The sequence below is a fragment of the Marinimicrobium locisalis genome (assembly GCF_039822625.1).
In the GTDB taxonomy this organism is placed as follows: Bacteria; Pseudomonadota; Gammaproteobacteria; order Pseudomonadales; family Cellvibrionaceae; genus Marinimicrobium; species Marinimicrobium locisalis.
This window is the reverse complement of record NZ_JBDLLG010000018.1, coordinates 1-109,150: the sequence shown is the minus strand read 5'-3', so window position 1 is coordinate 109,150 and position 109,150 is coordinate 1. Positions and strand designations below refer to the sequence as shown.

Annotated in this window: 91 protein-coding genes, 1 tRNA gene and 1 pseudogene; 59 read left to right on the top strand and 34 right to left on the bottom strand. The window is 56.6% G+C overall.

Annotated elements, in window-relative coordinates; genetic code table 11:
• Positions 1–501 precede the first annotated feature (501 nt).
• A complete protein-coding gene (locus AAE514_RS12670) occupies positions 502–1,257 on the bottom strand; it encodes a substrate-binding periplasmic protein (protein WP_347331914.1) in 756 nt (251 codons plus the stop codon).
• A 391-nt stretch (positions 1,258–1,648) separates the two neighbouring features.
• Between AAE514_RS12670 and AAE514_RS12665 the strand changes: the two genes are divergently transcribed.
• On the top strand, positions 1,649–2,449 hold the full coding sequence (locus AAE514_RS12665; protein WP_347331913.1) for an AfsA-related hotdog domain-containing protein: 801 nt from the start codon (positions 1,649–1,651) through the stop codon (positions 2,447–2,449).
• Positions 2,450–2,460: 11 nt separating this feature from the next.
• The gene (locus AAE514_RS12660; protein WP_347331912.1) at positions 2,461–3,147 is read left to right on the top strand and encodes an HAD family hydrolase; all 687 of its coding nucleotides are present in this window, start codon (positions 2,461–2,463) and stop codon (positions 3,145–3,147) included.
• A gap of 72 nt (positions 3,148–3,219) precedes the next feature.
• Here the strand turns inward: AAE514_RS12660 and AAE514_RS12655 are convergent, their stop codons facing one another.
• A complete protein-coding gene (locus tag AAE514_RS12655) occupies positions 3,220–5,328 on the bottom strand; it encodes a putative bifunctional diguanylate cyclase/phosphodiesterase (protein WP_347331911.1) in 2,109 nt (702 codons plus the stop codon).
• Positions 5,329–5,713: 385 nt separating this feature from the next.
• On the opposite strand from AAE514_RS12655, the gene AAE514_RS12650 reads away from it, so the two are divergent.
• A complete protein-coding gene (locus AAE514_RS12650) occupies positions 5,714–6,652 on the top strand; it encodes a porin (RefSeq protein WP_347331910.1) in 939 nt (312 codons plus the stop codon).
• A 249-nt stretch (positions 6,653–6,901) separates the two neighbouring features.
• Positions 6,902–7,624, top strand: a complete 723-nt coding sequence (locus AAE514_RS12645) for an MlaA family lipoprotein (protein WP_347331909.1) — start codon at positions 6,902–6,904, stop codon at positions 7,622–7,624.
• 92 nt (positions 7,625–7,716) lie between these two features.
• Here AAE514_RS12645 and AAE514_RS12640 read toward each other — a convergent pair whose 3' ends face one another.
• The gene (locus AAE514_RS12640; protein WP_347331908.1) at positions 7,717–8,019 is read right to left on the bottom strand and encodes a PilZ domain-containing protein; all 303 of its coding nucleotides are present in this window, start codon (positions 8,017–8,019) and stop codon (positions 7,717–7,719) included.
• 188 nt (positions 8,020–8,207) lie between these two features.
• Here AAE514_RS12640 and AAE514_RS12635 point away from each other — a divergent pair, with 188 nt between their 5' ends.
• The 4 genes from AAE514_RS12635 to AAE514_RS12620 all read left to right on the top strand — a co-directional run bounded on the left by AAE514_RS12635 (position 8,208) and on the right by AAE514_RS12620 (position 13,059).
• Positions 8,208–9,392, top strand: coding sequence for a SpoIIE family protein phosphatase (locus tag AAE514_RS12635; protein ID WP_347331907.1), 1,185 nt, complete (start codon positions 8,208–8,210; stop codon positions 9,390–9,392).
• 6 nt (positions 9,393–9,398) lie between these two features.
• A complete protein-coding gene (locus AAE514_RS12630; protein ID WP_347331906.1) occupies positions 9,399–9,881 on the top strand; it encodes an STAS domain-containing protein in 483 nt (160 codons plus the stop codon).
• A 107-nt stretch (positions 9,882–9,988) separates the two neighbouring features.
• Positions 9,989–12,232: a protein kinase domain-containing protein gene (locus AAE514_RS12625; RefSeq protein ID WP_347331905.1), complete on the top strand. Its 2,244-nt coding sequence runs from the start codon at positions 9,989–9,991 to the stop codon at positions 12,230–12,232.
• A gap of 32 nt (positions 12,233–12,264) precedes the next feature.
• A complete protein-coding gene (locus tag AAE514_RS12620; RefSeq protein WP_347331904.1) occupies positions 12,265–13,059 on the top strand; it encodes a coiled-coil domain-containing protein in 795 nt (264 codons plus the stop codon).
• A gap of 60 nt (positions 13,060–13,119) precedes the next feature.
• Here AAE514_RS12620 and bfr read toward each other — a convergent pair whose 3' ends face one another.
• Together bfr and AAE514_RS12610 are read right to left on the bottom strand one after the other, a co-directional pair.
• Positions 13,120–13,599: a bacterioferritin gene (gene bfr, locus AAE514_RS12615; RefSeq protein ID WP_347331903.1), complete on the bottom strand. Its 480-nt coding sequence runs from the start codon at positions 13,597–13,599 to the stop codon at positions 13,120–13,122.
• Between the two features lie 193 nt (positions 13,600–13,792).
• The gene (locus tag AAE514_RS12610; RefSeq protein ID WP_347331902.1) at positions 13,793–14,002 is read right to left on the bottom strand and encodes a bacterioferritin-associated ferredoxin; all 210 of its coding nucleotides are present in this window, start codon (positions 14,000–14,002) and stop codon (positions 13,793–13,795) included.
• Between the two features lie 366 nt (positions 14,003–14,368).
• Here AAE514_RS12610 and AAE514_RS12605 point away from each other — a divergent pair, with 366 nt between their 5' ends.
• From AAE514_RS12605 to ung, 4 genes are all read left to right on the top strand, one after another.
• Positions 14,369–14,971, top strand: a complete 603-nt coding sequence (locus tag AAE514_RS12605) for a peroxiredoxin (protein WP_347331901.1) — start codon at positions 14,369–14,371, stop codon at positions 14,969–14,971.
• Positions 14,972–15,263: 292 nt separating this feature from the next.
• The gene (gene ectB, locus AAE514_RS12600; protein WP_347331900.1) at positions 15,264–16,538 is read left to right on the top strand and encodes a diaminobutyrate--2-oxoglutarate transaminase; all 1,275 of its coding nucleotides are present in this window, start codon (positions 15,264–15,266) and stop codon (positions 16,536–16,538) included.
• Positions 16,539–16,727: 189 nt separating this feature from the next.
• Positions 16,728–17,900 (top strand): type III PLP-dependent enzyme, encoded by a 1,173-nt coding sequence (locus tag AAE514_RS12595; protein ID WP_347331899.1) that lies wholly within the window; start codon positions 16,728–16,730, stop codon positions 17,898–17,900.
• Positions 17,901–18,116: 216 nt separating this feature from the next.
• The gene (gene ung / locus AAE514_RS12590) at positions 18,117–18,812 is read left to right on the top strand and encodes a uracil-DNA glycosylase (RefSeq protein WP_347331898.1); all 696 of its coding nucleotides are present in this window, start codon (positions 18,117–18,119) and stop codon (positions 18,810–18,812) included.
• A 105-nt stretch (positions 18,813–18,917) separates the two neighbouring features.
• Here ung and AAE514_RS12585 read toward each other — a convergent pair whose 3' ends face one another.
• Both AAE514_RS12585 and AAE514_RS12580 read right to left on the bottom strand, forming a co-directional pair.
• The gene (locus AAE514_RS12585) at positions 18,918–19,268 is read right to left on the bottom strand and encodes a hypothetical protein (protein WP_347331897.1); all 351 of its coding nucleotides are present in this window, start codon (positions 19,266–19,268) and stop codon (positions 18,918–18,920) included.
• Between the two features lie 12 nt (positions 19,269–19,280).
• Positions 19,281–20,636 carry a flavohemoglobin expression-modulating QEGLA motif protein gene (locus AAE514_RS12580; protein WP_347331896.1) on the bottom strand — a complete coding sequence of 452 codons (1,356 nt, stop codon included), beginning with the start codon at positions 20,634–20,636 and terminating at the stop codon, positions 19,281–19,283.
• A gap of 136 nt (positions 20,637–20,772) precedes the next feature.
• Between AAE514_RS12580 and AAE514_RS12575 the strand changes: the two genes are divergently transcribed.
• The 14 genes from AAE514_RS12575 to ybgF all read left to right on the top strand — a co-directional run bounded on the left by AAE514_RS12575 (position 20,773) and on the right by ybgF (position 32,534).
• Positions 20,773–21,084, top strand: a complete 312-nt coding sequence (locus AAE514_RS12575) for a Rieske (2Fe-2S) protein (RefSeq protein ID WP_347331895.1) — start codon at positions 20,773–20,775, stop codon at positions 21,082–21,084.
• A gap of 193 nt (positions 21,085–21,277) precedes the next feature.
• A complete protein-coding gene (locus tag AAE514_RS12570) occupies positions 21,278–21,556 on the top strand; it encodes an FmdB family zinc ribbon protein (RefSeq protein WP_347331894.1) in 279 nt (92 codons plus the stop codon).
• Positions 21,557–21,607: 51 nt separating this feature from the next.
• Positions 21,608–23,389, top strand: a complete 1,782-nt coding sequence (aspS, locus tag AAE514_RS12565) for an aspartate--tRNA ligase (RefSeq protein WP_347331893.1) — start codon at positions 21,608–21,610, stop codon at positions 23,387–23,389.
• Between the two features lie 454 nt (positions 23,390–23,843).
• The gene (locus tag AAE514_RS12560) at positions 23,844–24,587 is read left to right on the top strand and encodes a YebC/PmpR family DNA-binding transcriptional regulator (RefSeq protein ID WP_347331892.1); all 744 of its coding nucleotides are present in this window, start codon (positions 23,844–23,846) and stop codon (positions 24,585–24,587) included.
• Positions 24,588–24,612: 25 nt separating this feature from the next.
• Positions 24,613–25,131, top strand: coding sequence for a crossover junction endodeoxyribonuclease RuvC (gene ruvC, locus AAE514_RS12555; RefSeq protein WP_347331891.1), 519 nt, complete (start codon positions 24,613–24,615; stop codon positions 25,129–25,131).
• 548 nt (positions 25,132–25,679) lie between these two features.
• Positions 25,680–26,297, top strand: coding sequence for a Holliday junction branch migration protein RuvA (ruvA, locus tag AAE514_RS12550; protein WP_347331890.1), 618 nt, complete (start codon positions 25,680–25,682; stop codon positions 26,295–26,297).
• Positions 26,298–26,418: 121 nt separating this feature from the next.
• Positions 26,419–27,441, top strand: a complete 1,023-nt coding sequence (ruvB, locus tag AAE514_RS12545) for a Holliday junction branch migration DNA helicase RuvB (RefSeq protein ID WP_347331889.1) — start codon at positions 26,419–26,421, stop codon at positions 27,439–27,441.
• Positions 27,442–27,445: 4 nt separating this feature from the next.
• Positions 27,446–27,898: a tol-pal system-associated acyl-CoA thioesterase gene (gene ybgC, locus AAE514_RS12540; RefSeq protein WP_347331888.1), complete on the top strand. Its 453-nt coding sequence runs from the start codon at positions 27,446–27,448 to the stop codon at positions 27,896–27,898.
• 7 nt (positions 27,899–27,905) lie between these two features.
• Entirely contained in the window at positions 27,906–28,592 is a 687-nt protein-coding gene (gene tolQ, locus AAE514_RS12535; RefSeq protein ID WP_347331887.1) for a protein TolQ, read from the top strand.
• An 18-nt stretch (positions 28,593–28,610) separates the two neighbouring features.
• On the top strand, positions 28,611–29,039 hold the full coding sequence (gene tolR / locus AAE514_RS12530) for a protein TolR (protein ID WP_347331886.1): 429 nt from the start codon (positions 28,611–28,613) through the stop codon (positions 29,037–29,039).
• A 10-nt stretch (positions 29,040–29,049) separates the two neighbouring features.
• Entirely contained in the window at positions 29,050–29,841 is a 792-nt protein-coding gene (locus AAE514_RS12525) for a TonB family protein (RefSeq protein ID WP_347331885.1), read from the top strand.
• Complete coding sequence (tolB, locus tag AAE514_RS12520) at positions 29,838–31,139, top strand: Tol-Pal system beta propeller repeat protein TolB (protein WP_347331884.1); 1,302 nt, start codon at positions 29,838–29,840, stop codon at positions 31,137–31,139. Before AAE514_RS12525 ends, tolB begins: the two co-directional genes overlap by 4 nt.
• A gap of 115 nt (positions 31,140–31,254) precedes the next feature.
• Positions 31,255–31,776, top strand: coding sequence for a peptidoglycan-associated lipoprotein Pal (gene pal / locus AAE514_RS12515; RefSeq protein WP_347331916.1), 522 nt, complete (start codon positions 31,255–31,257; stop codon positions 31,774–31,776).
• A gap of 5 nt (positions 31,777–31,781) precedes the next feature.
• Positions 31,782–32,534 carry a tol-pal system protein YbgF gene (ybgF, locus tag AAE514_RS12510; protein ID WP_347331883.1) on the top strand — a complete coding sequence of 251 codons (753 nt, stop codon included), beginning with the start codon at positions 31,782–31,784 and terminating at the stop codon, positions 32,532–32,534.
• 563 nt (positions 32,535–33,097) lie between these two features.
• Here ybgF and ppnN read toward each other — a convergent pair.
• On the bottom strand, positions 33,098–34,513 hold the full coding sequence (gene ppnN / locus AAE514_RS12505; protein ID WP_347331882.1) for a nucleotide 5'-monophosphate nucleosidase PpnN: 1,416 nt from the start codon (positions 34,511–34,513) through the stop codon (positions 33,098–33,100).
• Positions 34,514–34,642: 129 nt separating this feature from the next.
• On the opposite strand from ppnN, the gene AAE514_RS12500 reads away from it, so the two are divergent.
• Positions 34,643–35,326, top strand: a complete 684-nt coding sequence (locus AAE514_RS12500; RefSeq protein ID WP_347331881.1) for an alpha/beta hydrolase — start codon at positions 34,643–34,645, stop codon at positions 35,324–35,326.
• Positions 35,327–35,351: 25 nt separating this feature from the next.
• Here the strand turns inward: AAE514_RS12500 and mgrA are convergent, their stop codons facing one another.
• Together mgrA and AAE514_RS12490 are read right to left on the bottom strand one after the other, a co-directional pair.
• Complete coding sequence (gene mgrA, locus AAE514_RS12495; RefSeq protein WP_347331880.1) at positions 35,352–36,368, bottom strand: L-glyceraldehyde 3-phosphate reductase; 1,017 nt, start codon at positions 36,366–36,368, stop codon at positions 35,352–35,354.
• Positions 36,369–36,479: 111 nt separating this feature from the next.
• On the bottom strand, positions 36,480–36,758 hold the full coding sequence (locus tag AAE514_RS12490) for a high-potential iron-sulfur protein (protein WP_347331879.1): 279 nt from the start codon (positions 36,756–36,758) through the stop codon (positions 36,480–36,482).
• 306 nt (positions 36,759–37,064) lie between these two features.
• On the opposite strand from AAE514_RS12490, the gene AAE514_RS12485 reads away from it, so the two are divergent.
• Both AAE514_RS12485 and AAE514_RS12480 read left to right on the top strand, forming a co-directional pair.
• Positions 37,065–37,685 (top strand): hypothetical protein, encoded by a 621-nt coding sequence (locus AAE514_RS12485; protein ID WP_347331878.1) that lies wholly within the window; start codon positions 37,065–37,067, stop codon positions 37,683–37,685.
• A gap of 12 nt (positions 37,686–37,697) precedes the next feature.
• On the top strand, positions 37,698–38,447 hold the full coding sequence (locus tag AAE514_RS12480) for a DUF3307 domain-containing protein (RefSeq protein ID WP_347331877.1): 750 nt from the start codon (positions 37,698–37,700) through the stop codon (positions 38,445–38,447).
• Between the two features lie 10 nt (positions 38,448–38,457).
• On the opposite strand, the gene AAE514_RS12475 is transcribed toward AAE514_RS12480, so the two are convergent.
• The 3 genes from AAE514_RS12475 to dkgB all read right to left on the bottom strand — a co-directional run bounded on the left by AAE514_RS12475 (position 38,458) and on the right by dkgB (position 41,659).
• Positions 38,458–39,141, bottom strand: a complete 684-nt coding sequence (locus AAE514_RS12475; RefSeq protein WP_347331876.1) for a type 1 glutamine amidotransferase domain-containing protein — start codon at positions 39,139–39,141, stop codon at positions 38,458–38,460.
• An 89-nt stretch (positions 39,142–39,230) separates the two neighbouring features.
• The gene (locus AAE514_RS12470; RefSeq protein ID WP_347331875.1) at positions 39,231–40,811 is read right to left on the bottom strand and encodes an enolase C-terminal domain-like protein; all 1,581 of its coding nucleotides are present in this window, start codon (positions 40,809–40,811) and stop codon (positions 39,231–39,233) included.
• 32 nt (positions 40,812–40,843) lie between these two features.
• Entirely contained in the window at positions 40,844–41,659 is an 816-nt protein-coding gene (gene dkgB / locus AAE514_RS12465; RefSeq protein WP_347331874.1) for a 2,5-didehydrogluconate reductase DkgB, read from the bottom strand.
• 320 nt (positions 41,660–41,979) lie between these two features.
• Here dkgB and AAE514_RS12460 point away from each other — a divergent pair, with 320 nt between their 5' ends.
• The 3 genes from AAE514_RS12460 to AAE514_RS12450 all read left to right on the top strand — a co-directional run bounded on the left by AAE514_RS12460 (position 41,980) and on the right by AAE514_RS12450 (position 46,253).
• Positions 41,980–43,464, top strand: a complete 1,485-nt coding sequence (locus tag AAE514_RS12460; protein ID WP_347331873.1) for a family 43 glycosylhydrolase — start codon at positions 41,980–41,982, stop codon at positions 43,462–43,464.
• A gap of 106 nt (positions 43,465–43,570) precedes the next feature.
• Complete coding sequence (locus tag AAE514_RS12455; RefSeq protein ID WP_347331872.1) at positions 43,571–43,948, top strand: hypothetical protein; 378 nt, start codon at positions 43,571–43,573, stop codon at positions 43,946–43,948.
• A 124-nt stretch (positions 43,949–44,072) separates the two neighbouring features.
• Positions 44,073–46,253 carry an alpha-amylase family glycosyl hydrolase gene (locus AAE514_RS12450; RefSeq protein ID WP_347331871.1) on the top strand — a complete coding sequence of 727 codons (2,181 nt, stop codon included), beginning with the start codon at positions 44,073–44,075 and terminating at the stop codon, positions 46,251–46,253.
• 97 nt (positions 46,254–46,350) lie between these two features.
• Here AAE514_RS12450 and AAE514_RS12445 read toward each other — a convergent pair whose 3' ends face one another.
• The 4 genes from AAE514_RS12445 to AAE514_RS12430 all read right to left on the bottom strand — a co-directional run bounded on the left by AAE514_RS12445 (position 46,351) and on the right by AAE514_RS12430 (position 54,064).
• Positions 46,351–47,142 carry a PhzF family phenazine biosynthesis protein gene (locus AAE514_RS12445; RefSeq protein ID WP_347331870.1) on the bottom strand — a complete coding sequence of 264 codons (792 nt, stop codon included), beginning with the start codon at positions 47,140–47,142 and terminating at the stop codon, positions 46,351–46,353.
• Positions 47,143–47,144: 2 nt separating this feature from the next.
• A complete protein-coding gene (gene egtD, locus AAE514_RS12440) occupies positions 47,145–48,101 on the bottom strand; it encodes an L-histidine N(alpha)-methyltransferase (RefSeq protein WP_347331869.1) in 957 nt (318 codons plus the stop codon).
• Complete coding sequence (gene egtB / locus AAE514_RS12435) at positions 48,098–49,438, bottom strand: ergothioneine biosynthesis protein EgtB (protein WP_347331868.1); 1,341 nt, start codon at positions 49,436–49,438, stop codon at positions 48,098–48,100. Before egtB ends, egtD begins: the two co-directional genes overlap by 4 nt.
• Positions 49,439–49,675: 237 nt before the next feature.
• Positions 49,676–54,064 (bottom strand): metallopeptidase domain-containing protein, encoded by a 4,389-nt coding sequence (locus tag AAE514_RS12430; RefSeq protein ID WP_347331867.1) that lies wholly within the window; start codon positions 54,062–54,064, stop codon positions 49,676–49,678.
• 500 nt (positions 54,065–54,564) lie between these two features.
• Between AAE514_RS12430 and AAE514_RS12425 the strand changes: the two genes are divergently transcribed.
• The 3 genes from AAE514_RS12425 (at position 54,565) to AAE514_RS12415 (ending at position 59,037) form a co-directional block, all read left to right on the top strand.
• The gene (locus AAE514_RS12425) at positions 54,565–55,950 is read left to right on the top strand and encodes a 2OG-Fe(II) oxygenase (RefSeq protein ID WP_347331866.1); all 1,386 of its coding nucleotides are present in this window, start codon (positions 54,565–54,567) and stop codon (positions 55,948–55,950) included.
• Between the two features lie 91 nt (positions 55,951–56,041).
• The gene (locus AAE514_RS12420; protein ID WP_347331865.1) at positions 56,042–58,054 is read left to right on the top strand and encodes a sulfotransferase family protein; all 2,013 of its coding nucleotides are present in this window, start codon (positions 56,042–56,044) and stop codon (positions 58,052–58,054) included.
• Positions 58,055–58,716: 662 nt separating this feature from the next.
• The gene (locus AAE514_RS12415) at positions 58,717–59,037 is read left to right on the top strand and encodes a hypothetical protein (protein ID WP_347331864.1); all 321 of its coding nucleotides are present in this window, start codon (positions 58,717–58,719) and stop codon (positions 59,035–59,037) included.
• On the opposite strand, the gene AAE514_RS12410 is transcribed toward AAE514_RS12415, so the two are convergent.
• Positions 59,034–59,786 (bottom strand): hypothetical protein, encoded by a 753-nt coding sequence (locus AAE514_RS12410; protein WP_347331863.1) that lies wholly within the window; start codon positions 59,784–59,786, stop codon positions 59,034–59,036. The genes AAE514_RS12415 and AAE514_RS12410 overlap by 4 nt on opposite strands.
• A gap of 366 nt (positions 59,787–60,152) precedes the next feature.
• Between AAE514_RS12410 and AAE514_RS12405 the strand changes: the two genes are divergently transcribed.
• The 3 genes from AAE514_RS12405 (at position 60,153) to AAE514_RS12395 (ending at position 62,286) form a co-directional block, all read left to right on the top strand.
• Positions 60,153–60,704: a DUF6492 family protein gene (locus tag AAE514_RS12405; protein WP_347331862.1), complete on the top strand. Its 552-nt coding sequence runs from the start codon at positions 60,153–60,155 to the stop codon at positions 60,702–60,704.
• Positions 60,705–60,921: 217 nt separating this feature from the next.
• Positions 60,922–61,488 carry a polysaccharide pyruvyl transferase family protein gene (locus AAE514_RS12400; protein ID WP_347331861.1) on the top strand — a complete coding sequence of 189 codons (567 nt, stop codon included), beginning with the start codon at positions 60,922–60,924 and terminating at the stop codon, positions 61,486–61,488.
• Positions 61,489–61,497: 9 nt separating this feature from the next.
• A complete protein-coding gene (locus AAE514_RS12395; protein WP_347331860.1) occupies positions 61,498–62,286 on the top strand; it encodes an aspartyl/asparaginyl beta-hydroxylase domain-containing protein in 789 nt (262 codons plus the stop codon).
• Between the two features lie 78 nt (positions 62,287–62,364).
• Here the strand turns inward: AAE514_RS12395 and AAE514_RS12390 are convergent.
• Positions 62,365–62,484, bottom strand: a pseudogene (locus AAE514_RS12390) (DUF1826 domain-containing protein); the annotation flags it as partial.
• A 314-nt stretch (positions 62,485–62,798) separates the two neighbouring features.
• On the opposite strand from AAE514_RS12390, the gene AAE514_RS12385 reads away from it, so the two are divergent.
• The 4 genes from AAE514_RS12385 to AAE514_RS12370 are packed head-to-tail and all read left to right on the top strand — an operon-like array spanning position 62,799 to position 68,654.
• Complete coding sequence (locus AAE514_RS12385) at positions 62,799–65,096, top strand: TonB-dependent receptor plug domain-containing protein (protein WP_347331858.1); 2,298 nt, start codon at positions 62,799–62,801, stop codon at positions 65,094–65,096.
• A 51-nt stretch (positions 65,097–65,147) separates the two neighbouring features.
• The gene (locus AAE514_RS12380) at positions 65,148–66,581 is read left to right on the top strand and encodes a DUF3526 domain-containing protein (RefSeq protein ID WP_347331857.1); all 1,434 of its coding nucleotides are present in this window, start codon (positions 65,148–65,150) and stop codon (positions 66,579–66,581) included.
• The gene (locus AAE514_RS12375; protein ID WP_347331856.1) at positions 66,578–67,933 is read left to right on the top strand and encodes an ABC transporter permease subunit; all 1,356 of its coding nucleotides are present in this window, start codon (positions 66,578–66,580) and stop codon (positions 67,931–67,933) included. The genes AAE514_RS12380 and AAE514_RS12375 overlap by 4 nt, the downstream gene beginning before the upstream one ends.
• Before the next feature lie 10 nt (positions 67,934–67,943).
• Positions 67,944–68,654, top strand: coding sequence for an ABC transporter ATP-binding protein (locus AAE514_RS12370; RefSeq protein WP_347331855.1), 711 nt, complete (start codon positions 67,944–67,946; stop codon positions 68,652–68,654).
• Positions 68,655–68,679: 25 nt separating this feature from the next.
• Here AAE514_RS12370 and AAE514_RS12365 read toward each other — a convergent pair whose 3' ends face one another.
• From AAE514_RS12365 to AAE514_RS12355, 3 genes are all read right to left on the bottom strand, one after another.
• Positions 68,680–70,497: an asparagine synthase-related protein gene (locus AAE514_RS12365; RefSeq protein WP_347331854.1), complete on the bottom strand. Its 1,818-nt coding sequence runs from the start codon at positions 70,495–70,497 to the stop codon at positions 68,680–68,682.
• 11 nt (positions 70,498–70,508) lie between these two features.
• Positions 70,509–71,213, bottom strand: a complete 705-nt coding sequence (locus AAE514_RS12360) for a lasso peptide biosynthesis B2 protein (protein ID WP_347331853.1) — start codon at positions 71,211–71,213, stop codon at positions 70,509–70,511.
• A 68-nt stretch (positions 71,214–71,281) separates the two neighbouring features.
• Positions 71,282–71,464 (bottom strand): hypothetical protein, encoded by a 183-nt coding sequence (locus AAE514_RS12355; RefSeq protein ID WP_347331852.1) that lies wholly within the window; start codon positions 71,462–71,464, stop codon positions 71,282–71,284.
• A 310-nt stretch (positions 71,465–71,774) separates the two neighbouring features.
• On the opposite strand from AAE514_RS12355, the gene AAE514_RS12350 reads away from it, so the two are divergent.
• The gene (locus tag AAE514_RS12350) at positions 71,775–72,572 is read left to right on the top strand and encodes a ParB N-terminal domain-containing protein (RefSeq protein WP_347331851.1); all 798 of its coding nucleotides are present in this window, start codon (positions 71,775–71,777) and stop codon (positions 72,570–72,572) included.
• Between the two features lie 4 nt (positions 72,573–72,576).
• On the opposite strand, the gene AAE514_RS12345 is transcribed toward AAE514_RS12350, so the two are convergent.
• The 4 genes from AAE514_RS12345 to AAE514_RS12330 form a co-directional block, all read right to left on the bottom strand.
• Positions 72,577–74,178, bottom strand: coding sequence for a cyclic peptide export ABC transporter (locus AAE514_RS12345; protein WP_347331915.1), 1,602 nt, complete (start codon positions 74,176–74,178; stop codon positions 72,577–72,579).
• A 267-nt stretch (positions 74,179–74,445) separates the two neighbouring features.
• Entirely contained in the window at positions 74,446–74,838 is a 393-nt protein-coding gene (locus AAE514_RS12340; RefSeq protein WP_347331850.1) for a MerC domain-containing protein, read from the bottom strand.
• Between the two features lie 13 nt (positions 74,839–74,851).
• Positions 74,852–76,072 carry a zinc metallochaperone GTPase ZigA gene (gene zigA, locus AAE514_RS12335; RefSeq protein WP_347331849.1) on the bottom strand — a complete coding sequence of 407 codons (1,221 nt, stop codon included), beginning with the start codon at positions 76,070–76,072 and terminating at the stop codon, positions 74,852–74,854.
• Positions 76,059–76,469 (bottom strand): TraR/DksA C4-type zinc finger protein, encoded by a 411-nt coding sequence (locus AAE514_RS12330; protein WP_347331848.1) that lies wholly within the window; start codon positions 76,467–76,469, stop codon positions 76,059–76,061. Before AAE514_RS12330 ends, zigA begins: the two co-directional genes overlap by 14 nt.
• Positions 76,470–76,954: 485 nt before the next feature.
• Between AAE514_RS12330 and AAE514_RS12325 the strand changes: the two genes are divergently transcribed.
• From AAE514_RS12325 to AAE514_RS12315, 3 genes are all read left to right on the top strand, one after another.
• Positions 76,955–77,923 (top strand): transposase, encoded by a 969-nt coding sequence (locus AAE514_RS12325; protein WP_347331847.1) that lies wholly within the window; start codon positions 76,955–76,957, stop codon positions 77,921–77,923.
• 1,582 nt (positions 77,924–79,505) lie between these two features.
• Complete coding sequence (locus tag AAE514_RS12320) at positions 79,506–83,099, top strand: RHS repeat-associated core domain-containing protein (RefSeq protein WP_347331846.1); 3,594 nt, start codon at positions 79,506–79,508, stop codon at positions 83,097–83,099.
• The gene (locus tag AAE514_RS12315) at positions 83,096–83,521 is read left to right on the top strand and encodes a hypothetical protein (protein WP_347331845.1); all 426 of its coding nucleotides are present in this window, start codon (positions 83,096–83,098) and stop codon (positions 83,519–83,521) included. Before AAE514_RS12320 ends, AAE514_RS12315 begins: the two co-directional genes overlap by 4 nt.
• 47 nt (positions 83,522–83,568) lie before the next feature.
• Here the strand turns inward: AAE514_RS12315 and AAE514_RS12310 are convergent, their stop codons facing one another.
• The gene (locus AAE514_RS12310) at positions 83,569–83,829 is read right to left on the bottom strand and encodes a SymE family type I addiction module toxin (RefSeq protein ID WP_347331844.1); all 261 of its coding nucleotides are present in this window, start codon (positions 83,827–83,829) and stop codon (positions 83,569–83,571) included.
• A gap of 539 nt (positions 83,830–84,368) precedes the next feature.
• Between AAE514_RS12310 and ltrA the strand changes: the two genes are divergently transcribed.
• The gene (ltrA, locus tag AAE514_RS12305) at positions 84,369–85,616 is read left to right on the top strand and encodes a group II intron reverse transcriptase/maturase (RefSeq protein ID WP_347331843.1); all 1,248 of its coding nucleotides are present in this window, start codon (positions 84,369–84,371) and stop codon (positions 85,614–85,616) included.
• Positions 85,617–86,109: 493 nt separating this feature from the next.
• Here the strand turns inward: ltrA and gcvP are convergent, their stop codons facing one another.
• A complete protein-coding gene (gcvP, locus tag AAE514_RS12300; RefSeq protein ID WP_347331842.1) occupies positions 86,110–89,022 on the bottom strand; it encodes an aminomethyl-transferring glycine dehydrogenase in 2,913 nt (970 codons plus the stop codon).
• A 247-nt stretch (positions 89,023–89,269) separates the two neighbouring features.
• Positions 89,270–90,754, bottom strand: coding sequence for an MFS transporter (locus AAE514_RS12295; RefSeq protein ID WP_347331841.1), 1,485 nt, complete (start codon positions 90,752–90,754; stop codon positions 89,270–89,272).
• Positions 90,755–91,217: 463 nt separating this feature from the next.
• On the opposite strand from AAE514_RS12295, the gene AAE514_RS12290 reads away from it, so the two are divergent.
• On the top strand, positions 91,218–92,675 hold the full coding sequence (locus AAE514_RS12290; protein WP_347331840.1) for an MFS transporter: 1,458 nt from the start codon (positions 91,218–91,220) through the stop codon (positions 92,673–92,675).
• 133 nt (positions 92,676–92,808) lie between these two features.
• On the opposite strand, the gene AAE514_RS12285 is transcribed toward AAE514_RS12290, so the two are convergent.
• From AAE514_RS12285 to dusA, 3 genes are all read right to left on the bottom strand, one after another.
• Positions 92,809–93,267 carry a tellurite resistance TerB family protein gene (locus AAE514_RS12285; RefSeq protein WP_347331839.1) on the bottom strand — a complete coding sequence of 153 codons (459 nt, stop codon included), beginning with the start codon at positions 93,265–93,267 and terminating at the stop codon, positions 92,809–92,811.
• Between the two features lie 5 nt (positions 93,268–93,272).
• Positions 93,273–94,232, bottom strand: coding sequence for a transaldolase (gene tal, locus AAE514_RS12280; RefSeq protein WP_347331838.1), 960 nt, complete (start codon positions 94,230–94,232; stop codon positions 93,273–93,275).
• 230 nt (positions 94,233–94,462) lie between these two features.
• A complete protein-coding gene (gene dusA / locus AAE514_RS12275; protein WP_347331837.1) occupies positions 94,463–95,491 on the bottom strand; it encodes a tRNA dihydrouridine(20/20a) synthase DusA in 1,029 nt (342 codons plus the stop codon).
• 169 nt (positions 95,492–95,660) lie between these two features.
• Here dusA and AAE514_RS12270 point away from each other — a divergent pair, with 169 nt between their 5' ends.
• Positions 95,661–96,422 carry a DUF481 domain-containing protein gene (locus AAE514_RS12270; RefSeq protein WP_347331836.1) on the top strand — a complete coding sequence of 254 codons (762 nt, stop codon included), beginning with the start codon at positions 95,661–95,663 and terminating at the stop codon, positions 96,420–96,422.
• A gap of 7 nt (positions 96,423–96,429) precedes the next feature.
• Here the strand turns inward: AAE514_RS12270 and AAE514_RS12265 are convergent, their stop codons facing one another.
• On the bottom strand, positions 96,430–97,131 hold the full coding sequence (locus AAE514_RS12265; RefSeq protein WP_347331835.1) for a glutathione S-transferase N-terminal domain-containing protein: 702 nt from the start codon (positions 97,129–97,131) through the stop codon (positions 96,430–96,432).
• 266 nt (positions 97,132–97,397) lie between these two features.
• Between AAE514_RS12265 and acnA the strand changes: the two genes are divergently transcribed.
• The 10 genes from acnA (at position 97,398) to AAE514_RS12215 (ending at position 107,657) form a co-directional block, all read left to right on the top strand.
• On the top strand, positions 97,398–100,136 hold the full coding sequence (gene acnA, locus AAE514_RS12260) for an aconitate hydratase AcnA (RefSeq protein WP_347331834.1): 2,739 nt from the start codon (positions 97,398–97,400) through the stop codon (positions 100,134–100,136).
• A 95-nt stretch (positions 100,137–100,231) separates the two neighbouring features.
• Positions 100,232–100,741 (top strand): cyclic pyranopterin monophosphate synthase MoaC, encoded by a 510-nt coding sequence (gene moaC, locus AAE514_RS12255; RefSeq protein ID WP_347331833.1) that lies wholly within the window; start codon positions 100,232–100,234, stop codon positions 100,739–100,741.
• Positions 100,738–100,986 carry a molybdopterin converting factor subunit 1 gene (gene moaD / locus AAE514_RS12250; RefSeq protein ID WP_347331832.1) on the top strand — a complete coding sequence of 83 codons (249 nt, stop codon included), beginning with the start codon at positions 100,738–100,740 and terminating at the stop codon, positions 100,984–100,986. The genes moaC and moaD overlap by 4 nt, the downstream gene beginning before the upstream one ends.
• 2 nt (positions 100,987–100,988) lie before the next feature.
• Positions 100,989–101,435, top strand: a complete 447-nt coding sequence (gene moaE / locus AAE514_RS12245) for a molybdopterin synthase catalytic subunit MoaE (RefSeq protein ID WP_347331831.1) — start codon at positions 100,989–100,991, stop codon at positions 101,433–101,435.
• A gap of 49 nt (positions 101,436–101,484) precedes the next feature.
• The gene (locus tag AAE514_RS12240; RefSeq protein ID WP_347331830.1) at positions 101,485–102,390 is read left to right on the top strand and encodes a class I SAM-dependent methyltransferase; all 906 of its coding nucleotides are present in this window, start codon (positions 101,485–101,487) and stop codon (positions 102,388–102,390) included.
• Between the two features lie 165 nt (positions 102,391–102,555).
• The gene (gene gltX / locus AAE514_RS12235) at positions 102,556–104,034 is read left to right on the top strand and encodes a glutamate--tRNA ligase (protein WP_347331829.1); all 1,479 of its coding nucleotides are present in this window, start codon (positions 102,556–102,558) and stop codon (positions 104,032–104,034) included.
• A gap of 141 nt (positions 104,035–104,175) precedes the next feature.
• Positions 104,176–104,251 (top strand) — tRNA-Ala (locus AAE514_RS12230).
• Positions 104,252–104,462: 211 nt separating this feature from the next.
• Entirely contained in the window at positions 104,463–105,647 is a 1,185-nt protein-coding gene (locus AAE514_RS12225) for an SIR2 family protein (RefSeq protein WP_347331828.1), read from the top strand.
• Positions 105,637–107,409 carry an ATP-binding protein gene (locus AAE514_RS12220; protein WP_347331827.1) on the top strand — a complete coding sequence of 591 codons (1,773 nt, stop codon included), beginning with the start codon at positions 105,637–105,639 and terminating at the stop codon, positions 107,407–107,409. The genes AAE514_RS12225 and AAE514_RS12220 overlap by 11 nt, the downstream gene beginning before the upstream one ends.
• A gap of 38 nt (positions 107,410–107,447) precedes the next feature.
• Entirely contained in the window at positions 107,448–107,657 is a 210-nt protein-coding gene (locus AAE514_RS12215; protein ID WP_347331826.1) for a KTSC domain-containing protein, read from the top strand.
• Between the two features lie 24 nt (positions 107,658–107,681).
• Here AAE514_RS12215 and AAE514_RS12210 read toward each other — a convergent pair whose 3' ends face one another.
• Positions 107,682–109,034 (bottom strand): replication endonuclease, encoded by a 1,353-nt coding sequence (locus AAE514_RS12210; protein ID WP_347331825.1) that lies wholly within the window; start codon positions 109,032–109,034, stop codon positions 107,682–107,684.
• Positions 109,035–109,150 lie beyond the last annotated feature (116 nt).

Below are 109,150 nucleotides of genomic sequence, written 5' to 3'. Positions count from 1 at the left end.
TGGAAAGGCGAAGACGGCTTTATGTCATTTGTCTGGGCATCGGTGATCAGTTACAACCTGACGAGGTTGGTCAGGTTGAGCAGCGGATAGCGTTGCGACTGATTTAAATAGCGCCGGGGAAGAGTGGTCAGCAAGGGGTTGGCAGGGAGACGGCTGCGTTGCACTTGTCAAATTGGATGCGTTTTGAGCAGTTGTGGCGGAAGAGTCGCCGCCCCCAAAGTTGGGAGCAGCGTAGTGCTGACAGCCAATGAGGAAAACCGGCAACTATCTGAAAAATTGCCGTTTATGGACGGGCACTAGATAGCTGCTCTCTATGTCATTAAGCCGAGTTTTGATAATGCCCAGATCACGACGATAGTCAGTGTATAACTGAATGCCCGTCGCGATTAGAGTAATGAGGGAGCTAAAGAAAATGATTAGAAATAATAATCGTTTCCCTATTCCCAGACCCTTATAGGCGGAAAGAGATATATAGCGGAAGTACTGCCACATCATGCTGAACTAGAAGTCATACTTGTCGGTAATCGCCTTGAGTGAGCCATCCTTGCCCATGGAGCGAATGGCTTCATTGAGCACGGGGAGGAGGTCCAAATTGTCTGATTTCCGAGAACATTGGAGCATCAGCGGGACGTCCGATAGTTTAACAGGCGGCGCCAACATGTCGTACATATTGTTCTTGCGGGCAATATAAAAAATGGTGGGAACGGCGCCAGCGACGCCATCGACTCGCCCGCGCTGCAGTTTGTGTAGGGCAATGAGGTAATTGGTGTCATGCTCTACCTGCAAATTAAAATCGCCCTCCAGTACCTGGGAAATCGATGACCCCCGGGGAATCGACAGGCGCTTGTTGCGCAGGGCCGAGCGAGTCCCCAGCGGAGAGTTTTTAAGCGATACCACCCCAATGTCGTGGGTGACCAGGGTTTCGCCATGAACCACAAGGCTTTTGTCTCGCGGTATGGACATGGCGCAGTCATGGCTGCCCGTTTCCATTTCCCGGTCAATGCGGGCAAAGGGCGTCAGTGCCGTCTCGATATTGAGGCCCGTTCGTTGTTCCAGAGCCTCGACAATTTCCACAAAAGCGCCAAAGGGTTCACCGGTTTCAGGGTGCTTGGCGGCCCAGGGTACCGCGTCAATGGTGACGAAGGTCACAGTTTTGCCTTCGGTCGGCTCCGGCGGTTCAGTATGACCCAGGCTGGAAAGGCCGAGTAGAGGGAGCGATAAAAGTAAGGCCCGCATATATGTATTATAAATGTGCATTAACGCACTCCGTTTCCGAGTTGTCATATTTTTCTGTATTACTTCACGCGTTCCACGACTTATTAGCAGTGTCTTTCGTGGGGCCGTTTCCCTCGGATTTTGGGGGTAACGCTGAATCAATGAGTACGACGAATAGTATAAGGCTTAAAGGTCTTCGCTGCGAATTTTCGCGCAATCATTTAACGGCTAATTTCCACTCACTTTCAACGAAGGAAAAGCCAATTAATTCATGGGGTTAGACGTAAATTTGACGCCTAAAGACCGGTGGGGTGAGGGGTGAAGTGCCGTTTTGGGGCTTTAGAGGACGCTTTTTTGCAAGAATGCAAGGGCGTGACAGCGTTTTGACGCTGCCGTGTTATTTCATTCTTGTTAATTTTTGAGGTGTTCTATTATGTCTAATCGTATTCTGTTGGTTGTAGGTGACAAATTTGCGGCGTACGCCCGTGGGAAAGATGTCATTACCTTGTCAAACTTGCGGGGTTTGTTGACGCTTTCTATCCCTCTGCTGTCCCACCAAGGCCGCACCGTATTGGTGCCAGGCCAGGGCCTAAATGAGGAGGCGGTTAGCCAGCTATTGGAGGACGCAAGCCAGTCCCCCAATCTCTCCCATTTTGACTTCAGCCTCTGGCACAACCTGCCCAAGCGGGCACCCATAGCGCTTACGCACAAGCACCGCCCTGAAAACGTTCTGGTTTCCACCCCAACTCGGTTGAATGCCACCGAGTTTCAAATGCACCTAATGGTGGACGAAGATTGTGAACTGATGGGCGATCATCTCAGCGGCCAACACGTTCAGGGTATGGTGTTGATTGAAGCCGCGCGTCAAGGGATGTTGGCCATCGCGGAAGCTTACCTTATGCCAGAAAATGGCATCGACTACTCCTTTGTGTTTGAGGCCCTGTCCGTTCAGTACAGCCACTATACGTTCCCGCTGGGTGCTGTGATTGAAGCGAAGATGGTTGAGTGCAGTACCGACAACCCCAAGCGGCTGCACTTTGCGGCTGAAACCGTGGTGAAGCAGTGCGGGCAAACCGTCTCAGAGTTCACTATGTCGTTCTCAGCCATGGAACGTTCTCGGATCAATAAGCGCGAAGGCATGATGGCGTCAAAGACGCAAGCTCACTTTATGCGTGAAGTGGCGGCCAACTTGGAAAACCAAGAGCTGGACATTCAGAAAGTAGAGAACCTATAAGGAGTCGAGCCATGAAATATGAAGAAGAAAAGCGCATCGGTGGTACCTGTGCGTTCTTTGATGTGGATGAAACGCTGATTTCCGTCAAAAGCATGCTCAGCTTTCAAACCTTCTGGTATGACCGGATGGGGGATGAGCTCGGGCGAGCCCGCTACGAGAGAGATTTACGTCAGCACTCGCACTCGGGGGCGTCCAGGGAGTTCCTCAACCGCCTTTACTACCAGCACTTTTCGGGTAGGGACCCCGAGCGGGTAAAGGCAATGGGCCAGGAATGGTTTGAGCACCAGCGACATTTGGCGGCGCCCTTCTATCACCCACGGCCGCTGGCGGAGCTGCAAATGCACCAGCGCCAGGGGCGTGAGATTGTTCTGGTCTCGGGGTCATTTCCCGCTCTGCTTGAACCGATCGCCCGGGAATTAGGAGTGCCACACATTCTCTCGGCCCGGCTGGTTGTACGCGAAGGGCTTTATACGGGAGAGGTGTTGTCTCCGCAAACCATCGGCTCGGGCAAGGCGGAAGCCATCGGTGAGTTTCTGTCAGAGCGGCAGTGTAACCCCGAGCGGTGCTATGCCTATGGGGATGATATTTCCGACTTCCCCATGCTGCGAGCAGTGGGCTGCCCCACGGTCGTCAATGGCGCTCGGGAGTTGGAGGCGAGAGCTCGCGCGATGGGTTGGCGAGTGATGGCGCCGATGTGAGGTAGAACCTGATAAATAGTGAACCTTGTCGCAAAGGCGACCCTTTAGCTCCCGCCAAAAGCGGGAGTTTTTTTAGGGTTCGTTGGCCTGCCCGGCTTTGGACATCGGGGTGGCCTCAATCGACTGTTCCAATAACGGGCGTAGCCGGTCCATGGGAAGAGGGTGGCTGAACAGATACCCCTGAGCCTGGTCGCAGCCGTGAGCGCTCAGAAACTGGCGTTCCTGGTCTGACTCAATACCTTCTGCCACGATCTCCATCCCCAAACCGTGTCCCATAGTAATAATCGTATCAATCAGCCGGGCGGTGTTGCTATTGACCCCGATGTTGCAAACAAAACTGCGGTCGATCTTTAAGGTATGGAAAGGGTAGTTCTGCAAATAACCAAGGGAAGAATAGCCCGTGCCGAAATCATCAATCGATAAGCGTACTCCCATTTGGCAAAGCGCCTCGATATTTTGCTGCGTGGCACTGGAGTTATCCACCAGCATACGCTCAGTAATTTCCAGCTCCAATTGCTGGGGCGCGACGCCGTGAGCGGCTAGTTGCTCCTCTACATTTTGGTGAAAGTCGGGAACCTGAAGTTGCTGGGAGGAAATGTTTAGAGACAGACGCAAGTCGCTTCCGCCGCTGGCCAGCCAGGGGGCGATGCTGCGTAGCGCCGTTTTCAGCACCCAGTTGTCCATCGCCTGTATCACGCCAATCTCTTCCGCTACTCGGATAAACCGGTTGGGAGCCCAAATGGTGCCATCGGGCTGGCGCCAACGAACCAGGGCTTCGAGCCCGGTGATAAAACCGTGCTGCAACGAATAGATCGGTTGGTAATACAGTACGAGCTCGTTTCGCTTCAAAACTTCGCGAAGCCGTTCTTCCAGTTCGAGACGCTCGATCAATTGCCGGTTGATGTCTTCGGTAAAGAAGTGATATTGGTTACGCCCTAGGTCCTTGGCTTTGTACATGGCCAGGTCGGCATTCCTTAGCACCAGGTGGGGGTTTTTGCCGTCTTCCGGGTAAAAGGCAATGCCGACGCTGGCGGTTACTCGGTACTGCTTGCCAATGATGGTAAACGGGCGCTCGAACTGCTGAACGATGGCTTCGGCCACGCGCTGGGCCTCCCGGGCGGATTCTACCTTGGGGAGGATCACCACGAATTCATCTCCCCCCATGCGAACCAGCGTATCGCCGCCGCCGATGCAGCCGCTCAATCGACCGGCGGACTCTTTTAAGAGGTTGTCACCGATGCTGTGCCCGAGGCTGTCGTTGACGTTCTTGAAGTGATCCAGGTCAATGACCAGCAGGGCGCATTTGTGGCCATTGCGATTGGCGCTCTCCAGCGCCACGTTGAGCCGGTCTATCATCAGGACGCGGTTGGCGAGCCCGGTGAGCTGATCATAGTGAGCCTGGCGCAGCAGCTGTTCCTCGTAGCTGCGGCGCACCGTAATGTCCTCTTTGATGACCACATAGTGGGTGATCTGCTCATCCGAGTCGGTCAGGGGGGAAACGCTGACCTGTTCCCAAAGTAGCTGGCCGTCGCGCCGGGCGCTGCAAAACTCACCGCTCCACTCCCGGCCGCTGCTGACCGTGGACCACAGCTCGGTCAGGGCGCTGGCACTGTCCTGGTCGAGCAGCGTGAACCCTAGGTTGCGGCCCGTAGCCTCTCCGGCGGTGTAGCCGGTTAGCTGCTCGAAACGGGGGTTGACGTACTCGATCTGGCCTTCGGGGTTGGTGATCACCACGGACACCGGGCTCTGCTCCACGGCGCGCGACAGCACCCTCACGCGTTCTTCGGCCCGCCGGCGCTTGCGCCGTATCTCTACCTCGCGCAGCTCCCGCTCCACGGCGGGTAACAGCCGGGCGAGGGCGTACTTGTCCATGAAGTCGTGCGCACCCTGTTTGAGCAGGGCGACGGTGTCTTCCGCCTGAACGGCGCCCGACATAATGATGAAAGGGATGTCGAGGCCGCTTCGCTTGAGGGTGGCGAGGGCGTCTTCGGCGCTAAAGCGGGGGAGCCGGTAGTCGCAGATAATCAGATCCCAGTGCTCTCGGAGCGCCTCCTGTAGCTCCCCGGCCGTTTCCACCCTGAGGGACTGGGGAGCGAATCCGCCTCGCATGAGCTCGGCGGTGGTCAACTCGGCGTCGGCCTCTGAATCTTCAATGAACAGTACTTTCAACGGTTTAGCCATGCATGGTCCGTAAGTGTCGACGGAGACTGGTAATCTAGCCCAAGCTATCCATTTTACACAGGCCTGCCTATGAGTCGAGCCCGAAAAACCCTTCGTCACCTCCTTCGTTATTACTGTAGCTGCTTACCCGGGAAAACGCGAAAGGTTGCTCGTCGCCTCCAAAGTAAGCGCCAGCCTTGGCGGAGAGGGCTTTGTAACAAAAATGTCACTTAAAAGACATAGAATAGTCACCTGGTGGACACAAATACGACATCCAAATGACATGTTCGGCCCGAGTTGCGTAAAATACGCCCGGCCCGAGGAGACCCTCGTCCGAGCGTCCCATCCGTTTACTTATCGGCTTTCGGCGCGATAAGCCCTTACTGAAGAGAAAATAGGAGCTTTCATGAAAAAAGTTTTGGTGCCCCTGGTACTGACCGCCAGCTTTCCCGCTGTGGCGGTGGCTGATGTTCAAGTCTACGGCAAGGGCAATGTGGCCTTACAGCACGCCGATGAAACAGGCAACAGCAAGGCAGAGCTGGTGAGCAACAGCTCCCGAATCGGAGTCAAGGGCTCCGAATCCCTAAGAGAGGGGCTCGAAGCCATTTTCCAGTTTGAGTATCAAACCAACGTCGATGACGGTGGTGGTGATGGCGAAACCTTCAGTCAGCGGAATATTTACGTGGGACTGCGGGGCAAGGCCGGTACCTTGCTGGCCGGGCGGATTGACACCCCTTTGAAGAAGGCGCAGAACAAGGTGGACCTGTTTAATGACTTGGAAGGGGATATTAAATACCTTTTCGCCGGTGAAAATCGCCGCAGCAACCAGGTTCAGTACCGCAGCCCGGTGGTGGGGGAGTACTTCTCCGGGGCTATTGGCTACATCACCTATGAAGAAGATGGTGTTGACCCTGGTATTTCCGCCTCGGTGAGCTACGACCGGGGGCCGTTGTATCTGGCCGCGGCAGTGGACCGGGACGTGGTGATGGAAGAGGGGGCCGTGATTCCCGATGCGGACGTGGCACGCTTTGTGGCGCGATATTCAATTTCCGTGGTTCACGTCGGCGCGTTGTTTGAGACCTACGATGACGGCTTTATCGATGAAGATGGCGCTCTGGTCTCGGTTCTGTGGGACCTGAATGAAAACTGGGACCTGAAGGCTCAGGCGGGCAGCTCGGATATCAATAACGGCGGGGGCGAGTCGGTCAGCCTTGGCGCGGACTACCGTCTGAGCGCCAAGACCAAGCTCTTTGGCTATTACACCAACGAAACCAACGACTGGGGCTGTGGCGGCGTCGGTTGCGATAATGACTACTTGGGCGTAGGCATGGAGCTCAAGTTCTAGCGGCGGAGTCGGCCCCGGGGCGTAGTGACCTGTCCCGGGGCTAACACTTTTTAACAGACCAATGCTATTATCCCCCGTTACACTGGCGTACAGGAGTTGTGCCCGAGTCATCGCCGCGCTAAGGACGATACGAACCCGGCCCTCCCTGAATCAAATGTCTTACAGGCGAGCCTCCGGCCGCCGGCTTAAATCGAGGTAGTGTTAGTGATCACCTTCCGCCTGGTTGACAGACCATGGACTAAGGTTGCCATGCTCTTGGCGTTATTGTCGATGGTCATGGTCCCGGCGCATGCGGACGAATTTGAAGACCCGTGGGAGGACTTCAACCGCAAGGTGCACGGATTCAACATGACGGTTGACCGCTTTTTCCTCAAACCGGTCACCAAGGCGTACCGGTTTGTGGCGCCTGAGGTGGTGGAGCTCGGGGTCAACAATGCCTTCCAAAACCTGAGTGAGGTGCCCAGCGCCTTGAATGGCGTTCTCCAGGGCAAGCCGGGGTCCGCGTTGCGCGATTCGGGACGCTTTCTGGTGAATTCCACGGTGGGCATTGCGGGGTTGTTTGATGTCGCTTCCCGGCTCGGTTTGCCAAGTGATGGTCAGGAAGATTTTGGCCAGACGCTGGGTTTGTGGGGGTTTGATCGCGGCCCTTATGTGGTCCTGCCGTTTTTTGGTTCAAGTACCGTCCGGGACACGGTGGGCCTGCCGGTGCAGTCGCTTATGTCCCCTATTTACCATATCGACCACACTCCGACCCAGAACAGCACGCTGGCCATGTATTACATCAATCGTCGCTCCCAGCTGATGGACCTGGAAGAGCAACTAACCGGAGACCACTACACCTTTATTCGCGACGCTTATTTACAGCGCCGGGAGTACCTGATTAAGGACGGTGAGGTGGAAGATAGCTTCGGCTCAGACATGGATATGTCCGAATATGGCGATTTCGACGAGGAAGAGGGCGACCCTTTCTGAGTCGCGACTCTTGGTTTCATCTGTTCGGCCCGCTCCCGCTGCTTTCGACTGGATGATTGCCGGTTTACTCGGTCCGCGGGCCGCTGGGATCCCTAGTGGAGGATCTCCAGTATCTCCAGGCCTATGCGATGAAGGCTCCCGTCCGATTCCGTTCGCACCACTTTGGTCTTGGCCCTCAGCGTGGGGCTGTGGCCGTGCTCAGAGGTGATGGTGACCTCTAGCTCGGTGCCGGGCTCCAGGTAGTGTTCGGTGGCAATTTTCATGCCGCCGCCGCTGAGCTCATGGCACAGACCCTCCGCCGCAATGCCGTTTCCCGTAATCTGGGCCCGTAGTGGCGTGTCAATCTTCATGCGGATGAAGTCTCTCTTCTCCTGCTGCGCTCTTTCGACCGTCATGTTCGGGCTCTCCAAGTGGTTGTGGCGAGGCAGGAACCCTTTTCAAGACCCTGCCTTACTCGGTTCCTGGTGCCTTAAAGTTAGTCCAAAAAACGCGCTTTGAACAGCTTGCGCGCTCTCCGAGAAGGGAGTAGTGTATTGCGCCTTATGCAACCCACGACTTTCCCGGTACCCGGACCGATCCAAAGATGACCGACGCGAGCAGAAAACTGCTGATCATCGACGACGATGCGCCGGTTCGCCAGAGCATAGTGGCCTACCTCGAAGATAGCGGTTTCGAGGTGCTGGAAGCCACAGATGGCCCCTCGGGGCTGGCGGCGTTTCGTGAAAGCGCGCCGGAGCTGGTGATCACTGACCTAAGAATGCCCGGTCTCGACGGGCTCCAGGTGCTCAAAACCATTCATGAAGAATCCCCCGACTTGCCGGTGATTGTGGTCTCTGGCGCCGGTGTTATGGGGGATGTGGTGTCGGCCCTCAGGCTCGGCGCCAGCGATTACCTGATCAAGCCCATCGTCGATATGGAAATGCTGGTGCACTCGGTGCGCCGGGCCCTGGAAAGATGCGACTTATTGGTACAAAACCAGCGCTATCGCGATAAACTCGAATTTGCCAACCGGGGGCTGCGCGAAAACCTCCGCGTATTGGAGCGGGACCAGCAAGCCGGTCGGCGCGTGCAACAGCGCTTGTTGCCTGAGCCCATGGTCACCCCCGAGGGGTACCACGTATCGCACCACATTGCGCCTTCCCTTTATCTCAGCGGCGACTTCGTGGATTACGCCTACCTTACTCGACGCTATGTGGCTTTCTATCTGGCGGACGTTTCGGGGCATGGCGCGTCCTCGGCGTTTGTGACCATCTGGCTCAAACATTTGGTCAGCCGTATGGTGAGAGAAGAGGGGCTTTTTTGCGACGCCCAGTCCTTTGAAGAAGGCGCGGGACAGATGCTTGAGCAGATCAACCGAGAACTGAACGAAACTCGTCTGAACCACCACTTAACTTTCTTTGTCGGAGTAATAGATACGCATACCCGGCAAATGCGCTATGTGGTCGCTGGGCATTTGCCAATGCCTATTCTGGTGACGCCGGAAGGCGCGGAGTTTCTGGAGGGGACGGGAAAACCCGTGGGAATATTTGCTCAGCCCGAGTGGCGCATTTACCGCTGCTCGTTGCCTGAGACGTTTTCTCTGGTGTGCTTTTCGGACGGGGTGCTGGAGGTGCTTCCCCCGAAAGCGTTGAAAGACAAGGAAGCGCAATTGTTGTCGCTGGTGGGCGACAACGGATCGAGTATGGCGTCGGTGTGCTCCGCCCTAGGGGTGGAAGGTGTGAGCGAAACACCCGATGACATCGCGATTCTGACGATTATCAAGAGGTAATGCCACATGCGACCCGGTCAGATTCTGGTAGCCGATCACGGAGGAGTTTATGTCATCAAAATGGTCGGTGACGTACGCCTTACACTGTGTATTTCATTCGATCAATTTATTGACACAATGTTTAGTCAGAATGATTTTTGCGAAGTAATGTTCGACTTGTCCGAAGCGGAAGCCATTGATAGCACCACGCTTGGGTTGATGGCCAAGATAGCCCTGCAGGGGAAGGATGAAAGAAATATTACTCCGGTCGTCTATTCCAACAATGACAGTATTAATCGGCTGCTCTACACCATGGGGTTCCAGGAAATTTTCAACATTGTGAACGACTTGGAAGCGCCCGTTACGCCGGCCCAGCCTCTGGAAGCGGAAGCCCCCGAAGAGCAGCAGGTCAAGGAGAAAGTGCTCGAAGCCCACAAGATTCTTATGGGGTTGAACCGCGAAAACCGTGAAACTTTTCGCAATCTGGTAAAAATGCTCGAAGAGCGATGACGGTTTGCGGTAGGCTTTGAGTTTTCGGCCCCCTTAGCGCCTGGAGCTTTATGCCCGGACCGTTAGTCTAGGGATGAACGAACTTAGTCCAAACACTTTGGCATCGCATGCAGATACCCGGCTATAAGATTATCGACACCTTGGGCGAAGGCGGGATGGCCCGAGTGTACCTTGCCATCCAAGAAAGTGTTGAGCGGGAAGTCGCGCTCAAAGTCCTTGACCCACACTTGTCCAAAGACCCCACCTTTGGCGAGCGCTTCATGAGCGAAGCGCGCATCGTCAGTCGCCTTGTGCACCCGAATATTGTCACGGTTTCCGACATGGGCGTGCACGAAGACTATCACTACCTGGCCATGGAATACGTGTCCGGACGTGATTTAAAACACCGGCGCTTCGAAATGAGCTTGCCCGAGTCTGTAAGGGCCGTTAAAGAAGTGGCGCGCGCGCTTGATTACGCGGGCAGCAATGGCTGTGTTCACCGTGACGTCAAACCCGACAACATCATGTTGCACAATGATGACGGCCGGGCAGTGCTGATGGATTTCGGTATCGCGCGTGTCATCGACCAAACCTCTTCCATGACCCAGACCGGCACCACCGTCGGCACTCCCCACTACATGAGCCCCGAGCACGCGCGCGGCGCACCAGTGGATACTCGCTCGGACTTGTACAGCTTGGGCGTGGTGTTATTCCTGTTGCTCTGTGGGCGCCTGCCTTACGACTCGGATTCGGCCGTCTCAATTGGGGTTAAACACGTTTCCGAAGAAATTCCACGGGTTCCCCGCCACTTGGTGGCCTTCCAGCCCATTATTGACCGTATTTTGGCTAAGAGTCCGGATGAGCGCTATCAGAGCGGTGAGAAATTTATCGAGGCGTTGGATCAGCTGACGCCCGAAATGCTGGTGGCGATGGAGCAGGAGGGGGAGCGCGCCCTTTATGAAGAGCTCGGCGGCAGGCCCTCCAGCAGGGGGGACTCGCCCACGCTACACCAACCCCAAGCGGTCATTGCGCAACACGAGGGGGACTTAAGAGAGGCCGACATTCGGCAGATGGAGCAGTTGTCCGTTAACGGCGAGGATCGGCCTTCACGCCCACCGCCCCAGGCCGCTTCGGATAGCTCGCGGGAAGGGCGGCGACGCGCAGGGTTGTGGAGCGTAATTCTGCTCTCCACCATAGGGCTCGGGGCTCTGTACCAATGGCAGGAGCCCCTCAGAGCGGCTTGGCAGTCGCACGTTATGCCATGGGTGGCCCGTGTGGCCGAGAATGTGCCAGCGATGGTTTCGGCGGACGACAAACTGCCGAATGGCCAGGTCGAGAGTGGGGAGGGCGGTCTCAAGGTGATGAGTAACGTTAACCCCGCGCTGCCTTTTGCCGGGTCCAAGTCGGATGAACAAAACACTGAGAAGGCGACCAACGAGAGGTCAGGTTTGGAGGTCGCGACGACAGAGGTGACCCCGCGGCGCCCCGTCTTTGAACCGCTTCTCGCCGAGCCTATTCCGTTGACGCCCCCGCCGAAAGCGGAGGAGATGTCGAGACAGCCCCCCTCAGAGTCGCCTTCGGCGGCCGAGACTGCCAAGGCTAAAGAAGAGGCTGACGCCGCGAAGCGAGAAGCTGAAGCGGCAAAAAAGAAAGCTGAAGCCGAGGCGGCGAAAAAGGAGGCCATCGCGGGACTGACACGCACGGCAGAGGAACTCGGCGCCCAAGGCGATTATACCGGCGCACTGGCATTGCTGGAGGAAGGGTTACAAACTTACCCCGACAATCCGAGCCTGATGGCCCGGCACGAAAAACTGCGTGAACAACGGGAACGGCGGCGTCGAAAGGCCGCCGCCGACAAAGCAAAAGCGGAAGAAGCTTCGCGCTTGGCCCAGGAGGTCGCGGCGATTGAGGAAGACTTGGCCGCCGGTCGTCTCGAAGAGGCCGGGGAGCGGTTGATGCAAGCCCGTGAACGCAACCCGGGCAGTGCAGAGTTGCTTGCACTGGAAGTGCAATGGCGCGACCAACAAGAATGGGAAATTCAACCGGAGATAAACCGGACCCGTATAAGTGCGCAGCCCCTGGAGAGCCTGCCCGCCGAGCAGACCAGTGTTATTTCCTCCAGGCGCGTGTTGCATGTGGGTTTCACTTACCGAAACTTCGACACGACAAGTGCGGTCATACAAGCTATGCTTTATGACGGCTCTCGTGAGGTACAGGTCGCTCAAGTCCCGGTTATTGTTCAGGGCTCCGAAGGAGAGGCTTCTTTCCGGATAGAGCGGCCGGTGAATGGCTTCGCCGAGGGCCACTACCACCTCGACTTGGTGGCTGATAATCGGACGTTGAGTTCGGTTTCCTTTCAAGTCAGTGATTGATTACCCCAAACAGCATTACGCGAGGAATTTCCATGACGAACAGGACGGTCTTGCAACGCCCGCTAATGGCTTTTGTACTCATGGCGCTAGCCCCGCTGATACTAACAGCCTGCGCTAATCAACCCGACATGCAGCAGTTGCGCAAGGAAAACGCCCAATTGGAACTCGAGCTCGAACGCAGTAGCGATAAGGTTAGCGTTCTCCGCGAGCGCGAGGATCAACTGGAAAAGGAGATTGAGGAGCGCGAACGAATGATCAATGTGCTCAGAACGGAAAAGTCTTCGCGGGTGGAGGAATCCGCCGAACTGCGGGGCTTGGTGCGGGAGTTTGTGCAGGGCCAGATCGATAGCTATCGCGAATTTCTACTTCAGGCCGATTTGTTGGATTACGTCGGCGGCGAACTGGTCAGCCGCTCGCGGCGAAATGATGAAGCCTTGACCCTTGTGGACTTGGCCCACCCCATTCCCAGACCGGGTACTTTGACGGGCGTGGCGGGCTACTTTGAAGCGAAGGGAGAGGTGACAGTGAGCGTCCTTCGTCCCGTGGAGGACGACAAGCTCGTCATTGTGTGGCAAAGCCCGCCGATTGAGATTGAGCAAAGCGGAGAGGCGCGCTTAAACTTTCCGGTGACCGTGGGGGTCGAGCCAGGGGATGTCATGGCGTACGGTTTCTCTGGCCCGGTGCCCGCTGGATATGATCGCGGTACGGGGGATACGCGCTTCCAGAAGGCGACTTTAACCGTCGGTTCCGTTATTGATCCCGAGGCGTTGAAAGGGGGAGGCGAGAACCGCTCGTATTCGCTTGGGGTTTTTGGCCTGCTGAACTAAGCCTAACAACCGGGGCTTAAAGGGTCCGCGCCCCCAAGGGAGCGGACCGAAAGGCGGCAGTTACTCTTCGCCGCCGCCCATTTTGGATTGTAGGTAATTTTGAATGCCGACCTTGTCGATGAGGGAAATCTGGGTTTCCAACCAGTCGACATGCTCCTCTTCGGATTCGAGGATATTCTTTAGGAGGTCGCGGCTACCGTAGTCCCGTACCGATTCACAGTACTCAATGCCGTCGCGCAGGTCCGGGATGCCAGCCAGCTCCAGCTTCAGGTCGGAAGCCAGCATCTCCTCGGTGTTCTCACCAATGAGCAGTTTCCCCAGATCTTGCAGGTTGGGGAGCCCTTCCAGGAACAAAATACGCTCGATCAACATATCGGCGTGTTTCATCTCGTCGATGGACTCTTCGTACTCATGGTCGGCTAGTTCTTTCAGCCCCCAGTCTTTGTACATGCGGGCGTGGAGGAAGTACTGGTTAATAGCCACCAGCTCGTTTCCGAGGCATTTGTTCAGGATTTCAATGACTTTAGCGTCGCCTTTCATAACCGTCTCCATCGATGGGTGGGCGATTGAACAGCGGGCACGCAGGGGTGCCCTCGATACAACGTTAAAGTGTGGGCGTAGACGGGGAGGGTGTCAAGCGGCGCTTTTTTTCTAAGTGCTTGATATATAACGAAAAATGAATAGTAATACAACTGATTTTCAATGCGCTTTAGGCGGTGCCGCCAAGTGTTTCTCAGGCGACGGCGTAGTAGAGCGGCTCCGCTTCGGCGTACTGGCGATTTTGAAGCGTCTCGTCAATCAGTTCACGTGTGAGGCAGGTGCATTTACCGCACTGGCTGGCCACGCCCAGCGCCTTGCGCAGCTTGCCAACGGTGGTGGCGCCAGTGTAAATGGCGTCTTTAATCTGGTGGTCAGTGATGCCCTTGCACACGCAAACGTACATGCGGGAAACTCCGGTAGCGCTCAAGATGTAACCAATGTAATGCTAATGAGAATTTATGTCAACAATATCTGAGAACAATTAACATTCGTATAGCTATCTTTGCTTTGGCGCTGATAGGTTGGCTTTATATAGTTTCTGGCTGTCAGGATGATTTAGAAATTCAATAGAACCGAAACCGTTCGGGCTGTATGATACCGACCTGTTACTCAATACATTGAAGCCGTGACCAGGAACCCTCCAAGGTGGCGGCTAAGTCTTTGTTTGGCCAAATGTTTATTGTCTGCTTCGCGGCATAGCGAAGGCCCAGACAGTAAGCGTTGGGGCTATTTTTCACCCTTAAATGTCCACTAAATCAGGAGATTGAACATGGGCGTATTAGTAGGCAAATCCGCACCCGACTTTACCGCTGCAGCGGTATTGGGCAACGGTGAGATCGTTGAAGACTTCAACCTGCACTCCGCTATCAAGGGCAAGAAGGCGGTCATCTTCTTCTACCCGCTGGACTTCACCTTCGTGTGCCCCTCTGAGTTGATCGCTTTCGATCATCGCGTCGAGGAATTCAAGAAGCGCAACGTAGAAGTGATTGGCGTGTCCATTGACTCCCAGTTCACTCACAACGCCTGGCGCAACACTCCGGTCGACGAAGGTGGTATCGGCCAAGTGAAGTACACCCTGGCGGCGGATGTTAAGCACGAAATCTGTAAAGCCTACGACGTAGAGTCTGAAGGCGGTGTCGCTTTCCGCGGTTCCTTCCTGATCGACGAGGACGGCGTTGTGCGTCACCAGGTGGTTAACGATCTGCCCCTGGGTCGTAACGTTGACGAGATGCTGCGGATGGTTGACGCGCTGGCGTTCCACCAGGATCACGGCGAAGTGTGCCCGGCCGGTTGGCAGCAGGGCGACAAGGGTATGGACGCCTCTCCGGAGGGCGTTGCCAAGTACTTGGGCGAGAACAGCGGCAAGCTGTAAACGGCCCCAAGGCACGCGCGGAAAACCCGGCTTTAAAGCCGGGTTTTTTTTGCGCAAAATTTGCGGACTCCCCGTCAGGGCTGGCTTTCAGAGCATTTCTGGGGCGGGCTCAACTTGCTTTGAACTCTAAGTTTCTCTATAGTATGTGGCCGTTTTTGGTCCATTCGGTGCTGTCCAGCCACCCCTCGGGTGAGGATGCACGGCAAGACGGTAGCGCGTTCCAGACATTGGCGCCGCTGGCGGGTCCGCCGGATGAAGCCATTCACCTTTTGATCACAACGAGGAATTTTCAATGAGAATTTTCGAAGAGATGGAGTCCGAGGTTCGTGGCTATGTGCGTTCCTTCCCGGTCGTTTTTGACAAAGCCGAAGGTTCAGAACTATTTGACGAGAACGGCAACCGCTTCATCGACTTCTTTGCCGGTGCGGGCACCCTGAACTACGGCCACAACAATCCGAAAATCACCGAAGCGTTGATCGAATACCTACAGCACAAGGGCATTGTTCACGGTTTGGACAAGGCCACCATTGCCAAGCGCGACTTCATGACCAAGTTCCGGGATACCATTCTGGCGCCGCGCGGCCTGCAGTACAAAATGCAGTTCACCGGCCCCACCGGTACCAATGCCGTGGAAACCGCCCTGAAGCTGGCCCGGATGATCAAGCGTCGCTCCAACATCATTGCCTTTACCAATGGCTACCACGGTCTGACCATGGGGGCGCTGGGGGTTACCGGCAACTACTTCTACAAAGACGAATCTTATGGCTCGCGCGCCAACACCGCCTTTATGCCGTTTGACGGCTTCCTGGGCGAAGGCGTCGACTCTATTGAGTACATGCGCAAGTTTCTTTCCGACGGCAGCAGCGGTGTCGACCTCCCCGCAGCCATCATCGTGGAAACCGTTCAGGGCGAGGGCGGCATCAATGTTGCCAGCGTTGAGTGGTTGAAGCGCCTGGAAGCCCTTTGTCACGAGTTCGACATCCTGTTGATTATCGACGATATCCAGGTCGGTAACGGTCGTACCGGTACCTTCTTCAGCTTTGAGCGTGCCGGTATCCATCCGGACATGGTCTGTCTGTCCAAGTCCATTGGCGGCGGCTTGCCCATGGCGCTGCTGCTGATGCGTCCGGAACTGGATCAGTGGTCCCCGGGGGAGCACACCGGTACCTTCCGCGGCAACAATCTGGCCTTTGTCGCCTCCACCCAGGCCCTGGGCTACTGGGACAATGACGACATGGGTAAGGTGGTCGAGTACAAGGGTCAGATCATCGAAGAAGAGCTGAAGAAGATGGCGGAAGATTTCCCAGAGCTCGAACCCCAGGTGCGCGGCGTCGGTATGGTCTGGGGGCTGGAAATGGCCACCGGCCTGGCGAGCGAAGCCTCTCAGGAAGCCTTTTCCCGCGGCCTGGTCATGGAAACCGCCGGCGCTGACGACCAGGTGCTGAAGTTCCTGCCCTCGCTGCTGATCGAGGAAGACATCCTGCGCGAAGGCCTCCAGGTCGTGCGCGACTCGCTCGCGGCCCTGGTGGAGAAACAGCGCAAAATGATCACCGGCGAAGAAAGCTAAAGGCCGCGTAACCGGGGCCCGTGCTTCCCAGCGCGCGGGCCCGTTTCCCCCTCCCGACACGGTCTCCTCCCTCTTTCGAAAGAGCGTCTAAAATACCGCTTGCCAAGTGCTTAAAACTTGTATTGAATCGCGCCCGCGATCGACAGCACAGAGCGCGTTGACGCCTATTTTTGCTCCCAAGGGGGTGTTATGACCGATTCGCCGATTCAGCTTCGGGACTACTACGACGAAGCCACTTTTGCACGGTTGAAGCAATTCGCCGACAGCAAAGACACACCGTTTGTGGTGATTGACACCCAAACCATCGCGCATCACTACCAGGCGCTGGAAGCCAACTTCCCCTACGCCAATATTTACTACGCGGTTAAAGCGAATCCGGCACCGGCTATCCTCCAGATGCTGGCGGAACGGGGGGCCAACTTCGATATCGCCTCCATCTACGAGTTGGACAAGGTGTTGCAGTGTGGCGTGACCCCGGAGCGCATCAGCTACGGCAATACCATTAAGAAAAGCCGGGACATCCGCTACTTCCACGAGAAGGGCGTGCGTATGTTTGCCACCGACTCGGAAGCGGACCTGCGCAACATCGCTCGCGCCGCGCCGGGGGCGAAAATCTATGTCCGGATTCTGACCGAAGGCACCCTGACGGCGGACTGGCCCCTGTCTCGCAAATTTGGCTGCGAAATCGACATGGCCATGGACTTGTTGATCCTGGCGCGCGACCTGGGTCTGATACCCTACGGTGTCTCGTTCCACGTCGGTTCCCAGCAGCGGGAAATTAGCAGCTGGGACGCGGCCCTGGGCAAAGTGAAGGTGATTTTCGAGCGCCTGAAGGAAGAGGATGGCATTGAGCTCAAGATGATCAATATGGGCGGCGGCTTCCCGGCGAATTACATGACCCGGACCAATGATCTGGAGACCTACGCTCAGGAGATTACCCGTTTTCTGGAGGAGGACTTTGGGAAGGACTTACCGGAGATCATTATCGAACCGGGCCGTTCGCTGATCGCCGATGCTGGTATTCTGGTCAGTGAGGTGGTGCTCATTTCCCGCAAGTCCCGCACGGCGTTGCATCGCTGGGTGTTTGCGGATGTGGGCAAGTTTTCGGGGTTGATCGAGACGATGGATGAGTCGATCAAGTTCCCGATTTACACCGAGAAGCGGGGCGAGCTGGAGGATGCGGTCATCGCCGGCCCGACCTGTGACAGTGCGGACATTATGTACGAGCACCACAAATACCCGCTGCCCCTGAACCTGGCCATCGGCGATCGCCTCTACTGGCTCTCCACCGGCGCCTACACCACCTCTTATAGCGCAGTGGAGTTCAACGGCTTCCCACCCTTGAAAGAGTACTGCATCTAGCCTTGCCTAATCCGCGCTCTACGTCTGAGTTACCCGTAGGGCGCGGTAAGCGAAGCGCACCCGCCGTAATTGCACCCGACAGCGGACCGAACGCGATGCTACCCCCAAGGTTTCTGGTCTCGACATCACATGTTTCGATGACGGGGTCCGTCAGGTTTTCCTGGGTGACAATCAATGCTAAATTGAGGCACTAAACGCACACACTTGGGAAAGGTTATGGCGGACGCGCAAAAGAAAATCGACTTGGAGCCCAGCTGGCTCAGCCACCTCGAGCCCGAATTCCAACAGCCCTACATGCAAAAACTCAAACAATTCCTGCTCCAGGAAAAACAGCAGGGCAAAACCATCTTTCCGCCCTCGAAGAACATCTTCAACGCCTTCAACTCCACCCCACTCGACCAAGTCAAAGTCGTCATCCTAGGACAAGACCCCTACCACGGCCCAAACCAGGCCCACGGCCTCTGCTTCTCCGTCCAGCCCGGCGTGCCCGCACCGCCGTCGCTGCAAAACATCTTCAAAGAACTCGAGCGGGACCTCGGCTGCCCCCGCCCCAGCCACGGTAGCCTCCAAAGCTGGGCGGACCAGGGCGTCCTGCTGCTCAACGCCACCCTCACCGTCGAACAAGCCAAAGCCGGCTCCCACCAACGCCAGGGCTGGGAGCAGTTTACCGACAAAGCCATCGACATCATCAACCGCGAGAGGGAAGGGGTCGTGTTTCTGCTCTGGGGCAGCTACGCCCAGAAAAAAGCCCACTTCGTGGACCGGCAAAAACACCTGGTCTTGCGCGCGCCGCACCCATCGCCGCTGTCGGCGCATCGGGGGTTTATTGGGTGTGGGCATTTCTCTCAGGCGAATCAGTATTTGGCGAGTCGGGGGGAGACGCCGATTGATTGGTGTTTGCCGGAGGGGTGATTTGTCGGGTGGCGTTTCACTTACCCGACCTACGCGTCGACAAAACTTTAGGAGTGGCACCGAGGCCATCCCCCTTCTGGAGCCGGTATCCAACGAAGCCACGAGCTACTTTTTCTTCTTGAACCAGCGCCGCTTGGGTTGGGTTAGCTCCTGGAGGTGCTCCTCGCGCTGCTCCTCCGAGATGTAAAAATAGAAATCATGCTTCGGCTTGCGGGCCAGCAGCGCACGGACCGGAGTCACCTGCTCAATCGTCAACTTTGGCAGCCCCGCCTTACGATCCGCGTTAAAACTCTGATTCCACTGAACCAACACATCCCGCTTCACCGTTGCCACAGCCAAATCCTCCGACTCCGCCTTCACCAAGCGAGCCGTCACAAACCCCATTACCGGTTCTGGACTGCCGTAATGGTCCACCAAAATCCCACTGCCCGTCAGAACAATCTTGTAGTGCATCATAAGTCAAAAGCATCAATCCAATTCGGCATCCCGCCCAGCGCCGCTAGAGCCGACGTACAACGGAGCCGTAGAAGGCATAGAGTCGAACAGCTTGCTGAAATGCTGCTGTATGCGGGCAATATTCATCAGCGACAAACCGCTGGAAAAACCGAACCACACATAAAGACCGTTCAGGTCGCGGAACATAGGCGGCACATGCCGGGGAGCGGAGATTACACCCTCCAGGTAGCGTTCGTACAGTACGGGAAGATCATCCAACGTCACCTTCCCCACAAACAACATCGGAATAATCTCCGGTACCCCCGACTGAATAGCGCTGCGGATGAAATTCACATTCTCCACAAACCCCCTCACATAAGAAATATCCTTGGTAAACACCGAGCCCCGGCCACCGGCCACCTGTCCGCCGCGAAACACCCGCTGAGTCACCCGGTAACTGTCATGCTCACTGATACCCTTATCCAAAAAGTACCGGTACACCTCGCAGAAATCGGCCCCCTGTTCCGCCAAATCCACCGCCACCACGCGGTCGCTCACGCGCCGGGCGCGCTGAGGGAAGGAGCTGAACGTCAGGGTCTCCATCAACACCGCCATCCCCTCCTGAATGGCGGTAATACGCGGCGACCCCACGCTCAGCCAGGTAGCCCAGGGCTGCTCCCGGCCATTGAGAGTGGTGCCGATATGCACCCAACCCTCGTGCACCTCCAGCACCTGAATATCCAACTCGGAAAAGTGCGCCCGGCGGTTCACTTTGATGCCATCGCCCCCGGCGGCGGCATCGGACACAATATCATCGCTGATAGCCACCCGAACCTGACCCCGCCCAAAATACCGGTCCATACGTTGACGTAGCATGGTAACGGCGGTTTCGGCGTCAATATCACTGCGATAGGGACGGTTGAGGTGCTCCACCGCCGGTAGTGAAAAGACCTCGCACAGGCGCTCACCCAGAGTGCGAAGGGTTTTGCGGTCCCCACGGATATGGTCGCTGGCCGAGCCGTATAGCTGTCGGCTGAAATCTCCGAACTCCGGGCGGCCCCGGTGGCGCAATAGCTGCACCACCAGTTGGTATTGCTCAACGGTGGCCTGCAGAATCTTCCCCAGTGCGTCTCCCCGGCCCAGCTGGCGCCGAATGTCTCTATCCAGCTCTAGCAGTTCCCGGTCGAGCTGCTCGGGGTCAAAGCCCAGTGGCTGCTTCTGGTAGTAGTCGGCATCGACACGGGGCAGGGCGCGGCCACCGCTGGCTCTGAATGCCTGCTCGATCTCCGGAGTCCACTTAATGGCGTCGAGAATACGGATGGGTTTTTGAAGGTTGACCAGCCGGTTGGAAAGGGTTTTCAGAGTGTCCAGGTAAGGCTGGGTGCGCATTCGAGGGGCTCGCGTTATTTAGGGCCCTAAATAGTGCTGGTCGGCCCCGGGTCAGTTTCAATGTGCTAGTCTAGCAGGCTGTTTAGAAACTACCTACGTCGGCGTTACGGGGCGGAATTGCTTGAGGAGAACACCCATGGCCTATCAAGCGCTGGAAACCTTGCACAAGCTGCACGATGGCTACCGGCGGGTCTTCCGGGTCGCCGGTCGTGAGCTGCTTTTGCTCCAGGAGGACGGGCGAACCTATCTTCTGACCAACCGCTGCCCCCATATGGACGCTCCGCTGCACAAAGCCAGCGTGGCCGGTGACCGCCTGCGCTGTCCGGCCCACGGCATTGAGTTTGACCTGCGTTCCGGGCAGGCTCTCAACGGCCCCGAGGGCTGTGTCGGACCGCTGAGCTTTGTCCCCGTCGTCTATGAAGGCAACACCCTGGGCGTCGATCTTTGAGGCCCGCCCCTTTAAATTCGCCGGCGTGCCCCTAAATAGGGAAAGCCTCCGCTTCCCCGCGGAAAACGGCCAACCCGGTTCTCGCTGGCGCCCCATTGGGTTATAATCGCGCGTTTTTTGGCCCTGTGCGGCATTGCCGGCGTCGCCAAAGACGTTGATCGCTCGCACGAGCGTTTGATTGAGGAACATCACAATGCCCATCTATGAATATCAGTGCCAATCCTGTGCGCATCAAATGGAAGCGCTTCAGAAGCTCAGCGACGAGCCCCTGGTGGACTGCCCGGCCTGTGGCCAGGCTAGCCTGAAAAAGAAAATCTCGGCCGCCGGTTTCCGCCTGAAAGGCGGTGGCTGGTACGAGACGGACTTCAAAAAGTCCAATCAGAAAAACATTGCGGGTGACAAAAAGGCCTCCGCCGCCAGCGGCGAGAGTAAAGCCGCCACGTCGTCATCCTCCAGCTCGGCGACCGGCTGACGGCCGGTCGGTAACCTTGAATTGAGATCGCAACAATAACGGGAACGCCTTATGCGCAGTGATTACTGTGGCACACTGACAGCCAAAGACATCGATCGGGAAGTAACCCTCAGCGGGTGGGTTGATCGCCGCCGGGACCACGGTGGTGTAATTTTTATCGACCTGCGGGACCGGGAGGGTATTGTTCAGGTGGTATTCGACCCGGATACCGGTGAACACTTCGATCTGGCCGATCGTGTTCGTGGCGAATATGTGCTGCAGGTCACCGGTAAGGTGCGGGCGCGGGACCCCGCCACGGTTAACCCCAATATGGCCACGGGCGAGGTCGAAGTCTACGGCACCGCCCTGACCATTCTCAACGAGGCGGAAACCACGCCCTTCCCGCTGGATTCCCACTCCTCCGTGGGCGAGGATGTGCGTCTGAAATTCCGTTACCTGGACCTGCGCCGGGCGGAAATGCAAAAAAGCCTGCGGTTTCGCTCCAAGTTGACCAATGTGGTCCGCAACTACCTGGACGAGCAGGGCTTTCTGGACATTGAAACCCCGATCCTCACCCGAGCGACCCCAGAGGGCGCGCGGGACTACTTGGTACCTTCGCGTACCCACGAGAGCAAATTCTTTGCCCTGCCGCAGTCCCCTCAGTTGTTCAAGCAGCTGCTGATGGTCTCCGGTTTCGACCGTTACTACCAGATCGCCAAGTGCTTTCGCGACGAAGACCTGCGGGCCGATCGCCAGCCGGAATTCACCCAAATTGATATCGAGACCTCCTTCATGGATGAGGACGGGATCATGGCGATCACCGAAGGCATGGTGCGCCAGCTGTTCACCGAACTGAAGGACGTGGACCTGGGCGAATTCCCCCGCATGACCTATGCCGAGGCCATGAAAAAATATGGCTCCGACAAGCCGGACCTGCGCATCCCGCTGGAATTGGTCGATGTGAAGGACCTGATGGGCGAAGTGGACTTTAAAGTCTTCTCCGGCCCGGCCAAAGACCCCAAAGGCCGCGTCACCGCTCTGAAAGTGCCCGGCGGCAATGAGAAACTCACTCGTAAGCAGATTGACGATTACACCAAATTCGTCAGCATCTACGGTGCCAAGGGCCTGGCCTACATCAAGGTCAACGACAAAAATGACCTGGAAGAAGGGTTGCAGTCGCCCATCGTCAAATTCCTGCCCCTGGAGGCCCGCAAAGGCATTCTGGAGCGCGTGGAGGCGGAAAACGGCGACCTGATCTTCTTCGGTGCGGACAAAGCCACCGTGGTGAGCGAAGCCCTGGGCGCGCTGCGCTGCAAGCTGGGCGAAGACCTGGACCTGTACACTCGTGACTGGGCTCCACTGTGGGTGGTCGACTTCCCCATGTTCGAAGAGGAAGACGACGGTTCCCTGAACAGCCTGCACCACCCGTTCACCGCGCCTTCCTGCAGCCCGGAAGAGCTGGAAAAGAACCCGGGCGAGGCGCTCTCCCGTGCTTATGATATGGTTCTGAACGGTACCGAGCTGGGTGGTGGCTCTATCCGTATCCATAATCAGAACATGCAGCAGGCGGTTTTCCGTGCTCTGGGGATTGGTGAAGAGGAGCAGCGCGAGAAGTTCGGCTTCTTGCTCGACGCCCTGAAGTACGGTGCACCACCCCACGGCGGCCTGGCCTTTGGTCTGGACCGTCTGGTTATGCTGATGGTCGGCGCCAGCTCCATTCGGGATGTGATCGCTTTCCCGAAAACTCAGAGCGCCGCCTGCGTCATGACTGACGCTCCGGGCGCGGTGGATGACATCCAGCTGAAAGAGCTGAATATCCGCCTGCGCAAGAAAGAGAAGCCGGCGAGCGAGTAGGTTTATTTGCCAGTAAGGCAGTGAACCAGCGCCAGGGGTCGGGGTAACGCTTCCGGGACACGCTGCAAGTACGTCCCTGTAAGCTCGAGAGCGCTAGTCCCACGGCTCACGGTCCCGGAAGCGTTACCCCGACCCCTGGCTCACTGCGGCACTTCGCAAGAAACGTTGCCACTTCGCGGGGCCCCGTTAGCGAAGGCGCAGGGTGGCAGGAAGTAAGGTACTCCATCACCGCGAGATCTTGGGGCAAGTTGCTACGCCAGTACAGAGGTCCGGTGTGGGGTACACCCTTGCCGGACCGTGGAGCGCGGGATTCGCGACTCGAGCCTACAGGGACGTATTCACGGCGTGTCCGGCAAGGGTGTACCCCACACCGGACCGGACGTGATGCCACCACCATTAGCTCAAGAGCAAAAGACAAACAATCCAATAACAGAACGGTAAATGGAGACCATTTATGGCTGGCCATAGTAAATGGGCAAACATCAAACACCGCAAAGCCGCCCAAGATGCCAAGCGCGGTAAAGTCTTCACCAAAATCATTCGCGAACTTACCGTCGCCGCCAAAGGCGGGGCCGCGCCCGAAGACAACCCCCGCCTGCGCACGGCGATGGACAAAGCCCTCGCCAACAACATGAAAAAAGACACCATCGACAAGGCCATCGCGCGCGGGGCAGGGGCCGGTGAAGGCGACAACTACGAAGAAACCACCTACGAAGGCTACGGCAACAACGGCGTCGCCGTGCTCGTCGAATGCATGACCGACAACAAAAACCGCACCGTCTCCGAAGTGCGCCACGCCTTTAGCAAACGCGGCGGCAACCTCGGCACCGACGGCTCCGTGGCCTACCTGTTTACCCGCATGGGCCAGATCAGCTTTGAAGGCGTGACCGAAGAAGACATCATGGAAACCGCCCTGGAGGCTGGTGCCGAGGATATTGTCACCAACAGCGACGGCACCCTGGACGTGCGGACCCCCTTTGAAGAATACTTCGCCGTCAAGGAAGCCCTCATCGAAGCGGGCTTCGAACCCAGCAACAGCGAAATCATCATGCTGCCGTCCACCACCATTGAGCTGGACAAGGACGGCGCCGAAAAACTGCTGGCCCTGGTCGACATGCTCGAAGACCTGGACGACGTGCAGAACGTTTATACCAACGGCGACATCCCCGACGCGGTGATGGAAGAGTTGAACGCATAGGGGGCCGACGCCCCCAGAGGTGGCCATGACCCGCATACTGGGGATCGACCCCGGCTCGCGCAAAACCGGCTTCGGCGTCATCGAACGCCTGGGCGGCAAAGTGGCCTACGTCACCAGCGGCGTTATCCGCGTGCCGGACGGCGACCTGCCGTCCAGGCTCAAAGTGATATTCGACGCTATCACTCAGATCGTGCAGCAACAGGGCCCGGATATGGTGGCTATTGAGCAGGTGTTTATGGCGAAGAACGCCAGCTCGGCCCTTAAGCTGGGTCAGGCCCGGGGCGCGGCCATCACGGCCGCCGTGGTGCAGGATATGCCGGTTTATGAGTACGAGGCCCGCAAGGTGAAGCAGTCGGTGGTGGGCACGGGCGCGGCGGATAAGACTCAGGTGCAGCATATGGTCAAAACGTTGTTGCGGCTCGCTGGCACCCCCCAAGAGGACGCGGCGGATGCTTTGGCGGTGGCACTCTGCCATGCAAATACCCAGGATCAATTGATCGCGCTGGCCGGCAAACGAAGCTTTCGGCGGGGCAGGGTGGTATAACCTCCATACACTACAGAGGTTGCGGAGAGTCCGGCTTGGTGGGTGGTAGGGGGGTCCCAGACACGCCGTGAATACATCCCTGTAGGCTCGAATCGCGAATCCCGCGCTCCACGGTCTGGGACCCCCCTACCACCCACCAAGCCTACGAACGCTGTAGATCGTGAATACCACGTTCGCCTCCCCCTCTCCTTTCAACGGAGGTGGTGGAATTTAAGTTAAATCGGTGGCACTGAGGACCGGTGCCGGGTATAGCCTTCGGGGACTCTCTGAGGCATGGATGCCGATGAGAAGCCTCCAGGGATGGATTTACGGCGGGTCCCCGAAGGCTATACCCGGCATCGGGCCGGACTAGCTGGAGCTGGATGGGTTCACGGCGGGTTCACGAAGGGTGCACCCCGCCTTGGGCCGGATTCGATCAGATGCACCACAGTTTTATATTCAGTAAAGCGCCAGAGTAGACAAGAAAGTGGGGATACGGATAGTGCCTTTTTGAGGCGTTGGGCCGGTCCAACCACGAAATAGACCAAATAATTGGGGTAACGGACACTATGATCGGACGGCTCAGAGGCACACTGCTGGAAAGACAACCACCGCACCTGCTCATCGACGTGGGTGGAGTCGGTTACGAAGTCCAAGCCCCCATGACCACCTTCTACCGGCTCCCCGAGCGCGGCGAAGAAGTCATACTCCACACCCACCTCGCCGTCAGCGAAACCTCACATCAACTATTCGCCTTCGCCGAAGAACGCGACCGGCGGCTATTTCGCACCCTCATCAAAGTCAGCGGCGTCGGACCCAAAATGGCCATCGCCATCCTCTCCGGGATGGAAGCCGACGACGTCGCCCGCTGCGTGCGCGAAGACAAAGTCAACGCCCTCACCAAAGTACCCGGTGTCGGCAAAAAAACCGCCGAACGACTCGTCATCGAACTGCGCGACCGCCTCAAAGGCTGGGAAATGCCCCGGCAAGACCTGGCCGGCGACCTAATCCCCGAACCCGGTCCCGCTGGCAACGACCACCAAGAAGAGGCCGAAAGCGCCCTCGTCGCCCTGGGATACAAACCCACCGAAGCCACCCGCATGATCACCGCCGCCGCCCGCCAGAACCCCGGCGCCGGCAGCCAGGAGCTAATTCGTTTGGCGTTGAGAGCCCTCAGCCAGGGATAAAAGCCCTCAGCCAGGGTTAAGGGGGTAATCGAGCGCCTGAGCCAAGCGCGTCGATAAGGTTAGAGCCCTCCCTCAGGTCTGGTAGACTGTGGCCCGGTTTGCGAGCTACTGAGTAACGCCCATGATTGAGACAGATCGCCTGATCGACCCGGCACCGCGCGAGCGGGAAGATGTGATTGACCGCGCCGTGCGGCCCAAGGCCCTGACGGACTACATCGGCCAGCCCGCCGTGCGCGAGCAGATGGAAATTTTTATCGGCGCCGCCCAGAAACGGGGCGAGGCACTGGATCATACTCTGGTATTCGGCCCCCCCGGCCTGGGCAAAACCACCCTGGCCAACATCATCGCCACCGAAATGGGAGTAGCCCTCAAAAGCACCTCCGGCCCGGTCTTGGAGAAGGCCGGCGACCTCGCCGCGCTGATGACCAACCTTGAGCCCGGGGATGTGCTGTTTATCGATGAAATCCACCGACTCAGCCCCGTGGTGGAAGAGATTCTCTACCCGGCCATGGAGGATTTTCAGCTCGATATCATGATCGGCGAAGGCCCCGCCGCTCGCTCCATTAAGCTCGACCTGCCGCCATTCACCCTAGTGGGCGCCACCACTCGGGCGGGCCTGCTGACCTCGCCCCTGCGCGATCGCTTCGGCATCGTTCAGCGGCTGGAGTTCTACTCCGTGGCGGATCTGACCCGCATTGTGCTCCGGGCGGCCGAGCTGATCGGCGTACGCATGGATGAAACGGGGGCGGTCGAGGTGGCCAAGCGGGCGCGGGGCACGCCACGGGTGGCCAATCGCCTGCTGCGCCGCGTGCGGGACTATGCCGAGATGCGGGGTGACGGCGTGGTGACCTCGGAAATGGCCGATTTGGCGCTCAACATGCTTAAGGTGGACGAGCGTGGGTTCGATCACATGGACCGGCGCCTGCTGTTGGCGCTGATGGATAACTTCGATGGCGGCCCCGTGGGTGTCGAGAGTCTGGCGGCGGCCATCAGCGAGGAGCGGGGCACCATTGAAGATGTGATCGAGCCCTACCTGATTCAGCAGGGGTTTATGGCTCGCACCCCCCGGGGTCGCATTCTCACGGCCAACGCCTATCTGCACTTTGGAGTGGACTTGCCCAAACGCTTGCGGGAGGACTCTTAGCGCGATGGCATTTGACAAAACCGTGGCCACTGAGCCAAAAAATCCGGCCACCGGCGAGTTTTCCATGCCGGTACGGGTCTACATCGAAGACACCGACGCCGGCGGAATTGTGTACTACGTCAACTATTTGAAATTCATGGAGCGGTGTCGGACCGAATTTCTGCGCCAGTTAGGGTATGATAAGCCCGCCATTCTGGACGATGGCTTGCTGTTGGTGGTGCATAAAGCCGAGATTCAGTACCACCGGTCCGCCCGTTTGGACGATGAACTGACCATCACCGCGCGTATCGACAAACTGGCCCGCACAAACGTGACGTTTCATCAAAGTGTCTGGCGAGGGAACGAAAAGCTCTGTGACGGTCTAATTCGCATTGCCTGCGTCGACGGCCAGAGCTTCAAACCGCGCGCTATCCCAACGGAAATGCAACAAAAAATCGCATCCACAATCGAGAGCTGACGATCCTATGCCTCAAGAAACCATGTCCATCTGGAGTCTGATCGCCGAAGCGAGCCTGTTGGTTCAGTTCGTGATGTTGCTCCTGTTTCTCGCCTCCGTGATCTCCTGGGTCATGATTATTCAACGGGGGCTGTATCTGCGTAAGGCCAAAGCGCTGTTTCACGGCTTCGAGCGGCAGTTTTGGTCCGGCATTGACCTTAACCATCTCTACCGCCAGGGCAATGGCAAAACCGCCGAAGGCGCGGAGAGTATTTTCCGGGCCGGCTTTAAGGAATTTACCCGGTTGCGCCAGCAAAGCGGAGCCAGCTCCGAAGCGGTGATGGAAGGCAGCCAGCGGGCGATGCGCGTGGCACTGACCCGGGAAGAGGAAAAGCTGGAGCAGCACCTCCCGTTTTTGGCGAGCGTGGCCTCGGTCAGTCCCTATATCGGGCTCTTCGGCACCGTGTGGGGCATCATGAACTCCTTCCGTGGACTGGCGAACGTTCAGCAGGCCACCCTCGCCACCGTGGCGCCGGGTATTGCCGAGGCACTGGTGGCCACGGCCATGGGCCTGTTTGCCGCCATTCCCGCCGTGCTGGCCTACAACCGCTATTCCGCCCGCGCGGAATCCATGCTCAGCTACTACCAGACGTTTGCCGAGGAATTCTCCGCAATTCTGCACCGTCAGGTGCACAGCAAGCAGGTCTCTTCCTGATAGAGTGAGGTTCACGACATGTCCCCGTTCGGGCGCAAAGTCAAAAAGAAACCCATGGCCGAGATCAACGTCGTTCCTTACATCGACGTGATGTTGGTACTGTTGGTAATTTTCATGATCACTGCGCCGCTGTTGATGCAGGGGGTAGAGGTCGAGCTGCCCCAAGCCCCCTCCGAGGCCATGGAGGATGACGACACCGAACCGTTGATCGTATCCGTCAAGAAAGACGGAAGCTATTACATCAACCTGGGTGGTGACCCGGAGCAACAACGTCCCCTGTCCGAAATCAAAAGTACCGTCAGTAAAGTGCTTCGCCAGAAACCCGAAACGCCCGTACTGGTCTGGGGAGACCAGGAGGTCGGCTACGGCGTCGTGGTGCAGCTGATGACCGAACTGCAAAGCGCGGGCGCCCCATCGGTCGGTCTGGTGACCGAACCGCCACAGTGATCACAGACTTATGACCGTTAAGGCCTATACACTCCCGTTGGTTATCAGCCTGGCGCTCCACGCGCTGGTGTTTGGGTTGATGTTCGCAAACTGGAGCCCAAAATCGGAAACCCGCGAAGTGAAGCGGCCCCAGGCGATTCAGGCCAAAATTGTAGAATTCACGCCCAAAAGCCAGCGCCAGTCCGAACAGGCGGCGCAGCAGAAAGTCATCGACATGCGCCAGCGTCAGCAGGAGCGTGAGCGGCAGGAGGCTGAACGTCGCCGCCAGCAACAAGAAGAAGCTCGCCGAGCCAAGGCGCAAAAGGAAAAAGAGCAGCGTGAACGCGAAGCGAAGGCCGAGCGCGAGCGGAAGGAGGCCGAACGCAAGAAGCGCGAACAGCAGGAAGCGGAGCGTCGCCGACAACAGGAACTGGAGGCTGAGCGCAAACGCATCGAACGTCAACGGCAGCTCGAACAGGCCTTGAGCGAGGAAGAGGAATTTTTTGAGGCCCAACAGGCCCAAGAGGTGGCGCAAAGCTACGTGAATGTGATTGCTGAGCGCATCGAAAACAACTGGAGCCGCCCGCCCTCGGCCCGAGCGGGCATGGAGGTGGTCCTGGAAATACAGCTGGTCCCCACCGGGCAGGTGGTGGATGTATCCGTGGTGGAAAGCAGTGGCAACGGCGCCTTTGATCGTTCCGCCGAGCAGGCGGTCAAACGCATTGACCGATTTGAAGAGGTGCAGGATATGCCCTCGGAAGTTTTTGAACGTCATTTTCGCCAGCTGCGGCTGGAATTCAAACCAGAGGATTTAAGACTGTGAGACATTGTCTGGCGTTAGTCTGCCTGTTGATTGTCAGCCTGGGAGCACAGGCGCAACTGACAATTGAAATTACCCGGGGGGTCGATGATCCCACCAAAATAGCTGTGGTCCCGCTGGAGATGACCAGTGGCGAGCCGCTCGAGGAAGACATCGGCCGAATTGTCGAAGCGGACCTGCAGCGCAGCGGCTTCTTTTCAGCGGTGGAGCGGGGAGACATGCTCTCTTTCCCCAAAAAGCCGGCCGAGGTGTTTTTCCGCGACTGGCGGGCCCTGGGTACGGAATACCTGCTTAGCGGCCGCGTCGAAGAGGTCGATGGCCGCTACCGAGTGCACTATGACTTGTTCGACGTGCTGAACGAAAAGAGGGTGCTCAGCGACCAGACCGTTGAGGGCGGGCCGCGTCAGTTGCGCGACATCGCTCACGCCATCAGTGACCGGGTCTATGAGACGCTGACGGGTATTCCCGGCGTGTTTTCCACAAAAATTGTGTACGTGGAAGCGTTGCGGGGCGAGGAAGGCGATGCCGAAATCTACGATACCTTTCGCCTGATGCTGGCGGACGCCGACGGCGCTCGGCCCACCATGCTGCTGGAATCCGACGACCCGATTCTGTCTCCGGACTGGTCTCCAGACGGTAACCAGGTCGCTTACGTTTCCTTTGAAACCAGTAGGCCGGCGATTTTTGTTCAGAATCTAGCCACCGGCGATCGCCGCCAGGTAACAGACTTCAAGGGGCTCAACGGCGCGCCTACCTGGTCCCCGGACGGGGATAAGCTGGCGCTGGTGCTCTCGAAGGACGGCAACCCGGAAATCTATACCCTGGACTTGTCGAGCGGCCAGTTCACCCGCCTGACCCAGCATTTTGCGATTGACACCGAGCCGAGCTGGACGCCGGACGGCGAGGGCATTGTGTTTACCTCCAACCGTGGGGGCAAGCCCCAGATTTACCAGGTAACCCTTGCCAACGGGCGGGTAGAGCGCTTAACCTTCGAAGGGGATTACAACGCCAGAGGCCAAATCTCCCCAGACGGCCGGACGATGGTGATGGTGCATCAGCGCGACGGGGTGTTCCACATCGCCGCTCAGGACTTGAAAACGGGCACTTTGCGCATTTTGACCGAGACCCGCCTGGACGAATCCCCCAGCATCGCGCCCAATGGTGCTATGCTAATGTACGCTACCCATCGCAACGATGAAGGCGTCTTGGCGGTCGTCTCGTTGGACGCGGGCACGCGCTACTTTTTGCCCTCGGAGGAGGGGGATGTACGCGAGCCGGCCTGGTCGCCGTATCTTAATTAGCAGCTCGACTGGCAGGCTACTTATAGCGGCCTGCTAGGCTATTGAAAGCAGTAAGGATTGGCCGCTCCCCGGGAGCGGAACAACAGATTAACAACTGATGATGGAGTCATAGATGATGATGAACGTAAAAAAGCAGGGCTTGAGCCTGGCATTTGTACTGGCTTTTCTGGCCGGTTGTTCCAGTACCGACACAACCGAGGATACCGATGGCATGGACGGTGCCGATGCACAAACTGACAGTGGCGTGACCACCGGCGCCGCGGGCCGCGAAGGGGTGACCTCCTCTGGCGCGGATGGCGAAGACGGCATGGAAGAGCTCGATACCATCGTCTATTTTGATTTTGACCAGGCTACTCTTAAACCTGATGCCCGCGCACTCTTGCTGGCTCACGCCGAGCGCCTGAAGGAAAACCCCACCGACGTTCGCCTGGAAGGCCACGCGGATGAGCGCGGCTCGCGCGAGTACAACATGGCGCTGGGTGAGCGTCGCGCCAACGCCGTGCGTGATTTCCTGGTGCTGCAAGGCGTGCGCCGCAGTGACCTGGAAGTGGTCAGCTATGGTGAAGAGCGTCCGCTCGCCATGGGCAGTGGTGAGTCTGCCTGGTCCAAAAACCGTCGTGTTGAAATCGTGTACTGATAGCCATGTTGAAGCCATTAATCGCCACAACCATTTTGGCGGCGTCCACGGTTGTGGCACCGCTGGTGCATGCTCAGGCAAAGGTGGAGGAATCCGAGCCCCTGGCGGGTTCACAGGCGAGCCCCACGGCCAGTGCGGAGACCTCCAACCTGCAGACGCAAATGTACTTCCAACTGCAGAGTCTGCAGGAGGAGGTGCTTGAATTGCGCGGCATGGTGGAACAGCAAGCCAACCAGATTCAGCGTCTGAAGCAACAGCGAATGGACGACTATCTCGACCTCGACAGCCGGATTGGCGAGTTAACGCAACAACTCGGTGGTCCTGGAGGGGTCGGCGTCAGAGGTTCAGGCGCCGGTACGGGCGGCGACACCACAGAGGGTGGCCGGACCTCGGAGACGGAAATGTACCGGGCGGCCTATGAGCTGTTGCGCGACCGGGAAGTCGACCAGGCTATTGAAGCGTTCAACGCCTACCTGGAGGAATACCCGAAGGGTAATTTTGCCGGCAACAGCCATTATTGGCTGGGCGAAATTTATCTGTTGAATCAGAACCTGGACGAAGCTCAGAAGTGGTTTGAGCGCTTGCTGAGCGATTTTCCCGATGATCGCAAACGCACCGATGCACAGTACAAACTCGGGCGCGTTTATCATCAACAGGGGAAAGACGAACAGGCTGAGAAGCTGTTGCGGGATGTGGCCTCCGGCACCAGTGACGCGGCTCGGTTGGCTCGGCAGTATCTGGAAGAGAACTTCCAGTAACGAGGGTGGCTCTCAGGGGCCGCCGCTGGTAACACCGGCGTCTGTAAAACGTGCATAAAAGAGCGGGGGCCAATGCCACGCATTGGCCCCCGTGTCGCCCTATATCCCTGTTCTTTCGATCCGTCGAAACCTCTCAATCCAATAGAGAGTACGGCTTTGGTCCCGAGCGCCATCCCGCGCCTCCCTGACCGGTCTTCCCTTGTCCTAATCAGTCCTTGATACTGCTCCTTGCTGCCGTTCGTTCATCCTTGCGCTTGTCCTTGCTTGTGCGTTCTTCCTGCCTGTATTTTCCGCTATCCTTGGAGGGTGAATCATTCACCGAACTCCTATCGAGCCTCCCTGGCTCTGAAGGAAAGGGCGCTTCCATTGACCTTGCCTTGGTCGACGTCACTTCCTGTGTACCTCCCTGTTACTAAGTATTCTCTCGAAAACCGCTCTGGGAAAATAGTGGCCAACGTCGGTAAGTTTTGTAGGAGATTGACCATGGCCGGATGACGAAGCATCCGACATTGGCCCGATATGACTTCGCCTTGTATGAACAATGCTGATTTTCAATGGAAAGGTCAGATAATCCGGTAGCAAGGCTTATAGGCGCGTCCGGGCAGCTTCATGCGGCTTTGTGCGACAAATGACGTCAGCAACTCATCCACAGGCTTCATAATCTCCGGGTCTCCGTGGATTTCGAACAGACCATGCTCCTCAATGGCCCGGATGCCCTCATCCTTAACGTTGCCCGCCACAATCCCCGAGAACACACGCCGAAGGTTAGCCGCCAGTTCGTGAGAGGCTTGGTTTTTGTGCAGCTCCAACGAGCGCATATTGGCATGAGTGGGGGCAAAGGGGCGCTGAAAGCTGGGGGCAATCCTCAGCTGCCAGTTGTAGTAATAGGCATCGTCCGTGTGCTTTCGGAACTCCCGCACGTGCTTGACGCCTTCGAGCATCTCGCGCGCGACCTTGGTGGGGTCGTCCACGATGATTTGGTAGCGCTGCTGCGCTTCCTCGCCCAGCGTAACCCCGATAAACTCGTGAATTCGCTCGAAGTAGGCGGCGGAATTCGCCGGGCCGGTGAAAATCAGCGGGAAGGGGATGTCCCGGTTGTCCGGGTGGAGCAAAATGCCCAACAGGTACAGAATTTCCTCCGCGGTGCCGGCGCCGCCGGGAAATACGATAATGCCGTGACCGGTGCGGACAAACGCCTCCAGTCGTTTTTCGATATCCGGCAGGATCACCAGCTCGTTGACGATGGGGTTGGGCGCTTCGGCGGCAATAATGCCAGGCTCGGTAATGCCCAGGTAGCGGTTGCCTTGGATCCGCTGTTTTGCGTGGCCGATGGTGGCCCCTTTCATGGGGCCCTTCATGGCGCCGGGCCCACAGCCGGTACAGATATCGAGCCCGCGCAGCCCCAACTGGTAGCCGACGTGTTTGGTGTAGTCATACTCCTCACGGCTGATGGAGTGCCCACCCCAGCAGACCACAAGCTTGGGGTCTACTCCCGAATGCAGCGTGTCGGCATTGCGAAGCATGTGGAAGACCGCATCGGTCGTGCCTTCCTGAGTGTTCAGGTCAAACTTGGGGTTGCTTTGTATTTCGGCACTGGCGTACAGCACATCGCGCAGTACCGCGAACAGATGCTCGGTAATCCCGCGGATCATTTTGCCATCGACGAAGGCACTGGCGGGCGCGCCTTTCACATCGAGCTTGATGCCGCGCTCTTCCTGAAGGACTTGGATGGAAAAATCACGATAACGCTCTAGCAGCTCCTTGCCGTCGTCCAGGTAATTGCCGCTGTTCAGTACCGCCAGGGAGCAACTGCGAAACAAGGTATACAGCCCGCTTTGGCTGGCATCCAGCAGCTTGGCCATCTCAACCTTTGAAAGCACTTTCAAGGGCCCTACCGGGGAGACTACCGCGTCGATGGTGTCGGTGGTGTTGTGAATATCGGTCAGTGATCCGGTATAAGGATGCGTCGTTTGGGTCATAGACGTTGCCGTTTCCATGTTTGAATGTCGATTAAAACTCGTTAATTTGAGTGTAGCGGCATTTGGGGGACGATGGGTAGCCCTATATACTGGAACCCTTTAACAAGTCGCAAATCTTCTGGAGTTTTTATGAGCGAATTGTCCTGCGTTGAAGTCGAGCCGTCGCAACCGGCCAACAGCAGCGTCATATGGCTGCATGGTCTGGGCGCCGACGGGCATGACTTTGCCCCGCTGGTGCCGCAACTGCAGCTGCCTGAACAGTGCCACACCCGCTTTGTGTTTCCCCATGCGCCTCGCATTCCGGTGACCGTCAACGGGGGCATGGTCATGCGTGCCTGGTACGACATCCACGAGCTGAGTATGGATATTGAACGCAAGGTGGATGCCGAAACCCTACATCGCTCCCAGGCTCAGATTGATGCGCTGATTGAGCGAGAAATCGAACGGGGCATCGACAGCCGACGCATTGTGGTAGCGGGTTTTTCTCAGGGCGGTGCGCTCGCCTACCAGACGGCGTTGAGCTCGAGTCGGCCGCTGGCCGGGTTGCTCGTGCTTTCCGCCTATCTGGCGGGGGCTGATCAGGTCAAGCGTAGCGACGTCAACCGGGCGATGCCAGTGTTGGTTCAGCATGGCGTACAGGACCCGGTCGTGCCGGAAATACTGGGAGAGCGCGCCAGCGAGCAGCTGAAGGCCTGGGGTTACCCGGTGGCCTACGAACGCTACCCGGTGGAGCACGGAGTCTGCCCGGAGCAGATCCCCGTGATCAGCCGCTGGTTGGGAGAGCGGCTCTTGGGCGACCAATATCGCCAGTAATAGCCAGTAGCGCAAAAGGGCGCGCCTACGCGCCCAGAATACCCTCGATCTGGTCGAGCTCTTGCGAGCTAAACTCAAGGTTGTCCAGCGCGGCCACGGAGTTTTCAATCTGCGCCGGGCGGCTTGCGCCGATAATGGTGCTGGTAACCGCTTCGTTATTCAACACCCAGGCCAGGGCCATTTGCGCCAGGGATTGCCCTCGCTGCTGAGCCACCTCGTTCAGTGCCTGGACCTTGCCCAATTGGGCCTCGCTAATGTCATTCTCGTTGAAGTAAATCTGCTCGTTCCGTGCGGCGCGGGAGCCTTCCGGAATGCCTTTCAGATACTTGTCGGTCAACATTCCCTGTGACAGGGGAGAATAGGCGATGGAACCGACCCCTTCGTGTTTCAGCACGTCCGTGAGCCCGTCCTCAATCCAACGATCAAACATATTGTAGCGGGGCTGGTGGATGAGCAGAGGCGTGCCCAGGGATTTCAGGATCGCAATGGCCTCCCGGGTCTTCTCCGGCGTGTAGTTGGAAATGCCCGCGTACAGTGCCCGGCCGGAACGGACAATGGTATCCAGCGCGCGCATGGTCTCTTCCAGCGGCGTGTCCGGATCCATGCTGTGCGAATAAAAAATATCAAAATAGTCCAGCCCGGTGCGCTTCAAACTTTGATCACAGCTGGCGATCATGTACTTGCGCGAGCCGCCGATGCCGTAGGGCCCCGGCCACATGTCGTAACCGGCTTTGTTGGAGACAATCAGCTCATCCCGGTAGGGCGCCAGGTCCTGGGCAAATACCTGTCCGAACGTCGTCTCCGCCGAGCCGTAGGGCGGGCCGTAGTTGTTGGCCAAATCAAAATGGGTGATGCCCAAATCGAATGCCTTACGCATCATCTCGCGAGCGTTACTCAATGAGTCCACCGCGCCAAAGTTCTGCCAAAGCCCCAGAGACAGGGCCGGCAGGCGCAGCCCGCTGTGGCCGCAGCGCGGGTAGGGCATTTGCTCATAACGTTGAGGGTTGGGACGATATTGAGGATTGGGTTCTGTTGTTAGCATAGCGTCACTCTTGGTAGGTATTGACCGAGGCGCTATGGTAACGCAAAAGACCGCAAGGGGTGGACCGTCGGTGGTGGGCAACCGCCCGCCCATTAGGGATGGAGGAGGCGGCTAGCCTCTGGCGGCCCACACCTTGCACCACCCTTCGGCTTTGACCTGTTTGCCGGGGAATAGGTTGCAGCCGACCCACTCGGCTTCCAGGTCCCCTTTGGCGTGAATGCAGTTATTGCACCTTTCGCCCTCTGTCTGGCTTACCTCCACATATTCCAGCGCTTTGGCCTGAGGGTCGTCGGGCGAGAGCTTCTCTTCTTGAGCCCGAAGGGTATGAATAGGGAGGAAAGTGGCGCCGGCCGTCGCTGCCGACAGCTTTAAAAAGTTTCTACGCTTCATGGATCTCACTCCTGCTTTTTTGGTTTTTTTTGTGGTTTTAGGGCACGGTTTGCGTCACGGCTATTTTAAAACTCTAGCACAGTCCGAGCTTGCTTCACGTTGTCCCCATCACCATTAGCGCCCTGGGGACAGCGTGGGCGCTAATGGGGATACGCCAGCCCAAGAGATTGGGACTTATAGGCCCCCTTTTTTCGTTGTTCCGATGCCTAACTGGACAACATTTAAGAAAGTTGCTTAAATAGGCTACATCATGAAAGTGTAGCGTAATTGGGCTACATTGAGTGCGACGAACACGAGGACCCTGCAATGGCGGATATAGCGGTGTTGACCGGTGATTTAATCAACTCCACCCGGGTGCATCAGCCGGAGGCGTTTTCAGCGCGTCTGAAAACGCTTCTCAAGGGGCTTGAGGTGCATTACGGCGCGGAGACAGTGACCTTCCGGGGGGACGGCTTTCAGATCAGCCTCGTCCGCCCTGGCGAGGCCTTTGAAGTGGCACTGAGAGTGCGGGCCGGCCTCATCGGCGCCAGCCCCAGCCGTTCCGAGCGCTGGGACGCCCGGATTTCAGTCGCCCTGGGTTCGGCGAAAGGCCCGGAAGGGGGCTTCGGCTCGGCTTACACAGAGTCCGGGCGGGGGCTCGACCGGATGGAGCGTGAAACCTTACGGTTTCACTCAGAGCGCGGCCACTTGAGCCTGGCGCTGGATCTTGCCACGGCGTTTGCCGACGATATTGTGTGCCAGTGGACGCCGAGCGAGGCCGAGGTTTACTTTGAACACCTTTGCCGGCCCGAAGGGGGGCACAGCGCCATCGCCCGGCGCCTGGACAAAAGTCGCCCAACGGTGACCCAGGCGCTGCTGCGAGCCCGGTACAATTTGCTCGATCGCTACCTGCGCGACAGCCGACGGTTGATGGACGGTGATTATTGATGGAGAGCGACAATGCCTGATTACGCCTATGAGTTGTTACTGGCGCTACTGCTGGTGCACTTTCTGCTCGACTTCCCCTTCCAGCCCGGGCGCTGGGTCGCGGCCCGCTATCGGGATCACGCCGCGGCGCCGAGCCTTTATGCGCATGCGCTGCTGCACGGGGTGGGGGCCACGGCCTGTTTCGCGGCCCTGGCCGGCCGGGATTGGCAGTGGCTCGGTCTGGTTCTGTCGGTCGTCACCGTCAGTCACTTTCTGACGGACTGGGGCAAGTCATTTCTGCCCCGGACCAGTCTTGGGGCGTTTGTGCTCGACCAGCTGCTGCATTGGGTGGTTTTAGTGGCGCTGTGGGGCATCTGGGCGGGGGCTGATGTGAAAGCTTCGATAGCGCCGTTCTGGTCCGCACCGGTGTTATTGGTACTGCTGGCTTACCTGGTGGTGTTGTTGCCCTTGTCGGTGGTGGTCAGCCTGGGGCTCGCGCCCTGGATCAAAGAGATTAAACAGCTGGAGAGTGAGAATGAATCCCTGACCAAGGCCGGCGCGGTAATCGGCTACCTGGAGCGGATCCTGATTCTCACTTTCGTCCTGCTGGATGAATACACCGCTATTGGCTTTGTGTTAGCCCTGAAAACGGCCTTTCGCTTTAAAGACACCGATGATCGACGAAAAGCCGAGTATATGATGATGGGCACCTTCCTCAGCTTTTCGCTGACCATCGGCATTGGGTTGGCGGTCCGTTACTTTCTGCCGCTGTTGGCGCGGTAGCCTTAGTCGCTTACGCGGCTTTTAACACTTTCAGCAGTGCCGCCGCCGAGGCGGCCGAAGAGGGTGGGTTTTGGCCCGTCACCAAGTTGTGATCGGTCACCACATGCTCTTTGAAATCGTCTTCCTTGGTGTACTGCCCACCGTGATCGCGCAGTTCCGTTTCCACCAGGAAGGGCACCACATGGGTGAGCTGAACGGCTTCCTCTTCGGTGTTGCTAAAGCCGGTCAGATGTTTGCCCGCCACCAATGGCCGTCCGTCCGGGCGCTTGGCGTGGCGAAGTACCCCCGGGGCGTGGCAGACAAAGCCCATGGGTTTGTCGTGCTCGTAGAAATGCTCAATGAGCTTGACCGAGTGCTGGTCTTCGGCCAGATCCCACAGGGGCCCGTGTCCGCCGGGGTAGAAAATCGCGTCGTAATCGTCCGGTTTTACATCCGCCAACCGATGCGTGTTCGCCAGTAGCGACTGGGCGGTCTCATCCTCACGAAAACGCTCGGTGTCGGGCGTCTGGGCATCGGGGGCATCACTTTTCGGGTCCAGCGGAGGCTGGCCGCCTTTGGGAGAGGCCAAGGTTACCTTCGCACCGGCGTCGATAAAACGGTAGTAGGGCCCGGTGAACTCTTCCAACCAAAAGCCGGTTTTTTCACCGGTATTCCCCAACGTATCGTGCGACGTTAAAACCATTAAAATATTCATACTGTGTCTCCTTTACCTCTAAGACTGCGTTGCTTTTGCGTGTATGGGGTGGCCGGTGTAAGACGTTGGGCTCCGGGCACCAGGTTCGTTCATCGGGTTTGCATAAACTTACGTGCCAGCAACGCGAAGTGATCACTGGCTTGCCAAGCCGTGCCGTCGGGAAGGCGGTACTCCCGCTTGCCGCGCGCGCTGTAGTCCACGCCCACACCAGGCTCGCGGGGCATTTGGTAGTAACCGTTTTTAACAATGGCGGGGTTGGTGAATACGCCTTCGTGTACGCTGCGCTCCTCCTCGGCAACGAACTCAAGAATATCCGGTACGCCCGCCAGGTTGGCCGGGCCGAACAGCGCTTGCTTAATGGCCTGAACGTTGCGCATACCCTCGCACAAACCGATACCGCCGGTATGCGGGCAAATGCGCACATCCCGGCCTTCCTCCCGGGCTTTTTGGGCCATTAACAGGATCGCCAGGTTGTCGCCAATGCCACCCACACGGGAGTAATCCATCTGAATAACATCAATGGCAAACTTTTGGTGGCCATCACCCCTCACATCCGAGGCGTGTAACAAATCCTTGAACGTCGTGGGCGATGCGCCCTGCTCACCGGTCGAGATGGGTACCCGTAGCGGGGGGTCATAATCCTTAAAGGCGTGGTTGAGTGACTGTTGCAACTCCACGTGGGCCATGGCGCTGTGCGGGTTACAGGGCTCTTCGAACCATTCGATTTGATACTTGGGGCTGGCTTCATACAGCTTGAGTGCCAGTTGATGGGCGAAGATAAAGGCGGAGCGATTGTCGAACACTTGATTGCTGTCAATCGCCACCTTCATTCGCTCCGGGCGCTGGTCCTCCCGTTCGATGGTTTCAAATACAAGTTGCAGGCGTTCGGCGTCATCGTTCGCCGCCTCCAAGGCCAAGCGGTCAATATCCTCCCGGCTCAAGGCGAGCTTTGCTTCATCGGCCTTCATTCGCGCGGCGGCGTAGCTCGCGCCGACTTTGATTTTGATTTGGGGCCAACCGGCGTTGAGCATTGTCTGAGTCTGGTGGACCAGCCCTTCCTTGCTGATTCCGCTCCAACCGGCGGTGTTGTAAGCCAAGAGGCCCTGCTGGTAAATCTGGTGAATGCGCTCGGGCTTGCCCGCCTGCGCTCGTTCAAGCAGATCCAGGGCTTCGGTGGGGGCCAGCACATCGCCAATGGGTTCGAAGTCGATGAACTCCAGCAGGTCCTCCGGCGTCATATCGACAATAAGTTCCCAGGCCGGCACCTGTTGGATTTTTGCGGTCAAGTCCCAAAGCGCGTTGGCCACCGCGCCGATCGCCATGCGGGAAACGCCTACACCACCGAGCCAGCTATAATCCGAGTCCTGCAGCATGCGTTTGCTGAAACGGCCGAGGTTGCCGTTTTTGTGCAGTTCGCTGGGGGCGGGCAGCCAGTCTTCCATCAGTAGAAACCGGTTGGCCACATCCCGGGTAACGGCACACATTTCTTTAAGCCCGTGACCGTTGGTGAAAATGACGCTGGTGCCTCGCAACTCAGGGTGATCGGTCAGAATTTCGAGAACCGCGTTGGCGTAGGTGGGGCCGCCTTGGGCGATATTGCGCGCGTCCCCGCCAAAACCGGTGGGGGGCGCGCCAATGGCTTGAACCTCAAACCCCGTAATCGCGACCATGCTGAAAGCCTCCTGTCGGTTGATAAAAGCGCCTATTTATCCCATACCGGTGCAAAGTCCGGGTTGGCGATGCGTTCTCCGGCGTCCAGAGCGTCGATCTTCTGAATCTGTTCCACGCTCAGCTCCAGGTTCATCGCCTCTAGGTTGGCTTTCTGATGCTCCGGCTTGGTGGAAGAGGGAATGACGACCACACCCTGTTGCGCGACCCAGGCAAGGGCGACTTGGGCGGGAGTGGCGTTGTGCATTTTGCCAATGTCTTCCAGAACGGGTTCTTTCATCACTTTTCCCACCGCCAGAGGCATGTAGCCTGTGACCTGCAGCCCTTTGTCCTGACAGTGCTTGATGACTTTCTTGTTGGCCAGGAAGGGGTGCACCTCAATCTGGTTGGTCACGATATGCTCCCCGCCCGGTACGGACAGCGCTTCGTCGACTTGAGCCATGGTGAAGTTGGATATCCCAATATGGTTGGTTAACCCTTTTTCCCGGGCTTCGTTCAGCTTGCCGATGTAGTGGCTCATTGGGACGGCGTTATTCGGTGAGGGCCAGTGGATTAAAGTCAGGTCGACGTAGTCCAGGCCAAGCTTCTCCAGGCTTTCTTGCAGGCTGGTCAGAGGGGCGTCGCCTTCCAGTTGCTCGTGCCAGGTTTTTGTGGTGACGAACAGCTCTTTGCGGGGAATACCGCTCTCTCGAATCGCTTCGCCGACTTCCACCTCGTTTTCATACATCTGGGCGGTATCGATATGCCGATACCCCAGCTCCAGGGCGGATTTAATGGAATCCTTCACTTCTTGCCCTTTTAGGCGAAAGGTCCCCAGACCAATTGAAGGGATAACCGAATGCTGTGCCATATCACTCTCCTAGGATCGAATGGACGAGGTAAAGACATGGCACCCTCGCCAAAGGTTTTCAACCCTGCCCATGCGCCTTCCCCTTTCAGGCTCATCGGAGGAGATGAAAAGGAAAGGCCTTTTAAGATTGAAGAGCGCTATTGAAATATAAAAATCTTATCATATTTCAATAAAATATAGGAGCTCGGTGGAGTTTGCGAACTAGATTCATTAGTGTGGTGCCGTCTAATGATATTATATTACCAATAGCGGAAATGACCGTGTTGTCATGAGGCTAGATGTATCCCACGAATAACATGTCACAATAACTTGGAGACATTATGCGCCTGAATTATCTCTACCAATCGTTTGTTTCTCTACTTCTGTTAGTGCTGATAAGTGTGTCAGCCAACGCGTTAGAGCTGACAGGAGGCACCGAAATACACGACCCCGCTACCATCATGCGTGATGGAAACACCTATTGGACCTTCGGCACCGGTGACGGCAACCAGGGCATCATCAGCCGCTATTCGACCGACTTGATCAACTGGCAACATGGCGGCGCGGCGGTATTTCAGCCCGGCACCTGGCCCAACTGGATCAACAACCAAGTGGCTAACTTTGACGGCAACTTCTGGGCCCCGGATGTCATTGAAATGAACGGCCGCTATTATTTGTACTATTCGGCCTTTGGTGGCAACGGGGGAATGGAGTCTGCCATTGGCGTGGCGGTGACCGACTCGCTGAACAACCCCAACTGGCGGGACCTGGGTATGGTCGTCTCGACCCGCACCGAACCCCGCAGCAGCCGAAATGAACCGGTTAATGCCATTGACGCCGGTGTTTTCCGGGATGCCAACGGTGATGTGTGGATGGCCTACGGTTCCCACTATGCCGGCATTTTTCTGGTGCAAATTGATCCCAGTACGGGGCTGCGCATGAACAATAGTCGCTATCCCGTCGTGGGCAACGGCGGCGGCTGGAATGAATACGAAGCGGCTCAGGTTCAGTACATCAACGGCTACTACTACATGTTCGTTAATTTGGGTGAGTGTTGCGCGGGCAATCAGAGTGATTACTACATCGTTGCCGGCCGTGCCACCAGCCCAACCGGCCCTTATCTCGACCGCAACGGCGTGGACCTCTGGCACGGTGGCGGCACCACCGTACTGGCCTCGGAAGGACGTTATATCGGGCCGGGTCACTTCGGTTATTACAACTACAATGGGCAGGACTTGGCGAGCATCCATTATTACGATGGCAACACCGCCGACGGCTGGCCTTCGCGTTTGGACATTCTGGAGCTGAACTTCCAGAACGGCTGGCCCACCTTCAATCGCAACTTTACGCTGGGTGACAGTAACAGCGGCGGCGATGGCGGCTCGGGGGATGACATCGTCGATGGTCGCGTCACCTTCACCTCCGTGCTCAGCGGTAAAGCACTGGAAGTCGAATCCGGCAGCCATGATGATGGGGCCAATGTGGTTCAATGGGAGCTTAACGGTGGCGCCAACCAGCAGTGGGATATAACCGACCTGGGCAATGGCTACTACTCCATTCGCGCCGCTCACAGCGGTAAGTCCCTGGACGTATTCGAGTGGAGCGAAGAGGACGGCGGTGACATCCGCCAGTGGGAATATTTCGGGGGCGACAACCAGCAGTGGGAACTGGTACCGCAGGGCAATAACCAGTACGCCATCATTTCCCGCTTCAGCGGCAAGGCGCTGGATGTCTACGATTTCAACACCTCCAATGGGGGCAACATTGTTCAGTGGAGCTTCAATGGGGGTGATCAGCAGCTATGGACGTTGGATTATAGTGACTGATTGAGTCTGGCGCTCCCCGGGGCTTGCACTCGGGTGAGCGTTTTCCGAAACCGCTACTACGGCATGATAGACTTCGCTTTTCATTCTGAATCAGCGTTGCGTTATCATGCCGTTTTTCGAGCCGATCAATCGACTATTCCCTCTCTGGGCTATTGCATTCTCCATTGTGGCAATGGTTCAACCTCATTGGTTCACGTCCCTGGCGCCCGCCATACAGGGGCTGCTCTCCTTGGTGATGTTCACCATGGGGCTGACGCTTTCTCATCATGACTTTCTCCGGGTAGCGCGCGCCCCCAAACCGATTCTGTTGGGTATGGTGCTGCAGTTTACGGTTATGCCGTTGGCGGCGCTGGCCAATCAATTCTTTAGCGCAACGGCGGCCTTGCCCGGCGCGCTGTTTTCAATTTGGCACAATATTTCGGGTTCGCTCTTGGCTGGCTACTGGAAAAGCCGGCCCGTGGACGAAAAATCCGATCGCCAATAGCCGCACAATGAGCTGCATACGTATTCATACCCATGCATACGTATGCAGCTCATTGCTCCCTATCATGCCCGCGCCTACTATCACTCTGAATAATTCTTAGATAGAACGTCCAGGAGTGATAATAATGACAACACCCCAAAACCATTGGTCTCGACTGATTGTTGCCGCTCTGATTTTAAGTGGTGGCTTGCTCGCCGGTTGCGGCGGCTCGTCGTCCGGTGATACACCACCGGTTGAAGACGACGTCGTTGATGACGGCAATAACGATGACGGTGGCAGTGATAACGACGACGATGCTGATGACGAAGCGGCACCTCTGAGCTGCAACAACCCCACCTACAACGAAGCCATGAACCTGAGAATTTATCAGGTAATGACAGAGTCCTTCATCAATGGCGATGCCAGTATCGGCCACGGTGTGGGTTACGGCACCAGTCATCATCGCGGTGATATTCAGGGCATCATAGAGAGCCTGGAGTACATCAAAGGTCTCGGCTTTAACGCCATCTGGCTGACTCCCATTTTTGACAGCGTGCCACTGGTGGATCAGAACCTGGCGGCGGATCGTCTGGACGCCACCGGTTACTACGCGAGCAATTACTTCGCCATTGATCCCGACTTTGGTTCCATGGAAAAAGCGCGCGAGTTGGTGGAAACCGCTCATGCCATGGGGCTTTATGTATTCTTCGATGGGGTGTTCGGACACTTTAAAAACAACGCCCACGCTTACGCCTCACCCGATGAACAGACATTGACTACCAGCGGCAACAGCGTGGCGGGTACCGGCCGACTGGCCGTTTACCCGGAGGACCTGGACTTCTTCAAGGAAGTGGCGACTTACTGGATTGAAGAGCTGAAAATCGACGGCTGGCGCTTGGACCAGGCCTACCAGGTGCCCCTGGACGCCTGGGTCGAGATTCGGGCCGCCGTTGAAGAGGCGTCGGCCTCGGTCACCTATACCAACGCCGCCGGTGACGAAGTCAACCCGCTGGGTTACATGGTGGCGGAAGTCTGGAAAGGGGAGGGCGACATCGCCGAGCAAGCCTACGGCCCCGAAGACAACCCCGCCCTGTGCTCCGCCTTCGACTTCCCCGTGCGGTACGCTCTGGTACAAGCGCTGGCGGTGGAGGAGATCGGTACCCGCAATGCCTCGGCGGCCCGCCTGAATACCGGCTTTGTGACGCACACTCAATACCCCGACCACGCTGTACCCAATGGTTTTATGGGCAACCACGACCTGGTGCGTTTTGGAGATCTACTGCAGCGGGGCGGTATCGCCGATCCGAGCGAAAACGGGTATTGGGCTCGTCACAAAGCGGCCTACAGCTTTATGGCCGCCTACTCCGGTCCCATTACCCTCTACTACGGTGAGGAGATCGGTGATGAAGTCGCTGGTTTTGCCGAGCCGGTGACGGCTGGCTGTGCCGATCAAGGGCTATGTGATGACCACGTAGCACGTAACAGCGGTAAGGTTGAAGGGCTGCCGTCGGGACTTGATAACGAAATATTCAGCACGAATGCCCAGCAGGCCGACCTGCGACAGTACCTCTCCGAATTGATGCATCTTCGGGCACAGGAACCGGCACTGTATCGCGGCGAACGCACCCCGATTGCGGTACCCTTGGAGTGGGTGACGGACCTCTATGTGACCCACAAGTCCCATGAGAGTGATGCCATCGTGTATCTGTTGAACGTAAGCGACGAACCAGTCACGGCGACCTTCGAGGCCTGCGCCCTGGGAAGTGCGGGCGATCTGACCGATCTGATGAGCGAGGAAACCGTCGGCGCTGTCGATGGCCTGTACACCTTCGAAGTGCCCGCCACCACCGGTCGCTTTCTCAAACTTCAGGAGCCCACCGAGGCCGGTCCCGGCTGTGGTGATGACGAAAACGACCCGGTCGGCGAAGGCCCGCTGGCCGCTTGCGACAACCCGGATGTGGCGGAGGTCGGCCCTTTGAATACCTCCATGTATATCCGCGGCAGCTATGTGGGTGGCAACAACTTCGGGGCCACGCCCATGAGCCGCAAGTTCGGATACAAGGGAGACAACCTGTACCAGGTCGTGGTCACCGAATCCCAGGACTCCCGCTACGGCTTCAAGTTCGCTGACAGCGACTGGAGCCACGAATTTGCCGTGGCCGGTAGCGCGGCGGTGCAACTGGGTATGGAGCAGCCCTTGGCGGTGGCTTCTGGCCCTGGTACCGAATCCACGATCAGTATTCCCGAGCCGGCGGACTATGTGTTCAGCTTTCAGCTCAACGAAACCCTCGATGGCGGTACCATGATGGTCAGTCAGTGCCCTTAAATGTGAATGCGCCTATTGGGTGATGTGGCGGGGCGCTTCGGTGCCCCCCTTTTTTAAAACCCGTATTCACTGTGCAGGAAGCCACATCAGTACACCTTTACACCGCCGTTACTCGCCCGTAAAGGCGTACAGTGGCTGCCCCCGGCGAGCCCCAAAATTCACCCCCCGATGTGGAACACTGGCGGGAGAACATCGCTTCCCGACACCCTTGTTGATACCAGTAATGCAACAGCTGGGTATTGGCGGAACCGGTGGCGCCTCCCTCCGGCTGGCCGTACTGGGGAGCAAAGTAGCGTAAAACGTAATGGTTGCGCTCCCGAGCGGTAAGGATTAGCGCTCGGCTGGAGGCGCTTGTGAGAGCGGATAAATCCGGCATGGCTGAGCGCACCGCCTTCTGTGAGGTAAGTTCCACAATCACATAGTCGCTCTCCCCGCCGCAAAGGGCGCCGCCTTGCACGGGGATGCCTACCAGGCGTTGCCAAAGGGATTCATCTGGCAGTGGCCGCTGCCCCAGGGGCGTGCTTTCGTAACCAAAGCCTTCCGCGTCTTTAAACACGTGAATGGTTTCCTGGGGCGTGCGCAGTGGCAGCGGCTGATGCGCGTGGTGGCCACAATGCTCGCTCAATACCCACGCTGCCGCCAGCGTCCCTGAACCACAGCGCAACACGGGATGGCCATGCGCAAAGAATTTGACCCCTCGCGGCCCATTGTGTTGGTTTGCCTCCAGCACCACCAGCGTATCACTGGTATGGCGGGATAATTCGAGGAAGGGAGCATCCTCCAGGTGTTCCCGCATAAACACCGAGTGAGCGGTGCCCAGCGCCCCGGTTCCGACGAAGGTGGCCACGCGATAGTCTGGCGTAACGGGGCTCCCTGGTTTGATCGTCATGCTTAGGCGCCGGTGACTCGCAGCAAATGCACGCTGAACAGGGCGTCCTCATCGGTCCAGCATCTGAGGGACTCATAGCCGGCGCGCCAACACAGCGCCTGAAACTCAGCAACGGAGTACTTATAAGAACTTTCGGTGTGGATGGTTTCTCCCACCTCGAACGGGAATGCCTCGCCGTCAATTTCGATATGCTGTGGTTGAGTGCTGACGAGGTGCATCTCAACGCGGCCGAGTCTGCCATTGTAAAAAGCGAGATGCTCAAAGGCACTCACGTTTACCACGGCATCGAGCTCGTCCCTCATCCGTTCCAGAACGTTGAGGTTGAACTGAGCGGTCACTTTCGCCGAGTCATTGTATGCGGAGGTCAGGGTTTGGTGGTCTTTTTTCAGATCGACACCAATCAGTAGCGTGCCTCCAGTGCCGAGCAGGGATTTGAAGTTACGCAGCAGGTCAATGGCTTCATCGGGCTCAAAGTTGCCAATGCTGGAACCCGGGAAGAAGCCGAGGCGCTGCCCTTTTGGTGTGTTTGCAAGCGTGATCGGCTCGCACAAATCCGCACACAGGCCATGCACCTCCAACCAAGGATAATCGTTGGAGAGCTTGTTGGTGGACTCGATCAAAAAATCCCGCGAAATATCCACCCCGATGTAGGTTTTTGGTCGCAGCCCCTCCAGTAGCACTCGTATTTTCTTGCTCGCGCCACAACCGAACTCCACCAACTCACACCCGGTGCCGGAAAGCTTGGCAATCTCCGCACGGTTGGCTCGTAGAATGCCAATTTCTGTTTCAGTGGGATAGTATTCCGGCTGTTGGCAAATTTGCTCGAACAGCTCAGAGCCCCGCTGATCGTAAAAATACTTGGGCGAAAGAGTTTTGGTCTCGAGTGATAGACCTTTGAGCACATCGGAGCGAAAACTGTCTTCTTTGGGCAAGTAGTCGTGAAATTGTGTGGCTTTCATTGACGGAGTCCCTCTGCGAGCCGAATGCCGGTGAACTGCCACCGATCCGGCGGATAGAAAAAGTTTCGGTAACTGGGCCGAATGTGCCCGGCGGGGGTAACGCAGGAGCCCCCGCGAAGCACCATTTGGTTGACCATAAACTTACCGTTGTACTCTCCCACCGCCCCTGCTTCCGGCTCGTAACCGGGGTAAGGGCTGTAGCTGCTGGCGGTCCACTCCCAGACATCCCCGAAGAGCGCGTTGCCTCGCGGCGCGGGCGCCGGATGAAGCCGACCGGATTCACGGAAGTTGCCTTCTATGGCAACGCCTTCGGCCGCCAGTTCCCATTCCGCTTCCGTGGGCAGGCGTTTGCCGCGGAAGCGGGCATAGGCGTCCGCCTCGTAAAAGCTGACATGGGTGACCGGTTCATCTTCATTCAGAAGGCGCTCTCCGGATAGGGTGAAGTGAAACCACTGGCCGTCCTGGTACCGCCAGTATAGCGGGTGCTGCCAGCCTTGGGCCTGTACCTGTGCAAAGCCATCCGAGAGCCAGTACTCCGGACGCTCATAGCCACCGGCTTCAATAAACTCCAGATACTCTCCATTGGTTACCGGTCGGGACGCCAACCGATAAGGCGCTACATACACTTTGTGCCGAGGGTGTTCGTTATCGAACGAGAAGCCTGAACCGGCATGCCCCATCTCACAAAGCCCGCCGGGGTAGGGCAGCCATTCCAGCGCAGGCGATGCGGTGACCTTAGATATGGCGCGCTGATAAGCAGGCTTGATCGGGTTCAGAGAGAAGCCGTATTTGAGGTCGGTAAGTAACAATTCCTGGTGCTGCTCTTCGTGATTACAGCCCAGCTCCAACAGTTTAGCCACCTTGGGCCAGTCTGCCTCCGGGCAGTCGTCAATCAGGGCGAGCATTGCGGTGTCGACTGAGGCCCGGTAGGCCATCACTTCATCCACGGTGGGCCGTGTCAGCAAACCCCGCATTGGTCGTGCGAACTGATCGCCCACCGAGTTGTAATAGGAATTGAACAGGTGCTGAAATTCGGGGTGGAAAGCCTGATAGCCGTTGTGCAGAGGAAGGAGAATAAAGGTTTCAAAAAACCAAGTGGTGTGCGCGAGGTGCCATTTGGGCGGGCTGGTTTCCTTGACCGCCTGCAGACAGAAGTCCTCAATCTCAAGCGGCTGACAAAGCTCGGCTGAAGCCGTCCTCACCTCACCGTACAAGCGCTTTAAAATGTCGCGCTGACGAGGTGGGTCGAGTAGCCTCCAGCCCTCTCTCTCCCGGCGCTCTATGGTCAGATGAGCCTGGCTTCCTTCGGATGTCGTTAATTCACTACCCCTGATCATGGCATATCCTCGGGTGTGTCACTGTTCTGTGCGATGAAAACCTTGTTTCCAATGCTATCACTCTTATTCCAGAAATCGCAAAATGAACGTTTATTGAAGCTGGGCCAATAATTAAGTTCGAAGTTGTCGATTTTGGCGCAAAATCTACTTCTGAAAGAGAACTCCATCAAACCGTCGACGGCATCGTCTCTAAAGACGATTAGGTGATCGCGCCTCCTTGCCCTTCAATCTCTGCGGTTATTCCAAAAGCGCCTGTTTGATATGAACGACCTTGGATACCGCCGAGCCCAGGCGGTCGGTCCGGTCGAACCAGGCCTGAGCGGTCATATTTTTGGACACCTCCACCACATCCTGAAGGGTGAAACTCCCGTCTGGCTGAATGACGGCCGTACGCCAAATGGGCTCCAATTCGGGTGCATCCGGCAGTAGCCGAATGCGGGCCGTCAATGGCATGGAATCGGCCAAGTCAATATAGGCATCGGTCTTTATGGAAAAGCGGCCATAGAGTTGAACCTGCGAGTTAAACCAGGACGTTCGTGTGATTTCAATGGCGGTCCGATGGCGCGGACGAATGTGGTAGAAGCAGCTTCCCCAAATTTCGTCGGCTTCCGCGCCTCTTCGCCATGTGCTCAGAAGAAAGCCGCTGTCGTTGTCGCAGCCTGGTCGAATAATGTCCTCATCCAGAGTGAGAGTGCAGTTGAACACCCGCGCTTGGCCCGGTGGAATGGTCTGCTCCCGGGGGCTGATCGTGAGCTTTGCCCCATGGGGGAGGTGGTCCGGCACCAGCGAGGCGACTTCGGGCTCACGCCTGTCGCTGTGGACCTGCATCGCAAAAGAGATGGGGGCGTAGGGCGAGCCGCTTAGCGCCTCGAAGTTAAAGACATTCTGTTGGGCGTTGTTGTTCTGCAGTTTCACGTCATCCGAGGCCAGCGCGACGGTATCGCCTGTGGCCGGGTCCACTTGGGTGGGAATGCTCCAGTCTATGATTTCCATGCGCATGCACTGGTGAGCATTGGTACTGCTGTCCACCGGCCAATCGAACGTGGCGATGTTGTTGTCGCCGGGAGCAATTTCAGCGATGGTCTGAGTGTCGCGCTCCGCCCACCGTCCATCGTCACCGGTGCCGGGAGGGTCGCAGACGAACCATCGAACTTTGACGTCCTCCGCACTGACGTTACCGGCGTTGTGAACACGAGCCACCATAAAGTGCCGCTCGGAACCACTGGCGGGAAAACGCACGGGCTCCCCTTGATCTATCGGTGTGCCTACGGGGTATTCGCGCGGAACATTGGGGTCGGGATTATCGCCGGGCCAATCTACCCAGATATCGGGGCTTTTCCAGCTGGGGACGTGGTCCTGGAAGTGCAAATCGATGTATTCGGCTTGTTCGCGCTCAACCCGCAAACGGTATATCGGTATGTTGCCACGGACCGAGCGGATTTCCGCTACCTCCGCAGTGCATCCTTTCACGGGGAATTCTGGCGCTGAGGCAAAGCTCCATTTGTCGTTCACATTGCGCAACTCCGTTCCGCTGTTCAACAAGTGAACTTTGCGACGGTAAAGCCCGTTTACCGCCCAGTGCCGATCAGAGGCGGGGTCGAGACCGTTGGTGGCGATGACGGTCGGTTCGTGGGTCAGGTTTTTCGAAAAGCTGGAGCCTTCCGCACGCAACTCCAGAAATGCGGTGACGCCACCGTCACTGCCGAGATTCAGCTTCATCAATTGACCGATGGGAACGGAGTCGCCAACTTCGCCGCGCACATCATCACCCAGGGCATCGTCCCAGTATTCGATGGGGACCAACCAGGCTTCTGTCACCGAGGTTTCCGAAGGGGAGGGTAGATCAACGAATATCGTCCGGTTGACCTCGGGGTCCGGCTCGTCCGGGATCCAGCCGAGGCTCCATTTGGACCAACCACAAAAGTGGTGGAAGTAATGGTTTCCCCCGCCCATCATTGCCCAAGGGTCCACATAAGCGACGTCGTCGCGAAAGCCGTTCTCTTCATAGAGGTCCGGAAGGTCGATGGCATGACCAATCTCATGGGCCATAACGCCAGCATGATGGGTCATTGCGGGGCTTCGGAAGTCGTTAAATTCTTGGCCAATAATCACTGAGGTATTCATCTGAACCGGCTCTTCCCCCGAGGGCGCGTTCTGGTCGGTGGCATAATGGCGTCGTGCGTACATGCGCTTTCGGTTAAACCCGGCTGGGGCGTCGCAGTCCCAGCGGTCCGCGGCAGGTATGCCGGGGTGTGGGGCGCCAACGTGGGCGATCATCATGACATCAAAGTTCTCAAACATACTTTCCGCAGCTGTTCGGCTCCAACTGCCGGTTGCCCGAAGATGATCCAGTGCGGCGGTGAACGTATCGTCGGCCAGCTCAATGGAGTCACGCAGCGTGTTCCTGTTATTGGGCCCGCTTTGGCTGCCGGGGTTGGGCGAGGCGGTATCCCAGCCGGTACCGGTCAGTGCACTGCTCGATACGACTTCCATGTCGGCTCTCTTGCCCCCGGTGTCCGCTGTCAGATTGATTCCAATGGTCACGGTCTGCGCACTACTGTCGTAATCGGTGGAGACCTGCGTATAAAAGTATTCCGTGTCACCGGCCGGGCCCTCTCCTGCGTCCGCCTGGGCGGCGCGCAGGCATTCGCGATGGTAATCGCTTACGCTCGACAGAGAATCCATCACGCCGGGAATGCTTGCGGCAGAGAGGCCGATGGCCGCCAGAGGTGCGGCCGGCATGCTTGGGCCCGACACCTCGATACGGCCTTTCTGTGTGGCCGCCGATGAGGAGGGCGCAATGCGGAGCTGACCTTGTAGTCGACCAAAAACAGAATCGTTGGAGGACGTTCGGATTCGCCGGAAAGATACGTCCTGGATCAGGGTAGGGCTGTCTGGCAATGCGCTCTCGGCATCGCGAATAGCATCAGTAACGAGCGTAGCGAGCTCGTCAAGGAAGTCGCCGATGTCACCTCCCTGGTTGACGGTCAGCGTCGTGGCGGGAAAGGACAGGTTGAGCCGGTGTGAATCCCCGGTTTGCGTTTCTACTGACAGTTCGAGTGTTTCGCTGCCGGTAAAGGAGAGGGTTACCGGAAAGTTTCCCAGAGTCGATGAGGTCCACAGGGCGGCGAAGGGGAGGTCGTAGGTATTGACTGCCCCGGCCCTTGGATTGGCCTGGATCTGCAGCGTTTCAGTACCGTCAAATAACACGGGGTCGGTCCACTGTGCCGGCATGACAGCCTCAAGGCCACCCGGGCGAAAGTTGTCGTACCAGTAATCGGCCTGGGGTCGGGGAAGTACCAGCGGCTTTCGGCGTCCCCCAATGTGGTGACCGAAAACGACGAAGTCGATGGATAGCTCGCCGTAACTGCACTCGTCGTAGTAACTGTCGACCGTCGAAAAAATTTTGGCGGAAACTTGATCGATCAGTTCGGTCATATCGTCGTCGCCGTACGTCTGCCCCGAATCAATCACGGGAAAAAGGCCGATTTTCAGTGTCGGATTAACCGCCGCACGTGGGTTTCGTTTTCCCCAATAGGTGACGCTCGGTAGAGCGGGGCGCAGTGCCTCCTTCCAAATGTCGGGTCGCTGACGGTTGTGCTCGAACACGTAGTCGTCGAGGCGCCAAGTCTCGACCTGATGTTTTTCCGCCAGATGTACCAGAATGTTTTGGGTATGGCTCTGACCGGCTTGAACTTCCGCCCCCGCGCGACTGATACGGCGTTCGAAGTGGATGTTTAAGTTTCGGTCAAGAACCGCCATGCGCGTGCCGCCTTTGCTGACAGCGAGTAAATGTGAACCGTTGCGATAGAGTCGGTGCGGGGTGAAACCCAGTTGCGCGGAATGGCGTGTTTCGCAATCGTCCGGTGGCTCATCTTCGGACCGGTCTCCCTCGTCTTTATCGTTCACGCCGCAACAGTCGCAGCCACAGCGTTCAAGCACCGCCCGAAGCACATGGCAGTCTCCTTCAACCGGGCTGGCGTGCTTGTCGGTGATGGTCGGCAGGGCCATACGCAAGTCGGCCTTTTCAAGTCGGCCCCCTTTTTGGGCGAGCAGCACACGGGAGCCATCCAGTACCGTGGTAGCGCTCACCCGACCCATGTCGAACCGTTGCAACGCCGCTTCTCCGCGGGCGCTGTCGGGCTCAAGCAGTAATACGACCTGCTCGCCCTTTTGGCGGCCCAGAAGAATGTCATGCTCAGTCGGGTCAAGCGCCGTAATGTCAGAATCCAGATTCCATGCCCCAAGGTACTGGGGCTGCCCTGATCGACGCTCGACTGACCACAGCTCGTAATCGCCTCGCCTCTTTTGTGTTTGCAGGATCAATTGCCGGCGAAGTACGACAACATGGCGAATGGGTGCCTTTATCGTGTGTCCGATGGGCGTCAGGCGAGGTTGTGGGAATAGATTGTTTGAGTGTGGGGTGTCGTCATTTCTGGCGCCAAATTCAATCGCCCAGACTTTGCCGGTGGTGTCCACGCCGTAGAGCGTGTAGGGCAGGCGCGAGTCACTCGGCCAGAGTTTGGTGATTTCGGTGTCCAACGTGGCTTTCAGAATGGAAGGGTATTTGCTGTCCAGAGCGTGAAATTCAGAGACAACCACCGCTCGCCCCGTAACATGCGCCACTAGTTCGTCGTCCAATCCAAACAACGCGAAGGCTTCGTGGGATTTTTCTTTAGAATTGTCGTCTGAGTCTTCTTTTGAAGGAGTCGTCGAACACAGCCCTGCACCCTGAGCGTCGCGATCTGTGAGAAACGATTGGTATCCTGCTTGAATGGATGGTTGGCGTGATGTTTTATGTGTTGTCATCTTAAGCCTCCTTGAGGTCTGGATTGGGAACCGTATGGAAGGCACCTGAGTGCCAACTGGCACGATAAGCAAAACTCAGTGGGGAACACGTTGTCACGCTAACTAAAAAGTAACGGGAGTCGTACGTCAAAAGTTGCCTTTGTCCACGACTTTAATTGCCAGATAAAAGAATTCGGAGGTAGCGTTCACGGATACTGTTAACTGTAAACCACTTTACGATTTTCTCCAGTTGACAGGGTGTATTCTACGGCTACGATGTAAGTGAATTGACAATCAATCGATATTTTTTTCATCACCAAAAAGTGGAGGGAAGTCACGTGAATAATGATTTGTGCGAAAATGTTGAGCCTAGTGACTCTGGCTTTCACGAAAAGAATAACCTTTCAACACGCATTGACGCTTTCGAGGAGTTGAACCCGGTCAACGAAGCCGCTCTTCGAAGCTTTTTCCGAGAGTTGGGGTTACCGGGGTACGTGGATGAAGTGCTCAAACCCACTCTGAGCATGGGTGACGCCCAAGTCTACGTGGCGGTTCGAGACCGACCTTGGCCACCATGGGGCCTAGGCGCACGCCAATTCAGTGCCGTGTGCCTGATACATACGGTCGAGCCGGACTCCTGGACGCTCAGCCCGGTGTTCGTCAATGATGAAGATAATACCAACGTTGGGCTAATGGCGGCGCTGTTCAAGGAGATCCTTGAGGCGATCGCCGTCAGTGAAACGGCGGAGGTCTGCTATTTGGCCGCAGAGGACTCGTTGCTCATTGATCATATTTTTCAATCGTATGGCTTTGAGCGCGAGGATGATGTGTTTCTGACGGAGAAGAAGCGCTACTTTACTTATCGAGCCAACCCGAAAAAGCTGCTCGAGTCTCTAAGGCTTTCGGAACGGTCTCTTCCCGAGTTGTTGTCCGGAAAATTTTCAAAAGAAGCGCTGTATGCCAATGCGCTCTATCATCAAAGCGTTTACCAGGCGGCGATACCGGAGTTGCGTTCGCCCCACGTTATTCCTGAGATTATCGGCTTGGCGAGAGGGGGGCATGCCGCTAAGCCCGCGGGGCATCCCGGCGGTACGGGAACCGGGGCTGTGGCCTTTCCAGAATCCGGGCGGCGCTTCGCTTATGTCTCCTTGGGCAACTTCCTCGATTTTGAGCTTGATAAGATGCTTGATTTTGTACAGTCACAGCGGGAGAAGTTCCGGACAGCGACCGTCGTGGACCCGGAGACCAACAGGCCTGTGGTGAATCAGGACATGCGCCGCGCAATGACCCTGAACGAACTGGGCGAACTTGAGAAGCCGTTTGTGGAACAGTTGAAAGGTGCTCTACCTGGTGCACTAAAAAAGATGGAACTGGAAGGCTTTCCCATAGGAGATATCGAGCTTCAGTTATCTGCCTCGGGTGATGGGGACTATTATCGCATGCACACTGATACGGATGAGCACTCCACGCGGAAGTTATCCTTTGTATATTTCTTCCATTCTGAACCAAAACGGTTTTATGGGGGAGAATTGCGTCTTTTTGACAACCGAAACGTTGAAGGAAAAGCCCATGCGGAGTGTTCGCAACTGGTAACACCAAGGCAGAACACTTTGGTCATATTCCCCAGTGATATGCCCCATGAACTGTTGCCGGTACGTGTTCCGTCAAAAGAGTTTGCCGACAGCCGATTTACGTTGAACGGATGGGTCCACGAAGCCCGATAACGTAATGAGAAATCGTAAGCTCTTTTACCTTGATGCATTCAAAAAAACGCGTGCGGGTTACTCGGCGTGGCTGCCGATAAAGCGCTGCGCCATGCAGCCGCCGCCATCCATTACGGGCTTGCAGGCACGTTATTTTCGCGCCTCCCGGAACTCAGTCAGGGCTCGGTACCTGTTTGACTCGGAAGAAGGGCGGGATGAGTTTCGTGGCGGGGCGCTGTCGCTGGATCCCGCGGCGGAGAGCCTGATGTTCTCGGAAGGCTCGGCGGCTGTGGCGTATGAAGCCGGAAGCCTGCCGATTGAAGAGGTTTCCTTTGATCGGCCAGTCTTCATCCTCGCGGCGCCGCGTTCGGGTAGCACGCTTCTTTTCGACCTGTTGTCGCAAAGCCCCAGCTTATGGTCACTGGGGTGTGAAACGCAGTACATTTTTGAAGGACTTAGCTCCCTTCATTTGGCGAACAAAAACTTTCAGTCTCAAGTGCTTGAGGCGCAAGACGCCGATTCCGACACGGTTGATGCTCTGCGAGCCGGCATCTGGCTTGACTGCCAACCGACGCCCAGTCGGGGCCCGCGCGAGGAGTCTCTGAGGCCTCGTGCTTCGGGGTTGCGTTATATCGATAAGACTATTGAGAATGCCTTGCGAGTGCCGTTTCTTCTGAAGGCGTTTCCTGATGCGCTATTTATCTACCTGCACAGGGACCTTAGGCCCAATATCTCCTCCATTGTTGAAGCCTGGAACCGGCCGGGCTTCACATCCCTTCCGGGGCTGCCAGGGTGGGATAGAAAAGACTGGAGCTTTCTTTTACCCGAACATTGGGAAAAGTACAACGGGAGGACACTCACAGAGATCGCAGGTTTTCAGTGGGGTAGCGCGAACGAGGCGATTCTTGACGCCTTGGATACCCTGCCCAAGGATAGATGGACGTCGATTTCCTATGAAAACCTGTTGGCTGACCCCCAGGGGCAGGTAGCGCGCTTGTGCCGGTTTATGGACGTAGACCCGGGTACCCGCCTGCGAGCTACTTCCGATGCGTCTCTACCCCTTGCCGATACGACTGTTTCCTATCCCTCGCCACTCAAATGGAAGACGAATGAACAGTTTTACCCGAAGTTGATTAGGGGGCTGCAGCCTTTGGCGGGTCGGATCCGTTACCTTCACCAGGGGGCGGCGCCGGATATGAAACGGTCGGAAAATCATACTGAGGTCAGATTCTCCTGTTTTTTGGATTCTGTTGAAGAGGCAGAGCCCCAAGGGGACGAGGTGGTTAACCCCTCACTGTTGTTGCAGCCGGGAAACTCACCGCCTCTGACGCTATTAAGAAAAGTTCGCAACCGAGAACGGTTCGTTCAGGACTTCCCCCTGCTGTGGGTTGAAGACCCCGCCACCCGTGTATGGAGCCCGGTTTGGCTTGAGCGGTCGGACTACTTTGCCGTGACCAGGCTGAGGCCTGGCGGTACTGAGCCCTCATTGGGCCCCGCCATGCGCAGAAAGCTATGCGGTTCCGCAGTGCTGGTCCGAGCGCAGGAGTACCGGTCGCGTGAGCATTACGGAAAGCGCCTCGCAGATGAAGCCGCCATTGATCTCCAGAGGACGGGTGTCTGTAAGTTGAATGATGTACTTCGCGACCCTCTTCGTCAGGCTCTGTCTGACTACTATAAAAAGATGATAGCCTCGGGCGATTGGCCGCTCGGCGACGCTCAGGTCGAGCGGCGATACGCTTGGCACAATGAACGTACCGCACAGTTCCTGCATCAGCAGCTTTCCGAGTTCGTTTCCAGAGTGGCGGGCGTTGCGCTGAAACCGACCTACTCGATCTGTTCGGCCTACGAAGGCAGTGCGGAACTGGATGCTCACCTTGATCGGGAGCAGTGCGACTATACCTTCTCCTTGCTGGTCGATGAGCAGCGTCCCGAGCATGGCAAGGCCTGGCCGCTTTGGTTTCTCACCCCGCAGGGAAAACGATCGGTCGAGTTTGGCTGTGGTGATGGGGTTCTGTTTCGTGGCTGCGAGATTCCGCATTGGCGCGAGTCCGCCAGCTCTGAACATCGGCAGTTAAATCTGTTGTTTCATTTTGTTCGTGCTGATTGGGCGGGTGTTAGGGATTAGCTTATAGTGCCAGCTCTGGGCGAAGCAGAGAGTGTTAGGTGATTGTCATCAAGGCCCTCGATAGGAGTAAAATAGGTAAAATGGATGAGATTCCCAGGGGTAAATGGCCCTTTCAAGTCATCTATGATCGTTCAAAGCAGGTGACGCCTTGGGTAATATTACACGCGCCGATTCAGTCGGAGGAGAGAATTGACTTGTTTTGCCGTTATCGGCGCGCGGGTTGCCGGTTTGTGGGAATGACAAGTTTTATGGACTTTCCCGCCAACTGCTGTGATGGTGCCGTAGACTATGGTGCGGTCTGCGAGGCCTGGGCACATTGCTTTCGCCAGCCTGAACAATATATACCGAGGGGGGTCCCGCACGCCCTAGTGTCATTGTCGGACTTTACGGACTCTTCGTTGATAAGTCCGTTTCGCTTCAATGCGGAGCCGGGGGAGGAAGTCTTTGATTTTGCTTACATCGGGGCACAAGAGCCTTGGAAGCAAAGAGCGAAGAACTGGCCGATGGCGAAGGCTTGTATCGAAAGTTTTACTCGCCAGCTGGGTTTACGGGGCGTCGTTGTAGGCGGGGCCCCCAAGAGGTGGACGCCGCCTCAAGGGGTGACAACAAAGTCCTGGCTGCCTTATGAGCGGTTTCTGGGGCTGCTGTCCAGGTGCAGGTTCTTGTTTGTACCGAACGTTGCCGATGCCTCGCCCAGAATCATTGCCGAGGCGCTTTGCCTGGATGTACCCATCCTCATGAATGAGAATATCCTCGGTGGTTGGAAATACATCACCGCTATGTCCGGGCGTTTTTTCTCGGGTGAGCACGATGTGTTGCCGTGTGCGGAAGAGATAATGTCAAAGCGGTTTCATCCTAGGCTCGCTTACATGAATAGCTTTGGCCCCCGTAGAGCTGAACAGGCGTTGGCGGGGTTGTTGAAAACCTTGGACCCCGGCATAGAAGAGCGGCGCCCGTTGCAAATTGAGCCCTCGGCGAGCTAAGTTGGTCTGTACCGAGCCGGGTTGGCGCCCGGGGAAAGGTTTACCACTAACCGGCTCGGCCCATCCGAGGGTGAGCTGTGAATCCAAGCTTGATCGGTTGGGTGATCCGATCCATGCCGGTCGGCGTTGATATGCTTAAAGAATGCCGTGGTTCCCGGCTCGACGTGATTGATGGTCGCATAGGGCAGGCAGAATTCGGTTAAGTTTTCGCAAGGTGAGTGGCCCTGGTCAGGGAGCTGTAAGCGCCGATGGTTTTCATGGCGTTGAAGGTGGCGATAGAAAAGATCCATTGAGCGGACGTCCTTCGGGCTCACCCAAAGCGTCCCCGTTCCATTGTAGACTTTAATAGCCCCCCACGTCGGGGCTCCTGGCGGTACGGTATCGACGTGAAACCCGCAGCGCGTCGTTGGGCGTTCGGTAAAAATGCGCAGTCGAAACCACTTGGTTGGATTTATGGTGTCAACTTGTTGCGCGACATACAGTATATCCGATAAGAGTGCGTCTCTTGTCTCCTTAGAAATTGGCGAACTTGGAAGATTGAATTCCAGCCAGTTTGCGAGAGTCGGGAGCTCTACGTCAAAGACATCGTACCTGGGGATAATAAAACGCTCGGACTCAATCGCTTGAGTGAGTTCTTCTTCGGGAACGACAAGAGGGTGGTGGCGAAACATGGCAACCGGATCGCAGCGGTTCTCGCCAGACCAGACATCCACCGCGTGAGCCGCTCTTTCGTCATTGCTCTTCGACATATGCCGCCTCCCTTTTATACCATGGCGCATAGGCAGTTAATAGTGAATGTTTGTCGACCGAACGAAGTGGCTTTTGGTTTTAATTAAATATAAGCTTAGTTGGATGTTGCCGTATACGGGAATGTTTCGTCAAGGCTTTTGGATAGATCCGTATCGCGGGCCGTAATGTCCAATAATGGACTGGGAAAGATTGTGATGCGTTGCGATATTGTTATTCGTAGTTACTGGCGCGACCTAGACTGGCTGGAACTGTGTTTGGCCGCCATTGAAAAATTCTGTGTGGATTTTTCTGACGTTGTTTTGGTTGCTCCGGTTTCGAGTCGACCATGGATTGAGGCGCGGTTGGCTCTCCCTCAGGGAGTGCGTTTGCAGTATTGTCGGGACTACGACGACGATTATCTCGGTCAGCAGATTACGAAACTCTACGCTGACATATACAGCAGTGCCGAATTGATATGTCATGTGGATTCTGATTGCGTTTTTCATCAGGACGTTACCCCCGAAGCGCTGGCTCCCGGTGGCCGTCCCACGGTGTACACTCGTGCCAGGCAGGAGCTCCCTCGCCACTGGCCCTGGACAGCACCCACGACGAATTTTTTGGGATGGACGCCGGAACTGGATTTTATGCAGTACCCGCCGTTTACCTTTCCCCGTTGGCTATACGCCGATGTTCGACAGTTCTGTGAGCGAACGAAAGGGTGTACGTTGGAGCAGTGGATTCAGGCGCAGCCGGCCCGTGGCTTTTCAGAGTTTAACGTAATGGGGGCCTTCGCCTATCGCTATCATCCAGAGAAGTTCGAGTGGGTGGATGTGGCGAAGATGCGGCCAGAGGCCAAATACTGCCATTGGTTTTGGAGCTGGGAACGCGTGAGTCCCGCGACCCGCCGAACTGTTCTCCGCGACATTGCGACGGCATAGGGGTGAATATAACGTGACTACTCCAATCCATGCATTTTGGTGCAAAATTCCTAGCCGACCTAATTTTGGTGACGCCTTGACCCCTTGGCTAATATGGCAACTGACTGGACAGCATCCCAGGTTTCGAAGGCCGGACGCCCCTGAACATAAGTTGGCCATCAGTGGCAGTATCGTGGAATACGTTTCCCCGCCCTGCACCGTTTGGGGTTCTGGAGTGATGACTGGGAGTTTGCCCATCGCGACGGAGCTGGATGTGCGAGCGGTTCGAGGGCCGTTGACAAAACGACGGCTAGAGCTCAATGGCGTGCCTTGTCCCTCCGTGTTCGGTGACCCGGCGTGGCTTCTGCCGCGCCTTTATCGCCCCGAGACGTCGCTCGCTCCGGCTCGTATCGGTCTTGTTCTGCACTTTTCTGACAGGGCCAGGGTGCAAGGCCGTTACACCATGCCAGAAGGTGTTCTGTGCATCGATATACAAGATCCAGTTGAGCGGGTTATTGATCAAATTTGTTGTTGTGATTTGATTGTGTCCTCCTCCCTTCATGGAATTATCGTGGCTCATGCGTATGGAAAACCGGCCGTATGGTCGGAGCTGAGGCCACTCCCCTCGGGTGATCGCTCCAAGTTTTTGGACTATTTCGCGTCACTTGATATCGACGAACCGAGCCCGGTATTGCTCAATCTGGAGGGAGATTGGTGGCGAACCATCTCCGGCGCTGCCATTGATGCACCCCGTTATTTCGATACCGACAGGCTTCTCGCCGCCTGTCCCTTTATTGCGGAGTAGGATGGTGATATGGATCGGACACGTTTTTTTGAGGAGCTCCTGGCGGGAGATCAGCATCGCGGCGGGATACGCTGCCTTGAAGTGTTCTCCCTGGCGCCGCGTTATTTTTCAGAACTCCAGCGGGAGGTCAGCCGCTATCGGGCGTGTAATCCCGCATCGGTCGTGAGTGACGAGGCACATGTGACCAATTGGGTGTCATCTTCGGGGCAGGTCAGGCAGTACAGTCTATTGAATGACTCGGGCCGCAGCGACGACTTCTCGTCTGATCACAACCTGAGTTGTCGTCACAAATGGTTCTTTGATGAACCTCATTACCCCGTGCTCGGTCAGTTTATCAATGACTGGCCGGACCTGGTCAATTTTAGAATTACTACCCTCGGGCCCGGGGCGGCACTGTCCCCACATGAAGAGTGTTTGTTGTTCCGAACCCAAAGTGGTGGTGTTGGTGCACGGCTTCGGTTTCATTTGCCGATTGATACAAACCCCTCGGCCGAAGTACATCTGGATGGTGATGTCTACCACCTTCGAGAAGGCATGGTTTATTTGTTTAACCAGGGGTGCGTGCATTCAGCGCGTAACTTAGGGCCTGATACTCGAGTTCATCTCGTGTGGGACTCGTTGCTTACTACGGATTTACTTGAGTGGCTCCTGTATACACGTCCATCCTCACGACTGATGGTTCACCAAGTTGGCGCGCCGACGGTGCTTCGCAAGGAGAACCCGGGAGCCTATCGGCGGTTGGCTCCAGTCGTGCCGACGAGTGAAGCGCATCAGTTGGATGTTTGCCAGCGGCAATGATCTCTCCGGCAGGCGAGATGATTTTTGAGATGACCGGTAACGATCAGCGCTGCCCCCGCCACGCTGGCTATCTTCTCGTCAGCTTCGCCCAACAGATCGTGCCCGAAGAAGGCGGTCCACATCGCCATATCTTAACCACTCAGTGCCCTTGCTGGTGCAGGTCGTAAGCAGACGACAGGGCACGCGGTCAACATGGAAGCGGGGGTCATGGCTTCTTCGCGCGTGGGGACACGCGCATACACTTTATTTCCGGGGAATTCGATGGTGTTTACTACCTTCATGGTATGTTATAACATAACGTTATGGTGATGGCTGGGCAAAGCGCTGGTGGATCGCAGCAAATAAAGCGAAAGCGGTAGCTCTGGTGCGGCACTTGTCGCAGGCACCTGGAACGAGCTGATACACCCAACAATGTGAAATTTTGATCAATAAGGTACAGAAACATGCCGAAAATCAGGCCGAATAGGTTGCTCGTAGCTGGCATCGCTGCCCTATCTTATGCGAGTACACCAGTGTTCGCACAGAGCGCCCGTGCTTCAAACGAAGTGGCTGACGCGAGCCGCTCTCCTTCTAGCGCCAATGCGGGGCTGGCGGAGGAAATAGTTGTTGTTGGTAGCAATATCCGGGGCGTTGCAGTCGAAGGCCCGTCTCCAGTCATTACCTTTGACAAAGAAGCCATAGAGAACACTGGCGCGGCCTCGATGCAACAGTTTTTTGAAAAATTGCCGCAAAACTTCGGCGGTGGTGCCAATGGTGCGAACGTCGGCAACCTGGGTGTGGATCGTGATACCGGGAATAATTTCGGCCAGGGAACATCCCTCAACTTGCGCGGGCTTGGTACTGGAACCACCTTGACTCTGATCAACGGTCACCGGGTATCGGCATCGAATCGCTATCAGTATGTGGACGTGTCGCTGATTCCGATGAGCGCCGTGGAGCGAGTGGAAATCCTCACCGACGGTGCGTCCGCCATTTACGGCGCTGATGCCATCGGCGGCGTCGTCAACATTATTATGCGGCGGGACTTCACCGGTTATGAGACGGGAGTGCGCTATGGTGCTGTGACCGACGGTGGAATGAGTGAATACCAAATCTCACAGACCGCGGGCTGGTCGTGGGAGGATGGTCACGCCCTGGCCAACTATGAGTACCTGGAGCAGGACAACCTGTCCGCGCTGGATAAGGATTTTTCCAGTGACGTTGCTTACACGCCTTACGATCTGTATCCGGGCTCAAAACGGCACAGTCTCTATGTGGATGTGCTTCAGCGACTCAGCAATGTTCTGTCCCTCAACCTGACCGGCTCCTACGCCAAGCGGGAAATGGATACCAATATCGCCAGTCAATGGGACATTACCAACCTGTTTCCAGAAACGGAGCAGTATGACTTGTTCGCCGGCCTTACACTGGACCTGCCGCAGCAGTGGCAAGCCCGCCTGAACATCGGTTACGGAGGAAACGATGTTCGGTACGAACGCAGCACGATCGATGACGGAGTGGTGGAGATGGCGCCACCAACGGATACGAACTCGACTATAGCCTATGTCGATCTGATTGCAGATGGGGACCTGTTCACACTCCCCGCTGGCGCCGTGCGTGCCGCTGTCGGGGCCAGCTTGCGGCGCGACGAATATGAGCTCATTGACTATCGCGGTCTGGAAGAGCCTTATAATCCGAGCAGGGACATTAGCGCCGTTTTTAGCGAATGGAACATTCCACTGCTGACAAACCTTCCGGGTGTACACAACTTGTCTTTAACCCTGGCAGCACGCTACGACGACTACAGTGATTTCGGCTCCACCACCAATCCGAAATATGGCGTTTTATGGGAGGTGACGGACGAGCTGGCGTTTCGGGCGAGCTACGGACGATCATTTCGGGCCCCCGTGTTTACGGACATGAAGACGAACAACGGTGCCTATGTCTTCAGTTTGCCCAACCCCGATGCTCCGGGGGGCGGAACTAATACCATGGTACTCTCCAATGGCAATCCCGACCTCGGTCCCGAGCGCGCAGAGACCTGGACGGGCGGCTTCACCTTCGCGCCGGAATCGATCGCCGGCCTCAGCGTTCAAGCCAACTACTACCAGATCGATTACTCCGACCGGATTGACGTCGGGTATTCGGGCAGCTATGGGAACCTCTTTGCCGAGTCCACCGATCCCTATGCATCCATTCTGACATTCAACCCGACGCCACAGGAAATTGAGAGCGCTAGAGAACTGGGGCTTTCCGGTACCGCCTTTCGGATTATTCGGGGCGGGCCCTATGCGGTTCCCGAGGATCAGGACGAATACGACACTGAGGTCATCCTCGACAATCGCGTCCGCAACAATGCGGAAACTTCGCAGCGGGGTGTCGATCTCGACCTCTTGTACGACTTTAACGTGGGTGAGAACCGCGTCGACCTGAGCCTTGCCGCCTGGTACATCATTGATTCCACCCGCCAGCTGACCAGCACGTCTCCCGAAGCCGAGGCGTTGAACAAGGTGTACTTTCCTGTCGACCTAAAGGTGCGCAGCGGAGTTGCACTGACTCGGCACAAACTGTCAGGTGGTTTGTTTGTGAACTATGTTGATGGCTATCGCGACCCGTCCAACCTCGAGGACCCCACCGTGGATTCCTGGACGACGGTGGACTTCAACCTCCAGTACCACTTTGTGGGGGAGACCAGCCTCGCCTTGAACGTGCAGAATGTTTTCGATGAGGATCCGCCCTTCGTCGAAAATGCCCGAGGCACGGGTTACGATCCCACCAATGCCACCGCGTTGGGGCGCTTTGCTTCCCTGTCTATGACTTACGAATGGTAAGTTGGTAACGATGACTTGAGCAAAAACTCGGTCTCGAAGAGTATCGTCCCGATGTCGATTTTTTCCCAGGCTCTCGGTGTAGCCGCAACGCAGCTCAAGCTCATGTGGCGCGAGCGGCGCTTGCTCTGGCTTGCGCTTGCGGTCTTGCTGCTCGCCGGCGCGTCGGTCGCCACAAGCTCGGCGCGGCTGGTGGCTCAGGCGCAAGAGCGACGCGCCGTGGCAGAGCAGGAGGAGCGGCTGTGGGATAGCCAGGGCGTGACCGACCCTCACGACGCCGTTCATGTGGGCCGTGCCGTGCCCGCGCCAGTGCGTCCGCTGGCGGCCTTCGATCCGGGCCTATCCGACTTTGTCGGCGCATCGGTTTTCATCGAGGGTCATGCGCAGAATCCCGCTCGCCACAGGCCGATTGAGGGGGGCGCCGCCCTCAGCCGCTTCGGCGGTTTCTCGGCGGCCTGGACGCTGCAGGTTATCGCGCCCTTGCTGATTATTCTGGCGGGCTTCGCCACCATGTCCGGCGACGTCGCGCGGGCACGACTGAGACAGGAACTCGGCGCAGGCGCCTCGACCACGGCGCTGGTTGGGGGGCGGCTACTTGCGTTAACCGCGGCAGCGGGATTGCTGGCGCTCGTCCTGGTCGGCGTGAGCCTTCCGGCCATACTTCTGCAGGGGGTGGGTCGGGTGGAAATGGTGGGGCTTGCCGTCCTCGGCGGCGTTTATGCGCTTTATCTGCTGGTGTTTTGTGCCCTTACCGTCGCCGCGTCGGGCCTGTTCGCGTCGGCGCGTACGGCTCTGGTTTTTCTGCTCGGTTTCTGGGCCGTGTCCACCTTGCTGGTGCCGCGTGTCGCGCCCGCTGTGGCCGAAAGTCTGGAGCCCACCCCCTCCGCCCCTGCGTTAAGAGCGGCCGTCGCGGAGGAAGCGGAAAAAGGCGTTGATGTTCACGATTCCACGGACGAGGGGGTAGAAGCGTTCAAGGCCGAGCTCTTGGCGCGCTATGACGTAAGCGCTATTGAAGACCTTCCCATCAACTTCAGGGGTGCCAAATATGAGTACGGCGAAGAACTCTCCACGGAGCTCTACAACCGGCATTTCGATCAGCTCTACGCTGTTTACCACCGGCAGGAGAGGGTGCAACGCCTATTTGCCGTCCTCTCACCGGCCCTCTCCCTGCAGCCCTGGTCGCGCGCCTTTGCCCATACCGACTTAGACGCTCACCTGAGTTACCTTCGCGGTGTCGAGGACTATCGCTTCCGGCTGATCCAGACATTGAATGCAGAGATTAAAAACCACAAACGGTCGTCCGGCGAGCGATACTACCGCGCTGATATTGCCACTATTACACGCGATGTCGCCTATACGCCGGGTCAGCGGCCGCTGAGCGATGTGGCGGCGGCGCAGATGCCAAACCTGGTGATCCTGCTGGTCTGGGGTGTATTCGCGATCGGCATGACGGCCGTATCGGCCCGGCATCTGGGGCGCCGCTCATGAGTTGCTTTGTCATCGTGGGTTATGAGGCCCGCCGACTTGTTCGCGACCGCGCCCTGCCAGTGCTGTTGAGCCTGCTGCTGGGGTTTGGCGGCTATGCGGCATGGAATGGTGCCGACTGGGTGCAAAAGCGTGAAGCGGCCATTGCATTGATCAAGGCGGAGGAACAGGAACGCATAGCGTTTGGGCGCCGGTTTGTGGAGACGCAGTTGGTGGTGCCCGGCTTATTGGCCGCGCTGCCCCCCGGAGTCATGGCCCCTGTCTCGATGGGTCAGGCTGACAATTATCCGTTCAACGCCGATGTCTCTGCATTGGGGGATTACACCATGCTTTTCGAACGCGTGTGGTCGGATATTGGCAGTCCGGCTGTGCGCGCCGCAGGCCGCTTCGACCTGGCCTTTGTAATCGTCTTTCTGTTGCCGCTGGTCATTCTCGCCGCCGCCTATGATCTCTGGTCTGGCGAGCGTGAGCGGGGTATCGCCGCCATGGTGCTGTCGCAACCTGTTGCGATTGGGCCACTCATCGCCGTAAAAGCGCTGACCCGGGGATTGGTGGTACTCTTTCCCGCCACCGCGATTGTCCTCGCGGTCGCCGCCTGGGCCGGGGCGCGAGAACCGCTTGGCCTCGCCGCGCTAGCGCTGGCAGTGATACTTTACGGGGCCTTCTGGCTGGTCATTGCAGTGGTGATCAACCTTGTTACCCGTCGTTCAACCGAAGCGGCCATTGCGGCGGGCGCCATCTGGCTATTGGTCGTGGTGATGGCACCGTCATTGACCTTAACCGCCGTTGATCTGGTCGCACCGGCGCCCTCGGAGATGGGCTTTGCGACCGAGTTGAAGGCCCGCAAGGCCGAGATCACCGAGCGCCAGCGCCTTGATCGCGAAGCCAATCCGGCACCGGCCCGTTCGCCAGCGCCGACGATTCCTGAGCGCTTGCGAGCTCTCTATGCCGATCGTGTTGCTCTCGACAACGAAATTGCGCCGATGATTGCGGCCCACCAGCAGGCGAAGCGAGCGCGGCGTGATGCGCTCGACGCCGTGCGTTTTTTCCTGCCGTCGGTCGCGGTGCAGGATGCGCTCGACCGCATCGCCGGTTCGGACGCTGATCGCGCGCTTGCCTTCGAGGATCAGGCGCGCGCGGCCCAGTTGGAACTTCGGCACCTGTACAAGAGCCACCTGGACCGCGATGCTCTGCTGACACCTGCCGAATACGATAACGCCCCCCGCTTTCAACTCCGGGGAACGGGTGGCGCTTTCCAATCTGGCGTACTGGCGGATCTCGCAACCTTATTCATCGCCAACCTGCTTATTCTGATCGCCGCTCGATGCCTGCGTGGTCAGGCGGCGACACCCTAGGAAATCTCCCATGCTTTGCGCAAAGAACTTGACCAAAGATCACGGCGCGCACCGGGCGCTTGACGATGTCAACTTCACGGTGGGACCGGGGGAGGTCTACTGCTTGCTCGGAGCGAACGGTGCCGGCAAGTCGACGACCATCAAGCTGTTCCTCGGCTTTTTGAAGCCGACATCGGGCTGCGCCGAGGTGGACGGTCTCGACCCTCAACAAGAACCGCAGGCGGTTCGCCGTCGGCTTCTCTACATCCCGGAGACCGTGGCCCTCTATGACGAACTGACCGGTTACGAGAATCTGGACTACTTCGCGCGTTTAGCCGGAGTGGCGGACCGCTCCCCCGCGCGCTTACGCGAGTCCCTGACCGAGGCGGGCCTCGCCGCTAACGCCTTCAACCGACGAGTCGGCCAATATTCCAAGGGGATGCGCCAGAAGGTCGGCATAGCGCTGGCCATAATCAAGGAGGCCAAAGCCCTGCTGCTCGACGAGCCCTCGTCCGGTCTTGACCCCGAGGCATCGTCTGAATTCCACGAGCTGCTCATGCGCCAACGCGATCAAGGCGCGGCAATCCTGATGGCGACCCATGATCTTTTCCGCGCGCGGGAGGTGGCCACCACCATTGGCATTATGCAGGCTGGCCGGCTGCGCCGGACCGTGGACGCTTCAAAGATCACGGCGAACGATCTGGAAAGCTTATACTTGGAAGAAATGGGCAGGCGGTCTTAGCTTGTCAGGGTTTCGCGCCATTAAGCTAACCCATCCATTTTCTTAACCATGCTTCGATATTGAGTTGGGGGCCGAACAGTCCCAGCACTTGGGACGAATTGTCTGGGCCCAAGCTTCGTATGCCAGCGTGTGCGGCGGCACTGTCGACGTATCCCTGCTTTGCCAGGATGCCGTCAACCAGCATATGTCTTATAAAGTCACGGTGGTGTTGAGTGACCGCGAGCGCGTGATCGTCAAGGTAACATTTAACCCTTCGAGACAAGAGGCGCTCTGGCAATAGTCCCTCAAAGGCACGGCGTGCAATGGTTCTATCTTCAGCATCCGCCATAAGAATATGAAGGGGCATCCGAGCAAACAGCTCTACAACAGGCTGGGCGCTGATGGGCGAGACACCATGCCAGCTACCGGTCCCTTCGAAAGGGTCCAGAACATTGGTGGGGAAAACCATTCGGCTGATATGGGTCAACTTGTTTGGGGAGAGGGAGTAGCCTTTTGCAAGCGCGTGTCGCATCCACGCGGGTTGGGGTTCGGCTTGATTGGCGCCAGCGCGAAGCCATTCGCAAGGGCTTCCCCACCTTTTATTCGCGGAAAGCGGCTTCTTGAGCACTCCATAACGAAAAGCGTCCATTAAAACCCCATAGAATGAATCACCGGACTGAGCGGTTTCGAGTGCGACCCGCAGTAACTCCAGGTTAATCCCGTGACGCCAAGCGTAGTCGATCGCGCCGCCGTTACCCTTGAAACGAAGGAATACCGCATCGCCCCCCACGCCCGTAAATCGGGTTGACGCCCCGCTTAATGCGCTAATTGATCCGACGTCGCGATGGAGAAGGTAGCCTGAGCAGTAGAGGAGCCGAGCAGTCCGTGGGAAATCCATTATTTCTTCCAAGGAGCAGTAAGGTCTTCGTTCATGCTCAATAAGCTCGCAGGTTCTGCCTGAGGATTGGGAGGCTCCTGCAACCGCCATTCTTGCATACTCCCTTTCATCCGCTCCGATGCCGGGGTCGTAATGGTGAACGCACTCTACCTCGGGCTTTGAGGGGGCATGAAGCAAACCCGCCAAGACGATTGAGGAATCAAGCCCGCCAGAGAGCTTCAACTGAATGTGGGTATGCTGGCTTGCCAATGCACCAATACAACCAAGCAGGGTTGTTCGTGCAAGCTGAACAGCTTCGTTCAAGTCGGTTATTGGGTCCTCGGCGGCGGCTTGTACCACATCCCAATGGGATTCTCGCGCCACAGGAGTTCCATTTTCAATAGTCATCGTCTCCGCTGCTTCCAGCGTTGTGATTTCTTTGAGACCTGTCTGGCTGCCATCTCGAAATGGAAGGATGAGCGAGCTGGCAAAGTAGGGCCAGTTAATGGAGAACTGGCGTAATTGCAGCTTCAAACAGTCCTCCGTATTGGAGAAAAATACGGTGACATGTTCCATAACGGTGATATGGCAAGGTATTTCTCCGGTTGGGTCTCGCAAAGCAAACCACTTTTCCTTCTTCGAGTCACAACCAAATGCAATATACCTTCCCCAGTAGTTTTTCAGGAGTGCGCGCCCCTGACTGTTACAAACGTCCGTGGCAGAGCCGGTGTCGAACACGGCAGTGTCAGGCACGATATCAGTTCCGAAATTTTTAACAAATACCTTGCCAAAAATGACGAGCGATCCCGCTTGGCTGCATTCAAATATTCCCTGGTCGTCACTTTGATGGTAGATTGCAGCATCAGCCGATTTTAAGGCGCATGTCATACTGGGAAATTTTGTTTCTATCTTTGCCTTAACTTGCCTGGCTTGATTTACTGACGGATACGAGAAGCTGTTCCAGAAAATCGCTATATATCGATACATATGTGGGTGACTTAGAGAACGAGAATTGGCACCATTCGCCGCAAGTTGAATGGAATGTCGGTCAGCGCCTGGTCACCATATTGCAACCAGCAGTGAGCGGTGAACGGCTGCTCTTGAACCGCGAATATCCAGGTCGGGTGGATGCTATATTTTGCCAGGAATTCGTTGAGCGCCAAGCAGTAAAGAAAACACTCATCTGTTTTTTTAAAGGCAAAGGGTCGAAGCCAATCGAACACACGAACCAATAATGCCAATATGTCAGTTTCGACCCGTCGCTCTGGTGTGGATGGTTTTCTCTTCTGAACCATGGATACTATATTTTTGAACGGTAAACGTTTTTTGCTATGGAGTGCGCAAGAAACGGAGATAGCGAACCTATAAACGTCCTTCGCTGTTATTCGGGGTCGTCCTCGAGGCTGCCCATCTCTTAACCATACGTTGGGTAGCTGAATTGTTGGCGGTGTGGCGGGTTTTCCCAGGTTAGGATAGGGAGTTATTAAATGACGCTGGAGTAAAGCTCTAGGGAATACCGGAGCGTTACAGCTTGTCGCTTTTATCGGCCAATTTCCAATAAAGGGCTCGAAGCTTGCCGCTTGCGTTTTTTCAATTGCTAGGTATTTTCCGTTTATCTCATCCAGCATAAACATCGTTCCGCCAGCGATGCATACATGTGCCTGCTTGGAGAGAAAGTACGGAGATTCCACCTTGGGGTCCATGAAGACCTCGTTATTTTTGGGAGGCGGGCGATTCCTTCTTGTGGAGGAGTCGCCCGCCAATCCGGATGTCAACGTGAGAGAGAATCCGGGGATGTGGATGGAAAGGTGTCGTCCATCTTACTGCTGTGGTCGTGAGCTTTGGTCTCTGAAACCACCAAGCCTAGCTCCCTGAGCTCGTGCTGCGGTAAAGCGCTGCTGTTTTGCGCGTTGTTTCCTGTGTTTAACACGCCTAGTTCAATCAGTTCGTTCATAATGATCACCTCTTGTGTTCGTTATCTAACGAATATCTTCATCAGCCAATTGCGGGTTGATGAAAAGTCTCTACGGATAAAAACGTAGAAGTCGGGGATTGTTGATCCGACTTAATGAAATGTTATAACATCACTATAAAGATAGCAAATTTACATTCAATAACTACAGGCTGGGGCACATATGAACACCGGGATGGGTGACGAAGGTAGCAATCCGACCATAGTGATTAAGGGGTTATTTCCATTACCCCAATTCATACGCTTTATCCGGGAGCGATGTTCTCCCAGGAGCTTTGAGGACCCCGCTTTGGTGGCTGAGTGGCGAGAAGCGCGCGCCGTAGCTTTACAAGTCATGGATGAGGAAGCTGGTGTCGCCGATAGCATTGGTGTGCGCGAACTTTCGGAAGAAATGAAACCTCTGGCGGAGGAGGTGCTGCGGCAACCCTCAATGCAAAGGGTTGCTTCACTGGTACCGCGACGTTGGTGCATGGTGGAGATTGATCGGCTGGTCGTTTTTCAGGAATCCATCAATTTGCGTCACGTTGAAAAGATTCAGACCTCCCTTGTGTCTGACCCGAGTGCTCAGGATGTTATCGATCTTGTTTCTTGCCGCGGTACCCACTCGCATCCCACCGTTCGGTGCACACAATCCGATGGCGGTTATATGTTCACTTCGGCGTCAAATGACCTGCGTTTTCTGGACGTCGTAACACTCGAACCGGATGCAATTCAAAACTTCAGCCCCGTTGGCGCGGCAAGCCATGCGATCGTGATGTATGTAGGATTCAGCGACAACGTGATCAGCGCCACGCGTTCGGGTAGTCGAATTATCCTGACCAATGGCTCACACCGCGTATATGCATTGCGCGAGCTGGGTTTCTGTTACGTGCCTTGCCTTTTGATGGATGCGTCCGAGGCGGATGTGTCAGACTTTTTGTTGCCTGCTGCCGTTAAGCAGGATCGACAGTTTTATCTCGACTCGCCGCGACCGCCATTATTCAAAGATTATGTCGATGATCGTCTGGCACGGGTCGTTCCCGTAATTCGTAAGACATCTGTTCTTAAAGCCAAATTGGACCTGCAGAAGTCGTCGGTGCCTTCGTTGTAGCCTTTCAGGGTACTGTGGTCAGATTTCCGTTCTCCAGCGTCAGCAGCCGGTCTCCTAGGTGAAAATAGCGGTCATCATGGGAGATCACCAAAACGGTCTTTCCTTCAGATTTAAGCTCGGGTAACAGCTCCCGATAAAACACTTCTTTAAACGTAGGGTCCTGATCTGCAGCCCACTCATCAAACACCAGGAAAGGTCGGTCTTCCAGGTGAGCTGTCACAAGAGCCAGACGTTTACGTTGCCCCTGAGAAAGAGACTGGGTGGTAAAAGCACCGTCGTTGACTTTAACCCTATGGTGTAGATGTAGCCGGTGCAGCAGTCGGTTTCCTGCTTCGTCGAGATTAGAGCGATGCACCTCCAATAACTGTTCAAATAAATGGAAGTCTGAGAACACAGCGGAAAATAACTGACGGTAGTCATCGCGGCTGGAGTCAGCTATCGGCACGCCATTAAGGAAAACATTGCCGGATTCCGGAGTATAGAGCCCCGTCACTAGTTTTGCTAAAGTTGTTTTGCCACTGCCATTGCCACCCACCAGAAAGGTAACCGTTCCTGGCTGAAACTCCAAGTTGATAGGCCCGAGCTCGAACAGTTCATCGCTTCGTTCATGATAATAACGATGGGTCACCGATTTAAGTTGTAAAGAAGTAAATGAGCGATCTGGATGAGCTAACGTTGACATCGATTCGGTTTCGGGCATGTCGCTGACAATCGCTTCAATTCGATTGGCGGCCACTCCGGAAACTTTGGCGCGGGGGATGGCACTTAATAGCCCTTCCAAAGGTCCCATCATGTAAAAAAATACCAATGCGAACCCTGTCATCACCTCGGCTCGATTGGGGATGTTTTTTGAGAGTACAAACAACACTAATCCAATGAACGCATAAATTAGAAAGTTTCCCCATCTGGAGGAAACCATAAAAATCGAGGCGCCTGCTGTGCGGTTTTTGCGGACTTCCTCGATTGATTGACCCAAAAGCTCGTTACCGAACATGCGGCGTTTGCGAGCATTGAGACGCAACTCCTTCGCTCCATCGGTAAGAGCCCTGAAGTGCCCAAACAGCCGATCTTGCTCGTGAGAGGCTTTTTTTAGAAACTCTATTGCCTTTAATTGTGCCAGATAGTGGCCCAGGGATCCTAACCCAACCATGACCAACGCGGCCAAAAATATCTGCCATGAAAGTAGCGCCATGTAGGCCATACATCCAACAACAGCCACCGAGTTATTCAATAGAGAGGGTAGGGTAACGAAAAACTGGACGACACTTGAGCAATGCTCGCTTAGTGCGGAATGTATTTTGGCGCTCCCTATTTCCTCCAGTTGCCGCAGTTCAGCTGCCAAAACCCTTCCTGATATGTAGCGCCGTAGTTCCGCCATGGCATGCTGAGCCAAGCGCTCGAACAGTGCCGATGATAAAATCCGACAAAGCATTAACAGCACTATCAGCCCAAAAAAGCTCCAGATTAGAGCTTTGGAATGGTGTTCTGTCGTGATTGCGACGTTGATTCTGGAAATCATAAGAACGCCGCATATCCCAGATATTACGCTAGCGGCGGAGGCGGCCATCAATAGTGGGCGGGATTGACGGATAAGATAAGCTAGCACGATGGCCTCAGGGCAGTTGTGGGTGAAGGTGCTTTCGGCTTTATCTGCTTTTAAGTTCCCCGCCACCTTTTTGGCAAGAGTAAGTCACAATGCCGTTGGCGCCGACGTGCTTGATACATTTCGGCGGCCCTAGCATCAAGGAATCGATGACGATACCCACTGTGATTTTTATACATGCTGTACTCGCTGCTGATTTTGTAGAACATGGTGAGTGTCTCAAGCTCTTGCTTCACTTGGCGCTAGATATCTATGTAAACGACTTCAGTTTTACGTTGTACAATAACCTTTCCGGCAGGCGAGGTGATTTTTCAGATGCCCGGCAACAATCAGCGCCGCTCCCACCACGCTGGCAATCTTCTCGCCGGTCTCGCCCAACAGGTCGTGCCCGAAAAAGGCGGTGAATACCAGCACGCTTAAACCCAGAACACCGGTGGTGACCACCCCCCAGCGACCATGTCTCCGACACCCGAGGGTCAGGGCAGTCGCGCTACTGGGTATTACCGCCAGCAGAAGCCACTGGTGGAAGCTTTCGTCACCTAATGAGGTGGCGAACAAAGAAGGTAGCATGACAATGGCGACAGGCAGCATCAGGCAGTGGATCGCACAAAGTGTGGACAACCCGATGGCGGTTTTATCGGTGATGGTTTGTACGTTTCGCATGTAACCTCCTAGGTTATTCTTCAGCGGCGGGCTGGGTCCATTGGGGGAAAGGATCGGGAAGGGTCACCCATTGCTCGGGGCCACTGTGCAGCTCCTCGTCATTGAGCAGGCAGTTATCCAGCGCTTGGGTAAACTGCTGACGATTCAGGCCCTGACCAATGAAAACCAGTTCCTGGCGCATATCCCCGAAAGGCTCCTCCCACTGCTGTTGGATGGAGGCTAGGTACTCTTCATCGTCCGGCCAATTTTCCTTTGGAACCGCATTCCAGAACATTCCCGCGAAACCGTACCGCGCCATGCCTCCCGCCTGACTCCACTGGCCGGCAAACTCTGGCCGACTGGCGAGCCAGAAGTAACCTTTGGAGCGAATCAGCTTTCCGGTGATGGAGTCGCCGTGAAGAAAGGCGTGGAACTTCTGCGGGTGGAAGGGGCGGCGCGCGGTGTAGGTAAAGCTACCGATACCGTACTCCTCGGTTTCCGGGACATGCTCGCCGCGCATTTCCTTCAGCCAGCCCGGTGCTTGCTGGGCTTTTTCGAAACTGAAGTGGCCTGTGCCCAATACCTTGTCGATATTCACCTCGCCGTGCTCGATGGCGATGATTTCCGCCTCGGTGTTGAGCGTTCTGAGTACGGCTTCCAAACGCTGTAAGGTTGGCTTATTCACCAGGTCGGTCTTGCTGATCAGAATCACATCGGCGAATTCGACCTGGTCCACTAGCAGCTCCGCCACGCTGCGCTGGTCCTCTTCGCCCAAATGTTCGCCGGTTTCCTGCAGTGACTTGGCCTCATCGTAATCCTTGAGGAAATTCACGGCGTCCACGACCGTCACCATGGTATCCAGCTGCGCGACATCGGAGAGGCTGTTGCCTTCTTCATCCGCGAAGGTAAACGTCTCGGCCACGGGCAGGGGTTCGGAAATCCCGGTGGACTCAATCAGAAGGTAGTCAAAATGCCCCTCCTGAGCCAGGCGGCGGACCTCCAGGAGCAGGTCTTCGCGCAACGTGCAGCAGATGCAGCCGTTGCTCATTTCCACCAGCTTTTCCTCGCTGCGGTTCAACTGAACCTCGCTCTGTACGGCCGCCGCGTCGATGTTGATTTCACTCATATCATTGACGATAACCGCCACCCGGCGGCCGTCGCGGTTGTTCAGAACATGGCTCAGCACCGTGGTCTTTCCGGCGCCCAGAAAGCCGGAGAGAACCGTGACGGGAAGCCTTCTTTCAACGTTTGCCATAGTGCTTTTCCTGTTCTTCAATTTGCGTTTTGACTTCTGCGCAATACTCGGCGGTAGGCCGGGCCAGAAGCCGCTGAATGCCAATCGGCTCGCCACTGGCGAGGCAGTAGCCATAGGCTCCCCGACGAATGCGCGCCAGGGCGGAATCAATCTTTTTCACCAGCTTTGCCTCGCGCTCAATGATGCGAAGCGTGAGCCACGACTCCTCCTCGTACTGAGCCAGCTCGGCACTGTCGTCTAGCTCCGGGCGTTGGACGAGACTATGTTGGGTGGCCTCAATGGTAAGGAGACTCTCCCCCCTCAGCTTCAAGAGCCTGTCCCGAAAAAAGGCCAGTTGGTTGGCGTTCATATACTCTTCGTCAGAGGCCAGGGTCAGCCATTCTTCTGTAACCGCCATAATTTTTGCCTACTTTTGACGTCTACCAGCGTCATGTTGCGGGTGAAACTGGGCATTATTTAAGTTAGTAATGTTATAACATAACATTAACTAGTGCAAAGTGATTCGTTGTTGTGACCCAAAGTATGTCTAAAGGAGACGCGCCTAACCCCCTTTCCAGTGTCCCCGCCAAAGTAGTTGCTTCCAGGCAACACAGTAGACCGTAGAGGTTCTGATCGTACAAGGGGCTATGAAGTCGGTAAGCCGCCCGCCCGAAACCGAAGGAGGTGCTGCCCAAGGTAGTAAGGTAGTAGAGGCTTTTCAGGAGTTGGTGACGGTTTGCTTGTTGCCACGTTATCACGGCGAAAAGTGTGAGCCCGTTCACAGATGAAAATTAGGGCCTTCCGGTGAATTGACTTGCAAAGACGCTAATCATAGTATTCTAATAATGTTAGGGAGGAGAGCGCGCTCCTCCTCACCTTAGGGAACGATCAAGGAGCTTTACCATGCCGGATATCCGCTTTTCACGGACCCCTGCCAACGCCAATCAGCTTTGCCAGCAGGACCCGGAAACTCTGGAGCAGTTTTTAAGCTGTAACCCTCAGGTTTCCAATGGAAATACGACGATGTCTGGGTACTTCGCATACAATACATCCTCTTCGTCCTCTCTCGCTTCGCAGATAGTGACACAACAGTTCAACAGCCTGCCGATGACCGCTCGCCAAAACCTGGACCAATGCGTGGCGAATTATGGTGAGGATGTTCACGCTATGGCCGAATTCTACGAGCGCCACTTGGCCAATTTTGAGCTACCCTCCCCTGCGGACGTCAACGGCGTTGCCGGTGTGGGTGTGGCAGCCGCCCAGGGCCGCACCACCAGCTTTCAGAACGCCCTGATTCAATACCAGCAGGCGCTGATTAAACTGCACCGGCACAACAAGGTTGGCCGTGTGGCCGGTGCTCAGAAGATCCAACTTCGTCAGGAGGTAACCGAAGCCTATGAGCTTTTGAACCGGCACTATTCTCAGGAAATGCGCCGGATTGTTCCTGCTCAGCACAGAAACCGTAATCGTGGAACCGCGCTGAGCAATGTGAACCTCCGGTCTGTAGTCACCAACCTCAAACAGAGCGACAAACACCTCTGCACCAAAGTCTACTGCGCACGAGGCGATACTGAAAACCGGATCAAGGAGCAGCAACTCCTGTTCTCTGGCCGAATCTCCTGCCATGAGTGGTGGCCCAATCAGTTTTCCCTTCTACTGTCCGCAATGGCCTATACGCTGGTGGAACGACTGCGTAACTTGGCGCTGGCGGGCACCGAGTGGGTCTCGGTCCAGGTCGGCACCATCCGTTTGAAGCTATTGAAAATCGGTGGTGTAGTCATTCGAAATACCCGCCAGGTAATGCTGTTGCTCAGCAGCGCCTCTAAGCAATCACGCACACCGGGTAGCTTATTGATGAAATATTCGGGTTAGTGAGATTGAGGTGCGGCGGAGTCAGGCTCCTGTTGAACTTGATGCCGCTGCCGGATCGGTCGCTTACTTTTGGGGACCTTGACTGGCACGTCTCCGAGCCCCGGTCTGCACAGTTCTCTCAGGCAAAAAGCCATTGCACACACCACTGCCAGATTGTCCTCCACGCGGAGGTCTGAATAACTGCTCCGAAAGCTCTGCCAGTTCCGTCTCAATGGCCTTGGATAGCAACTGCTGGGCGCCGTGCTTCAGCAGGTCGTTCAGCGCGTCTTGAGCTTGCGTTTTTAAGTCGAGTATATTACCGTCAGACTCGGGGAGTATCTCCCCGTGTTGGCTTTTGATCTACTAGGATTAAACAACAGGATGCACCGCTTTTTTTCAGGTCATACACCAGAAACCATCATAGCTCGATTAATATTTTATAAGGATTTTGACGATGTCGACAAAGAAATGGAGTTTTTGTTTTGCTCGTTCCGACGGCCCTTTTGCCAGTAACGGATTGTTGAATGCGATAAGGCAGATCATCCCTCGTGCCCGAATTTTGACGGGGGCATCGATAGAGTTTCGTCTGGACAGCGCCAATGATCCTAGTGAAAACCGAAAGCGTTTATGTAAACAGGGACAAGAGAATTTCGTGATCAAGTGGAGTCCTCGCAAGCAGGAGCCTCTGGCCTGGGCGGAGAGAGCAGGGGCACAGTTCTGGGGGGTGGGGGATCGGTGCCCTCATGATGCGCATTTTCGCCATAGATCCAGAGCGCTCTCTCGTGTGGCCTGGATGGTATTCGTCATTTTTTGTGCTGTCTCAAGTTATCCGGCCATTTCGGAAGAAGTGATTCATCAAGGTACTACAGTGGCGCTTCCCGAGGGGGATGGAGTTAAAACTGGCTGGCGTGCCAGCGCAAGTGTTTTATCAACAACTGCAGTAGATGCAATTCGAGAAGCCTGTCACAACAAGCACGAGGAGTGGGGCGGAGAAGGTCAAGTCGTGATCGAAATCGATTGGAACAGAGCAGAAAGCTCTGTTGACTCCCACGGAAGGACAGTTGCGAACTTACCCTACAGTTGTGCCGCGCGTTCTATATATGTCGACGATGAGGGCAATACCGGTTACATCTATCACCATGGAAAGGTACCTTTCAATGCTTATTTTGACGTTTGTGGTTGTGGTTATCAGATCGTAGCGGGTTCTCCCTACTGCGAGAATATCCCCCACGAGCCCTATTGGGAGTTTAATCGCAAGCTTGGTGTGGCGCGCCTTCACCGTACGCCGGAACTGTGTCAGGTGGATGATATTCCTTATCAGCCCTGCTCTGAGAGCACCTCTGCTTCAGGCTCGGGTAGTTCTGGGCTCGGGGATAGCGCCAGTTCGTTGGTGGGCAACCCGATCTCCTGTATCACTGGAGCGAAAGTGCAGCACGAGACTGATTACTTCGCTCCCGATGGTCTCAGCATCATGCGCACGTATAGTAGTCGTCGCGTTCGCGAGTCGGTTCGTGATCGGAATCTCTATGCTCATCGTGATGATCCGAGCGCACAGAGGCTTCCTAACCGTTTCTCAGAAACTGAGGCAGGATGGAATTGGTCGTTGGATTACCAAGTGGAGCATGTCAATGTAGGCATGGAATGGGGGGATCGAAAGCTTCGTGCCGTGAAGCTGCGTTTCCCCAGTAATCGAGTCGACGTTTTCGTGACTGACGACTACCGTGGCTTTTCAGCGACCTCTGAATACCGCAATGCCGAGGGAGAAGTCCTTAGCTATTATCCGGAAACCCGGTTATATCGCTATGAGATGGCCGGCGGCAGAGTTCTCGTTATTCACGCTTCTAATGGCCTAAGGTCTATGAACGAGCCGAATGGGAGTTCGTGGACCGTCGAGGGCAACATTCGACGCCAGGAGATAACCGATGAACGCGGTCGATCCATGGTGTATGAGCGAGCATGGAAAAGTGGCGGTTATCGGGTAGTCGCTATCACGACTCCAGAAGGGCACGTCTTCCGCTATCAATACGACAGCCTCGGCAACCTGACTACCGTAATCTACCCGGATGACACGACTAACGATTCGTCCGATAATCCGCGCCGGCAGTATCTGTTCGAAGACCCAGATAACCCTCGGAATATCACCGGTATCATTGATGAAGATGGTGAGCGCCATGCCACCTACGCATACGATAGTGAGGGGCGCGCGGTGCTTAGTGAGCACGCCGGTGGCGCCGGTCGGGTGGCGCTTCGCTATCTGGGGGATCACCAAACTGAGGTCACTTACCAAGTAGACGCAGAGCGCGACACCACACTGCTCTATGAGCACGACCTATTCGATGGGCGGGGCAGGGTAACCCGCATTGAACGGCGTGCTTGTGAGAATTGCGCTCCAGAGGATGCTCTTTTTTCATATGATGCCAATGGCCATCTTGCCAAGAAAGTCGACTATAGTGGCGTGGCTAGCCTTTATACTCATGACGAGCGAGGATTGGAGCTGCGACGCGTGGAAGCATTTGAGACGGTAGACGAACGCAGCAGCGCTATCGAGTGGCACCCAGAATTTCGCCGTCCCACGGCTATTCACGATACAGCTCAGAGCCGCCATTTGAGTTATGATTCCGCTGGCAATCGTAGCGAGATTCGTGTCGTCGATAGGGCCACGGGCGCTAGCCAGGTCACTGGGTACAGCCATAACTCATACGGGCAGGTTACCGACATTGACGGCCCGCGCACCGACGTACCTGATCGCACCCGATTTGAGTACGACGGCCAGGGTAACCGAGTGCGCGTCATCAACGCCCTATATCAAACGACTGAGATCACGAACCATGATGCAGCTGGCCGTCCCGTGCGTCTGGTCGATCCCAATGGCGTTGTCACCGAGCTGGACTACGATGCCCGAGGCAGACTCATCCGTCAGCAGACCGGAGGGGCGGTCGCGTCCTTCGAGCGGGATAGGGTCGGCCAGCTCACCCGCCTGACCCTACCGGACGGCACCCACCTGAGCTACGAATACGATGCCGCCCATCGCCTGACCGCCATCGAGGCGACGGACGGCGAGCGCGTCGAGTTCCAACACGATGCCATGGGCAACGTGACCACCGAGCGCATCCACGACGTGGGTGGTCAGCTGGTCAAGCGTCACACCCAGGTCTTTGACGAACTTGGACGCTTGCTGGAACAGACGTCAGCCGATGGCGGCGTGCGCCGATATGGCTATGACGTGAACAGCAACCGGGTCAGCACTCTGGATGAACGCAGCAATGAAACCCAGCGGGCATACGACGCCCTGGACCGGGTGAGCGAAGTGATCGACCCCGCGCTGGGCGAGACTCACTACACCTACAACAGCCGAGACCAGATCAGTTCCGTCACCGACCCCGAGGGCCTCACCACCCACTACCGCTACGACGGCCTGGGCAATCTGGTGGAAGTGACCAGCCCCGACACCGGCCTAACCACCTTTGAGTACGACAGCGCGGGCAATCGCATCTCCCGCCAGGACGCCCGTGGCGTGCGTACCGAATACGACTACGATGCCCTCAATCGCCTGACCGCCGTGCGTTACCCGGACTTCCCCGGGGAGAATGTCAGCTACCACTATGACAGCGAGGACCCAGGCCGCAACGGCATCGGTCGGCTGACTCGAGTCGAAGACCCGTCTGGTACCACCCGTTACTTTTACGATCACCTGGGCAACGTGACCCGCAAGGAAACCGAACTCAACGGCCACGCGCTGACTGTCGAGTACCAGTATGACAGAGCGGGCCAGCTGACGGGCGTCACCTACCCCTCTGGGCAGCAGCTGTCCCTGACCCGCGATACTCAAGGTCGGGTGAGCGCTCTGCACACCCGGCTTAACGGCCAAAGCAGTGATCAGGTGCTGGCGGATTCGATTGACTACCTGCCGTTCGGCCCCCTGTCCCAAGTGACTTACGGCAATGGCCTGCAGGAGGTCCGCACCCATGACCTCGACTACCGCCTGACCGGCATCGAGCTGGGCGACAGCGACCCCTTGCGCCGCCGGCTCTACGAGTACGATGCCGTCAACAACATCACCCGCATTGAAGACCCGACCAATACAGGCAATGCCGTCGACTATGCCTATGATCCGATCAACCGTCTGGTGGAAGCAATCAATTCCGACTACGACCTTCAATTCAGTTACGACCCGGTCGGCAATCGCACCGACAAGACCACCGACGGTGTCGCTGAAAACTACCAGTACGCCACCGACAGCCACCACCTCCTATTGAAAGGCACCCAGAATTACCAATACGACGCGGTCGGCAATACCATCAACAACGGCACTTATCAGTTTGAGTACTCCGCCGCCAACCGGATGGTACAAGCCTCACAGTCCGGTACCACGGTGGCGGACTACACCCATAACGCCCTGGGCCAGCGTGTCATCAAGGCCCTCCCGGATGGCACCGTCATCCACTACCTCTACAATGAGCAGGGTCAGTTGATCGGCGAATACGACAGCGCGGGCAATGCGATACGGGAATACGTCTACCTGGAAGGCGCTCCACTGTCGATGGTCAGCGGAAATCGAGTGTACTACTATCACAATGATCATCTGGGGACCCCACAGCTGTTGACCGATGCGCAGCAGACCGTGGTGTGGAAGGCCGTGTACACGCCGTTTGGAAAAGCCAGCGTGGAAGTCGCGCAAGTTACCAACAAAATTCGGTTTCCGGGCCAGTACTTCGACAGTGAAACGGGGCTGCATTACAACTACTTCAGGGATTACGATCCGACCACCGGGAGGTATCTTCAGAGTGATCCTATAGGTCTGCGAGGAGGGCTCAATACTTACGCTTACGTGAGTGGAAATCCTCTGAAATATGTAGATCCATTGGGACTTGTTTGGGTGACTACAGGTGTAGATCATCACGGAGTCAAAAATTGGGCTATTGGCATTGTCGACAGGCTTTCCAACCTTGATGAAGGCACTGTCATGAATGCATATAATTTCGAGGGGGCTACAAGGGATGTGACCCAAACTTGGGTTGATCACCCGAATGATCCGCAAAATCAGAGAGATTATTGTATGCCAGATGATCCTATGGAGGGAGATACTCGAACAATTGAACAGACATTTGGGGATCATCCTGACCCATGGGCAGTAGAAGGAAACTCTTGGCACTGGGCACCACCAGTTCCGTCTCCAACCTGGGATGTTCTGCCATGAAGCTTAATTTAGATCGAACAATAATATTTTGGGGTGCGCTCGATTTAGCGTACGTGGTGTGGATGATTGGACTCGCTATCTATCACGGCAATGTTCCATATTACACGAATTTTGTTTCCGACTTGGATGCTGCTAAGTCTTTTGGAGCAGCTTATCCCGCTACCCTGACGGTTGTTGGACATCTGATGAAGGCTTCAGTGATCGTATCGGCGATACTTATGCTGGTTAGAATGAAATCGGGCGTGTATTTATCTCTAGCGCAGGCGCCTTTCAGGTTTTTTCTAATCATTCCCCCAAGTGCATTTTTTGTTATGTCGCTAAAGCAGTTTGTTCCGGCGCTATATATAGTTCTTTTAAGTGCTGTTATTGCTGTCGAAATTACAAAGGTTTATACACAAATTAGATGGCTGCGAAAAAGGTAACGTAATGATTTAAAGCCCAGCCAGAAACCCGGCTGGGCTTTTTGCCTTTAATCCACCTTGTCACCAGCAGCGATCAACACCAGACAGCCGTCCATCACCCGAACACTGACCGGCGTATCAATGGCAAACCCGGCCTGTTCGAGCCAATGGCCTCTGAGTTGCAACCAGGGCACCCGGGCCTGGGATCGGTCCTTGCGCCGGTAGTCGTACATCATCTGTCCCATCTTGATGCGCCGGGTATGACACACCGGCGCCGCTTGCGTAGACTTGGCGTCAGCCAGTGCGTCCTGAAGGCTTGATCGAATCAAGCCATGCTATCCAGGAGATGGAGGTAGGCCCTCCGCCATCGCTTTACAGGAAGTGATGGCAAACCGCCTCAAAGTGGCTGAAGTTAAGAGCTTTGGTCGGAAGCGTTTGAGGAAAAGGCGTACCCGATACGTCAGGTAAGTTGTGTGGAGACGAACGCAAGTGAACCGTCGATGAGGTGTCGAAAGCGAGTAAGACGATGTCAAAACCCGTGGCTGGCTAAACACGGGGATAAGCTCGGAGGAAACCTGTTTTACCGACTGGGCGGCATCCGGCATAAAGGCGGCGTGAACACACAGCAGGCTTTTGGATGGAACAGGAGAACCTGTCGCCGGGGTGTTAAGGGAGCCCTTCAAGTAGAGAACCTACAAGAAGTTGAGTACCAATATCCGGCACAGGGGCGGAACAACCCGTAGTAGTGATGAAGCCTCTGTAATGGCGGTGGAGCGAAGGGGTTGTCGTATTCAGTGATAAGCGTTCAATCAACCCGCAAGGGGAGGAATTAGCGATTAGCACAAAGCCATTTGACATACCCAAGCGTGTGGTTTGGGAGGCGTGGAAGCGCATCAAAACCAATGGGGGATGTGCAGGCATTGACGGTGTCTCGATTGAGCAGTTCGAAGCGGATGTGGGTAATAACCTGTACAAACTGTGGAACCGGCTATCGTCAGGCAGCTATTTTCCGGCGGCGGTTAAACGCGTGGAGATTCCAAAGGCGGATGGCAGTTTACGTCCGCTGGGAATACCCACCGTGGAAGACCGTATTGCCCAAATGGTGGTTAAACAAGAGCTGGAGCCGGAGTTGGAGAGGGTATTCCACCCGGATTCCTATGGCTATCGCCCGGGTAAATCCGCAATAGACGCCGTGCGCCAGGCGCAGCAGCGTTGTTGGTGGGTAGACTGGGTTGTTGATGTAGACATTCGGGGATTCTTCGACAACATAGACCATGCCCTGCTGTTAAAAGCGCTGGACAAGCATAACTCGCACCCCTGGGTACGATTATATGTTGAGCGCTGGTTAACGGCGCCGGTGGAGTACGCCGACGGTCGGCAAGCAAGTCGACATCGTGGCACGCCCCAAGGTGGTGTGATCAGTCCGCTATTAGCCAACTTGTTTTTGCACTATGCATTGGATGCGTGGATGGTCAGGGAATATCCTAAGATACCCTTTGAAAGGTACGCGGATGATGTGGTGTATCACTGCCGGACGCCTTGGGAGGCGGATCGGCTGCTGTCCGCGATCAAGGAGCGTTTGATGGTTTGTGGTCTAGAGGCTCATCCAGACAAGACAAGGAAAGTGTACTGCAAGGATAGCAACCGGAGGGGGCCGTTCGCGGTGATCACCTTCGATTTTCTGGGGTACACTTTCAGGCCACGCTCAGCCAGGAACCGCAAGGGGCAGAACTACACGAACTTTAGTCCGTCAATGAGCGCGAAAGCCTTCAAGCGGATCAAAGAACGAGTAAGGCAGTGGGATGTGATCAACTGGAGCGGCAGGACGCCGGTAGAATTGGCGGCGAAGCTCAATCCTGTGGTGACAGGATGGCTGAATTATTATGGCCATTTCGGACTAGCAGACGGTGTGTATCGGCTCAGGAAGTACCTGGACCAAACGCTAATGCGTTGGGCCAGAAAGAAGTACAAACGACTGAGACGAAGTTGCCGAAAGAGTTGGACTTTTATCGACAAGCTGCGAACGCAGTCGAGATATCTGTTTGCACACTGGAAAATGTCAAATGTGCTGAATACGAAGAGCCGTATGAGTCGAGAGGCTCACGTACGGTTCTGAGAGAGGCTGAGGGGGCAGTTCCCTCGGCCTACTCGACTGGTAACCTCCGGTGCAGGTTGCTGTGGTTAGCAGGCCCTGGGTGTGTCCGCACCCTGGGCCTGCGCTCTTTATGGATTAGGCCTGTTTCTTCGGTTGAGCCGCCTCCAAATAGGTATCAATCACCTTCATCACTTGTCGCTCGCTGGCGGGGTGGAGTTTCTCCACTTGCCGCTGCCCTGGTAACCCACTCTGTCAGCCTAGTTGTCCAGTTGGCGGTTTCGCCTAAACCCAATCCAGAGTGGGCGGTATGAGAGCAAACATGCCACGCTATTCCGAAGAGCGCAAAGCGGCCGTGCTGAGCAAGCTGCTCCCTCCGATCAACCGAACCGTCGTCTCGGCCTCGGCCGAGGAAGGCATAACCGAAGGGACCCTGTACTATGGGTCAAACTTCATTATAGCCTCAAACCTTATTGTTGAGTCTCAAACTTTTATTGTCCATCGACATTTTTTCGGCTTAACTTTTATACTCTTCCATACTCGGACAAGAACAAATCAAATTCCGGTCCCCATGAACATTATCAATCCGATTCACGGTCGGCCATACCTTGTGCTCCTTCAACCACGCCGCCGGTCGTGACGCGGTGTCGCGGCTGTAAGCACGATCCCAACCTTCATCCATCATGTCGTCCTGCGTATGCGGCGCATTGCGCAGCGGGCTTTGGGTGAGTTCGTATTCGCCGCTTTCGATGTGGGCGATTTCCTTGCGGATGGTGATCATTGCTTCCACGAAGCGGTCCAGTTCTTCTTTGGACTCGGATTCGGTGGGCTCGATCATCAGTGTGCCCGGCACCGGGAAGGACATGGTGGGGGCGTGGAAGCCGAAGTCCATCAGGCGTTTGGCGATGTCTTCTTCGGTGATGCCGGTGGCGTCCTTCAGCGGGCGCAGGTCCAGCAGGCATTCGTGGGCGATGGTGTCGTTTTTGCCTTTGTACAGAATCGGGTAGTGGCCGCTTAGCTGCTTGGCCACGTAGTTGGCGTTCAGGATGGCGTATTCGGTGGCCTGGCGCATGCCCTCGCGGCCCATCATTTTGATATACATCCAACTGATCGGCAGGATGCTGGCCGAGCCCCAGGGGGCGGCGCTGATGGTCCCGTTGGCCGGGTCGGTCTCGGGTACGCCCTGCACCGGGTGGCCGGGCAGGAAGGGTGCCAGGTGCTCCGCCACGCCGATGGGGCCCATGCCCGGGCCGCCGCCGCCGTGGGGAATACAGAAGGTTTTGTGCAGGTTCAAGTGCGATACATCGCCGCCGAACTGACCAAACGCGGCCAGGCCCACCAGCGCATTCATGTTGGCACCGTCGATATACACCTGAGCGCCGACGCTGTGAATGAGCTCGCACAGCTCGGTGACGCTCTCCTCGAACACCCCGTGGGTGGAGGGGTAGGTGATCATGATGGCGGCGATGGCTTTGCCGTGCTCGTCAATTTTGGCTTTCAGGTCCGCGAGGTCCACGTTGCCGTCTTTATCGCAATTGACCACTTTCACCTTCATGCCCGCCATCTGGGCTGAAGCCGGGTTGGTGCCGTGGGCGGAGGCGGGAATTAGGCACAGGTGGCGCTCGGTTTCGCCCTTGCTTTCAAAGTATTTTTTGATGGCCACCAGGCCGGCGTATTCGCCCTGGGAGCCGGCGTTGGGCTGCAGGCTGATGGCGTCATAGCCGGTACAGGCCTGGAGCATTTGCTCAAGCTCTTCGAACAGCTGCTGGTAGCCCTTGGCCTGGTCCAGCGGGGCGAAGGGGTGCAGCTGACCGAACTCCGGCCAGGTGACCGGAATCATTTCCGCCGTGGCGTTGAGCTTCATGGTGCAGGAGCCGAGCGGAATCATGGACTGGTTTAGGGCGATATCCCGGCCTTCCAGGCGGCGCAGGTAGCGCAGCATCTCGGTTTCGCTGTGGAAGCGGTTGAACACGGGGTGAGTCAACACTTCGTCTCTACGCTCCAGCTCCTCCGGGATGGCATCCGGACGGTTGTGGGCGGCTAGCTCGTGATCGAGGTGGGGCAGGTTCAGGGCGTGGTCCCCGGCACAGAAGACGTTCAACAGACGGTCAACGTCTTCCAGCGCGGTGGTTTCGTCCAGGCTGATGCCCAGGGCCGTGGTGCCCACCTTGCGCAGGTTGATCTCATGGGTGAGAGCGGCCTGGTACAGGCCGGTCTGCTTTTTCTCGCTGTCCAGCTCCACCACCACGGTGTCGAAGTAGTGCTCGTGGCGCAGGTTGAACCCCTTGTCTTTAAGGCCTTCGCCCAGCAGGCGGGCGAGGCGGTGAATGCGCTCGGCAATCCGGCGCAGGCCCTCGGGGCCGTGGTAGACGGCGTAGCAGCTGCTCATGACCGCCAGGAGCACCTGTGAGGTACAGATGTTGGAGTTGGCCTTCTCCCGGCGGATGTGCTGCTCGCGGGTCTGCATGGCCATGCGCAGGGCGGTCTTACCGTGGCTGTCCACGGAAACGCCAATGAGGCGACCGGGGGCGGAACGCTTGTAGGCATCCCGAAAGGCGAAAAACGCCGCGTGTGGGCCACCGAAGCCCATGGGCACGCCGAAGCGCTGGTTGCTGCCGATCACCACGTCCGCGCCCATGGCGCCGGGGGATTTGAGCAGTATCATGGCCATCAGGTCGCTGGCGACGGTGACCAGCACATTTTTCTCGTGGGCCCGGCTAATCAGGTCAGTCAGGTCACGTACCTGGCCGGTGGAGCCGGGGTAGGAGAGCAGGGCACCGAAACACTCAGTGTCATTCAGCTGCTCGGCCGGGGCGACCACCACCTCAAAGCCGAAGTGCTCGGCCCGGGTTTTGAGGACCGCCAGGGTCTGCGGGTGGGTGTCTTCATCCACAAAAAAGGCGTTGGAGCGGTTTTTCTTGTTCTGGCGCTTGCACATGGCCATGGCCTCCGCCGCGGCGGTGCCCTCGTCCAGCATGGAGGCGTTGGCCAGTTCCATGCCGGTCAGGTCCATGATCATCTGTTGAAAGTTCAGCAAGGCCTCCAGGCGGCCCTGGGAGATTTCCGGCTGGTAGGGCGTGTAGGCGGTGTACCAGCCCGGGTTTTCCAATACGTTGCGCTGAATCACCGGCGGGACGAAGGTGTTGTAGTAGCCCATGCCGATGTAGCTTTTGAGCAGGCGGTTCTTGCGGGCGATGCGCTTGAGCTCCGCCAGCGCTTGATGCTCGGTCATGGGACCGCCCAGCTCCAAGGGGTCGCGCTGGCGAATGGACTCGGGCACGGTTTTGTCCAGCAGCTCGTCCAGACTCTTGACCCCCAGGGCATCCACCATGGCTTGGGTTTCAGCGGCATCCGGACCAATGTGGCGGTGGGCGAATTCGTCGGCGTAAGCCAGTTGCGCCAGGGGCGCGGAGCGGAAATCAGCGGACATAGAATGGCTCGTGTCGAGGTTGTGCGAACGGTAAAGGTTGGACGTGCCGGCAATGGGGCTGGGAGCCGGCCCCGAAAGCCGCTAATGGTAGCAACTGCCGGCCCGGGCGGCAATATAGGGTGCAGCCGGTGGGGCCGGCCAAGTCGTCGCTGGCCGACAGGGCGGGGCACAAAAAAGGCGAGCCACCGGGGTGGCTCGCCTTTTTTGTCGGGAGGAGGGTTCAACCCCCTCTGGAGCTACGCCCCGTTTACACGGTGGGCTCGTCCGGTTCCGGCATCGGCTGGTTACGACGGTCACCCAGCTCTTTCTCAATTTGATTTTCCACTGGCTTGTTAATCCGATAGAAGAACAGCAAGCCGCAGGCGATCAGGAAGGGGATTGACGCATAAAGGCTCATCATGAGCCGGATACCGAGGATAGACTCATCACTCTGCTCGGCTTGGCCGGCCTCGTAGCCATAGGCGGCCAAAATGGCCACGACCAGCGTTCCCCCGAGGGTGAGGCCGCCTTTCAGCCCCAGGATCATGGCCGAGAAGATAACCCCGGTGGCCCGGCGGTGGTTGCGCCATTCGGAATAGTCCGCTACATCCGCCGTCATGGCCCACAGCAGCGGAATGGTGATGCCGTAGAAGAAGCCGTGCAGAATCTGGGAGACGAACATCCAGCCGATGGCATCCCTTGGAATGATCATGAACGCGAGCAGCGGCAGGGTTGAGAGAAACAGCCCGAGCCCGTAGACGTTGCGCTTACCAAAACGGTCGGCAAGCGGCCGGGCGAACCCAATGCCCACGATCATCAAAATAATGCCCGCGCCGTTAAACAGGCCAAAGGCGGAGGCGTCCGGCTCTTCGGGCCATTTAAAGTTCGGCCAAATTTCCTGAATACCGGCGATCATTCCGGTAAAACCAATATCACTCAGGAATTCCGCCAAAGCGGCCTGACCGGCGTAATACTTAAAGTAATAAACGTAGGTGCCGCCCTTGAGTGCCAGGTTGGTAAAGACCAGTACCGTTACAAACAGCAGAATAATCCAGGGGAGGTTCCGCATCAGGTCGCCCGCGTCTTGGGCAATCGAGCTGGTCTCGTTGGGCTTCTCCATCACCCTTTCACGGGTGGTGAAAAAGGTGATTAAGAAGAAAATGACACCCACGATGGCAAAGATCATCATGATCTTCTCGAAACCAACCGCTTCGTCGCCATCACCCAGAATCAGAACCACGGGCCGCAACAACACCTGAACCACAAACTGCGCCACCATCACGGCCACAAACCGGTAGGCGGAGAGGCTGTTGCGCTGGGACATGTTGCCCGTCAGTACGCCGCTGAGCGAGGAGTAGGGCAGGTTGTTGGCCGTATAGAGGGTGACCAGCGCCAGGTAGGTTGCAAAGGCGTAGACCACTTTCATTTCATAACTGACATCCGGTGTGGTGAAAGTCAGCAGCACCATGACGCCGAAAGGAACGGACGTCCATAGAATCCAGGGCCGGTAGCGACCCCAGCGGGTGCGGGTGCGGTCCGCGATCACGCCCATAACGGGGGCGAACAACACCCCGCCGATAATGCCACAGGTCGCAATCACCCACTGGGCCGTGCTGGCTTCCAGCTTGTACACGTCCGTGTAGTAGTAGGCGATGAAGGTCACCATGGTCTGAAATACGAGGTTAGCCGCCAGGTCACCCAGGCTGTAGCCGACCTTCTCTTTGACCGTGAGAATCTGTGATTGATTATTCATAGTGCTCGAGTCTTATTGTATGTCGTTAACATCAGAGGTGGCTTTTGGGCCCCTCTCGCGCCATTGCTAGAGGCCAGAGTGTAGCGGATATGGCCCCGTACGGCTCAGCCGGGCGGCCGAACCCTCATATATAGTTAATATTACTATAAGCTCGGCAGTATAAACCGATTATTCGGCCGCCAGCAAACCAAATTCGCTCGCCTAACGGTATTTTACCGGGCAGCCCACGCCCTCGGGCCGCCTGGAGTCACTTAATTCCAGATTCCAGCTGAGGTCATTCAAGGCCCTTTACTGCCGCGGGGGCCCTAATTGCCGCTGGGGGCCCCACTTGCTACCATTGGCGGCTTTTGGGGCCTGACTCCACGCCCCGTACCTCCGGCTGCCCGTTCGTTCACCTCGACGTGCGTCCCCCAAGAGGGCCGATGAGGACAGCGTTTTCTTCAACCGATTAAGGCAGGGAACTATGGAAAACTCAACGGCCGCGCCCGCTAATAAAGAGCCCACACCGGTCAAGCTAAAGTTTTGGGAGAAAGTGGGGTATGGCGTGGGGGATACCGCGTCTAACCTGTATTTTCAGACCTTCCTATACTTCACCATGGTGTTCTACACCGACGTGTTTGGCTTGTCGGCCGCCGTCGTGGGCACAATGTTGTTCGTCTCCCGTCTATTTGACGCGATTACCGACCCGATTATCGGCGCATTGGCGGACCGGGCGAACACCCGCTGGGGTAAGTTCAGGCCTTTCGTCTTTTTCTTTGCGGTACCCATGGCCGTGATGGGCGTGCTTGCGTTCACCACACCGGATATGTTCGATGACACCGGCAAGCTAGTGTATGCGTACATTACCTACAACGGCTTAATGGTTTTCTATACCTTGGTGAACGTGCCCTATTCATCATTGATGGCGGTTATTACACCGAACTCCATGGAGCGGGTGGAGCTGTCGTCTTTCCGTTTCGTGGGCACTTTTGTCGGTGGCCTGATTATTCAGTTCGGCACCTTGTACTTGGTCGCCGGCCTGGGGCAGGGCAACGACGAGCTGGGCTGGCAGCTCACCATGGGCGTTTTCGGGCTTCTGGCGGTGGGCTTGTTATTTATCACCTTTGTGTCATCCAAGGAACGCATCGCCCCGCCCCAGCACAGGGAAAAGACGACTCTTCACTTAAAAGACCTTTTTACCAACGTCGCCTGGGTGATGATCGCGGCGGCGACGGTTTTTCAGCTGATTTTTATTGTGGTTCGCAGTTCGGCCATCGCCTATTACTTCCGCTACTACATCGGCGAGCAGCCGGTCCATTTGTTGGGAATGACGTTTGAGCCGACAATGACAACCCTGAACTCCTTGTTTTTGGGGCTGGGCAGCGCCGCTACCATTCTCGGCGTATTGTTGACCAAAAAAATGGCTAGAGTGTTTGACAAGAAGCTCACCTACGTCGGCTGTATGGCGATCAGCTCAGTGCTTTCGCTGCTTTTCTTCTATTTGCCGCCCGAGAGTATTGTCCCGATTTTCCTGACCAACCTGGTGGTCAGCTTTGTCTGGGGGCCGGTCTCTGTGCTCCAGTGGGCCATGTACACGGACGCCGCCGACTACGGTGAATGGAAAAACCACCGTCGGGCCACTGGGCTGCTTATGGCCATTTCCCTGTTTGCGATCAAATTGGGGTTGGCCATTGGCGGCGGCGTGACCGGTTGGGCGCTCAGCTATTACGGGTTTGAGGCCAACGTAGAGCAGACCGCTGAAGCGACCCAGGGCATATTGACGCTAATGAGCTTTATTCCCGCCTTCTTCGGCGTTCTGTGCGTGGCCTGTATGGTGGTCTATCCGCTCAACAATAAAACGATGAACGATATCGAAGAGAAGCTTAAGGAGCGCCGTGCGGCGGAAGGGACTGACCGACCAAACCAGGATACGTTGTTATAAAGTCGACGCGGGTGGGCGGGCCTCTGGCCCGGCCCCTGTGGCTGAGTGAAACGCTACCGCGTTTTCGTTCAGCACACAAAAAAGGCGAGCCCTGTGTGGCTCGCCTTTTTGTGTGCTGTTGTAACTCGCCGCGTCAGCTCTGCGCGTCGCGTACTGTGTTGCGGGCGTGAATAAACATGGAGTGGGAGACGTGAATAAGCTCCGCCACTTGGCGGATCAGCGCCTCTTCGTATTTATCCAGCTCGTTGTCGGCATAAGCCACTTCCCACATGGACTTGATCAGGTCGTACTTTTCGTCCTGGGTGCAAGCGTCGTTTATCTGGGAGGTGAACTGGTGCAACGAGGTGGCATCATCCTGTTCAGCTTTGGCAAGCGCGCTCAGCTCATTGAGCTTCTCGGGCTCCAAGTTGAACTTACGCTGGAGGATGGTGCGCAGGGTCTGCAGCTCCGTCTCATCCAGCAGCCGATCAGCGGTGCCCACCTCAATCAAAAGGGCGGCCACCGCCAACTGCTTCTGCTCGGAAGACAACGCTGGCGCGTTCTCTTCCGGCTGCAGATGCTGCTCGATGAACTGTGTAATTTTACTCAGCACAGCGTTTACGCACGCCCTTTAAGTACGTCTTCCAGCTTGATCTGGTCTTCGGCGAACTTGCGAATGCCTTCGGCCAGCTTTTCGGTGGCCATGGCGTTGTCGTTCAGCGCGAAGCGGAAGCTGGACTCGTTGTCGTTGGGCTTGGCGATGGTTTCGCCGCCGGCCTGGTCGGCAAACAGTTTCTGCTCCAGAGTGCCGCTGTCATTGCTCAGCTCTTCCAGCAGCGCGGGGCTGATGGTCAAACGGTCGCAGCCGGCCAGGGCTTCGATTTCGCCGGAGTTACGGAAGCTTGCGCCCATCACGACGGTGTCGTAGTTGTGCTGCTTGAAGTAGTTGTAGATGTGACGAACCGATACCACACCCGGATCTTCTTCGGCGGTGTATTCTGTCTTGTCGGTGTTTTTCTTGTACCAGTCCAGAATCCGGCCCACAAAGGGTGAAATCAGGTAGGCACCGGCATCGGCACACGCCGCGGCCTGGGTGAAGCTGAACAACAGCGTCAGGTTACAGTTGATGCCTTCTTTTTGCAGAACCTCGGCGGCACGAATGCCTTCCCAGGTGGAGGCCAGTTTGATCAGGACCTTGGAGCGGTCAACGCCGTTTTTCTCATACAGGTCGATCAGGTGGTGTGCCTTCTCAATGCTGCCCTTGGTGTCGAAAGACAAGCGGGCGTCCACTTCGGTGGAGACCTTGCCCGGAATCAGTTTCAGTACTTCGCTACCAATGGCCACGGCCAAGTGGTCGGCGGCGTAGCTGATTTGCTGAGCGTCGCTGCCGCCTTCTTTTTTGCCGGCCGCCACGGAAGCGTCTACCAACTCAGAGTACTCGGGGATCTGGGCCGCTTTGAGCAGCAGAGAGGGGTTGGTGGTCGCATCTTGAGGCTTGTACTTTTTGATCGCCTCGATTTCGCCGGTGTCGGCGACCACATCGGTCATTTTCTTCAGCTGTTCGAGTTTCGTAGTCACTGTTATCCCGTCCTATCGTTAACGTATTGGATGAATGTCAAATGGCCGGTCGTCGCCTTGATAAGGCACGGGCGTCGGCCTGTTGTGCGTTCGTGTATAGTCCATATTGTATTACAAATAGCTTCCCGCTTGAAGTTTTGCTTTTTGTCTCTCCTGGCGCCAGCCCTGTCACCGCTGGTCGCCACAGCCCTTTTTTCGTTGAGGTCCTGTGAGGGCTCCCTCGGGCTTTTCTATCCCGCCAATGAAGCGGGTTGACGCTCGACCTCGACCCGGGCTCTGGCGCGTTCAAGCACCTCCAGCCCGGCATCGGGTTTGTAGGCTTCTTCGCTGATCACTCGGCGGAACTGACGCCCGCCGGGCTGGCCCTGATACAGGCCCAGGATATGTCGGGTCATATACTTCAGAGACACGCCACGGGCCAGCTCGGTTCCAATATAGTCGCTGAAAGCGTCCAGTATGTCGGCGCGGGACGCCACGGGGCGTGAGTCTCCAAACAGCTGCTGGTCAACCTCCGCCAACAGGTAGGGGTTGGTGTAGATTTCCCGCCCCAGCATAACGCCGTCCAGGTCGGTCAGCAACGTTTGCGCTTGCTCAAGGGTGTTTATGCCGCCATTAATCACGATTTCAAGGTCTGGGTGCTCTTGCTTAAGGAGCTTCACCCGCCCGTAATCAAGGGGCGGTACATTGCGATTCTGTTTCGGGCTCAGGCCTTGGAGCCAGGCCTTGCGGGCGTGCACGATAAAGGTGCGACATCCGGTTTGGGCAATGGTCTCGACGAAGTGGGATAGCCCTTCGTAGGCGTCCATATCGTCCACACCGATTCGATGTTTGACTGTTACCGGGATGGACACAGCCTGCTGCATGGCATCAATGCACTCGGCTACTAGCGCCGGCTCATGCATCAGGCAAGCGCCGATCATGTTGTTCTGCACCCGGTCACTGGGGCACCCGCAGTTTAGGTTGACCTCATCGTAGCCCCAGTCTTCCGCCATGCGGGCACATTCGGCCAGCTCGGCGGGGTTACTGCCGCCGAGCTGAAGCGCCAGGGGGTGTTCCGCGGCATTGTAGTCCAGATGTCGGGCCCGGTCCCCATGGATCAGAGCGCCGGTGGTGACCATTTCGGTGTAGAGCAGCGTATTACGGCTGAGCAGGCGCCAGAAATACCGGCAATGGCGGTCCGACCAGTCCATCATCGGAGCGGCGCAGAAGCGTCGGCTGATGGCGGAAATGGCAGAACTGTGCCGGGAAATTGGCGTCATAGGGGCCTTGATTGAACTCTGAGGGCTTGAATTGAGGCTTTAAAAGCAAAACTCTCTAAACGAGCATTGTACCACTTTTTCCACAGGCCCGGAAAATCGCCTCCGGGCGAAAAAGCAAAAGCAATTGTGTAGACTATCGGCTTTTGTCGACGCAGTAAGGATTGAGTTTATGAAGGCAAAACTGACGACCATCGCCGCTTCAGTGATGGCCTTGAGCGCGGCGCCAGCGGTTATGGCGCAAGACGAAGAGAAACGTACCTGGAAGGCCTCGGCGGAAATTGGGGCCATTGCCACCTCCGGTAACACCGAAAGCACCACTTTTAACGGCAAGCTGGACGCGGCGCAGGACCTTGAGCGCTGGAAGAACCAGTACACCCTCAACATCCTTTATTCCGAGGATGAGGTTGCCCAGCCCGATGGCTCGGTGGCCACGGAGACTACGGCGGAAAAGTTCTCCGGCTCGGTGAAAAGCGCCTATAAAATCAATCGCGAAAACGCCAACCTGTTTGTCTTTGGCTCCCACACCGATGACGAGTTTGGGGCGTACAAGAAGTATACGACGCTCGCCCTGGGTTACGGGAACCGCCTGTTTGAAACCGACACCATGCAGCTGGATGCAGAGCTTGGTCCTGGTTACTACTGGGCGGAGCAAGATACCGAAGACGGCGTTGTCGACGAAAGTGGGGCCTTGGTGCGCGCGGCCGCTCAGTTCGATTGGCAGGTCTCACCCACGGCGGACTTCAAACAAACACTCAGCATGGAATCCAGCGACGAGAACACTCGCACCGTGTCCGACACATCCTTGGCACTGCAAATCAACGGCTCCATGCAAATGAAAGTGGGCTACACCATTCAGCACGACAGCGAGGTGGGGCCGGAGAAAGAGAATACCGACACCACCACTTACGCCAACCTGGTGTACAAGTTCTAGCCGAGGGTTAGCGTCGCTTGGGGTCACAGACCTCAAGGGCCACCGCGTAGCTGGGGCGTCTCGTGCAGCGCTCCAGCCACCCATTCACGGCGGGGAACTCCCACAGCTTTAGCATCTCCCGGGCGTCGTAGAACCGCTCCAGGCAGTCCACCCAGGGGGCGATGGCCATATCGGCAATACTGAAACTTTCCCCCAGCATGTAGTCCCGGTTGGTCAAATGCCGCTCCAACACGCCCAACAGCCGGCGGGTTTCATCGGCATAACGTTGGACGGGGTAGGGGTGGTCGCACTTATCCACCGCGTACACGTAAAAGTGCCCGAACTGCCCGAACATTGGGCCTATATGCCCCATCTGAAAGAACAGCCACTGCAGACAGGCACTTTTGCCATCCGGGTCCACCGGGGCAAGTTCGCCGGTTTTCTCGGCCAAATAGGTCAGAATCGCTGCCGACTCCATCAAACTGATGGGCCGCCCATCGGGGCCCTCCGGGTCGTAGAGGGCCGGGATTTTGCCGTTGGGGTTGATCCAGAGAAACTCGGGCGTATGTTGGTCACCCTTTGTGATATCGACCGTATGGGGCTCGTACGGCAAATGCATCTCCTCCAGCGCCTGGGCCACTTTGATGCCGTTGGGCGTATTCATGGAGTAGAGCTGGATAATTCCCCGCTCCCGTGGGGGCCAGCGGCGGAAAATCGGTGGTTGGCTCATAGGTTACCTCCTGTGCTCAAGCGTTGATTGGCCGCACTCCAGCAATGAACTGATTCGCAATGAATGGGTCTCTTGGTTCTCTTGCGGTTCTCTTGTGAGAGCCTTCTGGGCTTGGATTAACAACATAAGCCCCCATATCCTTAAAAAGAAGCGCATTTACACCGCCAGTGCCTGCCTATCCGGATAGGCCGCTGGCGGTGAAGGGCCGCGTGGCCTAATCTCTAAAGATATGATGGATTAACTTCAAAGCAACCCGTGAGGCAGTTATGGCTGATTCCTACCGGACCACCGACACCCTCAAGGTCGGGGGCAAAGACTATCGTTATTATCCCTTCAGCGAAGTCGAAAAGCGCTACAACGTTCAAAAGCTTCCCTATTCACTGCGAGTACTGCTGGAAAACCTGCTGAGGCACTCGGACACCGGGCTGGTGAGCGATGCCGATATTGAGGCCCTGGCCAGCTGGGACCCGAAAGCCCAGCCCTCCCAGGAAATCGCCTTCGTACCCGCCCGCGTCGTGCTGCAGGACTTTACCGGCGTACCGGCCATTGTCGATCTGGCCGCCATGCGCGATGCGGTTAAAAGCTTGGGAGGCAAACCGGAACAGATTAACCCGCTCTCTCCGGTGGAGCTGGTCATTGACCACTCGGTCATGGTCGACTACTTCGGCGGGGATGACTCGTTCAAAAAGAACACCGAAATTGAAATCAAGCGCAACCGCGAGCGCTATCAGTTCCTGCGCTGGGGTCAAAAAGCCTTTGACAACTTCAAGGTGGTGCCGCCGGGCACCGGTATTGTCCACCAGGTTAACCTCGAATACCTCGCCCGCGGCGTCTTTACTCGGGAGAAAGACGGTCAGCTGGAAGCCTACCCTGACACGCTAGTGGGCACCGACTCCCACACCACCATGATTAACGGCCTGGGCGTACTGGGTTGGGGCGTGGGCGGCATCGAGGCCGAGGCGGCCATGCTGGGCCAGCCCATCTCTATGCTGATCCCCCAAGTGGTTGGTTTCAAAATGACCGGCAAGCTGCCCGAAGGCGCCACCGCGACCGACTTGGTGCTTACCGTGACCCAAATGCTGCGCAAGCTGGGTGTGGTAGGCAAGTTCGTCGAGTTCTTCGGCCCCGGCCTCAAACACCTGACCCTGGCGGACCGGGCCACCATCGGCAACATGGCGCCCGAATACGGCGCGACCTGCGGTATTTTCCCGGTGGACCAGCAGACGCTGGACTACCTGTCCTTCACCGGCCGCTCGAAGGAGCAGGTGGAACTGGTCGAGCAATACATGAAAGCCATGGGCATGTGGCACGACGACAACAGCCCGGATGCGGAATACAGCGATGTTCTAGAGCTGGATCTGAGCACCGTCGAACCGTCCATTGCCGGCCCCAAGAGGCCCCAGGATCGCGTGGCGCTTCGTGACGCCAAGCCCGCCTTCCATAAGGTGCTGGAGGAAATCGGGCATCACCACCACAACACCATCGCCTCCACTGAGCAGGATTTTGCGGCCGAGGGTGGTGCGGCGGCCGTTGGCGGCGTGCCCTTGGCCGACCAAGGCGCCGTCCCGGTCAAATACAACGGTGAAGAGTTTTTGCTGAAGAATGGCGCGGTAGTGATCGCGGCCATTACCAGCTGTACCAACACCTCCAACCCGGCCGTGTTAATGGCCGCCGGCCTGTTGGCCAAAAACGCCCGCGAGCGAGGCCTGAGCACCAAGCCCTGGGTAAAGACCTCCCTCGCACCGGGCTCCAAGGTGGTGACTGACTACCTGGAAAAAGCCGACCTGCTGGACGAGCTGGAAGGGCTTGGCTTCTACCTGGTGGGCTATGGCTGCACCACCTGCATCGGCAACTCGGGGCCGCTGCCGGATGAAATCAGCGAAGGCATTCACAAGGGCGACTTGACGGTCACATCGGTCCTCTCCGGTAACCGAAACTTCGAAGGTCGAATTCACCCCGATGTGCGGGCCAACTATCTGGCCTCGCCGCCGCTGGTGGTGGCCTATGCGCTGGCCGGCACCATGGATGCCGACCTCCAAAATGAGCCCCTGGGTTACGACGCGGACAACAAACCGGTGTACCTGAAAGACATCTGGCCTTCCACCAAAGACATCCAAAAGGCCATTGAGTCCTTCATGGAGCCGGAAATGTTTTCCGACAAATACTCCGATGTCTTCAGCGGCGACGAGAGCTGGCAGGCCCTGCCGGTGGAAGAAAGCCAACTCTACGCCTGGCCGGATTCCACCTACGTGCGCAAGCCGCCTTTCTTCGACGGCATGGGCTCCGAGCCCCCCGAGATCAAACCGATTGAAGGCGCGCGTTGCTTGGTCAAAGTGGGCGACAGTATCACTACGGACCACATTTCCCCGGCCGGCGCGATCATGCCGGATAGCCCGGCGGGGCGCTACCTGCAAGAGCAGGGCGTGAAGCCGACCGATTTCAACTCCTACGGCTCGCGCCGGGGTAACCACGAAGTCATGATGCGCGGCACCTTTGCCAATGTGCGCCTCAAAAACCAAATGGCCCCCGGTACCGAAGGCAGTTGGACCACCTACTTGCCGAAGAACGAGGTCATCAGCATTTTCGATGCCGCCGAGCGTTACCGTGAAGACGGCACACCGCTGGTGGTGTTGGCCGGTAAAGAATACGGCTCCGGTTCCTCTCGCGACTGGGCCGCGAAAGGGCCCGCCCTGCTGGGCATACGCGCGGCGATCGCCGAAAGCTACGAACGGATTCACCGCTCCAACCTGGTGGGTATGGGCATCCTGCCGCTTCAGTTTGAAGAGGGCGATTCGGTGGAATCCCTGGGGCTTACCGGTGAGGAAGAGTTCGATATCCCCGTGGTGAACGCAGACAGCAAAACGGTCGAAGTCACGGCCAAGCACCCGGAGGGTAAATCTAAAACCTTCAACGCCAAGGTGCGGATCGATACCCCCAACGAGTACGCCTACTTCCAGAACGGGGGCATTCTGCACTACGTACTGCGTAACCTGGCTAGCCAATAGTCGGTAGCCTGCCACGCAAAGCGCCTGCCCGCCCCCGGCGGGCGCTTTTTTTGGGTATGATGCGCGGTACTTCCGTTAACCAGTCCGGGTTTACTATGAGTTTGACTCACACTGATGATCACGGCCGTGCCAGCATGGTGGACGTCTCCGATAAAGACGCCACCGTCAGAGAGGCGCGCGCCGGCGCTTTTATCCGAATGCAACCGGCCACCCTGGCCTTAATCCGTGAAAACGGCCTTAAAAAAGGCGACGTGCTGTCCGTCGCCCGTATCGCTGGTATTCAGGCGGCCAAACAGTGCAGTGACTTAATTCCGCTCTGTCACCCCCTGGCGTTAAGCAAAGTGGGCGTGGAGTTCGAGCTTCAGGAAGAACCCGCCGGCGTGATAATTGAAACGCGCTGCAAGCTCACCGGGCAAACAGGGGTTGAAATGGAAGCGCTGACGGCGGCCAGCGTCGCCGCGCTCACCATTTACGACATGTGCAAAGCCGTGGACATGGGCATGGTGATAGAAAACCTGCGCTTGCTGGAGAAATCCGGCGGGCGCTGGGGCCACTATGTTCGGGAATGGCCGGGCAACGTGTCAGAACAGGAGGCGAACTCTTGATACAGGTACGGTTTTTTGCCCGCCTTCGGGACCAATTGGGGTGCGACTCCCTGACGACCGAAGCGGTTGAGCAGGACAACGTGACCCTGGTTCGGGAACGGCTCGTGGCCGAACACCCGAACTGGCGGGAACCGTTGAGCCAGAGCGGCGTCTTATTCGCCGTAAACCAGGAGTTGGTGAAATCCGATCACGAAGTGAAGGACGGCGACGAAGTGGCCTTTATGCCGCCGGTGACGGGAGGCTAAGCATGATCTCGGTGCAACGAGAACCCTTTGACGTCGCCCGCGAATACAGTCAACTGACGGGCGATGATGTCGACTCCGGCGCGGCGGTGTTTTTCGTGGGCCGGGTGCGCGCCCGCAACGATGGTCGTCAGGTCACCGGCCTGAGTTTGGAACACTACCCGGGAATGACCGAGAAAGCGTTGGAAGCGATTGTCAGCGAGGCGCGCGAACGCTGGCCCCTGGAGCGGGTGCGCGTTATTCATCGGGTGGGGGCGATGACCCTGGGCGATGAAATCGTGTTCGTCGGCGTGACCAGCTCCCACCGGGATGCCTCGTTTCAGGCGGCTGAATTTATTATGGACTACTTGAAAAACCGCGCGCCCTTTTGGAAACAAGAAAAAACCGAAGACGGCCCGGTCTGGGTTGAGGCCAAAGCCAAAGACCAAGAAGCCCTGGGCCGTTGGCAATAATTGACGCACGCATTTCCTTTAACGACTTTATAAAAACCGGAGGCAATACATGAAAGCACTCAAGACGGTAGTAGGGATGTCAGCGCTATTGGCGTTGGCCGCCTGTGATTCGCAAACCGAAAACAGCAAAGAGGAAGCAGCGGAAACGACCGCTATGACCGAGGCCCCGGCTCAAGAACCCCAGCAAGCGGCAGAAGAAGCGCCGGGCGATACCATATTGAAAATTCTGACCAGCTCGCACCGCAGTGACGCCAATCGCGCTCGCGATGAGTACCGCAACCCGGAAGAAACGCTGTTCTTCTTTGGTCTTGAACGGGACGACACGGTGATCGAAGTCAACCCCGGTGGCGGCTGGTATATGGAGATCATTGCACCGTTTGTGAAAGAGGAAGGCCAATACATCGCCCTCCAGCCCAACCCTGAGTTGGCGGACATGCCGTCCTACATCGTTCGTCAGGCCGAGCAAATCCAAACCCGGTTTGACGAGCAAACTGCCGTCTACGGCGACGCCGAGTTGCGCTTTTACAACCCGGCCGACCCCACCCTCGGCGAGCCAGAGTCCGCCGACATGGTGCTGACCTTCCGCAATACCCATAACTGGATCAACGCCGGTCAGGCGCCAGCCATGTTTGCGGCTTTTGCCGAAGTGCTCAAGCCCGGCGGCGTTCTGGGCGTGGTTCAGCACCGGGCCGAAGACAATGCGCCGGCGGAAGAAACCGCCAGCTCAGGCTATGTCTCGGAGCAGGAGGTTATTGAACTGGCGGAAGCGGCCGGCCTGGAGTTGGAAGACCGCAGCAACATCAACGCCAACCCCCGGGACACCCACGACCACCCGGAAGGCGTCTGGACCCTGCCGCCCACCCTGCGTTTGGGCGAAGAGAATCGGGATGTGTATCAGGAAATCGGCGAGAGCGATCGCATGACCCTGCGGTTCGTCAAACCCGACCCGCAATAAGCCGCCCTCCATCCCCGCCTTTAGTTGAGTTACAATGGGCGCCGTTTTTTCGGCGCCCCCGGCTCGTCGCCTCCTGGCGCAACGTGACGCGTCAAGCGAACCGACAAGCCGGGTGACTCCGCCCCCCATACACTCAAAACCGACAAACTCGACGGAATTCATACTATGACCGTTCGCACCCGCATTGCGCCTTCGCCGACGGGCGACCCCCACGTCGGCACCGCCTACATCGCCTTGTTCAATCTCTGCTTCGCGCGCCAGCACGGCGGCCAGTTCCTGCTGCGCATTGAAGACACCGACCAGACCCGCAGCACCCCGGAATCGGAAAAAGCCATTCTGGACAGCCTGCGCTGGCTCGGCATCGAGTGGGACGAAGGCCCGGACGTCGGTGGTGACCACGGGCCCTACCGCCAGAGCGAACGCATGGACCTCTATCGCGGCTACGCCGAGGAACTGGTGGAAAAAGGCCACGCCTTCTACTGCTTTGCCACCGCCGAAGAACTCGACGAAATGCGCGCCGAACAGCAGGCCCGGGGTGAAACCCCAAAATACGACGGCCGAGGCCTCAAGCTGAGCGACGCGGAAGTCAAACAGCGCCTGGACGCGGGCGAGCCCTACGTCATCCGCATGAAAGTGCCGGAAGAGGGCAGCTGCAAGGTGCAAGATATGCTGCGCGGCGACATCGACATCGACTGGTCCCAGGTAGACATGCAGGTCCTGCTCAAGGGCGACGGCATGCCCACCTACCACCTGGCCAACGTGGTGGACGACCACCTGATGGGCATCACCCACGTGATTCGTGGGGAGGAATGGATCAACTCCGCCCCCAAACACCTCAAGCTGTACGAATACTTCGGCTGGGAAGCGCCAGTGCTGTGCCACCTGCCACTGCTGCGCAACCCGGACAAGTCCAAACTGAGCAAGCGCAAAAACCCCACCAGCATCCTGTACTACCAGGCCGCCGGCTTCCTGCCCGAGGCGGTACTGAACTACCTCGGCCGCATGGGCTGGTCCATGCCCGATGAGCGCGAAAAGTTCACCCTGGCGGAAATGCAGAGCCATTTCGACATCAACCGCGTCTCCCTCGGCGGCCCCATCTTCGATGTGGAAAAACTCTCCTGGCTCAACGGCCTGTGGATTCGTGAAGACCTCTCCACCGAGCAACTGGCCGACCGGCTGCAAGCCTGGGTCTACAACCGGGAGACGCTCCTGCAAGTGCTGCCCCACGCCCAGCCCCGCATGGAAACCCTGGGGGACTTCGCCCCCCTGGTCAGCTTCCTGGCCACCGGCAACCTGGGCCTGACCGAAGCCCACTTCACCGGCAACAAGATGGAGCTGGACGAGCAAAAGCGCGTCCTCCAATTCGCCCTCTGGCGCCTGGAAGCCCTGCGCCACTGGGAGCGAGACGCCATCTTCGCCGAGCTCAAAGCCCTGGCCGACGCCACCGAGACCAAGGTCAAAGACTTCCTGGCCCCGCTGTTCGTGGCCATCTCGGGCACCACGGCCTCCTTCTCGGTGATGGACGCCATGGTCCTGCTCGGCCCGGACCTGAGCCGCGCCCGCCTGCGCCAGGCCCTGGAAGTGCTGGGCGGCGTCGGCAAAAAACAGCTCAAAAAGCTGGAAAAAGCCTACCTGGCCCTATAGCGAAAGCCGGGTAGGGGCGGCTGAAATTGAACAAAAACTACCTAAAAATCAAAGAATTAGGAAATTTGCTCAATTTAGTATTGACAGCCTCTTTCGGGGTGCTACAATGCGCCCCGCTTCTCACGAAGCGCACCCAAATGTGGGGCCTTAGCTCAGCTGGGAGAGCGCAACACTGGCAGTGTTGAGGTCAGCGGTTCGATCCCGCTAGGCTCCACCAAAAAATGCTGTTAAATCAGCGACTTAGAAGCCCGCTCATGTAGCGGGCTTTTTTGTGCCCGTCATTTAAGTCCATATTAAGTCCTATTTTTCTGATGGTTTCAGGTCCGTTCTGAGACATATATTCGTTTTCTCTTGAATCCTTATGTTTGCCACCGTATTTTGGGTGTCGATACTGCGTCAATGGCAACGGCGATCATTAAGGAGCTTAAATGGCTGAGACCGTCCACAACCCTGATCAATATATGTACGACTTTAAGCATATCTTGACTCATGGAAGAAAGAAAATAGGGGTGCTGATTGGGGCTGGTGCTCCTGTCAGTATTAACATATCTCAAGACGGCGGTTGGGAGCCGCTCATTCCAGATATCGCTGGGTTAACGAAAATTGTCCGTCAGGGGTTAGACGCTGAAGAGAGATCTGCGTTTGAACTGTTGGAGGAAGATTTAAATGACAGCAACCTCGAGTTAGTCCTGTCTAGGGTGCGATCTCTTGCTGAAGTGATAGGCACATCAAAAGTTCATGGTTTGGATGCTGATGGCTATACCGCTCTCTCTGAGCGGATTTGTGGGGTTATAAAAGAGGTAGTGGATAAACCGTTACCTGAAGGGGAAAACCCATATTCGGACATGATATCTTGGATAAATGGGATCAGGCGTGACCACGCGGTTGAGCTATTTACGACGAACTATGATTTGCTCCTAGAAGAGGCTTTGGAGAGGGTTCGAACCCCTTATTTTGATGGCTTCTCTGGCTCTAAAACTGCCTTCTTCGACCCATCCAGTATTTCCAGCAATGACTTGCCTGCAAGGTGGGTTAGGCTATGGAAGTTACATGGATCAATAAATTGGTCTGAGAGCCCGACCGGTGAGGTGGTGAGACGCGAAGGCTCGGGTGCAGGAACAATGGTCTACCCGTCGCACGTAAAATACGATCAAACACAGTCAGCACCATTCACCTCACTCTTTGAAAGGCTGAAAGCTTTCTTGCTTGAACCCGACAGCCTTTTGATTACCGCAGGTTTTTCGTTTGCGGATGCTCATATTTCGGCAAAATTAGATGAGTGCATGTCTGAAAATGCATCGGCAGCGATTCTCGCATTTCAGTTTAAAAAACTCGATGAAGAAAGTCCTTCTGTCGAACTTGCACAGCGACGCCCTAATATCAGTGTGTATTGTAAGGACGGCGCTGTGATTAATGGAGTGAAGGCTAACTGGAAGCTAGGGGATCTTCCAAGTAAAAACTGGGAGGTCATGAGAAGCGAATACTGGGAAAATGAAAAGTTTATCTTAGGTGATTTCGTGTCTTTCGCTAGACTCTTGGCTAAGTCTGGAGGGGGGAAGAGCCTAATCCCTAGTCCGGAGGTCGTTGAAGAGGGAGGGGAAAATGAAGAATAACCCCACCTATCTGGGTTCTGTGTTGTCGGTGTCTGGGGGCTCCCTAATCGTTCTTCTTACCGCACAAGTTCGATCGGGGTTGCTAATAATAGGCGGGAGGACACATAAAATTGGCCAGGTCGGTAGTTTTGTACGAATCCCGCAAGGTTACAACAATCTTTATGGTGTCATTTCCGAAACAGCGGAATCAACAGCATCAGGCTTAGATGATAGTGACCCCGAGCGACGAACTGTCCGGGTTGAGCTTGTTGGGGAGGCCATTGGGGATGAGTTCGAGCGAGGAATTAGCCAATTTCCAAGCATCGGCGACGAGGCTCATTTGGTTACTGAAGAGGACTTGAGAAAGATTTACGGTTCTCAGTCTGACGGGCAAGTGGTTATAGGGAGGCTGTCTAGCTCAGATGGAATTGACGTAAGTGTCGATCTTGATGATCTTGTTAATAGGCACTCCGCGTTACTTGGCTCCACAGGTTCAGGAAAGTCGACAAGCGTTTCTAGCCTATTGCGTTCAGTAGTGGCAGGTCCCAGTGACGAGATTTTGAAGCCCTCTTCTCGGATAGTTCTCTTTGATATTCACGGGGAGTATGCATCTGCACTGGGAGATATTTCCACGGTTTACTCGGTGTTCCCTAGGCAAGACGAGAAGCGTTTATTTATTCCATACTGGTGTGTCTCACCCGAGAGTTTAATTGAGTTTCTTTGTGGCCAGAATGAGCTTGTTAAGAATAAGTTTATGGACGCGATTGTCGACGAAAAGAAAGCGTTCGCTAAAGAAAACTCAATGGATATTGATATCGACAAGATAACACCCTACACACCTTTGCCTTTTAGATTGAAGCGAATCTGGTATGACTTGAGCTTCGAGGATAATGTAAATTGGTATGATAAAGAGAAAACTAAACCCGCCTTTGATGATGAGGGTGACGCAGAGCAGTTAAGATCGCCAAAATTTAAGCCGCCTAGCCAACGCACAGATAGCCATGTTGCGAAAGGTGGTGCTCAAGTGATGAAAAGGTCTCTTGACCTCATGAAGTCTAGATTGACCGATAGTCAGTATGAGTTCTTTCTTTCCCCAGGTGACTGGAATCCTGACGCCGACGGTAATATTAAATCCGACTTGTCGGATTTAATCGGTAGCTGGGTGGGAGGAGATAAGCCCGTTACAATACTGGATTTGTCCGGAATGCCCTCAGCTAGGCTTAGTCTTCTTCTTGGGGCAGTGCTGGATGTTTTGTTTGAAGCTGCTATATGGGGAAGGAACCTTGAAGAGGGGATGAAAAAGGCCCCTCTTTTGTTGGTAATGGAGGAAGCGCATAGGTACTTGTCAAATGAAAGTATCGGGTTCTCAAAGGAAATGGTGCGCAGAATTGCAAAGGAAGGTAGAAAGTTTGGTGTGGGTCTAATGCTCGTTAGTCAGCGGCCATCCGAGATCGATGAAACAATTCTTTCTCAGTGCGGTACTATGTTTGCTTTGAGGATTAACAACGCCACGGACCGAGCAAGAGTAAAATCGGCGATGTCTGATGGCCTTTCCGGCATTGTAGATGCCCTTCCCATATTGAGAACTGGTGAAGCTATCGTGACGGGAGAGGCTGCCAAGCTTCCCATGCGCTGTCGGTTTAAGGTTCCTAGGGAGGGGCGTTTTCCAGACAGTCGAGACCCCAAAGTCTCTGAGAGTTGGTCGAAGCCTTATAAGGCAATGGATTACCGAAAGCTCGTGGAATCATGGCGAAAGCAAAATGCCTACCTTGATGACGAGTAAATTATTAGCTAACGTCGATAGCGCTGGAGATAGTTACTATGGAACGAACACCCGTAAGTTCAAGCAATTTGGTCTCGGTGGGGTACGACCCGGATTCGTCGATTCTGGAAGTGGAATTTAATAATGCTCGTATCTATCAATATTATGATGTTCCCGACCATATTTACTCGGAGTTAATGGGGGCGGAATCGTTAGGGTCTTACCTTCATCACAACGTGAAACCCTTTTTTGGTTGCTCGATGATTTAGAGCTACTTTGACCTTGGAGTACAGTTATTGACAGAACTCCAAGGGCGCGAAATTTGACGGCGGTGCCAGTAGGTAGGGGTTCATGTGTTGGATATGATCGGATTGAATAGCGGAAACCTCAGCATCCGCTGTCGCCTGGCTGACGTTTTGACTGACAAGGCGTACGGTCCACTCATGGACGCGGGTTGCTACCCGCTCGACGCCATAGAGCAGCCCCTTCAAGGTCTTTACCGCTTCCCCGTACTTATTGAGAGCTTCCCGCGTAATCATCATGGGTCTTAGTGGGCGCGCTTTCCTTGCGCAAATGGCGCCGCCCATGAGGCGCGTATACTCTTCCCAGTCGCTGCTGTCGGCGGCCGCGACTAGCCTTTGGAGTAGGTCCTTGTCCTCGGCTGTCGAGTCCAGTCGCCGTAGCTCCCGCCAGACGGTGACGCTAGGGCCTCCAATCTGCTGAAACTGACGAATCCCCCACACGGAAGCCCAGGCTTCAATTCTTATGGCGCTTTCTTTGGCGTCCCGTCCGTAGGAATCGGCGTCGATGCCGAGACCGTCGATATTCTTGGAGATGTATTTGGCGATGTAGCCGGTAGCGCTGCCTTTCTTGGGATCTATGGTCTCGGCGGTAAAGCGTCTTAGTGCCGCTCCTGGCTCATCCCCGTCTTCCGCCAGGGCGTAGTGCCTCAAAATCTCGGTTGCTTGTGCGGCCTGGTTCGCCGGAATGAAGAGCAAGAGGTGCCAATGGGGCGTTCCGTCGTGGTGCGGCTCAGTGACGCGCATTCCGTAGGGTTGAATATCCTTCCTACCGAATGCCGCTCGGGCTCTCTGCCATTGTGTGTTCAGGTATTCTTGGGCTTCTCGTGGAGTGGAGCCTTGGTACTTGGGGTTGGCGCCACCATAATGCAGTGCCGAGTGGAATTTACTGGGGCAGGTAATGGTATAAAACATCGCTTGGTAGGCGACTGTCGAGTGTTTGGCTATCTCTTCAAATCCCCGAGTCCGAACCATCATTTCTGCGCGGCGAATGGCCGGGTTCGACGTTGAGAGGTCAGCCAGCTCCGCAAGCGTATAGGTGGCACCTTCTTCGTTGATGGCTTCCAGAGCCTCTAGTAGGGCTCGATTCTCTTGTTTTTGGAGCCAGCGGCGCTTAAAGGTGAAGTCTGAGACGTAGGCCCCTCGCTTGAGGCTCACCAGTCCCATCTCGCGAGCCAGCGCCTCCAGCTCTCGCCATTGCTTGGTCCTGACTTTCCGGCGCCACCACAGCTCATCGCAGACTCTGGCCAAGGCGGCGACTTTTGCCTTCTTAGGTGCCTTCTCAGGGTTGGCAAGCGGAAAGGGAATGCCGGTCTTGTTCGTAAGCTGGGATACTAGCCCCAGCATGCCCTCAGCCCCTAGGCGGTGATAAGCCTCATAGATATCTGTTTCGGTGCCCCTTGTCAATGGCCATCTATTTTGACCCACGTTTGGCCATTAATTTTGACCCACCGTACGTCGTC

What these genes read in the sequence shown, in the direction of transcription:
- AAE514_RS12400 (WP_347331861.1), top strand. Translation starts at nt 60,922, where the DNA reads ATGACTGGGAGTTTGCCCATCGCGACGGAGCTGGATGTGCGAGCGGTT.
- AAE514_RS12480 (WP_347331877.1), top strand. Translation starts at nt 37,698, where the DNA reads ATGCCTGATTACGCCTATGAGTTGTTACTGGCGCTACTGCTGGTGCAC.
- AAE514_RS12240 (WP_347331830.1), top strand. Translation starts at nt 101,485, where the DNA reads ATGAAAGCACTCAAGACGGTAGTAGGGATGTCAGCGCTATTGGCGTTG.
- acnA (WP_347331834.1), top strand. Translation starts at nt 97,398, where the DNA reads ATGGCTGATTCCTACCGGACCACCGACACCCTCAAGGTCGGGGGCAAA.
- moaE (WP_347331831.1), top strand. Translation starts at nt 100,989, where the DNA reads ATGATCTCGGTGCAACGAGAACCCTTTGACGTCGCCCGCGAATACAGT.
- AAE514_RS12560 (WP_347331892.1), top strand. Translation starts at nt 23,844, where the DNA reads ATGGCTGGCCATAGTAAATGGGCAAACATCAAACACCGCAAAGCCGCC.
- ppnN (WP_347331882.1), bottom strand. Translation starts at nt 34,513, where the DNA reads ATGACCCAAACGACGCATCCTTATACCGGATCACTGACCGATATTCAC.
- AAE514_RS12210 (WP_347331825.1), bottom strand. Translation starts at nt 109,034, where the DNA reads ATGCTGGGGCTAGTATCCCAGCTTACGAACAAGACCGGCATTCCCTTT.
- egtD (WP_347331869.1), bottom strand. Translation starts at nt 48,101, where the DNA reads ATGAAAGCCACACAATTTCACGACTACTTGCCCAAAGAAGACAGTTTT.
- AAE514_RS12475 (WP_347331876.1), bottom strand. Translation starts at nt 39,141, where the DNA reads ATGAATATTTTAATGGTTTTAACGTCGCACGATACGTTGGGGAATACC.
- dkgB (WP_347331874.1), bottom strand. Translation starts at nt 41,659, where the DNA reads ATGGCACAGCATTCGGTTATCCCTTCAATTGGTCTGGGGACCTTTCGC.
- AAE514_RS12585 (WP_347331897.1), bottom strand. Translation starts at nt 19,268, where the DNA reads ATGATGCACTACAAGATTGTTCTGACGGGCAGTGGGATTTTGGTGGAC.
- AAE514_RS12420 (WP_347331865.1), top strand. Translation starts at nt 56,042, where the DNA reads ATGCAGCCGCCGCCATCCATTACGGGCTTGCAGGCACGTTATTTTCGC.
- AAE514_RS12660 (WP_347331912.1), top strand. Translation starts at nt 2,461, where the DNA reads ATGAAATATGAAGAAGAAAAGCGCATCGGTGGTACCTGTGCGTTCTTT.
- AAE514_RS12645 (WP_347331909.1), top strand. Translation starts at nt 6,902, where the DNA reads ATGCTCTTGGCGTTATTGTCGATGGTCATGGTCCCGGCGCATGCGGAC.
- gcvP (WP_347331842.1), bottom strand. Translation starts at nt 89,022, where the DNA reads ATGTCCGCTGATTTCCGCTCCGCGCCCCTGGCGCAACTGGCTTACGCC.
- AAE514_RS12455 (WP_347331872.1), top strand. Translation starts at nt 43,571, where the DNA reads ATGCCGTTTTTCGAGCCGATCAATCGACTATTCCCTCTCTGGGCTATT.
- AAE514_RS12445 (WP_347331870.1), bottom strand. Translation starts at nt 47,142, where the DNA reads ATGACGATCAAACCAGGGAGCCCCGTTACGCCAGACTATCGCGTGGCC.
- AAE514_RS12635 (WP_347331907.1), top strand. Translation starts at nt 8,208, where the DNA reads ATGACCGACGCGAGCAGAAAACTGCTGATCATCGACGACGATGCGCCG.
- AAE514_RS12620 (WP_347331904.1), top strand. Translation starts at nt 12,265, where the DNA reads ATGACGAACAGGACGGTCTTGCAACGCCCGCTAATGGCTTTTGTACTC.
- mgrA (WP_347331880.1), bottom strand. Translation starts at nt 36,368, where the DNA reads ATGCTAACAACAGAACCCAATCCTCAATATCGTCCCAACCCTCAACGT.
- AAE514_RS12215 (WP_347331826.1), top strand. Translation starts at nt 107,448, where the DNA reads ATGGAACGAACACCCGTAAGTTCAAGCAATTTGGTCTCGGTGGGGTAC.
- AAE514_RS12360 (WP_347331853.1), bottom strand. Translation starts at nt 71,213, where the DNA reads ATGGACCCCAAGGTGGAATCTCCGTACTTTCTCTCCAAGCAGGCACAT.
- AAE514_RS12225 (WP_347331828.1), top strand. Translation starts at nt 104,463, where the DNA reads ATGGCTGAGACCGTCCACAACCCTGATCAATATATGTACGACTTTAAG.
- ybgC (WP_347331888.1), top strand. Translation starts at nt 27,446, where the DNA reads ATGGCATTTGACAAAACCGTGGCCACTGAGCCAAAAAATCCGGCCACC.
- ruvC (WP_347331891.1), top strand. Translation starts at nt 24,613, where the DNA reads ATGACCCGCATACTGGGGATCGACCCCGGCTCGCGCAAAACCGGCTTC.
- AAE514_RS12650 (WP_347331910.1), top strand. Translation starts at nt 5,714, where the DNA reads ATGAAAAAAGTTTTGGTGCCCCTGGTACTGACCGCCAGCTTTCCCGCT.
- AAE514_RS12490 (WP_347331879.1), bottom strand. Translation starts at nt 36,758, where the DNA reads ATGAAGCGTAGAAACTTTTTAAAGCTGTCGGCAGCGACGGCCGGCGCC.
- AAE514_RS12460 (WP_347331873.1), top strand. Translation starts at nt 41,980, where the DNA reads ATGCGCCTGAATTATCTCTACCAATCGTTTGTTTCTCTACTTCTGTTA.
- AAE514_RS12640 (WP_347331908.1), bottom strand. Translation starts at nt 8,019, where the DNA reads ATGACGGTCGAAAGAGCGCAGCAGGAGAAGAGAGACTTCATCCGCATG.
- AAE514_RS12220 (WP_347331827.1), top strand. Translation starts at nt 105,637, where the DNA reads ATGAAGAATAACCCCACCTATCTGGGTTCTGTGTTGTCGGTGTCTGGG.
- pal (WP_347331916.1), top strand. Translation starts at nt 31,255, where the DNA reads ATGATGAACGTAAAAAAGCAGGGCTTGAGCCTGGCATTTGTACTGGCT.
- AAE514_RS12670 (WP_347331914.1), bottom strand. Translation starts at nt 1,257, where the DNA reads ATGCACATTTATAATACATATATGCGGGCCTTACTTTTATCGCTCCCT.
- AAE514_RS12450 (WP_347331871.1), top strand. Translation starts at nt 44,073, where the DNA reads ATGACAACACCCCAAAACCATTGGTCTCGACTGATTGTTGCCGCTCTG.
- AAE514_RS12630 (WP_347331906.1), top strand. Translation starts at nt 9,399, where the DNA reads ATGCGACCCGGTCAGATTCTGGTAGCCGATCACGGAGGAGTTTATGTC.
- AAE514_RS12315 (WP_347331845.1), top strand. Translation starts at nt 83,096, where the DNA reads ATGAAGCTTAATTTAGATCGAACAATAATATTTTGGGGTGCGCTCGAT.
- AAE514_RS12610 (WP_347331902.1), bottom strand. Translation starts at nt 14,002, where the DNA reads ATGTACGTTTGCGTGTGCAAGGGCATCACTGACCACCAGATTAAAGAC.
- zigA (WP_347331849.1), bottom strand. Translation starts at nt 76,072, where the DNA reads ATGGCAAACGTTGAAAGAAGGCTTCCCGTCACGGTTCTCTCCGGCTTT.
- AAE514_RS12605 (WP_347331901.1), top strand. Translation starts at nt 14,369, where the DNA reads ATGGGCGTATTAGTAGGCAAATCCGCACCCGACTTTACCGCTGCAGCG.
- tolQ (WP_347331887.1), top strand. Translation starts at nt 27,906, where the DNA reads ATGCCTCAAGAAACCATGTCCATCTGGAGTCTGATCGCCGAAGCGAGC.
- AAE514_RS12665 (WP_347331913.1), top strand. Translation starts at nt 1,649, where the DNA reads ATGTCTAATCGTATTCTGTTGGTTGTAGGTGACAAATTTGCGGCGTAC.
- AAE514_RS12410 (WP_347331863.1), bottom strand. Translation starts at nt 59,786, where the DNA reads ATGTCGAAGAGCAATGACGAAAGAGCGGCTCACGCGGTGGATGTCTGG.
- AAE514_RS12355 (WP_347331852.1), bottom strand. Translation starts at nt 71,464, where the DNA reads ATGAACGAACTGATTGAACTAGGCGTGTTAAACACAGGAAACAACGCG.
- AAE514_RS12290 (WP_347331840.1), top strand. Translation starts at nt 91,218, where the DNA reads ATGGAAAACTCAACGGCCGCGCCCGCTAATAAAGAGCCCACACCGGTC.
- AAE514_RS12655 (WP_347331911.1), bottom strand. Translation starts at nt 5,328, where the DNA reads ATGGCTAAACCGTTGAAAGTACTGTTCATTGAAGATTCAGAGGCCGAC.
- AAE514_RS12270 (WP_347331836.1), top strand. Translation starts at nt 95,661, where the DNA reads ATGAAGGCAAAACTGACGACCATCGCCGCTTCAGTGATGGCCTTGAGC.
- moaC (WP_347331833.1), top strand. Translation starts at nt 100,232, where the DNA reads ATGAGTTTGACTCACACTGATGATCACGGCCGTGCCAGCATGGTGGAC.
- ectB (WP_347331900.1), top strand. Translation starts at nt 15,264, where the DNA reads ATGAGAATTTTCGAAGAGATGGAGTCCGAGGTTCGTGGCTATGTGCGT.
- tolR (WP_347331886.1), top strand. Translation starts at nt 28,611, where the DNA reads ATGTCCCCGTTCGGGCGCAAAGTCAAAAAGAAACCCATGGCCGAGATC.
- AAE514_RS12265 (WP_347331835.1), bottom strand. Translation starts at nt 97,131, where the DNA reads ATGAGCCAACCACCGATTTTCCGCCGCTGGCCCCCACGGGAGCGGGGA.
- ruvA (WP_347331890.1), top strand. Translation starts at nt 25,680, where the DNA reads ATGATCGGACGGCTCAGAGGCACACTGCTGGAAAGACAACCACCGCAC.
- AAE514_RS12380 (WP_347331857.1), top strand. Translation starts at nt 65,148, where the DNA reads ATGTCGATTTTTTCCCAGGCTCTCGGTGTAGCCGCAACGCAGCTCAAG.
- AAE514_RS12580 (WP_347331896.1), bottom strand. Translation starts at nt 20,636, where the DNA reads ATGCGCACCCAGCCTTACCTGGACACTCTGAAAACCCTTTCCAACCGG.
- AAE514_RS12575 (WP_347331895.1), top strand. Translation starts at nt 20,773, where the DNA reads ATGGCCTATCAAGCGCTGGAAACCTTGCACAAGCTGCACGATGGCTAC.
- AAE514_RS12525 (WP_347331885.1), top strand. Translation starts at nt 29,050, where the DNA reads ATGACCGTTAAGGCCTATACACTCCCGTTGGTTATCAGCCTGGCGCTC.
- AAE514_RS12375 (WP_347331856.1), top strand. Translation starts at nt 66,578, where the DNA reads ATGAGTTGCTTTGTCATCGTGGGTTATGAGGCCCGCCGACTTGTTCGC.
- ybgF (WP_347331883.1), top strand. Translation starts at nt 31,782, where the DNA reads ATGTTGAAGCCATTAATCGCCACAACCATTTTGGCGGCGTCCACGGTT.
- AAE514_RS12500 (WP_347331881.1), top strand. Translation starts at nt 34,643, where the DNA reads ATGAGCGAATTGTCCTGCGTTGAAGTCGAGCCGTCGCAACCGGCCAAC.
- AAE514_RS12325 (WP_347331847.1), top strand. Translation starts at nt 76,955, where the DNA reads ATGCCGGATATCCGCTTTTCACGGACCCCTGCCAACGCCAATCAGCTT.
- AAE514_RS12365 (WP_347331854.1), bottom strand. Translation starts at nt 70,497, where the DNA reads ATGTATCGATATATAGCGATTTTCTGGAACAGCTTCTCGTATCCGTCA.
- egtB (WP_347331868.1), bottom strand. Translation starts at nt 49,438, where the DNA reads ATGATCAGGGGTAGTGAATTAACGACATCCGAAGGAAGCCAGGCTCAT.
- AAE514_RS12295 (WP_347331841.1), bottom strand. Translation starts at nt 90,754, where the DNA reads ATGAATAATCAATCACAGATTCTCACGGTCAAAGAGAAGGTCGGCTAC.
- ruvB (WP_347331889.1), top strand. Translation starts at nt 26,419, where the DNA reads ATGATTGAGACAGATCGCCTGATCGACCCGGCACCGCGCGAGCGGGAA.
- AAE514_RS12470 (WP_347331875.1), bottom strand. Translation starts at nt 40,811, where the DNA reads ATGGTCGCGATTACGGGGTTTGAGGTTCAAGCCATTGGCGCGCCCCCC.
- ung (WP_347331898.1), top strand. Translation starts at nt 18,117, where the DNA reads ATGGCGGACGCGCAAAAGAAAATCGACTTGGAGCCCAGCTGGCTCAGC.
- AAE514_RS12340 (WP_347331850.1), bottom strand. Translation starts at nt 74,838, where the DNA reads ATGCGAAACGTACAAACCATCACCGATAAAACCGCCATCGGGTTGTCC.
- aspS (WP_347331893.1), top strand. Translation starts at nt 21,608, where the DNA reads ATGCGCAGTGATTACTGTGGCACACTGACAGCCAAAGACATCGATCGG.
- AAE514_RS12625 (WP_347331905.1), top strand. Translation starts at nt 9,989, where the DNA reads ATGCAGATACCCGGCTATAAGATTATCGACACCTTGGGCGAAGGCGGG.
- AAE514_RS12330 (WP_347331848.1), bottom strand. Translation starts at nt 76,469, where the DNA reads ATGGCGGTTACAGAAGAATGGCTGACCCTGGCCTCTGACGAAGAGTAT.
- AAE514_RS12570 (WP_347331894.1), top strand. Translation starts at nt 21,278, where the DNA reads ATGCCCATCTATGAATATCAGTGCCAATCCTGTGCGCATCAAATGGAA.
- dusA (WP_347331837.1), bottom strand. Translation starts at nt 95,491, where the DNA reads ATGACGCCAATTTCCCGGCACAGTTCTGCCATTTCCGCCATCAGCCGA.
- bfr (WP_347331903.1), bottom strand. Translation starts at nt 13,599, where the DNA reads ATGAAAGGCGACGCTAAAGTCATTGAAATCCTGAACAAATGCCTCGGA.
- gltX (WP_347331829.1), top strand. Translation starts at nt 102,556, where the DNA reads ATGACCGTTCGCACCCGCATTGCGCCTTCGCCGACGGGCGACCCCCAC.
- AAE514_RS12395 (WP_347331860.1), top strand. Translation starts at nt 61,498, where the DNA reads ATGGATCGGACACGTTTTTTTGAGGAGCTCCTGGCGGGAGATCAGCAT.
- AAE514_RS12595 (WP_347331899.1), top strand. Translation starts at nt 16,728, where the DNA reads ATGACCGATTCGCCGATTCAGCTTCGGGACTACTACGACGAAGCCACT.
- AAE514_RS12485 (WP_347331878.1), top strand. Translation starts at nt 37,065, where the DNA reads ATGGCGGATATAGCGGTGTTGACCGGTGATTTAATCAACTCCACCCGG.
- AAE514_RS12370 (WP_347331855.1), top strand. Translation starts at nt 67,944, where the DNA reads ATGCTTTGCGCAAAGAACTTGACCAAAGATCACGGCGCGCACCGGGCG.